The organism is Lacisediminihabitans changchengi (assembly GCF_016634425.1).
In the GTDB taxonomy this organism is placed as follows: Bacteria; Actinomycetota; Actinomycetes; order Actinomycetales; family Microbacteriaceae; genus Lacisediminihabitans; species Lacisediminihabitans changchengi.
Genome location: NZ_JAEPES010000001.1, coordinates 1 through 111,928 on the forward strand (window position 1 = coordinate 1; position 111,928 = coordinate 111,928).

General features: G+C 67.1%; 112 protein-coding genes, 4 tRNA genes and 1 riboswitch (1 of these 117 cut by a window edge). Of the genes, 51 read left to right on the plus strand and 65 right to left on the minus strand.

Features of this window, described 5'->3' with window-relative positions; genetic code table 11:
• The first annotated feature begins 62 nt into the window (after window positions 1-62).
• On the plus strand, window positions 63-818 hold the full coding sequence (locus IV501_RS00005; protein WP_234698074.1) for a YcnI family copper-binding membrane protein: 756 nt from the start codon (window positions 63-65) through the stop codon (window positions 816-818).
• Window positions 819-820: 2 nt separating this feature from the next.
• Window positions 821-1,444: a copper resistance CopC family protein gene (locus tag IV501_RS00010; RefSeq protein WP_200554380.1), complete on the plus strand. Its 624-nt coding sequence runs from the start codon at window positions 821-823 to the stop codon at window positions 1,442-1,444.
• Between the two features lie 55 nt (window positions 1,445-1,499).
• Here IV501_RS00010 and IV501_RS00015 read toward each other — a convergent pair whose 3' ends face one another.
• The 9 genes from IV501_RS00015 to IV501_RS00055 form a co-directional block, all read right to left on the minus strand.
• A complete protein-coding gene (locus IV501_RS00015; RefSeq protein ID WP_200554381.1) occupies window positions 1,500-2,174 on the minus strand; it encodes an ATP-dependent Clp protease proteolytic subunit in 675 nt (224 codons plus the stop codon).
• Between the two features lie 11 nt (window positions 2,175-2,185).
• Window positions 2,186-2,818 carry an ATP-dependent Clp protease proteolytic subunit gene (locus tag IV501_RS00020; protein WP_200554382.1) on the minus strand — a complete coding sequence of 211 codons (633 nt, stop codon included), beginning with the start codon at window positions 2,816-2,818 and terminating at the stop codon, window positions 2,186-2,188.
• Between the two features lie 182 nt (window positions 2,819-3,000).
• Window positions 3,001-4,317 (minus strand): cupin domain-containing protein, encoded by a 1,317-nt coding sequence (locus IV501_RS00025; protein WP_200554383.1) that lies wholly within the window; start codon window positions 4,315-4,317, stop codon window positions 3,001-3,003.
• A gap of 9 nt (window positions 4,318-4,326) precedes the next feature.
• Entirely contained in the window at window positions 4,327-4,569 is a 243-nt protein-coding gene (locus IV501_RS00030; protein ID WP_234698075.1) for a BatC protein, read from the minus strand.
• A 139-nt stretch (window positions 4,570-4,708) separates the two neighbouring features.
• Window positions 4,709-5,629: a hypothetical protein gene (locus IV501_RS00035; protein ID WP_200554384.1), complete on the minus strand. Its 921-nt coding sequence runs from the start codon at window positions 5,627-5,629 to the stop codon at window positions 4,709-4,711.
• Between the two features lie 85 nt (window positions 5,630-5,714).
• Window positions 5,715-7,148 (minus strand): trigger factor, encoded by a 1,434-nt coding sequence (tig, locus tag IV501_RS00040; protein WP_200554385.1) that lies wholly within the window; start codon window positions 7,146-7,148, stop codon window positions 5,715-5,717.
• A 105-nt stretch (window positions 7,149-7,253) separates the two neighbouring features.
• Window positions 7,254-7,327, minus strand: a tRNA-Pro gene (locus tag IV501_RS00045).
• 356 nt (window positions 7,328-7,683) lie between these two features.
• A complete protein-coding gene (locus tag IV501_RS00050) occupies window positions 7,684-9,030 on the minus strand; it encodes an HNH endonuclease signature motif containing protein (protein ID WP_200554386.1) in 1,347 nt (448 codons plus the stop codon).
• Between the two features lie 232 nt (window positions 9,031-9,262).
• Complete coding sequence (locus tag IV501_RS00055; RefSeq protein WP_200554387.1) at window positions 9,263-11,128, minus strand: CASTOR/POLLUX-related putative ion channel; 1,866 nt, start codon at window positions 11,126-11,128, stop codon at window positions 9,263-9,265.
• A 204-nt stretch (window positions 11,129-11,332) separates the two neighbouring features.
• On the opposite strand from IV501_RS00055, the gene IV501_RS00060 reads away from it, so the two are divergent.
• The 4 genes from IV501_RS00060 to IV501_RS00075 all read left to right on the plus strand — a co-directional run bounded on the left by IV501_RS00060 (window position 11,333) and on the right by IV501_RS00075 (window position 16,439).
• Window positions 11,333-11,403 (plus strand) — tRNA-Gly (locus tag IV501_RS00060).
• A gap of 289 nt (window positions 11,404-11,692) precedes the next feature.
• The gene (locus tag IV501_RS00065; protein WP_200554388.1) at window positions 11,693-15,523 is read left to right on the plus strand and encodes an SCO7613 C-terminal domain-containing membrane protein; all 3,831 of its coding nucleotides are present in this window, start codon (window positions 11,693-11,695) and stop codon (window positions 15,521-15,523) included.
• Between the two features lie 146 nt (window positions 15,524-15,669).
• The gene (locus IV501_RS00070; RefSeq protein ID WP_200554389.1) at window positions 15,670-15,834 is read left to right on the plus strand and encodes a DUF2510 domain-containing protein; all 165 of its coding nucleotides are present in this window, start codon (window positions 15,670-15,672) and stop codon (window positions 15,832-15,834) included.
• 116 nt (window positions 15,835-15,950) lie between these two features.
• Window positions 15,951-16,439: a Dps family protein gene (locus tag IV501_RS00075; protein ID WP_200554390.1), complete on the plus strand. Its 489-nt coding sequence runs from the start codon at window positions 15,951-15,953 to the stop codon at window positions 16,437-16,439.
• Window positions 16,440-16,529: 90 nt separating this feature from the next.
• On the opposite strand, the gene IV501_RS00080 is transcribed toward IV501_RS00075, so the two are convergent.
• The 7 genes from IV501_RS00080 to IV501_RS00110 all read right to left on the minus strand — a co-directional run bounded on the left by IV501_RS00080 (window position 16,530) and on the right by IV501_RS00110 (window position 22,964).
• On the minus strand, window positions 16,530-17,978 hold the full coding sequence (locus IV501_RS00080; protein ID WP_200554391.1) for an amidohydrolase: 1,449 nt from the start codon (window positions 17,976-17,978) through the stop codon (window positions 16,530-16,532).
• A complete protein-coding gene (locus IV501_RS00085) occupies window positions 17,975-18,628 on the minus strand; it encodes an FMN-binding negative transcriptional regulator (protein ID WP_200554392.1) in 654 nt (217 codons plus the stop codon). The genes IV501_RS00080 and IV501_RS00085 overlap by 4 nt, the downstream gene beginning before the upstream one ends.
• Window positions 18,629-18,674: 46 nt before the next feature.
• Complete coding sequence (locus IV501_RS00090) at window positions 18,675-19,664, minus strand: Fpg/Nei family DNA glycosylase (RefSeq protein ID WP_200554393.1); 990 nt, start codon at window positions 19,662-19,664, stop codon at window positions 18,675-18,677.
• 82 nt (window positions 19,665-19,746) lie between these two features.
• Window positions 19,747-20,232, minus strand: coding sequence for a ribose-5-phosphate isomerase (locus tag IV501_RS00095; protein WP_200554394.1), 486 nt, complete (start codon window positions 20,230-20,232; stop codon window positions 19,747-19,749).
• A 65-nt stretch (window positions 20,233-20,297) separates the two neighbouring features.
• Complete coding sequence (locus IV501_RS00100; protein ID WP_200554395.1) at window positions 20,298-20,882, minus strand: hypothetical protein; 585 nt, start codon at window positions 20,880-20,882, stop codon at window positions 20,298-20,300.
• A gap of 46 nt (window positions 20,883-20,928) precedes the next feature.
• Entirely contained in the window at window positions 20,929-22,350 is a 1,422-nt protein-coding gene (locus IV501_RS00105) for an NAD(P)/FAD-dependent oxidoreductase (RefSeq protein ID WP_200554396.1), read from the minus strand.
• Window positions 22,350-22,964 (minus strand): mycothiol-dependent nitroreductase Rv2466c family protein, encoded by a 615-nt coding sequence (locus IV501_RS00110; protein WP_200554397.1) that lies wholly within the window; start codon window positions 22,962-22,964, stop codon window positions 22,350-22,352. Before IV501_RS00110 ends, IV501_RS00105 begins: the two co-directional genes overlap by 1 nt.
• 122 nt (window positions 22,965-23,086) lie before the next feature.
• On the opposite strand from IV501_RS00110, the gene IV501_RS00115 reads away from it, so the two are divergent.
• The 6 genes from IV501_RS00115 (at window position 23,087) to IV501_RS00140 (ending at window position 29,499) form a co-directional block, all read left to right on the plus strand.
• Window positions 23,087-23,749 carry a hypothetical protein gene (locus IV501_RS00115; RefSeq protein WP_200554398.1) on the plus strand — a complete coding sequence of 221 codons (663 nt, stop codon included), beginning with the start codon at window positions 23,087-23,089 and terminating at the stop codon, window positions 23,747-23,749.
• A 325-nt stretch (window positions 23,750-24,074) separates the two neighbouring features.
• Window positions 24,075-24,719 (plus strand): class I SAM-dependent methyltransferase, encoded by a 645-nt coding sequence (locus IV501_RS00120; RefSeq protein WP_200554399.1) that lies wholly within the window; start codon window positions 24,075-24,077, stop codon window positions 24,717-24,719.
• A 75-nt stretch (window positions 24,720-24,794) separates the two neighbouring features.
• Entirely contained in the window at window positions 24,795-27,341 is a 2,547-nt protein-coding gene (pepN, locus tag IV501_RS00125) for an aminopeptidase N (protein ID WP_200554400.1), read from the plus strand.
• 21 nt (window positions 27,342-27,362) lie between these two features.
• A complete protein-coding gene (locus IV501_RS00130; protein WP_307812097.1) occupies window positions 27,363-28,421 on the plus strand; it encodes a mechanosensitive ion channel family protein in 1,059 nt (352 codons plus the stop codon).
• Between the two features lie 26 nt (window positions 28,422-28,447).
• Window positions 28,448-28,849, plus strand: a complete 402-nt coding sequence (locus IV501_RS00135) for a globin (protein ID WP_200555363.1) — start codon at window positions 28,448-28,450, stop codon at window positions 28,847-28,849.
• Window positions 28,850-28,851: 2 nt separating this feature from the next.
• On the plus strand, window positions 28,852-29,499 hold the full coding sequence (locus IV501_RS00140; RefSeq protein ID WP_307812099.1) for an HAD-IA family hydrolase: 648 nt from the start codon (window positions 28,852-28,854) through the stop codon (window positions 29,497-29,499).
• Window positions 29,500-29,844: 345 nt separating this feature from the next.
• Here IV501_RS00140 and hutI read toward each other — a convergent pair whose 3' ends face one another.
• Genes hutI through hutH form a run of 5 tightly spaced genes read right to left on the minus strand, consistent with a single transcriptional unit; the run spans window position 29,845 to window position 36,797 of the window.
• Window positions 29,845-30,990 carry an imidazolonepropionase gene (gene hutI, locus IV501_RS00145; RefSeq protein ID WP_200554401.1) on the minus strand — a complete coding sequence of 382 codons (1,146 nt, stop codon included), beginning with the start codon at window positions 30,988-30,990 and terminating at the stop codon, window positions 29,845-29,847.
• 12 nt (window positions 30,991-31,002) lie between these two features.
• Window positions 31,003-32,313, minus strand: a complete 1,311-nt coding sequence (locus tag IV501_RS00150) for a formimidoylglutamate deiminase (RefSeq protein ID WP_200554402.1) — start codon at window positions 32,311-32,313, stop codon at window positions 31,003-31,005.
• Window positions 32,314-32,329: 16 nt separating this feature from the next.
• A complete protein-coding gene (locus IV501_RS00155) occupies window positions 32,330-33,541 on the minus strand; it encodes an allantoate amidohydrolase (protein WP_307812100.1) in 1,212 nt (403 codons plus the stop codon).
• Entirely contained in the window at window positions 33,538-35,199 is a 1,662-nt protein-coding gene (hutU, locus tag IV501_RS00160) for a urocanate hydratase (protein WP_200554403.1), read from the minus strand. Before hutU ends, IV501_RS00155 begins: the two co-directional genes overlap by 4 nt.
• Window positions 35,196-36,797, minus strand: coding sequence for a histidine ammonia-lyase (gene hutH / locus IV501_RS00165; RefSeq protein ID WP_200554404.1), 1,602 nt, complete (start codon window positions 36,795-36,797; stop codon window positions 35,196-35,198). The genes hutU and hutH overlap by 4 nt, the downstream gene beginning before the upstream one ends.
• 107 nt (window positions 36,798-36,904) lie before the next feature.
• Here hutH and IV501_RS00170 point away from each other — a divergent pair, with 107 nt between their 5' ends.
• The 3 genes from IV501_RS00170 (at window position 36,905) to IV501_RS00180 (ending at window position 40,002) form a co-directional block, all read left to right on the plus strand.
• Window positions 36,905-37,672 (plus strand): IclR family transcriptional regulator, encoded by a 768-nt coding sequence (locus tag IV501_RS00170; RefSeq protein WP_200554405.1) that lies wholly within the window; start codon window positions 36,905-36,907, stop codon window positions 37,670-37,672.
• A 229-nt stretch (window positions 37,673-37,901) separates the two neighbouring features.
• Window positions 37,902-39,560: an FAD-binding dehydrogenase gene (locus IV501_RS00175; protein WP_200554406.1), complete on the plus strand. Its 1,659-nt coding sequence runs from the start codon at window positions 37,902-37,904 to the stop codon at window positions 39,558-39,560.
• 25 nt (window positions 39,561-39,585) lie between these two features.
• Window positions 39,586-40,002 carry a nitroreductase/quinone reductase family protein gene (locus IV501_RS00180; RefSeq protein ID WP_200554407.1) on the plus strand — a complete coding sequence of 139 codons (417 nt, stop codon included), beginning with the start codon at window positions 39,586-39,588 and terminating at the stop codon, window positions 40,000-40,002.
• A 7-nt stretch (window positions 40,003-40,009) separates the two neighbouring features.
• Here IV501_RS00180 and IV501_RS00185 read toward each other — a convergent pair whose 3' ends face one another.
• A complete protein-coding gene (locus tag IV501_RS00185; RefSeq protein WP_200554408.1) occupies window positions 40,010-40,651 on the minus strand; it encodes a pentapeptide repeat-containing protein in 642 nt (213 codons plus the stop codon).
• Window positions 40,648-41,340, minus strand: a complete 693-nt coding sequence (locus IV501_RS00190; RefSeq protein ID WP_200554409.1) for a DUF8185 domain-containing protein — start codon at window positions 41,338-41,340, stop codon at window positions 40,648-40,650. The genes IV501_RS00185 and IV501_RS00190 overlap by 4 nt, the downstream gene beginning before the upstream one ends.
• Window positions 41,341-41,389: 49 nt before the next feature.
• Between IV501_RS00190 and IV501_RS00195 the strand changes: the two genes are divergently transcribed.
• Entirely contained in the window at window positions 41,390-42,268 is an 879-nt protein-coding gene (locus IV501_RS00195) for an acyl-CoA thioesterase (RefSeq protein ID WP_200555367.1), read from the plus strand.
• A 15-nt stretch (window positions 42,269-42,283) separates the two neighbouring features.
• Here IV501_RS00195 and IV501_RS00200 read toward each other — a convergent pair whose 3' ends face one another.
• Both IV501_RS00200 and IV501_RS00205 read right to left on the minus strand, forming a co-directional pair.
• On the minus strand, window positions 42,284-43,009 hold the full coding sequence (locus IV501_RS00200; RefSeq protein WP_200554410.1) for an anti-sigma factor family protein: 726 nt from the start codon (window positions 43,007-43,009) through the stop codon (window positions 42,284-42,286).
• Window positions 43,006-43,512 carry a sigma-70 family RNA polymerase sigma factor gene (locus IV501_RS00205; protein WP_307812101.1) on the minus strand — a complete coding sequence of 169 codons (507 nt, stop codon included), beginning with the start codon at window positions 43,510-43,512 and terminating at the stop codon, window positions 43,006-43,008. The genes IV501_RS00200 and IV501_RS00205 overlap by 4 nt, the downstream gene beginning before the upstream one ends.
• Before the next feature lie 203 nt (window positions 43,513-43,715).
• Here IV501_RS00205 and IV501_RS00210 point away from each other — a divergent pair, with 203 nt between their 5' ends.
• Genes IV501_RS00210 through IV501_RS00220 form a run of 3 tightly spaced genes read left to right on the plus strand, consistent with a single transcriptional unit; the run spans window position 43,716 to window position 46,526 of the window.
• Complete coding sequence (locus tag IV501_RS00210) at window positions 43,716-44,171, plus strand: FMN-binding protein (RefSeq protein ID WP_200554412.1); 456 nt, start codon at window positions 43,716-43,718, stop codon at window positions 44,169-44,171.
• Window positions 44,164-45,021 carry an FAD:protein FMN transferase gene (locus tag IV501_RS00215; protein WP_307812102.1) on the plus strand — a complete coding sequence of 286 codons (858 nt, stop codon included), beginning with the start codon at window positions 44,164-44,166 and terminating at the stop codon, window positions 45,019-45,021. Before IV501_RS00210 ends, IV501_RS00215 begins: the two co-directional genes overlap by 8 nt.
• Window positions 45,018-46,526: a ferredoxin--NADP reductase gene (locus IV501_RS00220; protein WP_200554414.1), complete on the plus strand. Its 1,509-nt coding sequence runs from the start codon at window positions 45,018-45,020 to the stop codon at window positions 46,524-46,526. Before IV501_RS00215 ends, IV501_RS00220 begins: the two co-directional genes overlap by 4 nt.
• 173 nt (window positions 46,527-46,699) lie before the next feature.
• On the opposite strand, the gene IV501_RS00225 is transcribed toward IV501_RS00220, so the two are convergent.
• From IV501_RS00225 to IV501_RS00245, 5 genes are all read right to left on the minus strand, one after another.
• Window positions 46,700-47,245, minus strand: coding sequence for an acyl-CoA thioesterase (locus tag IV501_RS00225; RefSeq protein ID WP_200554415.1), 546 nt, complete (start codon window positions 47,243-47,245; stop codon window positions 46,700-46,702).
• A 3-nt stretch (window positions 47,246-47,248) separates the two neighbouring features.
• Window positions 47,249-48,931 (minus strand): energy-dependent translational throttle protein EttA, encoded by a 1,683-nt coding sequence (ettA, locus tag IV501_RS00230; RefSeq protein WP_200554416.1) that lies wholly within the window; start codon window positions 48,929-48,931, stop codon window positions 47,249-47,251.
• A 99-nt stretch (window positions 48,932-49,030) separates the two neighbouring features.
• Entirely contained in the window at window positions 49,031-49,351 is a 321-nt protein-coding gene (locus IV501_RS00235; protein WP_200554417.1) for a DUF6993 domain-containing protein, read from the minus strand.
• A 262-nt stretch (window positions 49,352-49,613) separates the two neighbouring features.
• Entirely contained in the window at window positions 49,614-50,189 is a 576-nt protein-coding gene (locus tag IV501_RS00240) for a single-stranded DNA-binding protein (protein WP_200554418.1), read from the minus strand.
• A 188-nt stretch (window positions 50,190-50,377) separates the two neighbouring features.
• On the minus strand, window positions 50,378-50,593 hold the full coding sequence (locus IV501_RS00245) for a methyltransferase (RefSeq protein ID WP_200554419.1): 216 nt from the start codon (window positions 50,591-50,593) through the stop codon (window positions 50,378-50,380).
• Window positions 50,594-50,724: 131 nt separating this feature from the next.
• On the opposite strand from IV501_RS00245, the gene IV501_RS00250 reads away from it, so the two are divergent.
• The 3 genes from IV501_RS00250 (at window position 50,725) to IV501_RS00260 (ending at window position 53,005) form a co-directional block, all read left to right on the plus strand.
• Window positions 50,725-51,729 (plus strand): aldo/keto reductase, encoded by a 1,005-nt coding sequence (locus tag IV501_RS00250; protein WP_200554420.1) that lies wholly within the window; start codon window positions 50,725-50,727, stop codon window positions 51,727-51,729.
• A gap of 141 nt (window positions 51,730-51,870) precedes the next feature.
• Complete coding sequence (locus IV501_RS00255; RefSeq protein WP_234698076.1) at window positions 51,871-52,167, plus strand: hypothetical protein; 297 nt, start codon at window positions 51,871-51,873, stop codon at window positions 52,165-52,167.
• A gap of 67 nt (window positions 52,168-52,234) precedes the next feature.
• Complete coding sequence (locus tag IV501_RS00260; protein ID WP_200554421.1) at window positions 52,235-53,005, plus strand: hypothetical protein; 771 nt, start codon at window positions 52,235-52,237, stop codon at window positions 53,003-53,005.
• Between the two features lie 209 nt (window positions 53,006-53,214).
• On the opposite strand, the gene IV501_RS00265 is transcribed toward IV501_RS00260, so the two are convergent.
• The 4 genes from IV501_RS00265 to IV501_RS00280 all read right to left on the minus strand — a co-directional run bounded on the left by IV501_RS00265 (window position 53,215) and on the right by IV501_RS00280 (window position 54,142).
• A tRNA-Arg gene (locus tag IV501_RS00265) sits at window positions 53,215-53,287 on the minus strand.
• 27 nt (window positions 53,288-53,314) lie between these two features.
• Complete coding sequence (locus IV501_RS00270; RefSeq protein ID WP_200554422.1) at window positions 53,315-53,575, minus strand: thioredoxin family protein; 261 nt, start codon at window positions 53,573-53,575, stop codon at window positions 53,315-53,317.
• 43 nt (window positions 53,576-53,618) lie between these two features.
• Entirely contained in the window at window positions 53,619-53,897 is a 279-nt protein-coding gene (locus IV501_RS00275; RefSeq protein ID WP_200554423.1) for a hypothetical protein, read from the minus strand.
• A 26-nt stretch (window positions 53,898-53,923) separates the two neighbouring features.
• Window positions 53,924-54,142, minus strand: coding sequence for an SCO4848 family membrane protein (locus IV501_RS00280; protein ID WP_200554424.1), 219 nt, complete (start codon window positions 54,140-54,142; stop codon window positions 53,924-53,926).
• Between the two features lie 66 nt (window positions 54,143-54,208).
• Here IV501_RS00280 and IV501_RS00285 point away from each other — a divergent pair, with 66 nt between their 5' ends.
• Both IV501_RS00285 and IV501_RS00290 read left to right on the plus strand, forming a co-directional pair.
• A complete protein-coding gene (locus IV501_RS00285) occupies window positions 54,209-54,661 on the plus strand; it encodes a MarR family winged helix-turn-helix transcriptional regulator (RefSeq protein WP_200554425.1) in 453 nt (150 codons plus the stop codon).
• Window positions 54,662-55,897 (plus strand): MFS transporter, encoded by a 1,236-nt coding sequence (locus IV501_RS00290; RefSeq protein ID WP_200554426.1) that lies wholly within the window; start codon window positions 54,662-54,664, stop codon window positions 55,895-55,897.
• Between the two features lie 68 nt (window positions 55,898-55,965).
• Here the strand turns inward: IV501_RS00290 and IV501_RS00295 are convergent, their stop codons facing one another.
• On the minus strand, window positions 55,966-56,433 hold the full coding sequence (locus IV501_RS00295) for a GNAT family N-acetyltransferase (RefSeq protein WP_200554427.1): 468 nt from the start codon (window positions 56,431-56,433) through the stop codon (window positions 55,966-55,968).
• A 151-nt stretch (window positions 56,434-56,584) separates the two neighbouring features.
• Here IV501_RS00295 and orn point away from each other — a divergent pair, with 151 nt between their 5' ends.
• The 5 genes from orn to IV501_RS00320 all read left to right on the plus strand — a co-directional run bounded on the left by orn (window position 56,585) and on the right by IV501_RS00320 (window position 58,581).
• Window positions 56,585-57,241 carry an oligoribonuclease gene (gene orn / locus IV501_RS00300; protein WP_200554428.1) on the plus strand — a complete coding sequence of 219 codons (657 nt, stop codon included), beginning with the start codon at window positions 56,585-56,587 and terminating at the stop codon, window positions 57,239-57,241.
• A gap of 57 nt (window positions 57,242-57,298) precedes the next feature.
• A tRNA-His gene (locus tag IV501_RS00305) sits at window positions 57,299-57,374 on the plus strand.
• Window positions 57,375-57,482: 108 nt separating this feature from the next.
• A complete protein-coding gene (gene clpS, locus IV501_RS00310) occupies window positions 57,483-57,752 on the plus strand; it encodes an ATP-dependent Clp protease adapter ClpS (RefSeq protein ID WP_200555369.1) in 270 nt (89 codons plus the stop codon).
• On the plus strand, window positions 57,749-58,228 hold the full coding sequence (locus IV501_RS00315; RefSeq protein WP_200554429.1) for a DUF2017 domain-containing protein: 480 nt from the start codon (window positions 57,749-57,751) through the stop codon (window positions 58,226-58,228). Before clpS ends, IV501_RS00315 begins: the two co-directional genes overlap by 4 nt.
• 71 nt (window positions 58,229-58,299) lie before the next feature.
• Window positions 58,300-58,581: a metallopeptidase family protein gene (locus tag IV501_RS00320; protein WP_200555370.1), complete on the plus strand. Its 282-nt coding sequence runs from the start codon at window positions 58,300-58,302 to the stop codon at window positions 58,579-58,581.
• Window positions 58,582-58,704: 123 nt separating this feature from the next.
• Here IV501_RS00320 and IV501_RS00325 read toward each other — a convergent pair whose 3' ends face one another.
• From IV501_RS00325 to IV501_RS00345, 6 genes are all read right to left on the minus strand, one after another.
• Window positions 58,705-59,577, minus strand: a complete 873-nt coding sequence (locus tag IV501_RS00325) for a sulfurtransferase (protein WP_200554430.1) — start codon at window positions 59,575-59,577, stop codon at window positions 58,705-58,707.
• A gap of 9 nt (window positions 59,578-59,586) precedes the next feature.
• Complete coding sequence (locus tag IV501_RS00330) at window positions 59,587-60,096, minus strand: nucleoside/nucleotide kinase family protein (RefSeq protein WP_307812104.1); 510 nt, start codon at window positions 60,094-60,096, stop codon at window positions 59,587-59,589.
• The gene (locus tag IV501_RS00335) at window positions 60,093-60,875 is read right to left on the minus strand and encodes an energy-coupling factor transporter transmembrane component T family protein (RefSeq protein ID WP_200554432.1); all 783 of its coding nucleotides are present in this window, start codon (window positions 60,873-60,875) and stop codon (window positions 60,093-60,095) included. Before IV501_RS00335 ends, IV501_RS00330 begins: the two co-directional genes overlap by 4 nt.
• Window positions 60,872-62,341, minus strand: a complete 1,470-nt coding sequence (locus IV501_RS00340; RefSeq protein WP_307812105.1) for an ABC transporter ATP-binding protein — start codon at window positions 62,339-62,341, stop codon at window positions 60,872-60,874. Before IV501_RS00340 ends, IV501_RS00335 begins: the two co-directional genes overlap by 4 nt.
• Window positions 62,338-62,958, minus strand: coding sequence for an ECF transporter S component (locus IV501_RS16030; protein ID WP_307812106.1), 621 nt, complete (start codon window positions 62,956-62,958; stop codon window positions 62,338-62,340). The genes IV501_RS00340 and IV501_RS16030 overlap by 4 nt, the downstream gene beginning before the upstream one ends.
• Before the next feature lie 54 nt (window positions 62,959-63,012).
• A riboswitch (TPP riboswitch) is annotated at window positions 63,013-63,123 on the minus strand.
• Window positions 63,124-63,166: 43 nt separating this feature from the next.
• Window positions 63,167-64,330: an ROK family protein gene (locus IV501_RS00345; RefSeq protein ID WP_234698077.1), complete on the minus strand. Its 1,164-nt coding sequence runs from the start codon at window positions 64,328-64,330 to the stop codon at window positions 63,167-63,169.
• Between the two features lie 210 nt (window positions 64,331-64,540).
• On the opposite strand from IV501_RS00345, the gene IV501_RS00350 reads away from it, so the two are divergent.
• The 10 genes from IV501_RS00350 to treZ all read left to right on the plus strand — a co-directional run bounded on the left by IV501_RS00350 (window position 64,541) and on the right by treZ (window position 78,952).
• On the plus strand, window positions 64,541-65,269 hold the full coding sequence (locus tag IV501_RS00350; protein ID WP_200555371.1) for an amino acid ABC transporter ATP-binding protein: 729 nt from the start codon (window positions 64,541-64,543) through the stop codon (window positions 65,267-65,269).
• 67 nt (window positions 65,270-65,336) lie between these two features.
• Window positions 65,337-66,293 carry a glutamate ABC transporter substrate-binding protein gene (locus IV501_RS00355; protein ID WP_200554435.1) on the plus strand — a complete coding sequence of 319 codons (957 nt, stop codon included), beginning with the start codon at window positions 65,337-65,339 and terminating at the stop codon, window positions 66,291-66,293.
• A 51-nt stretch (window positions 66,294-66,344) separates the two neighbouring features.
• A complete protein-coding gene (locus IV501_RS00360; protein ID WP_307812107.1) occupies window positions 66,345-66,977 on the plus strand; it encodes an amino acid ABC transporter permease in 633 nt (210 codons plus the stop codon).
• A complete protein-coding gene (locus IV501_RS00365) occupies window positions 66,974-67,855 on the plus strand; it encodes an amino acid ABC transporter permease (protein ID WP_200554437.1) in 882 nt (293 codons plus the stop codon). The genes IV501_RS00360 and IV501_RS00365 overlap by 4 nt, the downstream gene beginning before the upstream one ends.
• A gap of 46 nt (window positions 67,856-67,901) precedes the next feature.
• A complete protein-coding gene (locus IV501_RS16035) occupies window positions 67,902-69,665 on the plus strand; it encodes a copper homeostasis protein CutC (RefSeq protein WP_307812108.1) in 1,764 nt (587 codons plus the stop codon).
• Between the two features lie 7 nt (window positions 69,666-69,672).
• Window positions 69,673-71,178, plus strand: a complete 1,506-nt coding sequence (locus tag IV501_RS00380; protein ID WP_200554438.1) for a M81 family metallopeptidase — start codon at window positions 69,673-69,675, stop codon at window positions 71,176-71,178.
• Between the two features lie 28 nt (window positions 71,179-71,206).
• Window positions 71,207-72,127, plus strand: coding sequence for an LLM class F420-dependent oxidoreductase (locus IV501_RS00385; protein WP_200554439.1), 921 nt, complete (start codon window positions 71,207-71,209; stop codon window positions 72,125-72,127).
• A gap of 536 nt (window positions 72,128-72,663) precedes the next feature.
• Entirely contained in the window at window positions 72,664-74,862 is a 2,199-nt protein-coding gene (glgX, locus tag IV501_RS00390) for a glycogen debranching protein GlgX (protein WP_200554440.1), read from the plus strand.
• A complete protein-coding gene (gene treY / locus IV501_RS00395) occupies window positions 74,862-77,231 on the plus strand; it encodes a malto-oligosyltrehalose synthase (RefSeq protein ID WP_200554441.1) in 2,370 nt (789 codons plus the stop codon). The genes glgX and treY overlap by 1 nt, the downstream gene beginning before the upstream one ends.
• Window positions 77,228-78,952, plus strand: a complete 1,725-nt coding sequence (gene treZ, locus IV501_RS00400) for a malto-oligosyltrehalose trehalohydrolase (protein ID WP_307812109.1) — start codon at window positions 77,228-77,230, stop codon at window positions 78,950-78,952. Before treY ends, treZ begins: the two co-directional genes overlap by 4 nt.
• Window positions 78,953-79,473: 521 nt before the next feature.
• On the opposite strand, the gene IV501_RS00405 is transcribed toward treZ, so the two are convergent.
• The 5 genes from IV501_RS00405 to IV501_RS00425 all read right to left on the minus strand — a co-directional run bounded on the left by IV501_RS00405 (window position 79,474) and on the right by IV501_RS00425 (window position 84,205).
• Window positions 79,474-80,427 carry a Dyp-type peroxidase gene (locus IV501_RS00405; RefSeq protein WP_200554442.1) on the minus strand — a complete coding sequence of 318 codons (954 nt, stop codon included), beginning with the start codon at window positions 80,425-80,427 and terminating at the stop codon, window positions 79,474-79,476.
• A gap of 69 nt (window positions 80,428-80,496) precedes the next feature.
• Window positions 80,497-81,750: a DNA polymerase IV gene (gene dinB / locus IV501_RS00410; protein ID WP_200554443.1), complete on the minus strand. Its 1,254-nt coding sequence runs from the start codon at window positions 81,748-81,750 to the stop codon at window positions 80,497-80,499.
• A 20-nt stretch (window positions 81,751-81,770) separates the two neighbouring features.
• Entirely contained in the window at window positions 81,771-82,685 is a 915-nt protein-coding gene (locus tag IV501_RS00415; protein WP_200554444.1) for an oxygenase MpaB family protein, read from the minus strand.
• Window positions 82,686-82,733: 48 nt separating this feature from the next.
• Window positions 82,734-83,423 carry a M23 family metallopeptidase gene (locus IV501_RS00420; RefSeq protein WP_200554445.1) on the minus strand — a complete coding sequence of 230 codons (690 nt, stop codon included), beginning with the start codon at window positions 83,421-83,423 and terminating at the stop codon, window positions 82,734-82,736.
• Between the two features lie 230 nt (window positions 83,424-83,653).
• The gene (locus IV501_RS00425; RefSeq protein WP_200554446.1) at window positions 83,654-84,205 is read right to left on the minus strand and encodes a DUF1697 domain-containing protein; all 552 of its coding nucleotides are present in this window, start codon (window positions 84,203-84,205) and stop codon (window positions 83,654-83,656) included.
• Window positions 84,206-84,240: 35 nt separating this feature from the next.
• Between IV501_RS00425 and IV501_RS00430 the strand changes: the two genes are divergently transcribed.
• Together IV501_RS00430 and IV501_RS00435 are read left to right on the plus strand one after the other, a co-directional pair.
• Window positions 84,241-85,245, plus strand: coding sequence for an aldo/keto reductase family protein (locus tag IV501_RS00430; RefSeq protein ID WP_200554447.1), 1,005 nt, complete (start codon window positions 84,241-84,243; stop codon window positions 85,243-85,245).
• Between the two features lie 67 nt (window positions 85,246-85,312).
• The gene (locus tag IV501_RS00435) at window positions 85,313-85,873 is read left to right on the plus strand and encodes a YceI family protein (RefSeq protein WP_200554448.1); all 561 of its coding nucleotides are present in this window, start codon (window positions 85,313-85,315) and stop codon (window positions 85,871-85,873) included.
• 83 nt (window positions 85,874-85,956) lie between these two features.
• Here IV501_RS00435 and IV501_RS00440 read toward each other — a convergent pair whose 3' ends face one another.
• Window positions 85,957-86,967 (minus strand): cation diffusion facilitator family transporter, encoded by a 1,011-nt coding sequence (locus IV501_RS00440; RefSeq protein ID WP_200554449.1) that lies wholly within the window; start codon window positions 86,965-86,967, stop codon window positions 85,957-85,959.
• A 49-nt stretch (window positions 86,968-87,016) separates the two neighbouring features.
• Window positions 87,017-87,526 (minus strand): PaaI family thioesterase, encoded by a 510-nt coding sequence (locus tag IV501_RS00445; RefSeq protein WP_200554450.1) that lies wholly within the window; start codon window positions 87,524-87,526, stop codon window positions 87,017-87,019.
• A 56-nt stretch (window positions 87,527-87,582) separates the two neighbouring features.
• Here IV501_RS00445 and IV501_RS00450 point away from each other — a divergent pair, with 56 nt between their 5' ends.
• Together IV501_RS00450 and IV501_RS00455 are read left to right on the plus strand one after the other, a co-directional pair.
• The gene (locus IV501_RS00450; RefSeq protein ID WP_200554451.1) at window positions 87,583-88,632 is read left to right on the plus strand and encodes a hypothetical protein; all 1,050 of its coding nucleotides are present in this window, start codon (window positions 87,583-87,585) and stop codon (window positions 88,630-88,632) included.
• A gap of 59 nt (window positions 88,633-88,691) precedes the next feature.
• Window positions 88,692-89,261, plus strand: coding sequence for a TIGR03086 family metal-binding protein (locus tag IV501_RS00455; RefSeq protein ID WP_200554452.1), 570 nt, complete (start codon window positions 88,692-88,694; stop codon window positions 89,259-89,261).
• Between the two features lie 27 nt (window positions 89,262-89,288).
• Here the strand turns inward: IV501_RS00455 and IV501_RS00460 are convergent, their stop codons facing one another.
• A complete protein-coding gene (locus IV501_RS00460; protein ID WP_200554453.1) occupies window positions 89,289-90,266 on the minus strand; it encodes an aldo/keto reductase in 978 nt (325 codons plus the stop codon).
• Between the two features lie 263 nt (window positions 90,267-90,529).
• Here IV501_RS00460 and IV501_RS16315 point away from each other — a divergent pair, with 263 nt between their 5' ends.
• On the plus strand, window positions 90,530-90,658 hold the full coding sequence (locus IV501_RS16315; RefSeq protein WP_267910384.1) for a hypothetical protein: 129 nt from the start codon (window positions 90,530-90,532) through the stop codon (window positions 90,656-90,658).
• A gap of 83 nt (window positions 90,659-90,741) precedes the next feature.
• Here the strand turns inward: IV501_RS16315 and IV501_RS00465 are convergent, their stop codons facing one another.
• Window positions 90,742-91,236: a GNAT family N-acetyltransferase gene (locus tag IV501_RS00465; protein ID WP_200554454.1), complete on the minus strand. Its 495-nt coding sequence runs from the start codon at window positions 91,234-91,236 to the stop codon at window positions 90,742-90,744.
• A gap of 25 nt (window positions 91,237-91,261) precedes the next feature.
• Here IV501_RS00465 and IV501_RS00470 point away from each other — a divergent pair, with 25 nt between their 5' ends.
• Entirely contained in the window at window positions 91,262-91,909 is a 648-nt protein-coding gene (locus tag IV501_RS00470; protein WP_200554455.1) for a DUF1345 domain-containing protein, read from the plus strand.
• A gap of 28 nt (window positions 91,910-91,937) precedes the next feature.
• Here IV501_RS00470 and IV501_RS00475 read toward each other — a convergent pair whose 3' ends face one another.
• From IV501_RS00475 to IV501_RS00500, 6 genes are all read right to left on the minus strand, one after another.
• Window positions 91,938-92,783, minus strand: a complete 846-nt coding sequence (locus tag IV501_RS00475; RefSeq protein WP_200554456.1) for a DUF3097 domain-containing protein — start codon at window positions 92,781-92,783, stop codon at window positions 91,938-91,940.
• A 21-nt stretch (window positions 92,784-92,804) separates the two neighbouring features.
• On the minus strand, window positions 92,805-92,978 hold the full coding sequence (locus IV501_RS00480) for a hypothetical protein (RefSeq protein ID WP_200554457.1): 174 nt from the start codon (window positions 92,976-92,978) through the stop codon (window positions 92,805-92,807).
• 86 nt (window positions 92,979-93,064) lie between these two features.
• Complete coding sequence (locus tag IV501_RS00485) at window positions 93,065-93,889, minus strand: SDR family oxidoreductase (protein WP_200554458.1); 825 nt, start codon at window positions 93,887-93,889, stop codon at window positions 93,065-93,067.
• Between the two features lie 80 nt (window positions 93,890-93,969).
• On the minus strand, window positions 93,970-95,379 hold the full coding sequence (locus tag IV501_RS00490; protein ID WP_200554459.1) for an MFS transporter: 1,410 nt from the start codon (window positions 95,377-95,379) through the stop codon (window positions 93,970-93,972).
• Window positions 95,380-95,558: 179 nt separating this feature from the next.
• Window positions 95,559-95,936: a VOC family protein gene (locus IV501_RS00495; protein ID WP_200554460.1), complete on the minus strand. Its 378-nt coding sequence runs from the start codon at window positions 95,934-95,936 to the stop codon at window positions 95,559-95,561.
• A gap of 50 nt (window positions 95,937-95,986) precedes the next feature.
• Window positions 95,987-97,525, minus strand: a complete 1,539-nt coding sequence (locus IV501_RS00500; RefSeq protein ID WP_307812110.1) for a DUF7059 domain-containing protein — start codon at window positions 97,523-97,525, stop codon at window positions 95,987-95,989.
• A 79-nt stretch (window positions 97,526-97,604) separates the two neighbouring features.
• Between IV501_RS00500 and IV501_RS00505 the strand changes: the two genes are divergently transcribed.
• The gene (locus IV501_RS00505) at window positions 97,605-98,561 is read left to right on the plus strand and encodes a TIGR03557 family F420-dependent LLM class oxidoreductase (RefSeq protein WP_200554462.1); all 957 of its coding nucleotides are present in this window, start codon (window positions 97,605-97,607) and stop codon (window positions 98,559-98,561) included.
• Between the two features lie 8 nt (window positions 98,562-98,569).
• Here IV501_RS00505 and IV501_RS00510 read toward each other — a convergent pair whose 3' ends face one another.
• Window positions 98,570-99,238 carry an HAD family hydrolase gene (locus tag IV501_RS00510; protein ID WP_200554463.1) on the minus strand — a complete coding sequence of 223 codons (669 nt, stop codon included), beginning with the start codon at window positions 99,236-99,238 and terminating at the stop codon, window positions 98,570-98,572.
• 63 nt (window positions 99,239-99,301) lie between these two features.
• Between IV501_RS00510 and IV501_RS00515 the strand changes: the two genes are divergently transcribed.
• Entirely contained in the window at window positions 99,302-99,796 is a 495-nt protein-coding gene (locus IV501_RS00515; RefSeq protein ID WP_200554464.1) for an FBP domain-containing protein, read from the plus strand.
• Between the two features lie 8 nt (window positions 99,797-99,804).
• Here the strand turns inward: IV501_RS00515 and IV501_RS00520 are convergent, their stop codons facing one another.
• Window positions 99,805-100,656, minus strand: coding sequence for an NAD-dependent epimerase/dehydratase family protein (locus IV501_RS00520; protein WP_200554465.1), 852 nt, complete (start codon window positions 100,654-100,656; stop codon window positions 99,805-99,807).
• A gap of 150 nt (window positions 100,657-100,806) precedes the next feature.
• Here IV501_RS00520 and IV501_RS00525 point away from each other — a divergent pair, with 150 nt between their 5' ends.
• Complete coding sequence (locus tag IV501_RS00525) at window positions 100,807-101,304, plus strand: DUF427 domain-containing protein (RefSeq protein ID WP_200554466.1); 498 nt, start codon at window positions 100,807-100,809, stop codon at window positions 101,302-101,304.
• An 87-nt stretch (window positions 101,305-101,391) separates the two neighbouring features.
• Here the strand turns inward: IV501_RS00525 and IV501_RS00530 are convergent, their stop codons facing one another.
• Window positions 101,392-102,480, minus strand: coding sequence for a winged helix DNA-binding domain-containing protein (locus IV501_RS00530; protein ID WP_200554467.1), 1,089 nt, complete (start codon window positions 102,478-102,480; stop codon window positions 101,392-101,394).
• 22 nt (window positions 102,481-102,502) lie between these two features.
• A complete protein-coding gene (locus IV501_RS00535) occupies window positions 102,503-103,981 on the minus strand; it encodes a sugar porter family MFS transporter (RefSeq protein WP_200554468.1) in 1,479 nt (492 codons plus the stop codon).
• Window positions 103,982-104,110: 129 nt separating this feature from the next.
• Between IV501_RS00535 and IV501_RS00540 the strand changes: the two genes are divergently transcribed.
• Window positions 104,111-104,572 (plus strand): GNAT family N-acetyltransferase, encoded by a 462-nt coding sequence (locus IV501_RS00540; protein WP_200554469.1) that lies wholly within the window; start codon window positions 104,111-104,113, stop codon window positions 104,570-104,572.
• A 235-nt stretch (window positions 104,573-104,807) separates the two neighbouring features.
• Window positions 104,808-106,277: an MDR family MFS transporter gene (locus IV501_RS00545; protein ID WP_200554470.1), complete on the plus strand. Its 1,470-nt coding sequence runs from the start codon at window positions 104,808-104,810 to the stop codon at window positions 106,275-106,277.
• Between the two features lie 54 nt (window positions 106,278-106,331).
• On the opposite strand, the gene IV501_RS00550 is transcribed toward IV501_RS00545, so the two are convergent.
• Together IV501_RS00550 and IV501_RS00555 are read right to left on the minus strand one after the other, a co-directional pair.
• Window positions 106,332-106,805 (minus strand): SRPBCC family protein, encoded by a 474-nt coding sequence (locus tag IV501_RS00550; RefSeq protein WP_200554471.1) that lies wholly within the window; start codon window positions 106,803-106,805, stop codon window positions 106,332-106,334.
• Window positions 106,806-106,825: 20 nt separating this feature from the next.
• Window positions 106,826-107,674 (minus strand): patatin-like phospholipase family protein, encoded by an 849-nt coding sequence (locus tag IV501_RS00555; RefSeq protein ID WP_200554472.1) that lies wholly within the window; start codon window positions 107,672-107,674, stop codon window positions 106,826-106,828.
• Window positions 107,675-107,781: 107 nt separating this feature from the next.
• Between IV501_RS00555 and IV501_RS00560 the strand changes: the two genes are divergently transcribed.
• Window positions 107,782-108,438 (plus strand): NAD(P)H-hydrate epimerase, encoded by a 657-nt coding sequence (locus IV501_RS00560; RefSeq protein WP_200554473.1) that lies wholly within the window; start codon window positions 107,782-107,784, stop codon window positions 108,436-108,438.
• A gap of 9 nt (window positions 108,439-108,447) precedes the next feature.
• Here the strand turns inward: IV501_RS00560 and IV501_RS00565 are convergent, their stop codons facing one another.
• From IV501_RS00565 to IV501_RS16470, 3 genes are all read right to left on the minus strand, one after another.
• Window positions 108,448-109,110, minus strand: coding sequence for a hypothetical protein (locus tag IV501_RS00565; RefSeq protein WP_200554474.1), 663 nt, complete (start codon window positions 109,108-109,110; stop codon window positions 108,448-108,450).
• Between the two features lie 97 nt (window positions 109,111-109,207).
• A complete protein-coding gene (locus tag IV501_RS00570) occupies window positions 109,208-110,527 on the minus strand; it encodes an MATE family efflux transporter (protein WP_307812111.1) in 1,320 nt (439 codons plus the stop codon).
• Window positions 110,527-111,928: the 3' portion of an alcohol dehydrogenase catalytic domain-containing protein gene (locus IV501_RS16470; protein WP_307812112.1), read on the minus strand. The gene runs 269 nt beyond the window's last position; 1,402 of the gene's 1,671 nt are visible here — the last part of the coding sequence; the start codon falls outside the window, past its right edge; it ends in the stop codon at window positions 110,527-110,529. The genes IV501_RS00570 and IV501_RS16470 overlap by 1 nt, the downstream gene beginning before the upstream one ends.

The following is a 111,928-nucleotide window of genomic DNA, read 5'->3' on the forward strand; positions in this document are numbered from 1 at the left end:
CCTTTTATTTCGCGAACCCGTACCGGCGATGCCGGTGGTTCGTCCTGCCCTAAGGAACAGCTTTGTCATCAACTATCCCTGCGTTCACTGCCCGTGCCTTCAGCGCCAGCAAGAAGCGCTCGCTGACCGCCGTCATCGCCATCAGCGCTGGCGCTGCGTTCGCGATCGCCGCCCCCCTGTCGGCAAGCGCTCACGTCGTCGTCACGCCGAACACCGCGGAAGCAGGTTCGTACTCGCTCGTCACTTTCAAGGTCCCGACCGAGTCTGCTACCGCCTCCACTGTGAAACTCGAAGTCGACCTCCCCACCGCGACCCCCTTCTCCTCGGTGAGCTACGTGCCCGTTCCGGGGTGGACGACCGAGTTGACTACCGAAACCCTTCCCAAGCCCGTCGCCGTGGGAGAGAACAAGATCACCACGGCGGTGACCAAGGTGGTCTGGACGGCCGGGCCGGGAGCGGAGATCGCGCCCGGGCAGCTACAGCTCTTTCCGCTCTCGCTCGGGCCCGTTCCCGACGTGAAGAAAGTCCAGTTCACCGCCGTGCAGACCTACAGCGACGGCAAGGTAGTGAATTGGGCCGACACGTCCGCCGACGCCGATGAGCCGGCTCCCGCGCTGTACGTCAACGAAGCACCTCCGTCGGAAGACCACCACTCCACCACGGGGGTCACGGCGACCGCGGAGGCAGCGCCATCAACAGCACCATCGACACAGGGCGCGGGCAGCGACCCGCTGGCGCGCGGACTCGGCATCGTCGGCCTCGTGGTCGGCGCGGTCGGCGTCGTGCTCGCGATCGTGTGGCGCCGGCGGACGGTCTAATCGTGCTCCGCTCTCGCCGTAGGGGCTTGCTCGCCCGCACCACCGCGGTCGCCGTGCTGGCGATCGGCGCGGTGCTCGCGATTACGGGACCGGCTCAGGCGCACAACTACCTGATCGAGTCGACGCCAGAAGCCGGGGCAACTCTCACGACACTGCCTGCCCGGTTCTCCGTGATCACCAACGGCACGCTGCTCGACCTGAACAAGAACAACGCGGGCTTCGCCCTGCAGGTTCAGGATGCCGACAAGCGCTACTACGGTGACGGCTGCGTGAGCGTCGACGGGCCCGGCATCTCGACGAAGGCAGAGATCGGGGCGCCCGGTGTCTACACCGTGATCTGGCAGGTGATCTCGACCGACGGTCACCCCGTGTCGGACAGCTTCCAGTTCACCTGGGCGCCGGCAGATGGCTCGACCACCCGGGAGAGCGCGGGGAGCACGAAGATTCCGGACTGCAACGGCACGCTGCATCCGAATGCCGCCACCTCGGCCGCATCACCGGGCCGAACCGCGTCGGTGAGCGAAGGCACGCTGTCGACGATCCTCTGGATCGGCGGCGCGGTGCTCGCTGTCGGCGTCGCGGTCGTCGTGACCCTGCTGCTGACCGCTCGCCGCCGGAAGGCCTAGGAGATACACACAAGACCCCGTCACCGATGGTGGCGGGGTCTTGTGCGTGAAACGACTAGCGAGTGATCGCCGGGATGTTCTTGCGCGAGGCGAGAACCTGGTCGATCAGGCCGTACTCCAGCGCCTGCTCGCCGCTCAGGATGTTGTCGCGGTCGATGTCGCGGTTCACCTGCTCGGGTGTGCGGTTCGAGTGACGCGACAGCGTCTCCTCGAGCCAGGTGCGCATGCGCAGGATCTCGCGAGCCTGGATCTCGATGTCCGACGCCTGGCTCGAGCCCTCCGAGCCGGCGGCGGGCTGGTGGATCAGGATGCGGGCGTTCGGTAGCGCGAGACGCTTACCCGGCGTACCCGCAGCCAGAATCACGGCGGCGGCGGAGGCCGCCTGGCCGAGAACGACGGTCTGGATGTCGGGGCGCACGTACTGCATCGTGTCGTAGATCGCGGTCATCGCGGTGAACGAGCCACCGGGAGAGTTGATGTACATGACGATGTCGCGGTCGGGGTCCTGGCTCTCGAGCACGAGAAGCTGTGCCATGACGTCATCGGCCGAGGCATCGTCGATCTGCACGCCGAGGAAGATGATGCGGTCTTCGAAGAGCTTGGCGTACGGGTCCTGGCGCTTGTAGCCGTAGGCCGTGCGCTCCTCGAACGTCGGAAGGATGTAGCGCGCCTCCGCCGCCGGACGGGCGACGCCGGACGGGAGCGGGGCACCGAGGGTGAAGTTGTCCATGGTGATGTTCCTTACTTGTCGGTCTCGTTGGCGGCGTTGGTGGCATCCGTGTTGGAGATCGACTCGTCGGTTCCGCCACCGCCGACGACCTCTTCCGCGAACTCGCGGAGGTGGTCGACGAAGCCGTACTCGAGTGCCTGCTGGGCCGTGAACCAGTTATCACGGTCGTTGTCGATGAGCACCTGCTCGATCGACTTGCCGGTCTGCTCGGCGGTGAGCTCCGCCATGCGCTTCTTCATGTCGAGGATGACGCCGGCCTGGGTCTGGATGTCGGCGGCAGTTCCACCGAAACCACCGGACGGCTGGTGCAGCAGTACGCGGGCATTCGGGGTGATGTAGCGCTTGCCCTTCGTGCCTGAGGAGAGCAGGAACTGCCCCATGGAGGCGGCGAGGCCGATTCCGACGGTGACGATGTCGTTCGGGACGAACTTCATCGTGTCGTAGATGGCCATGCCCGCGGTGATGGAGCCACCGGGAGAGTTGATGTACAGGAAGATGTCCTTCTTCGGGTCTTCTGCCGCCAGCAGAAGCATCTTCGCGCAGATTTCATTGGCGTTGTCATCGCGCACCTCTGAGCCAAGCCAGATGATGCGGTCCTTGAGGAGTTGGTCGAAGATGCTCGAGACCAATGCCGGTTGGGCCATTATTGCGCTCCAAGTTTGTATAGGTACTGCTGTTTAGGTACTGCCGGGGCGGTACTGCCGTATCGCTTCTGCTGATTCGATCCTGCAGTTGTCGCTTGTTGACGAATCTAGTGGAGCGCCCGAGCCCAGATGTGCCTGTTCGCCGTGGGCAGAGTTAGGTCAGGCAGGGCGGGTCGCAGCCCTCAGATCTCGTCGGCGTGCACGACCAGAACTCCTTCGCGCACCAGACGACGGGCGACGACGACGGATGACTCGGCGTCGAGGCCGCGCAGGGCTCCGGCCATCACCGGCCGCCGCCGCTCCAACTCCTGCAACGCGGGGTATGCCTCCGCGGGCAGAACCACCGTGCGGGTGCCGAAAGCGATCGTGGCGTCATCGAGGTCGTGCTCGATGCGGGCGGTGAGGCCGTCTCGCCAGACGACCGGGGTGTCGGCATCGATGGTGGAGAGTGACTCGATGGTGGAGAGTGACTCGATGGTGGCGAGCGGGCGCACGGGGGCCGGACGCACGGTGTCTGCGAGCTTGGTGGCAAGCGCATCGCCGACCCGCGCGGTTGTGGTGCCCTGGAGGGTCGACGTGAGCGACACGATCGTGCTCTCGATCAGGGGTGCTAGAGCCGCGGCATCCGTGTAGTCGATGCCGAGCGGGAGCGAGCCGCGGAGCGCGCCATCGGAGCTGGCCGCAGCAACCAGGCGCTGCACGACGTCCCAGCGGGTGAGTGCCGAGACGCCGATCGTCAGGTGGATCGAGGTGCCGCCAAGGGCCTGGGCGGAGTGGATCCAGCCGCGCGGCAGGTAGAGCACATCGCCGGGACGGAAGGTCTCGTCGATCGCTGGGGTGCCGGCGGCCTTCGCGGCAACCGCATCGCGGTGATCGGTCCACGGCTGATCGCGTAGCGGGTCGCGATGGACGGGCTCGTGGATGGTCCAGTGCTTCTCGCCGAAGATCTGGATGACGAACACGTCGTGCACGTCGTAGTGCGGGTCGAATCCGCGGGACGATGCCGGCGTGACGTACGCGTTGACCTGCGCGGGGTGGGAGAGGTCGGCGACCAGCGCACGCGTGAAGTCGGCGATGGGCTGCCAGGTGCGATGAAGACCTTGCAACACGAGGGTGGCGCCGGCGGCGAACTCGCGCAGCACCTTGCCGGAGTCGAGCTGATCTCCGATCTCGGCACCAAAGCCCCCTGGCGACGTATAGCGCGAGGCATCGAGCACGGTGCCCTCGTTCGCCATGCGCACGAACGGCGTGCGGATGGACCGGTTGGCGACCAACTCGTCGACCGCGGCGAGGCTGAACAGGTCGCTGAACCCGGCGCTGGACCCTTCGCTGGACCTTTCGCTGGACCGTTCGCTCAGGTCGTTGGCGCGGGAAAGCAGCGGTGCACTCCCCCAGTACTCCGTGGCGAACTCATTGGAGGAAACCGAGATGAGACGGTCGAGCGCGGGCCGACGTACCGACCCGCGCTCCGTGAAGTCGTTATTCACTCGATCGGGCATGGCCTCGGATCAGGCCGAGCCGTCGGCGCCGCCGTCGTGACCGCCGGGGTTTGCGCCCCCATCGGCCGGGCCTTCGGCAGAACCATCTGCTCCACCGTCGTGGCCGTCCGAGTTTGCTCCGCCGTCGGCCGGCCCCTCTCCGGCACCGCCGTCCGCACCGCCGTCATGGCCGCCGGGGTTCGCTCCGCCGTCAGCGGGGCCTTCGACCGACGGATCGTCGGTGCTGCTGATGTCGTCGTCGTTGATGCTCACGAATAACCTCCGAACGTAACGCGGGAAAGCGGCGTGTGCCGCCTTCGGTCAGCGTACTCCGGAGGGTGAGGATGGCGACCCGTTATTCGACGGGGATTGACGTCGTTTGGGCGCCTGTCGATGCCGTCGCGACACGTCGTTATTCGACCGGTCGTGATGTCTTCGCGAGGCCCGATTCGTTCGCGACGTCGGCAGTCTTTGCCACCCAGTCGCTGAGGAACTTCGCGGTCGCCTCGTCGTGGATGTCATCACCGATCGTGATGATCGGATAGTCGCGGTGCAGGATGCCGTCGGCGGGACGCACATCGAGGTGGCCGGTGTCGAAGCCTTCGCGGTGGAGATAGTCGGCCATGAGGTAGTCGCTGCGCGAATCGCCGACAGAACGCCAGACGTGCGGAAGCGGACCGAGCTCGGCGAAGTACTCGAGGGCACGCTGTGCGCCGCGGTCCTTATCGAGCGCCACCGACTCGATGTCGGTGGAGATGATGGTGGTGTCGATGCGGAAGGGCACGAGCCCCGCGGCATCATGCACCTCGCGGTTTCCGAAGCGCACGCCGAGTCCGGCCGCGGTCAAGAGATCGAAGGCCTGCGCGTCGAAGCGAGCCTGGGCCTCCTTGTAGACGGCGGAAGGGACATCCGTGCGCTGCTCGACGGAGATCATGGCGCGTTTGGTCTCGTCGAAGAAGGTGGTGTCGGAGTACTCGGTCTCGATCAGTCGACGGATGTCCGTGACAATCGATTCCGGGAGCGCGACAGTCGGATCGATCGTCACCTCGCCCATGCCCGCCGAGGTGATGGGCGCCCAGGAGCCACCCTTCTCGAACACGCCGAACATCCGTGCGCCCGGGGTAGCCAGAGCGTCGGCGAGTCCGTCGTCGAGCAGAGGCCCGACGACGAACTCACGCACGAAGGCATCCGACCGCCCGGTGATGAACGCAATCGGAGCGCCGGCCGCGGCCAAGGTGACGAGGTCTCTGCGGATGCTCTCGATGCGGATGGTGCGACTGACCGGTGAGGCCAGAGGACCATCCACATCGAAGAGCAAACCGAGATCGATCACGCTGCGCTACCCGCTTCTGCCTGCTGTGTTGTAGCGGCTATGTGTCGTTGTCGCTACGTGTGGTTGTGGCTACTTGTGGTTGTGGCTACTTGTGGTCGTGGCCGTAGTGCTCGTGACCGGGCTTGCGACCGTGGCCGTCTTTCTGGTTGCCGTGGTCGTGGCCCGCGTGGTCGTTGGCCTGCGTGAGCAGGTTGGCGGCCTCTGACGTGTCGAACTCGTCGTTCGACTCGTCTTCGGGAGCGGTGGCAGAGGCGACGAACGCCGAGATGTCGACCGGCTTGCCGTCAGTGTCAACGACCTTCGCCTTCGACAGCACGCTCGCCAGAGCCTTGCCGCGCGCTACCTCGCCGATCATGCCGGGGATCTGGCCGTTCTCGTCGAGCACCTTGATGAACTCGCCCGGCTCCATGTTGTACTGGGCAGCGCCCTGCACGAGGTACTGGGTGAGCTCGTTCTGGCTGACGCGAACCTCGTCGGCCTCGGCGATGGAGTCGAGCAGGATCTGGCTGCGGAACGTCTTCTCGCTGGACTCGGTGACCTCGGCGCGGTGAACGTCGTCCTCGAGGCGCTGCTCGTTCTCGAGGTGACGGTGCACCTCGTCGAGCACGAGCTGCTCGGGAACGGCGATCTCGACGGATTCGAGCAGCTTGTCGACGATCTGGTCACGTGCCTGAGCACCCTGGCCGAAGACCTTCGAGCGCTCGATCTGGCCACGGATGTCTTCACGCAGCTCGGCGATGGTGTCGAACTGGCTGGCGATCTGCGCGAAGTCGTCGTCGGCGGTCGGAAGCTCGCGCTCCTTGACGGCCAGCAGGTTCACGGTGATCTCCGCCGACTCGCCCTCGTTGTCGCCGCCGAGCAGCTTGGACTCGAAGACCGTGGTCTCGCCAGCGCTCAGGCCGTCGAGGGCCTCGTCGATGCCGTCGATCAGGTCACCGGAGCCGACCTGGTACGAGATCGCGTTCGCGGTGTCGACCTCGTTGCCGGCGATCTTGGCGACCAGGTCGATCTGCACGAAGTCGCCGGTCGCGGCCGGGCGCTCCACGGTGATCAGGGTGCCGAAGCGCTCGAGCAGGTTGTTCAGCTCGGTCTCGACGTCGTCATCCGTGACCACGATCGGGTCGACGGTGAGCTCGATGCCATCGAGGTTCGGGATCTCGAAGTCGGGACGCACGTCGACCTCGACCTCGACCTCGAGGTCACCACTGAAGTCTTTGAGACTCGGCAGGCCCTTGATGTCTGCGGCGGGGCGGCCGAGCGGCTTGATCTTCTCGGCCTCGACGGCCTCGCGGTAGAACTTGTCCAGGCCGTCGTTGACCGCGTGGTTCATTACCTCTTCACGACCGACGCGCTGGTCGATGATGGGCGGCGGCACCTTGCCCTTACGGAACCCGGGGATGTTCACGGACTCAGCGATGTGCTTGTACGCGTGATCAATGCTGGGCTTGAGCTCGTCGGGGGTGACTGAGATGGTCAGCTTCACCCGGGTGGGGCTGAGCTTCTCGACCGTGGTCTTCACGATGGTTCTCCTGGTGATTCTGGTGGATTATGCCGTACGTAATTCGTGGTGCTGCATCTGTGTGGTGCTGCATCTGTGCGGTGCTGCGTTCTTCGTGGTGCTGTGTCGGGGCGACAGGATTCGAACCTGCGACCTCTCGGTCCCAAACCGAGCGCTCTACCAAGCTGAGCTACGCCCCGTCGTTCTGAGCAGTTCTTTCGTACTGAGTAGTTTTTTCACACAACCTGCGAACCGCTCTCGGACGAACGGATGGCGCGCCGAGAGCCAGAAATAGGCCTCCGCAAGTCTAGTGCACGCTTCACACCCGCTTGCTGGCAGGCTGCCGCGTGCGGCTTGCCTGGCGCCCGTCACCTGGTGCCCGTCATCTCAAGCCAGTCGTCTCGTGCCAGTCGTCTGTGCCAGTCGTCTCGAGCCAGTCGTCTCGAGCCAGTCATCTCGAGCCAGTCGTCTGGTGCCAGTCGTCTGGTGCCAGTCGTCTGTGCAGGCGGCGATTCCGCCCCCGCCGGCACATTGCTCGACTTTGTGTCCGCGGCGGCTACGCCAACAATTGCACTTTCCCTCCCCTCCGCGGTTCCCGATCGGGGTCGATCCACGGCGGGGGGATGAAGTACGGCACCTGGTCGCGGAGCTGAATCTCCCATCCGTCGTCGTGAACACGATGGTGGTGGAACGAGCACAGCGGGATCCCGTTGCCCAGATCGGTCGGTCCACCGTTCGACCACCAGCGGATATGGTGCGCTTCGGTGTAGCTGGGTGGGTGTCCGCAGGCCGGGAACGCGCATCCGCCGTACCGCTCCGCCAGGGCGTGTCGTTGTGCGGGGGTGAATAGTCGCTGATCGCGCCCGACATCGAGCACCTCCCCGCGACCGCCGAGGACCATGGGGATCAGGTTCGCGTCCGCGGCGAGAATGCGGGCTCGTGTGCCGGAGATTCCGGCATCGATACCGTCGATCTGGGCCGCTCCCAGACCAGTGACGAGTTGGTCGAGGGCCAGGCGGACGACCATCGTCACGAGGGGTGCTTTGGCGCCACCACACGAGCAGTCGATCGCTCGGCGGAACATGTCCTCTGCCGCGTCGGCGCGCCGTTGTGGAATGGTGCGGTCATCGAGGTCGCCCATGCCGTCGATGGCGAGCCCGACACGGTCGCGGTCTCTCTTCTGCCGCAACTGCTCAGCCACTAGATGGTCGATACCGGCACGCACGAGACCAGCAGTTTCGGGTGGCATGACCCAGACGAACCGCATCATCCCGTCATCCTGTTCGACCATCGTCAGCGAGCGACGCTGCCGCCGGATCAGATCCCGCGGCTGTGCGCCTTCCTGATCGAGATGGTCACGCACGTGCCGGGCGATCCCCGCCACCTGCTTGACCGTGAGCCCTGGGGCATGGTCGACGAGCACACGTTCCCCGGCGAGGCGAGCGTCTGCAGTGCAGAACGGCGTGGCGTGATCGAGTTCCCGCACGATCACCGACGCCGCCTCCACGCTGATGGCGAGCTGGGATAGACCTTCGCTCACCGCGGGGTATCGGGCCGGCAACGGTGATCCGTCTAGGGCACGCGGGGATCGGGTTGCCTCACCGACCACGCACAGGCGGCCTGCGTCCGCCGGGCCGATCTGCCACAGCTCGGCCAGGAACAGTGCCGGAGTCGAGTGCCCGGCACTGCGGGCCAGCCCTTCGGCGCCGAGATGGGTCGCCGACCGCTGCACCAGTTGCCCGGCAACCGCGGTCTGAGCGGTGGCGACAACTCGAGCCACTCGGCCGAGGTCGGCGGTCAGCGCGAGAAACCTCTCCGACGACAGTGCGTCGATGTCGACCTCTCCCCACGCCTCGGCGAACGCAGTGACGTGCGCGAGGAGAGTGCGGGCGGAGAGGTTCATACGGACAGTTTCTCAGCGACCACCGACATTTCCTGGGGCACGAATAATGCTGACCAGCCCCTGTTTACAACTCCCCAAGGTTGACCGCCTGTGGAGGAGTGGAGCGCCCTTCGACAAGCTCAGGGACCGAAGATCGGCTCAGGGGCCGAACACACGCTCAGGAACCGAACGCAGGCTCAGAGATCCGAAGACGGGCGCCGAGATCGACGGCACGCGACGATGGCGAACGACCTCAGTCCTCCGCTAGAACGATCACCTTGTCGCCTGGAGCAAAAATCACGGCGTCGGTCTTGGTCGGGTTGACCCGCACCCCGTACTGCTGAGCGCTGTCGCGTGCCTGGGCTGCGATGCGGTAGCCGATCGCGGTCTCCCCGCGGCGACGGGCCGCCTCGAGCACGGTGTAGAAGTCTGCTGCCGCGCCCGGCATCAGGTAGAGCTCTGCGGGGCGGAGGTAGATTTCACTTCCCTCGCTCGAGAACAGGGTGTCGAAGACATCCGTCAACTGTTTGTTCTCGGAGACCTGCGAGAGCAGCAGGCTGACCAGTTTGTCGCTGACGATGAAGTCGTCTGCCTTGGTCACTTCGGCGAGTTCCCGGTTGCCATCGTCGAGCATTTCGCTGACGACGTTGAGGTCGATGCCCGCCTTGTCGGCGATGTCGCGCAGGTGGAGCAGCGTCACGAGGGTCTTGGCGTCTGCCCGCTGCGCATCGAGGTGCTCGTAGGCGAGCACGATCACGTGCTGGTAGCCGGCCACATCGAGGCTCTCGAGCAGGGCCCTGCTGTTGGTGTCTCCCCGCAGGTAGTTGAGGCGCATGTTGGAGAAGTCCGCGAACTCGGGCGCGTCAACTTCGGCCACGACGGTGACGGATGATCCCGGCGCAACGTACTCGTTGAGCTCGCGCAGCATCACCGCGAGGTCGGGGTTGTAGCCGAGCACGAGAGTGCTCTCGGGCGTGAGGGCGGGCGCCACGGCATCGCTGATCACCGTCGGATCCGGGATGCCTGGCTCGGCCAGTTCGATGACGCTGTCGTCTTCGGCGATCACGATCAACTGATCGCCGCTCGCATAGACCGTGTCGGCCGACGGGTTGATCTGCACGACGCCGTCGCGCACGATCCCCATGACCGAGGACGTGGCGAACGCCAGCTGCGTCTCGAAGTAGGTCGACCCATAGAGGCTCGGCTGGGTGGTGAAGTAGATCTCGTCGCCGTCGAAATCGAGCAGCTCCGTGTAGACGACGCTCAGGCCGCTCTGGCGGCAGCTCTGTACGGTGATGCGGCTGATCAGATCGCTGGCGAGCACCCAGTGTGCCTCGTCGCGCCCGACCAGGGTGGCCGCTTCGAGGTTGTGCGGATCGGCGATCTCGCCGACGATGTGGTACTTCTCGGCCTTTCGGCGCGGGTTGTTGGTGAGCGCGAGCCCGGTCTTGATGACGGCAGAGTCCGGGTCGTCACTGCCCTCCGGCGCGAGGATGATGATGCTCCGAGCGCCCTGCGGGTTCGCCAGCTCGAGGTCGGTGAGGCTCATCGGATCGCCGCTGCGCACGATGATGCGGGTCTTGCCTGTATCGGGCACGTTCGCGCGGATCGCCTCCTCCATCTCCACCTTGTCCTCGGGAGCGAGCACCACGATGACCGGACGACGACGGGACTCGTTGGCGATCGCGATCTCGCTGATGATCGGGAAGACCTTGCTGCTCCAGCCGAGGATGAGCGTCTGATCGGATTCGAGCACCCGCGAGCGCCCCTTGCGCAGCTTCTCCACCTGCGAGTCGAAGCCACTCGAGACGATGCCGATCAGGCTCGCCACCACGAAGATGCCGAAGATCGTGACGACCAGCATCGTGACCCGGAACGGCCAGCCCGTGTCGCCCGCCATGGTGCCGCTGTCCATGGCGCGCAACAGGTTCTGCCAGATCGCCTCACCGAAGTTGCCCTCGGTCTTGGGTGCGATTCCGAAGATCAGGATGACCGCCGCCACAAGCGCGATAAAGACCAGCACCACCGCACCCAGGAGGGCGATCAGTGCACCGGTGCCCCGCGCCATGACGCCGTCGAAGCGGTAGCGCAGACGTTCCGAAAATCGAACGGTGGTCATGAATCCTCCAGCTGTGGCGCGGCAATATGGGGTGACGCCAGCGCGGCAGCTCGAAAGTCCCCCGGCGACGTGAGTCAGCCACACCCGCCCGAACCCCCCGGTTCGCCCCCACACCGTGTCTCGACGTCAAGAGGTCTCAACGTCGGGTACAGTATTCATCGGCAGTCGCGTTCCCGGTGGAAACTCCGGTATATCGGCCGCTGCGGGGATGTAGCTCAATGGTAGAGCCTCAGTCTTCCAAACTGATCACGCGAGTTCGATTCTCGTCATCCCCTCCGTATAAAAATGCTGGTCACAGACACCCTGGCCCCCTAACTGGGTGCAGTCGTGGTGCGATGCCCCGCCGTTCGACCGCCCGCGGCTGACGGTTTAAGCGCCAGCCCGGCGTCACGCAATCCAGACAGACCAGGTGCCACCGGCACACCCGACCGGCTGCCAACTCTGGCCTGATTCCGCGACTAATCGGCGAGGCTTGCCGCTCTCCACAGCACGCGCACGCCTCCGTCGCACGGACCTAACCTGGCACTACCCTGAACGCACGACGACCGTTCTGGGGAGCAAGGCATGGCCGAGGAACCGACCGACTTCCGGCGCTACGCCGGACGCGTGTTGTTTCCTCGCGGCCCGGATGATCTCACCGCCACTAATCGCTGCCCGGCTTGTCAGACCGAACTGACGCAGCCTGTCTGCCGCTCATGTGGTCTCGATCTGCGACACCCTGCCGCGGCCGAGTTGCTCGCCGCGTCGCTGGACTCCGCAGCAGCGCTCGAACGCCGGCTCGAGGTGATCGGGCGCATCCGGTACGACACCGAGCAGGCCGCGGCCGCACGGACAGCCGAGCGGGCGAGGGCGTTCGTCGACGATGCGATCGCCGAGCCCGTCGCGGAGCCGGCCCGCCTACAAGCAGAGGCCCTTCGACAAGCAGCGGCTCTTCGACAAGCTCAGGGACCGATACCGCCGGCTGCGGAGGAGCACCGGCGCTCGGGCATCCAGGTGCTTCTCGTCGTGGTCGGCATCTCTCTGCTGTCGATCGCCGCGATCTTCTTTCTGGTCTATGCCTTCATCACGTGGGGCCTCCTTGCCCGATCGATCATCATCGGCGCGATCACCGTCGCCGCGATCGTGGGAGCCGGCACCTTGCGACGGCGCCGACTGCCCGCAACGGCCGAAGGGGTCGCGATCTTCGCGATCGTGCTGCTCTACCTCGACGCCTTCGCCATCCGCGGCAACGATCTGCTCGGAGCCGCTGCGACGGATGCCCGGGCCTACTGGGGCTGGACACTCATCATCACCGCCATCGGCTTCGTCGCGTGGAGCAGATTCTCCCGACTACGCGCGCCCGGGATCGTCGGCTTCGCCACCTTCGCTCCGGGCGTCGGACTCTTGGCCGCATCCCTGACCTCCGGACCACTGGCAACTGGCCTTCGAGCGACAGCCCCGACCACGGTCTTCGTCTTCGCCGCCGCCACTTCTGCCGCAGCGGGGGTCCACCGGCTGGCGGCGCGCACCATCGGGCGCCCTGCCGCGGCCGAGCGCACCGTCGCCGTGATCGTCGCCGCGGTGGCAATCGTTGTCGCCGGCATCGCTGCGTTCGGCATTGGTCTCGTCGACACTGGTCTCGTCGACGCGAAGTGGGGAACCACCATCGCGCTGACCGTGGTCGCCGCGATCGCCGCCAAGCAGCTCGCGCTCCTCGATCTGCGCGGCACCGCGACCCGCATCGACCGGGGTCTCGGAATGGTGTTCGCCGTGGTCGGGGCGGGCTCGCTCACCGCCGCTCTTCCGATCGGGGTGTGGTCTATCGGAAATGCCACGACGTTCATCGTGTTCCCCCTGCTGCTCGGCGCCGTCGTCACCCTCGTGATCGAGGCGCTGTGGCGACTTGCTCGCGGCACCGGCGCGGCGACCCACCTGTTCGGCGCCACCATCGCCTCGACCGTTACGACGGCGTTGCTGGGATTACCCGCCGTCGGCACACTCCTCGTTTCCGCGCTGTCGCTACCGATTCTCGCCCTCGCCCGACCATGGACCCTCAGCCCCACCGACCCGCTGGGATTCGCCCTGCCGGTGTCGAACGGCGCGGCGCTCGCGACGGTCGCCGGGGCCGGGCTACTCGCGGCCGGCGCGTGGTGGTTCGGCGGGGTCATCCGTCGTCGACTTCCTGTGCTGGTCTGGGCGGGGTGCGCGATTCTCGTGCTCGCCGTCTCGACCCTCCCCGCGCTCTGGGCGATATTGACCGGCTGGGAGGCGCTCGCCTTCGCTGCCGTCGTCGCCGTGACAGTGACGGATGTGCGCGGCCGACTCGCTGCGGGCGTGCGAGCAGCGCTGCTCAGCACGGCCTTCGCCGCCTCTGCCCTCGCGTACGGCACCAGTTGGGCGAGCATGGACACCTGGCAGCTCGTGACCCTCGCCGTGGTCCTGGTGCTGCTGGCCTCCCGGTTGTTCTTCTCCGCTGCCGTGAAATCCATGCTGCTCGGCATCGCCGTCGCGCTCCTGGTCGTCATGGGCGCGGCCGGTGCGCGCGATCTGGCACTACCGCTGCACCCGACCGGGAATGCGGATCTGGTCAACGTCTTCCGGGCGACCGGCTTCGTCGGCATCCTGCTCCTCGGTCTGATGGCGCTGCTGCGAGTGCCCGCACTGCGAGCCCTCGATCGCCGGGTCGTCTTCTGGATCTCTGCGGTAGTCATCGCGGGCAGCACGGTGACGAGCCAGACCGCGCTCCTCCTCTCGGCTCCGCTCGACCTGGCCGGACGCCTGCTGCCGGAGCACGCGACGAGCACCGCAGTGAGCGTCTTCCTCATCGCGGCCCTTCTCTGCTGGGCGATGGCTCGGGCGCCGAGACGGTTTGCTCTCGAACGCTTACTCAGCGTTGGTGCGCTTCCCATCGCGCTGTTGTGGTTCGTGGATTCCCTGGTACGAGCGCTCGCGGCCGACGTCTCGTTGGTCGCCCTGGCGCCGGCGACGGCAGCAGTGATCGGAGCGGCCGCGAGTCTGGCTCTCGTCGGCACGCGGCTTGCTCGGGTGCTGGCGCGAACGGCGCTCGACGTGGGCGTGATCGCGGTGGGCGTGATAGCCCTCCTCGTCCCTCTTGTACTCGATGCCGAGTCGGAGTGGGTCGCGCTGCTGATCTCCGCGGTGACGGTGCTGCTGCTGTCGATCAGCGACGACGCGGTGTTCGCTGCGGTCTCCCGACGCCGACACCTCGGCTGGCTCGCGCTGGCGTTCGCGACCGCCGGCCTCTGGCTGGGCCTGGCGCAGAACGACGTGCGCACCATCGAGCCGTACGTGCTGCCGGTGGCGGGCGCCCTGATCCTCATCGCCGCACTCTCGACGCTGTTCTCCCCCGCTTTCGATTCGCTGCGGGACCCCGCAATTCTGTTCGGCGGATTGCTACTGGCCGTCGTTCCGGAGGCGATCGCCGGGGCCTCAGGCACGATCACGCGGCCGATCGTCGTGGGGGTGCTCTCCGCGATCCTGCTCGTCGGGGCGTCGTTCGTGCGACTGCCGCCACACGGCCAGCGCTATCTCGATGGCGCAGCGATCGCGGGCGCGCTCGGCGTCGTGCTGGCATCCACCCCGCACGCCGTGTCCGTGCTCATGGAGACCACTCACGCGGATGCCCGGCTCGAGGCCTGGCTCGCCCCGGGCGTCGCCGCGATCGTCATCGCCACCGTTGGCCAGGCCCGGGCTCGTGCGCACAGCTCCCCGGCTCGGGGAATCGTCGCCGAGGCAGTCCTCGCGGTCTCGCTGCTCGGAGCCGTGCTGTTCGAGCTGCCCGCCGTGTACCCCGACGGTGGCGGATTCGCGCGCGCGGCCGTCCTCACGATCCTGCTCTGCGCTGCCTTCATCATCGCCATGGCGGTGCCGCGTCCGCCGCTCAGCGTTTCGGTCGGCTGGCTCGCGCTGGTGCTCGCGGCGGTCGTCGGCCTGACCGCGCTAGCGAGGGGCGCGTTCGGCGAATGGGAACTCGCCACGGTGCCGCTCGCGGGTGCCATGATCGCCGCGGGCGGCATCCGTCTGCACCGCTCGAGCAGCGCCCGCACCTGGTCGACACTCGCTCCCGGCGTAGCCCTGCTGCTGGTGCCGTCGCTGGTCGTCACGGCCGTGGATGCCCCACTGTGGCGGCTTGTGGGGCTCGGAGCGGTGTCGATCGCCGTGCTCGTGGTGTCGCTCACGCTCCGCTTGCAGGCGCCGTTGCTGCTCTCCGCCGCCGTGCTGCTGATCCACGCGATCGCCACGTTTGCCCCGGAGATCGTCGCCGTCTACCGCGCCGTCGAATGGTGGCTGTGGCTGGCGATAGGAGGGGTGATCGTGCTCGCGATCAGCATCCGGTTCGAGAGCAGTAGGCGCGGCGTGAAGGCGATCATCGGACGCATTGCCGCGCTGCGCTGACCTCGTGAATCGTGGTTCAGGCGGCCAGGATCGGCTGTCCCCACATTAGGGGACTGGCTTGTCCGCACTTATGCCGACTAACCTCGGTACAACCGCTTCCCGAAGATCTCTCAGTGGCGGAATCCTTTTTACCCAGGAGTTACCCGATGCATTCCATTTCACCCTCTGCTGCGCCCGCCGGCTGGTACCGCGACCCGATCGGACTCCCCCAGGTTCGCTGGTGGAACGGCATGAGCTGGACCAACCGCATCGAAGAAATCCGTCCCGAGATTCAGCTCGCCTCGAGCAACCTACAGCTCGTCGCATCCTGACTCGACAGTCGGTGGTTAGGACGCCCTTCGTGGCCGTTTAGCCGAGCCTCAGCTTGCTTGCGCCGCCGCAGTGCCTGCGAGAACCTGAGGTAACGCAGACGCGAAAGGCGCACACCATGACTGAGATCCAGACCGTTCCCACCTCCTCGATCGACCCCGACGTCACCTCCGGAGTCGCCCAGTTCCTCTGCCCGGTGGTCGTCGACCTCGTTGCTCTGGCGGTCGACGGCAAGCAGGCGCACTGGCACGTGCGCGGCGCGAACTTCCAGGCGATCCATCTACTCCTCGACGAGGTGGTCGAGCACGCTCAGCACTACGCGGACACCGCCGCCGAGCGCGTCGTCGCCCTGGGCCTGCCGATCGATGCCCGCATTGGCACCGTCGCGACGCAGACCACCACCCCGACCTTCTCGGCAGGCTTCCTCGACTCCGACATCGTCATCGCCGAGATGATCGCCCACATCGACGCGACCATGACCACCGTGCGCACCGCCGTCGCCGAGCTCGCCGACCTCGACCCGGTGAGCCAGGATGTCGCCATCGAGATCGCGCGCGGCCTCGAGAAGGACCGCTGGTTCCTCTACGCGCACATCAGCGCGAAGTAGCTCTCCCCGCGGGTTGAGTAGCGCACGCGCTCTGGCGCGTTCGCGTATCGAAACCTCTCGTTCCTCGCGCGCTACTCAACTAGCGAAAGGTCAGAGGGTGGTGTGGGTCCAGCGGCCGGCGACCATCGTGGCGGTGACCGGGAACGAGCGCAGCTCGTCATCCGTTGCAGTGAGCGGGTTGCGCTCGGTGACGACCAGGTCGGCGATCGAGCCGACCTCGACCCGAGCCCGACCATCCGTCGATGCCGCGAATGCGACCTCGGCCGCAATGATCTGCTCGGGATGCCACGGCTCCCGCCCGTCGCGACTGCGGCTGATCGCCGCCGCCATCGTCACCCACGGGTCGAGCGGAGCCACCGGCGCATCCGACCCGAGTCGGAGCGTGGCACCGGCCCGCGCAAGACCCTGCAGCGCGAACGCCCGATCGGTGCGGCCAGCCCAGTAGACATCCGCGATATCGCGATCATCCATCGCGTGCTCGGGCTGAACGCTCGCAACGACGCCGAGCTCGGCGAAGCGGGCGAAGTCCGACGTCGAGACGAGTTGCGCGTGCTCGATGCTGCCGCGCACCGCCGCCGTCTGGAACGCATCGAGGGCCAACTCGTTGGCGAAATCGCCGATGGCGTGCACGGCCGGGACCAGGCCGGCGTCGCGGGCACGCTCGAGCAATGCCACGAGAGCGAGCGGCGCATAGACCAGCTCGCCGTGGTTGTGCGTTCCCGGATAGGGCGCGTGGCAGTACGCGGTGCGCGTGTTCAGCGACCCGTCGGTGATGATCTTGAACGGCCCCATCGTCGCAAGCCCCTCAGCACCCTCGAGCGGCCGGCCAGTCTGGAGGCCGCGCGCGATCGCCGTCTCCAGGTCGTGGGAGTAGACCCCGCACCGCACTCGTAGCTGGTCGATCCCGGCGGCGATCCGCCGCGGCCAATCGTCGATGGTGAGCTGCATCTCGAGGTCCACGATGCCGACGATTCCCCGCGCGGCGGCGGCCGTGGCCGCATCCGCCACCCACCCGTCGAGCACGTCGTCGGCCACCGTGCTGATCGCCGTGTTGACCTCGAACGCCTCCTGCTCGCGCAGAATCCCGGTGGGGTGGCCCGCGCGCCCGAACCGCTCGAGCGCCGCACTGTTCAGCCAGACGCAGTGCAGGTCCCCGCTGACCAGTGCCACGGGAATCGCCCCGGTCAGCCCATCCAGCAGCCCTTTGGCCGGGACGTCCGGCCACAGCCCGTCGCGGAACCCGTAGCCGACCAGGGTGGTCCCGTCCGTGATGCCGCTCGCCAGCCGGTCGGCGACCAGCCGCACGGTCTCTGCGGCAGACCCGGCCGCCGAGACATCGAGCCGCTGGCGTACCAGCGACCATTGGCTGAAGTGCACGTGGTTGTCCCAGAGGCCAGGACCGAGGTAACGGCCATCGAGGTCGAGAGATTCGTCGGGCGAACCTGCACCGATACTGGCGACCGCTCCGTCGCTGATCACGACGTCGACCGGCTCGCCTTCGGTCCCGACCAGCCGGGCGTTGCGCAGCGTCAGGCTCATTCGGCGACTCTCATTTCGGCGGCTCCCATTTCGGCGGCCCTCACGACGGCGGCCCTCATCTCGGCAGCAAGGCCGGGGTGCGAGTACGGGCCGTCGGAGTCGAGCGCCGCGACGATGCGCTCCACCACCTCCGGCGCCTTGTTCTGGCTGAGCTTGGCCCGCGCGTCGAAGCGCGTGATCGAGATGCGGATACCGACCGTGCCGGTGGCGACGTGGCGGGCTACCTGCTCATCGATCTGCAGTGACATGGGTTCGGGCATCCGCTCTTCGAAGTGATCGACGAGCTCACCGAGCACCCGGAAGTTCTCGTCGTCGCTGAGGATCTCGGGGGTGCCGTAGAGGTGCGCGGTGACGTGGTTCCAGGTGGGGACGAAATCGTCGGTCTCGTACCACCCCGGCGAGATGTAGCCGTGCGGCCCCTGGATGATCACGAGCACCTCGTGTTGCCCGAGTTCGTGCGCGCGCTCATCCGGACGCCCGACGTGGCTGACGATGCTGATGCCGTCCGCATCGTCGTCGAGCACGACCGGATAGTGCGACGCGACGATTCCGGATGCCGTGGCCGACACGATCGTCGCCCACGGGTTCTCGCGGATGAGGCGCTTGACCTCGTCAGAATCGGTCAGCAGATAGTCGGGTGTGTACCGCATCGCCCTAGCTTGGCATCCGGAATCGCTTTTCTGGGCCGGTCGGTTTCTAGGCTTGGTCGCGCGGGCACCAGTAGAGCTTGCGACCGCCAAGCTCTTCCATCGCGATGTTCGTGCCGCAGATGCGGCACGGCAGGCCTTCGCGGTGGTACACCCAGTGCCGGTCGTCGCGATGGGCGAGCGCCTTGCGGTAAGACTCCGGATCGAGGTCGTCCATTGTCAGCATCTGGCCGGTCTCGACACCGAGCGTGAGCAGGTGGGTCCAGTCGCGCCAGAGCGCGCGCACGGTCTCCTCCGGCACCAGCTTGCCCGGGGTGTGCGGCTCGAGTCTGGCGCGGAACAGCAGCTCGGCACGGTAGACATTGCCGATTCCACTGACCACCGACTGATCCATGAGCAGCAGGGCGATCGGCGTGGGCTTCTTGCGCACGACCGAGACGAACCGCTCCTCGGCGATCTTCGGGTCGTCGACCAGCGGGTCGGGCCCGAGTTTTCCGAGCGCGACCTCGACCTGCTCGGGCGTGAGAACCTCGCACGCGGTCGGCCCGCGCAGATCGGCGACAGCATCGTCGGCCAACAATCGCACTCGCACCGCGCCGATGGGCGGCGGGGGGAATTCGTTCGCTTGCGGTCCCTGATCCTGTCGAAGGGTCTCCTGCTCAGACATCCTGAGCCGCGTACGACGCGGTGCCCCGATGCTCGCATTCGAGTCCTCGGCGGCGTCCTGGTCGAGGATCGTGCCGCGCTGGTTGGTCTGTCCCATCCGACCGCCGGCGGAGCTGACAGTCGCGTCCGCGGTGATGTCACCCGCAAAGTCCCAGGCTCCGTAGAGCCCCAGGTGCACCCGCAACCAGAGCCCGTTGTCGAAGGCGAGGAACATCTGCTTTCCGACGGCGCGAGCCTCGGTCATCCGGTGTCCATCGAGGCGTGCGGCGCCCTCGGCGAAGCGGCCCTGCGGGGAGCTCAGCGCAAGCGGCTTATCCAGAAAGTGCAGGCTGAATTGTCGGGCGATGCGATGGACAGAATGGCCTTCGGGCACGATTCTCCTCGGTGGGGTTGACCTCAGTGACGCTGGGCCTCAGTGACGCTAGACCTCAGTGACGCTAAAGCCGGGTCGGGCGCTAGTCGATCTCGCGCCCGGCGATGAGCCCGGTCGCCTCATATTCGGCCAGCTGGGCGATGCGGCGCACGTGGCGCTCCTCCCCCGAGAAGGGCTCGGCGATGAAGGCGTCGATCAGCTCGATGGCGACTTCGAGGCTGTGCTGACGCGCGCCGATCGAGATGACATTGGCATCATTGTGCTGGCGGGCGAGCTTGGCGGTGTCGACGTTCCAGACCAGGGCCGCCCGGGCGCCGCGCACCTTGTTTGCGGCGATCTGCTCACCGTTGCCGGACCCACCGAACACGATGCCGAGGGTCTGGATGCCAGCCGCCTGGTCGCGAACGGTCGCACTCGCCGCATTGATGCAGAAGCTCGGGTAATCGTCGACCGGGTCGTAACTCTGCGGACCGTGATCGACGACTTCGTGACCCGCCTCGCGCAGGTGTGTCTGGATCTGCTCGCTGAAGTCGAGCCCGGCGTGGTCGGTGGCGATGTGGATGCGCATGCTCACTAATTTACCGGCGCTGGAACCTCACTGGCGCTGCAACCGCGTCAACTCGTCTGCGACGATTACGGCTGCCAAAAGCCGACTTTGGCGAGAAGGGTCGTTTCGCGGTCGGCTCCGTCTGGCGCGTCGACCTCGGGCGGGAAGACCCCCATCGAGCGCCACTCGTCGACGTGCGGCACCACGTCGTCGTACATGCCGTCGACGACACCCTCGGGGAGGTTGAACTCCAGGTCGACCAACTTGGCGATGGACCAGGCCTGGAAGGCGCGATAGACCGAGAGGTGAACGAACCCCTCGGCGAGAGGGAAATCGCCGTAACTGAAGTGCACGGTCGCCGCCGGATCGAGGTCGTCGCGCATCGCGGCCTCCGTCGCCGCGTCGTTCAGCTCGTCGTAGCTGCCGATCGGGTCGTCGCCGAGCAGGTCACCGTCCCACCGGGTGCCCACCTCCTCCGCAGATTTGAGGGCGAGAACATCCGGAACCCAGGCCTCGTCGTAGGCGTGCCTACCGAGCAGTTCTCGGAGGGTGTAGCCCTCGCCGAAGCCCCAGTCTGCCGGTATCGGAGTGGAGAGCTGATCGAGGTCGAGCATGTTGATCACGTCGCGGAGTGCCGCATCAGACATGAGGAAGAAGTCGCGTTGTCTCATGTGCCGAAGGCTACGCCGCGGCACCGACACGCGACCAGAGGTTGCGTCAGGAGTCGAAGCCCAGACCGAGCAGGTCGAGGGTCTGCAAGAACGGTGAGCGGCGACCATCCTCGTGATCGGCCTTGTTCAGGGCGCGGCGGGTGGCCTGGATGCCGAGGTAGGCGGCCGGCTCCGGCGGGAACGGGGCCGGCAGCGACTGCACCAGCTCGAGCGTGAGCCGCTCGCTCTTTTCACCGAAGAGCAGGTCGAGCATGACATTGGCCGCGAATCGGGTGGCCGCGACGCCGAGTCCGGTGAACCCCGCCGCATAGGCCACGCGCCCCTGCCGCGCGAGCGAGTAGAAGGCGCAGAACCGGGTGCTGGTGTCGATGACCCCGGCCCAGCGGTGGCTGAACTTCAGCCCCTCCAACTGCGGGAAGGTGGTGAAGAAGTGGCTCGCCAGCCTCTGATAGCTCTCGGTGCGGTCTTCGTACGACGAGCGGATGCGGCCGCCGTAGTGGTAGATCGCGTCATAGCCACCCCAGAGGATGCGGTTGTCGGCGGTGAGACGGTAGTAGTGGAACTGGTTCGCGGAGTCGGCGACCCCCTGCCGCTCGTTCCAGCCGATCGAGGTGAGCTGGGCATCCGTCAGCGGCTCGGTCATGAGCACGTAGTCGTACACCGGCACGGTGTGCAGCCGGAAGCGGGCGAGCAGCGACGGGTAGGCGTTGGTAGCCAGCGCCACCTTGTCGGCCCGCACGAAACCGCCATCGAGGGCGAGGGTGACCGGGCTGTCGAGCAGTTCGGAGTCGAGGTGTTTCACCGGCGACCTCTCGAAGATCTCGACCCCGGCATCCGCACAGGCCTTGGCGAGCCCGGCGGCGAGCTTGCCCGGGTTGACGATTGCCGTCGAGCGGGTGCTCCAGAGGCCGGCAAGGTAGGTGGGCGAGGCGACCTGCTCGCGGATGCCGTCGGTGTCGAAGAAGATCTCGGTGCTGCCGTTGTGCGCGCGTCGCAGTTCGTCGACCTGGTAGTCCTCGGTGGCCACGGACAGCGACCCGGTGCGTTCGAAATCGCAGTCGATGCCGAGGCGGGAGATCGTGGCCTCGAGTTCGTCGAGGTTCTCGAGGCCCAGCTGATCGAGCCGCTCGTACTCCTGGGGGAATCGCGACTGCCCGTTCGCCTCGCCGTGCGTGAGCGTCGCCTCGACGAAACCACCGTTGCGACCGGATGCCGCGTGGCCGATCGTCTTGCCCTCGAGCACCACGACGCGCAGCGAAGGGTCGCGCTCTTTCGCCTGCAGCGCCGTCCAGAGACCGGTGTATCCGCCGCCGACCACGGCGAGATCCCAGAGGTCGGTGCCCGAATAGACCGGGAAGGATGTCGCGGACAACCCCTCCAGCCAGAACGGGCTCAGCCGCGAGCCCTCGAGCGACTCCGCCACGACGCGCGGATCGGGACGGAGACGCTCGAAGACTGTGCTGCCCATCAGTCGAATATAGGTCCCACGGTTCGGGAACGCTTGAGTTCGAAGAATCCGTCGTAGGCAGAGAGCGCGAGAACGCCGTCCCAGAGCTTCACCGCCTGCTCACCGCGCGGGGTGGGCGAGATGACCGGGCCGAAGAAGGCATGGCCGTCGACCGCGATCACCGGAGTGCCGACATCCTGACCGACGCGGCCCATGCCGTCGAAGTGCGAGGAACGCATCTGCTCGTCGTACTCGTCGCTGGCGGCGTATCGCGCAAGCTCCGCGGGGAGTCCGACCTCGGCGAGCGATTCGGCGATGATCGCGTCGATGTCTTTGCGACCACCCGGGTGGATGCGGGAACCGAGGGCGTCGTAGAGCGGCTTCACGTACTGTGCACCCTCGCGCTGCTGCACCGCCGCGACGAGACGGGTGTAGCGCAGTGCCCGGGGGAAGAAGGCGCGATGGGCATCGTCGACATCCTTGTCTTCGTTGAGCACGGCGAGGCTCATGATGTGCCAGGTGACGTCGAGGTCGCGCTGGACGGCGACCTCGTCGACCCAGCGACTGGTCATCCAGGCCCAGGGGCAGGAGGGATCGAACCAGAAATCGACGGGGGTGGGCTGAGTTGCTGTCATGTGTGGTCCAACCTCCACCATCCGGCACTATTCCCCGGCACTAATTACGGCACTATTCCCTCTGGCTCTTTCGGCGGCCGAGGCGGAAAATGATGTGACGACTCGAAACCAGGAGGCACAGGATGCCGCAGCGAACGAACGTCTCACCCGACCTGATCCCCGTGTTGGGCCGTGGCCGCCATCGCACCCCGAAGAGCGGCGCGTGTTTCATGGAGTTCGCTTCGTACCTGGCCGGGGAACGGTGGAGCGATCATCCGGCCTGCACCCATCCGGCCCTCGCCGCGCTCGCCCGACTGGTCAACGACTGCAGCTCTGACAGCTCTCGCGGGCGCCTTGTCACGCTGGTGCCGTCGGTGGTCGGGTTGCTCGGCGACGGACGCCGCACCACCGTGCGCCTCTCCGTTCTGGCGGTGACCGCGGCGTTGCCGATCGCGAGTTTTGCGCGGCAGCGGGCGCTGGCCGCCGGCGGATTGCGTCTGCAGACACTCCTCGCCGAGGATGATGCTCTCTCGATCGGTCTCGACGGCGCGTTCGCCGATGTTCCCGACGCGCATGACTGGGCGCTCCGCTTCACTGCCAACCTGAGCGCGCTCGACGAGCGCGTGACCGACCGCATGTGCGACTCGATCCTGCGCACCGCCGTGGTGGGCATCGCCGAGGCCTGCATTCCCGATGCGGACGACCGGATGCTCGCCCTGCTCGAAGCCGCGATCGCCGAGGTCACCCCGGCCGTCGTGCCAGCGGTACCTTCCATGCCCGCACGGAGGCTGCACTTCGCGCGATAGCCAGTCGGGTCCCTGAGCTTGTCGAAAGGCTGGGCTAGGGCCGTTCCGCTGATTGAGCCGATACTGCTTATTGAGTAGGGCGCGACGAACGAGTGCCCGTATCGAAATCGGCCCAGCTCCCGTCCGCAAACAGGATCAGCTCGCGAAATCGTCCACCAACAGGACCATCTCGGCAGTTTCGGACCCGCCAACCTGTTGACTGACGCGGGACGGCGAGTTGTCACTCCGGGGTGCTCTGGCTCCTGAGCGTATCGACGGACGACCCGCGGAATTCGACGGCGAGTTGTCACAGATCGACCTTCCGCCTCAGGTTTAGGGTCGATCAGTGACAACTCGAGAGCCGGCGGATGTCGCGGCTACCCGCACCGCTTACGACATCGTTGCCAGTGACTACGCCGAGCTGCTTCGCGACGAACTCGATCGCAAAGTCCTCGACCGCGCGATGCTCGCCGCCTTCGCCGACCTTGTTCCCGCTGGGCACGTCGCCGACGTGGGTTGCGGACCGGGACGGGTGACCGCGCACCTGGCGGGGCTCGGGCTGAGTGTGGAAGGTGTCGATCTGTCTCCGGGCATGATCTCTGTAGCCCGGCAGGAGCATCCGTCGCTCTCCTTCTCGGTTGGATCCATGGAGGCACTGGACTTCGCCGCCGGGAGCCTCGCCGGCATCGTGGCCTGGTACTCGATCATCCACACCCCCGGCGAGCGCCTGCCCGCGCTGTTTGCCGAGTTCGCGCGCGTTCTGGCGCCGGGCGGGCTCCTGCTGCTCGCGTTCCAGGTCGGCGATGAGCCGCGCCACATTTCGCGCGGATACGGACACGACGTCTCGATGGACGCCTACCGCCTTCCTGTCGCGCGCATCGAGACGCTGCTCACCGACGCGGGGTTCGGGCCGCGGGCCCGCCTGGTGCGCGAGCCCGTCGCAGAGGAACGCACACCGCAGGCCTTCCTGATCGCCGAGCGGCCCGCCTGACGTTAACCCAGCGCACAGGCGCCCCCTCGGTAGACTCGACCGTTGGAATCACGTCAGCGCCGAAGGAGTAGCACTATGCCCGGATTGAACCTCACCAGAGTCGAAGCGCAGGAGCGCGCCGAACTGCTTTCGGTCGCCAGCTACGACGTGGCCCTCGACTTCAGCAAGGGCGATGAGGTCTTCCTGAGCACTACTACGGTGCGCTTCTCGGCGACGGCCGGCGCATCCACCTTCATCGACGCCTTCACCCGCACGGTGCACTCGGTGACGCTCAACGGCCGCGAGCTCGACCCTGCCGCTGTCAGCGACAACATCCGTATCCAGTTGGACGGCCTGGAGCAGGACAACGAGCTCGTCGTCGCCGCCGACTTCGAGTACACCAACACCGGCGAAGGCCTGCACCGCTTCGTCGACCCGGTTGACCAGGAGGTCTACCTCTACTCGCAGTTCGAGGTGCCGGACTCGCGCCGAGTGTTCGCCGTGTTCGAGCAGCCCGACCTCAAGGCCACCTTCCAGTTCACGATCACCGCCCCCAGCGCGTGGGAGGTCGTGAGTAACTCCCCCACCCCCGAGCCCGAGAAGATCGATGGCTGGTTCTCCACCTGGCGCTTCGCCCCCACCCCGGTGCTCTCCAGCTACGTCACCGCGATCGTCGCGGGACCCTACGCGGTCGTGCGCGACGAGCTGACCAGCCGCGACGGCCGCGTCATCCCGCTCGGCATCTTCGCTCGCCAGTCGCTGAGCGAGTACCTCGACGCCGACTACATCTTCGAGAAGACCCGCCAGGGCTTCGCGTATTACGAGGAGAAGTTCGACTACGCGTACCCGTTCGAGAAGTACGACCAGCTCTTCGTTCCGGAGTTCAATGCCGGCGCGATGGAGAACGCCGGCGCGGTGACCTTCACCGAGACCTACGTCTTCCGTTCCAAGGTGACCGACGCCATCAAGGAGCGCCGCGTCGTCACGATCCTGCACGAGCTGGCCCACATGTGGTTCGGCGACCTGGTGACCATGAAGTGGTGGAACGACCTCTGGCTTAACGAGTCGTTCGCCGAGTGGGCCTCCACCATCGCCACTGCTGAGGCCACCGAGTGGACCGAGGCCTGGACCACCTTCGCCGCGATGGAGAAGAGCTGGGCCTACCGCCAGGACCAGCTGCCCTCCACCCACCCGGTCGTCGCCACGATCAACGACCTCGACGACGTGCAGGTCAACTTCGACGGCATCACCTACGCCAAGGGCGGCTCGGTGCTCAAGCAGCTCGTCGCGTGGGTCGGCATCGACGCCTTCTTCGCGGGTGTCGCGGCCTACTTCACGAAGCACGAGTACGACAACACCACCCTGCAAGACCTGCTCTCCGAGCTCGAGACCACCAGCGGCCGTTCGCTCGACGAGTGGTCGAAGAAGTGGCTGGAGACCGCGGGCGTGAACACCCTGCGCCCCCTGATCGAGACGGATGCCGACGGGTCGATCACCAGCTTCGCCATCGAGCAGACCGCAGCCGCGGACTACCCCACGATCCGTCCGCATCGCCTCGCTGTCGGGTTCTACGACCTAATCGACGGCAAGCTCGAGCGCACCCACCGCGAAGAGTTGGACGTCGACGGTGAGCTGACGGATGTCGCGGCTCTCGTCGGTCTGACGAAGCCCTCGCTCGTGCTGCTCAACGACGACGACCTCGCCTATGCGAAGATCCGGCTGGACGAGGAGTCGCTCGCGGTCGCCATCGAGCACCTCGCCAACATCGAGAACCCGCTCGCCCGCTCCCTCGTCTGGGGCGCGGTCTGGGACGCCACCCGCGACGGCGAGGCGAAGGCCAGCGACTACGTTCGCCTCGTGCTCGGCAACATCGCCAGCGAGACCGAGAGCACCACCATCCGCACCACGCTCAGCCAGCTGACCTCGGTCGCGCGTGTCTATGTCGCGCCGGAGAAGCGCGATGAGACGATCCGCACGGTCGGCGACGGCCTGTGGGCGCTCGCCCAGGGCGCCGAGGCCGGTTCGGACGCGCAGTTCCAGTTCGTGAAGTTCTTCGCGAACATCGCCTCGACCGACCACCACGCCGAGGTGCTCGCGAAGCTCCGCAGCGGCGAGGAGACCCTGCCGGGCCTCGCCATCGACACCGACCTCTCCTGGGAGCTGCTGGAGGGCCTCGTGCTCACCGGCGCTGCCACCGGTGCGGATGTCGACGCAGCCCTCGAGGCGGACAACACGGCCAACGGCCAGCAGGCCGCCGCTCGTGTGCGCGCCACGATCCCGACCGTCGAGGGCAAGCGGGCGGCCTTCGCCTCGCTCGCCGACTCTGACGACCTGCCGAATGCGGTCGTGCGCCAGACCACGATGGGCTACCTGCACGTCAACGACGCCTCCGTGCTCGAGCCGATGATCGAGCCGTATTTCGCTGCGATCAACGAGATCTGGAAGTCGCGCTCGTTCAAGATCGCCGAGTACTTCGTCGAGCTGATGTACCCGTCCCCCGCCGCCTCTCCCGCGCTGGTCAACGCCACGCAGGCCTGGCTCGCCAGCAACGAAGACGCCACCCCGGCGCTGCGTCGCCTGGTGATCGAGAATCTGGCCGGCGTGGAGCGTGCGCTGAAGGTGCAGGCGAAGGACGCGGAGTAGCCTGTGCGGTTTGTTAGCACTGTGCGGTTTGACGCCACTCCCACCCCCGCCCCTGCACCCCTGGCGGCCGTCAACTACCTGACCTCCACCGAGTTCTGGACCACCTGGGGCATCCCCATCCGGATCGCCATCATCATCGTGGTGGCGATCCTGGTGCGGATCGTGTTGCACTTCGTGATCGACCGCGTGGTCGAGCGGATCGTGTCAGGGGTCAAGCGTCGCCAGAGCGTCGACGACACGCAGGCTCTGCTCTCGTCTCCGCTCGCCGCGGTTCGCACTGTGCAGCGCACCCGCACACTCGGCACGGTGCTGAACAACATCGTGTCGACGGTCGTCGTCATCGTCACCTTGCTTCTCATCGTGAGCTCATTCGGCTCTGACGTCACCGGATCATTCGCCCTCATCACGGCGGCCCTCGGTGCCGGACTCGGTTTCGGCGCGCAGAACATCGTGAAGGACGTGCTGAACGGGCTGTCCATGGTGGCGGAGGACCAGCTGGGGGTCGGCGACGTCGTGGACCTCGGGCCGGCCACCGGTGTCGTCGAGGCGGTCGGCATCCGTACCACGCAGATTCGCGACGTGAACGGCACCGTGTGGTTCGTGCGCAACGGTGAGATTCTGCGCGTCGGCAACATGTCTCTCGGCTGGTCGCGGGCGATCATCGACCTCGCGGTGCCGTATGACGCCGACGTCGATGCCGTTCAGCAACGGATGCTCGCGACAGCGATCGAGCTGGCCGATGATCCGAAGTGGCGGGCGCTCATGATCGAACGCCCGGAGATCTGGGGCATCGAGTCGATCTCGGCGGAGGCCGTGGTCATCCGCCTGGTGCTGAAGACCCGGGCAGGATCGAAGGACGACGTCGCGCGCGAATTGCGGGCACGCCTCAAGACGTCGCTCGACGAGATGGGAATCAAGCTGCCGGCGCTCAACAGCATCGTGCTGAGCGGATTCGAGGGTGCCGAGAGCATCAAGGGCGCACGGCAGCCGCGCACCGCGCCGAACCCGATCGCCTCGACCGCATCGCCGCGCGCCCCGCGGGCGCCCCGCACGCCGAAGCCGCCGAAAGATGGCGCCTGATGGCAGACAACCCGGTGACGCTCCGCATGGGCTCGGGCGGCGAGCCTGTCGACGGTAACTTCTGGCAGCGCGTTGGCGGCCGCCCGACCTTCGAGAAGCTGGTGCGGTCGTTCTACGTCGGCGTCGCCGCGGACGAGGTGCTGCGCCCGATGTATCCGGAAGAGGATCTGGAGGGCGCCATCCAGCGCCTCACCGGCTTCCTGGAGCAGTACTGGGGCGGCCCGGGCACGTATTCCGAGCAGCGCGGGCACCCGCGGCTGCGCATGCGGCACAACCCGTTCAAGGTCAATCCGGATGCCCGAGACCGCTGGCTGCGTCACATGCGTGCCGCGGTGGATAGCCTCGAGCTGTCCGCACTGGACGACGCGATGCTGTGGGCCTATCTCGACCGGGCGGCGCACGCCATGGTCAACACTTTCGAGGAGTAGTCGTGGTCTCCCTTCACGTGCAGGCGATCGTGTTCGACATGGACGGCACGCTGGTCGACTCGACTGGCGTGGTCGAGCAGGTCTGGGGTGAGTTCGCCGCGCGCTACGGGGTCGACGTCGAGCAGCTGTTCGCTTTCTCTCACGGTCGCCAGGCGATCGACACGGTGCGTCGCTTCCTCCCCGACCTCGACGACTCCGCACACTGGGGGATCTCCGACGGCCTGCAAGCGGATGAGCTGCTGCGGCTGGACGGGATCGTCGAGATCGGTGGCGCCGAGGTCTTCTTCCGCGGGATCCCGGCATCTCGGGTCGCGCTGGTCACGTCCGCCCCGCGCGAGCTTGCGTCGCGACGGATGGCGGCCGCGGGAATGGAGTTTCCGCGGGTGACGATCACCAGTGAGGATGTCGCGTTGGGCAAGCCGCACCCGGAGGGATACCTGTCTGCGGCGTCGCGGCTCGGCGTCGACCCGAGCGATGTCGTGGTCTTCGAGGATGCGCCGGCCGGTATCGCCGCGGCCCGGGCCTCCGGTGCCACGGTGGTCGTGGTCGGGCCCGGCACGGGCGGCGACTTTCGCGTCGACGACTACCGTGCGCTGACGGTCACAGCCGACGATTCGGGCCTCACGATCTCGGGCCTCACGCCCGCCTGAGCTCAGCGCTTCGCCGTCTCGGTACGCAGGGCTGCGCCGTTTCGGTCGGCAGGGCTTCGCCGCGAGGGTTGTCAGAGCTTCGCCGACCACTCGTCGCAGACGCGTGAACTGGACTCGCCTGTCGCGACCGGGGAGCACCGCGGAAAACGGATCATGTCGCCGACCCGCGACGCCCGACACGAACACGAAGCACGAAGCACGACGCCTCATCATCTTCAGTCTGGGAATCGTGCTCGGGGTCGCCTCCGCCGTGTTCTTCGTACGGACGTTGAGGCGACGCAGCAGCGGCTAGAAGACCCCGCCAGAAAAAGACCGGGCCAGAAAAAGACCGGGCCAGAAACCAGGCTAGAAGACCCGCGACACCAGCGGCACCCCGGGCCGGTACGCCAGGTGAACGTAGCTCGGCGCGTCGAGCAGCACCAGATCGGCCCGCGCACCCTCGCGGATCACGCCAACATCGTCACGCCACAGCGCCTCCGCCCCACCGGCCGTCGCCGCCCACAGCGCCTCCGCCGGACTCATCTTCATGTCGCGCACGGCCACGGCGATGCAGAACGGCATCGACGAGGTGAAACTCGAGCCCGGGTTGCAGTCGCAGGCCAGCGCAACGGTGACGCCCGCGTCGATGAGGCGCCGGGCATCCGGGTACGGCTGGCGGGTCGAAAACTCCACGCCAGGCAGCAACGTCGCCACCGTCGAACCGCCGGCCAGAGCGTCGATGTCCTCATCGGACAGGAACGTGCAGTGGTCGACGCTCGCCGCGCCCAGCTCGACCGCGAGCTGTACGCCACCGGAAAAACCCAACTGCCCGGCGTGCATGCGCGCCCCCAGACCTGCCGCCTGCCCCGCCTGCAGAACGGCGCGAGCCTGATCAACATCAAAAGCACCGGTGTCGCAGAACACGTCCACCCACCGAGCATGCGGCGCACACTCGGCGAGCATCTCCCCCGTGACCAGGTCGACATAGCCGGCCGGGTCGTCCGCGAACTCGCTCGGCACGACATGCGCGCCGAGATACGTCGTCTCCGTCGTCAGCTTCTGTGCCAGACGAAGCGCGCGGGACTCGTCGAGCACATCCAGACCGTAACCGCTCTTGATCTCCACCGTCGTGGTGCCCTGCGACCGCATCTCGGCGACCAAGCGCTGCGAATTGCCGAGAAGTGCGTCATCCGAGGCCGCGCGGGTCGCAGCCACCGTGCGACGGATGCCGCCGGCGGTATACGTCTGCCCGGTCATCCGCGCCTCGAACTCATCGGCCCGATCGCCGGCGAACATCAGATGGCTGTGACTGTCGACAAAACCCGGAATGACGCATCGACCCGCGGCGTCGACGCGCTCGTCGGCGGCCGGCGCCCGCGATGCCGAACCGACCCAGCGGATCACGCCGTCTTCGATGACGACCGCGGCATCCGTCACCTCGGCCGTCAGTGACCCGACCGCCGGATCGTTGGTGACCAACAGACCAATGTCGTCGATGAGGGTGGTGGTCACGAGGGGAGCCCTTCAGTCCTGGGTGAAGTCGGTCGTCAGAGCGGCGATGGACGAGGCGAGCATGGCGCCGATATCGCCGAACGGATGCCGCCCGCCGTCGACCACCACGGTGCCGTTTACGACAACGGTCGTCACATCCGCTGCCGTCGCCGCAAGCCAGAGCTGGTCTGCGGCAGCGCCAGCCGTGCGCACGCTCGTGGTCGACACGGCAGTGAGATCGCAGAGAGAGCCGACCGCGATCGACCCGCCATCCCAGCCGAGCGACCGGTAGCCGTCCGCGGTCGCGGCGGTGAGCAGCTGCGACGGCGAGAAACGGCCGCGCTCGCCCGAGACGAGCCGCTCATCCATCTCCAGGCCGCGAACCTCTTCGAACGGGTCGATCACCGCGTTCTGATCGCTGCCGAGGCTGAGCGAGGCGCCCGCCGCCAGCAGCGCGGAGCCGGGACCGACACCGTCGGCGAGGTCGCGCTCCGTGGTCGGGCAGATGCAGACCGTGCTGGCCGACGAACCGAGCAGCCGGATGTCGTCGTCGCTCAGGTGCGTGCCGTGCACAGCCGTGAAGTCGGCGCCGAGCAACGGCTCGAGCACCTGTACGGGAGTGCGCCCCCACGCCGCGAGCGTCTGGAGATTCTCGGCCGGTTGCTCCGAGACGTGGGCGTGCACCGGCGATCCGACGGTGAGGGTGGCGAAGTCGGCGAGCAGCGAGGGGTCGACGGCCCGCACCGAGTGGACGGCCGCGCCGAGACGGGCGGTATCCCCGACAGACAGCGAGGCGTGCCGGGTGGCCCAGCCGGCGAGCGACCCGTCGCTGAACCGCTGCTGCTCCGGGGCGAGGGGCAGCGCGCTACCGCCCTCGGACAGCCCACCCTGCAGGTAGAGGGTGTCGAGCAGCGTCATCCGAATGCCTGCGGTGTCGGCAGCGGCGAGCACCGCTTCGTCCATCGCGGTGCCATACACAGAGGCATCGTGCAGGTAGTGGAACTCCCCCACCACGGTGTACCCGGCGAGAAGCATTTCGGCGAACGCCGCCGAAGCGAGCTCGTAGTAGCTGTCGGGAGTCAGGCGGGAGGCCAGCGCGTACATCTGCTCGCGCCAGGTCCAGAAGGTGCCGCCGCCGTCGTGCGTGCGGCCGCGCAGAGCGCGATGGAAGGCGTGCGAGTGACCGTTCGCGAGGCCCGGCACCGTCAGCCCAGGCAGTACCCGATCCGACTCGCGCGGTGGCTCGGTCGAGACCGAAGTGACGATCCCGGCATCGGCCGTGATGCGTACCGACGGCGTCACTACGCCGTCGACCACGGCGGCCTCCGCCCAAAACGAGGTCATACGAAACTACGCGAGGTCACGCGAGCACGCGGGCGCGCGAACGGAGACGAATGACCTCCGCCAAGGCCTCGACCCCGAGCACGCTCGCATCCTCATCCGCATACTCTTCGGGGGCATGCGAGACCCCGCTCGGGTTGCGCACCAGGATCATCGCGGTCGGGATGCCGGCCAGCGCAAGAACCCCGGCGTCGTGCCCGGCCCCCGAGGGCAGCAGCGGCAGGTCGGGTCCCACGGCGTCGTTCAGCGCGGCGGTCAGATCCTCGTCGAAGCGGGTCTCCGGGGTCCAGGACTCTTCGGTGGCCACAAAACCGGTCGTGCGAGCAACGTCGGCGAGCACCCGGCGCACCGTGTTCTCCTCGCCGGCGCGGGCGTCGATCCACGCCGTCGCCGCACCCGGAATCGCGTTCACCGCTCCAGGATGCACCTGCACCCGCCCGACCGTGGCCAGGGCACGCTCGCGCCCGGCCGCCTCGCGCACCGCGATGATTACCCGGGCGAGCCCGATCATCGGATCTTCCCGGTCGGCCAGGCGCGTGGTGCCCGCGTGGTTCTGCTGGCCACGGATATCGACCCGCCACCGCCCGTGCGGCCAGATCGAGGTGGCGAGTCCTAGCGGCGCGGCGCCCAGTCCGTCGTCGCCCGTGCTCGACGGCAGGTGCCCCTGCTCGACGTGCAGCTCGACGAACTCGCCGATGCGGCGCATGCGGGCGTCGTCCGCGCCGAGGTGCACGGCGTCGCGACCGGTCGCGGCGAACGCCTCGGCCAGCGTGATGCCGTCCACGTCGCGCAGGGCCCGCGCCCGGTCGGGGTCGAGCGCGCCGGTCATCAGCCGGGAACCCGCACAGGCGACACCGAAGCGGGCGCCCTCCTCGTCGGCGAAGGCGACGACGGCCACAGGTCTGCCGGGCAGCACCGCCGCATCCTGCAGCCGGGCGATCGCGGCGAATGCCGACGCGATGCCGAGTGGTCCGTCGTACGCGCCACCGCTCGGCACGCTGTCGAGGTGCGAGCCGACGACGAGCGCGGTGCCGGGAAGCTCCGCGTGCCACCAGGCCCAGAGGTTGCCGTTGCGGTCGGTCTCGACCTCGAGGCCGCGGGCGTGCGCGGTCTGGGTGAACCAGGCGCGGAGCTCTACGTCGGCGGCCGTCCAGGCCAGGCGGTCGTAGCCGCCGGTGCTGGGGTTGCGCCCGACCTGCGCGAGTTCGTCGATCAGAGCGAGGACGTTCACTCGTCCCCCTCGGTCATCGGAACCCTGACTCCGAGCCGCTCGGCGACCTCGATCGCCTCGTCGTAGCCAGCGTCGACGTGACGGATCACGCCCATGCCGGGGTCGTTGCTCAGCACCCGGGCGAGCTTCTCCGCGGCGAGCGGCGTGCCGTCGGCGACGGTCACCTGCCCGGCGTGGATCGACCGGCCGATGCCCACGCCGCCTCCATGATGGATCGAGACCCAGGTGGCGCCGGAGGCAGTGTTGACCATGGCGTTGAGCAGTGGCCAGTCGGCGATGGCATCCGACCCGTCCTTCATCGCCTCGGTCTCGCGATAGGGCGAGGCCACGGAGCCGGAGTCGAGGTGATCGCGGCCGATCACGACCGGCGCCGAGAGCTCGCCCGAGGCGACCATCTCGTTGAACTTCAGCCCGGCGCGGTCACGTTCGCCGTAGCCGAGCCAGCAGATGCGCGCGGGCAGACCCTGGAAGTGCACGCGCTCCTGCGCCATGCGGATCCACTTCGCCAACGACTCGTTCTCGGGGAACATCTCGAGGATGGCACGGTCGGTCGTGTAGATGTCCTCCGGGTCGCCGCTGAGCGCGGCCCAGCGGAACGGACCCTTGCCTTCGGAGAACAGCGGACGGATGTACGCGGGCACGAAGCCCGGGAAGGCGAACGCATCCGCAAAGCCGGCCGACTTCGCCTCGGTGCGGATGTTGTTGCCGTAGTCGAAGACCTCGGCGCCGGCTAGCTGGAAGCCGACCATCGCCTCCACCTGCGCCGCCATCGAGTCGCGCGAGCGAAGGATGAAGCCGGCCGGGTCGGCGGTGCGGGCCGAGTGCCAGTCGTCGAAGCTGATCCCGAGCGGGAGGTAGGCCAGCGGATCGTGCGCGCTGGTCTGGTCGGTGACGATGTCGATCTCGGCGCCGGCCGCGAGCATGCGGGGGAAGACATCTGCGGCGTTGCCGAGCAGGCCGATGCTGAGCGGCTTCCTGGCCTCGCGGGCCGCGTAGGCCAGCTCCAGCGCGTGCTCGATGGAGCGGGCCTCCACGTCGAGGTAGCGGTGCTCGATGCGACGGGCGATGCGGGAGGGGTCGACATCCACCACGATCGCGACGCCGTCGTTCATGGTCACGGCGAGCGGCTGCGCGCCACCCATGCCGCCGAGGCCGCCGGTGAGGGTGATGGTGCCGGCGAGGGTTCCGCCGAACCTTTTAGCGGCGACGGCGGAGAACGTCTCGTATGTACCCTGCAGGATGCCCTGGGTGCCGATGTAGATCCAGGAACCGGCCGTCATCTGGCCGTACATGGTCAGCCCGAGCTGCTCGAGGCGACGGAACTCGTCCCAGTTGGCCCAGTCGCCCACGAGGTTCGAGTTCGCGAGCAGCACGCGCGGCGCCCACTCGTGGGTGCGCATCACCCCCACGGGCTTGCCGGACTGTACCAGCATCGTCTCGTCGTTCTTCAGCGTGGTGAGCGTGCGCACCAGGGCGTCGTAGCTGTTCCAGTCACGGGCGGCCTTGCCGGTTCCGCCGTAGACGACGAGCTTGTCGGGATGCTCGGCGACCTCGGGATCGAGGTTGTTCTGCAGCATCCGCAGCGCCGCCTCCTGCGGCCAGCCCTGGGTGTGCAGCTCGCTGCCGCGGAACGCGCTGACGGGACGGGGACCACTCATACGAACTCTCCTCCGGACAGGGAAACAACGGATGCCGCCGCCGCGAGCAACGACCCGTCCACGACCATGCGGTGCGCGTGTTCGATCTCGGGCGCCAGGTACCGATCGGTGCCGGGCCCCTCGATCTCGGTGCGCAGCTGGGCGACGACGGCCCGCGACACCGGCGACGGCTCGATCGGCGCGCGCATGTCCATCGCCCGGGCCGAGGTCAACACTTCGATCGCGAGCACGCGGGAGACTCCGTCGACCGACTTCCGCAGCTTGCGCGCGGCAGCCCAGCCCATCGACACGTGGTCTTCCTGCATCGCCGAGGACGGGATCGAGTCGACGGATGCCGGAACGGCGAGCCGCTTCAGCTCGCTCACGATCCCGGCCTGCGTGTACTGCGCGATCATGTGCCCGGAGTCGACGCCGGGGTCGTCGGCGAGGAAGGCGTTCAGCCCGTGGTTGCGCGACGGGTCGAGGAAGCGGTCGGTGCGGCGCTCGCTCATGCTGGCGAGGTCGGCGGCGACGATCGCGAGGAAGTCGAGCACGTACCCGACCGGCGCGCCGTGGAAGTTGCCGTTCGACTCGACCCGGCCGTCGAGCGTGACGACGGGATTGTCGATGGCGGAGGCGAGCTCGCGACCGGCGACCGTCGCCGCGTGGTCGATCGTGTCGCGCACGGCCCCGTGAACCTGGGGCGCGCAGCGCAACGAGTACGCGTCCTGCACGCGGGTGAAGCCGTGCGGCGTGGCGGTCATGTCCGAGCCGGCCAGCACCGCGCGCATGTTCGCTGCGGAGTCCCTCTGACCGGGATGCGGACGCAGCGCCTGAAGATCGGCCGCGAAGACGGCACCGGTGCCCGTCAGCCCCTCGATGCTCATCGCCGCCGAGATGTCGGCGAGGGTCACCAGGGCCTGCAGGTCGGTGAGGGCGAGCACGAGCATCCCGAGCATGCCGTCGGTGCCGTTGATGAGGGCGAGGCCCTCCTTTTCGCGCAGTTCGAGCGGCGCGATGCCGGCCGCGGCGAGCGCCTGGGCAGCGGGCATCCGCGTGCCGGTGGCGTCGCGCACGTCGCCCTCGCCGAGCAGGGCGAGCGCGCAGTGCGCGAGCGGGGCGAGGTCGCCGGAGCAGCCGAGGCTTCCGTATTCGAACACGACGGGCGTGATGCCGGCGTTGAGCGCCGCGGCGTAGGTCTCAGCGACGACCGGGCGCACACCGGTGCGGCCGGTAGCGAGCGTCGACAGGCGCAGCAGCATGAGGGAACGGATGACCTCCCGCTCGACCTCGGGCCCGGACCCCGCCGCATGGCTGCGCACGAGCGACCGCTGCAGCTGCGCACGCTGCTCGACCGGGATCTGCTTGGCTGCGAGCGCCCCGAAGCCGGTGGAGACTCCGTAGTGCGGGCGCGTGTCTGAGGCGAGGGCGTCGATGACGGCGCGGCTCTCAGCCATGGCGTTCACGGCCAGTTCGCTGAGCTCGACGCGCGCATCGTGGCGGGCGACCCCCACGACGTCGGCGAAGGAGAGGGCGCCGATCCCGATACTGACCGAACCGAGCGTGCTGACCGAACCGGGCGTGCCGACCGATCTGTGTGTGCTGACTGTGGTGCTCATGCCTCCAACTACAGCGCGCTCCGGCCCGTCGCATCCTGGTCGCGAGCGATAACCTGTCTGAGATACCAGACAGACACCGATTTGTTCGCGTTGATTTCGAGGGAATGATGGCCGACATCCCCGCCGCCCGCAACACCCTGCGCGTGCTCAGCTACCTGGCGCGCCGCAGCGGACCCGTGCGCGCCACGACCCTCGCCCGCGACCTGGGGCTGCCGCGGTCATCCGTCTACCAGCTGATCCGGGTGATGCTCGACGAGGGCTACCTGGTGCACTACCCCGAAGACCGGGCGTACGGACTCAGCGGAATGCTCAGCGAGATCGGGTCGTCGTCGCTGCGCACTGCCCGCCTCGGGAGGCTCGCCACGCCGTTGCTCGAGCGCCTGGTGGCGGATGTCGGCGTTCCGGTCGTCGCGCACCTGGGCGTGCTCAGCGCGGCCGACGTGATGTACGTCTCCCGCGTTCAGGGCTTCCGCGCTCCCACCACGGTGACGAGCATCGGCGTGCGGCTGCCCGCCCACCTGACCGCCACCGGGCGGGCGATGCTGTCGCGGTTGCCGGCCGCGCAGGTGCGGGCAATCTACCCGCACCGTGACGCACTCGTGCTGCGCACCGGCAGCGAGCCTCGAACCCTCGCCGAGCTCGACCGCATGCTGGCGTCGACCCGCGAGCGCGGCTGGGCGACGGAGCGTGGCGACATCACCACGGACTACTCCTCGGTCGCGGCGAGCGCCGTCGATCACAACGACTACCCCGTGGCGGCGGTCGGGCTGACCTTCCGCGGCGTCGCGCTCGAGGAGGCGGACTGGCCGCGGCTCGGCCAGGCAGCGGTCGCGACGGCGGACGCCCTCACCGCCCGCCTCCTCGGCCGCTCCTGACGCCGCCGGTCGAGTAGCGGCCGCGCGCCCGCATTCGCCGGTCGAGTAGCGCCCGAGCGCCCGCGCGAAGACGCGTATCGAGACCCACCCCGAGCGGGATTTCCATACGGCTGCTCGCGCCGGCGCTCGCGGCCTACTCAATCAACGGCACCCCGCCGATACGCAACCACCGAGCATCTCGAACTCTGCGCTACCGTGACAGCACACCCCGAGTCGAAGGAGCCGACGGATGTCCGCATACGAGTTCACCCCGGACGCGATCGTGATCGGGGCAGGCCTCGCCGGGCTGGTGGCGGCATCCGAGTTGCTGCGATCGGGCAAACGCGTGACAATCCTCGAGCAGGAGCCGGAAGCGAGCCTCGGCGGCCAGGCCTGGTGGTCGTTCGGCGGACTCTTTCTGGTCGACTCCCCCGAACAACGGCGCATGGGGATCCACGATTCGCTCGAGCTCGCGCGGCAGGACTGGTTCGGCTCGGCCGACTTCGACCGCGACGAAGATTTCTGGCCGAGACGCTGGGCCGAGGCCTACCTGCAGTTCGCGGCCGGGGAGAAACGCGCCTGGCTGAAGGAGCAGGGCATCAGCCTGTTTCCGGTGGTCGGCTGGGCGGAACGCGGCGGCTATACCGCCACCGTGCACGGCAACTCGGTGCCGCGATTTCACATCACCTGGGGCACCGGAACGGGTGTCGTCGCGCCCTTCATCGACCGCGTGCGCCAGGGCGTTTCCCTGGGTGTCGCCCGACTCGAGTTCCGCCACCGCGTGGACGAGCTGATCGTCGAGAACGGCGCGGTGGTCGGCGCCCGCGGTGCGATCCTGGCTCCGGATGCGGCAGAACGCGGCGCACCCAGCAACCGCAACGAGGTGGGAGAGTTCGAAACCCGTGCGCCCGCCGTCATCGTGACCAGCGGAGGCATCGGCGGCAATCACGACCTCGTGCGCGAGCAATGGCCCCGCCGTCTCGGAACGCCGCCAGAACACATGCTCTCGGGGGTCCCCGCCCACGTGGACGGACGGATGCTCGGCATCAGCGAGCGCGCCGGCGCCCGTCTCATCAACGGCGACCGCATGTGGCACTACACAGAGGGCATCGTGAATCACAGCCCGGTGTGGGCGAAGCATGGGATCCGCATTCTGCCGGGCCCGTCATCCCTCTGGTTGGATGCGACGGGATCCCGACTGCCGGTGCCGCTGTTCCCGGGATTCGACACGCTCGGCACCCTCGAACACATCATGTCCACCGGGTACGAGCACACCTGGTTCGTGCTGACCCAGAAGATCATCGAGAAGGAGTTCGCGCTCTCGGGCAGCGAGCAGAATCCCGACCTGACCAATCGCGACTACCGGCTGCTGGCCACCCGGGTGTTGCCCGGGGCTCCGGGACCGATAGAGAAGTTCAAGACCCACGGCGAAGACTTCGTCGTGGCGAACACCCTCGACGAGCTGCTCGATGGGATGGATCGCCTCTCCCCCGAGGTCACCATCGACCGCGAGCGGGTGAGGTCGGAGGTCGAGGCTCGCGACCGTGAACTCGACAACGATTTCTCGAAGGATGCCCAGATCAACGCGGTTCGCCAGGCGCGGCACTATCGCGGCGACAAGCTGATCAGGGTGGCGTCTCCCCACAAACTCCAGGATCCGAAGGCCGGACCGCTCATCGCGGTTAAGCTGCACATCATCACGCGCAAGTCGCTCGGAGGCATCGAAACCGACCTGCAGGCGCGCGCGCTGGGGGCCGACGGCAGTCCGATCCCCGGTCTGTATGCGGCTGGCGAGGCCAGCGGCTTCGGTGGCGGCGGGATGCACGGCTATCGTTCCCTCGAGGGCACCTTCCTCGGCGGCTGCCTGTTCTCGGGTCGCGTTGCCGGCCGCGCGGTCGCGGGACTCTAGACCTGGAGCAATGTAAGGGACAACGATGAGCAACTGGAATGACTCGGTCATCACGGAGTTCCGCGCCAACAACGGCGTGGTGGGCGGACCGTTCGCGGGGGCACACCTGTTGCTGCTCACCACCACCGGCGCTAAGACCGGCGAACCGCGCGTCTCGCCGGTCATGCCGAGCGTGCGCGACGGCAGGCTCTACATCGTGGCCTCGAAGGCCGGGGCGGACACCAGCCCGGCCTGGTTTCACAACCTGGTCGCGCATCCCGAGGTCTTCGTCGAGCTGGCGACGGATGACGGGGTCGAGACCTACGACGCGAGGGCGGTGGTGCTCGACCGCTCCGAGCGCGACCGTATCTATGCGTCGATAGCGGCGACCAATCCCGCATTTGCGGGCTATCAGGAGAAGACCGATCGGGTGATCCCGGTGGTGGAGCTCGTCCGCAGATAGCGTGCGGCTACTCGACGACGATGCCGAGCTGCCCGGCCAGCAGCGGGGCGAGCAGCGACAGCTGACCCTCGTCGATGACGACACCGCGGGCCCCGTCGAGCCCGTTCAGCGCGGCGAAGTCGCTGCCGCGCAGGTCGAGGTCGACGTTGGTCGCGCGGGTGAGATCGATCGTGTCGATGCGGCAGTTCTTGAGTGCCACGCGCGTTGTCGTGGCCCCGCCCAGGTCGAGGTCGGTGATGACGCAGTCCTCGATCAGCACGTCGCTCAGCGTCGAGCCGCGCAGGTTGAGGTAGTCGATCTTGCCGCCGCGGATATGCAGCATCCGCAGCTCGGAGTCGAATAGCTCGGCCGAGCCCCAGCGCGGCGACTCGACGAGGCTGTCGCGCCAAGTGCTGCGAGGGGCACGGAGCACCGGGGCGAAGGATGCCGTGATCAGCGACTCGATGAAGCGGGTGCCGCGCATCCCCGCCTCGCTCAGAGTGACCGAGGCGAGCTCACACTCGCGAAACGTCGTTCCGGTGAGGTCGAACTCGCCGAAATCGGCAACGCTGAACCGCATCCCCTCGTAGTCGTCGCCGGCGAAAAGCTCGTCGGCGACGGCATCCTCGACGCGCGGTGCGGTGAACGAGAGTCGAGGAGCATTGGTCATCGTTGCAGTGACCAGGAGCGTCGCTTGACCAGCACGTGCCCGCGCTCGGTCGACACCCGGGTCCACGGGCCGGTCTCGTAGATGCGTGCCGTCTGCTCATCGCCGAGAAAACCGAGGCTCACCGCGGCGAAGGCGACGCCAGCCGGAACGTATTCCAGCCCGGGAATGCCACGCCCCCACACCTCGGAGCGCACCCGGTGCACGATCTGCTCGCCGGTGCCGGTAGGTATTGCCTCCGCGACCTCGGCGATGCCCTCGGCGGCCACCTGCTCCAGCGGCGCCACCGGCGTCTCTTCGAGTCGAGCCCAGCCACCGCGGGGCGGCGAGATCGCGGCCCAGGTGACCGTGTTGACCTGCATGGGCATGCTGACGGTGACGGATGCCGTGGGGTCGACCACCGCGGACTGCAGCCTGGTCAGCCGCTCGAGCAGCGATCGCACCGGCACCACGGCGTCAAAGGTCTCGACGGTGCCGTCAGAACTCGGCGTCAGCGCGAAGGTGCGCAGGCCCAGGATGGTGGGGCTCTCGTCGAGCAGTCCGACGGGGAAGAACACCGCGACATACACGGCGAGCACACCGGAGTCGGCGATGAGGCGCACAGAACCGTCCTCAACGCGGCCCGCGCGACTAAGGAAGACCTGCAGGTCGGCGAGGGAGAGGGAGTCAACGAGGGAGAATGTCTGGCTCATGCGATCTCTTAAGCTAGCAGGGCAATCAGTGAGTACCGACGGAGGTTCCATGCACGATCCGCTCGCCGACCTGCTCTCCGCACTCGACCTCACCGACACCCACGCCCGCACCAGCGAAGACATCTTCACCGGCAGAAGCCAATGGATGCCGCAGGGCCGTCTCTTCGGCGGCCAGGTGCTGGGGCAGTCCCTCGTCGCCGCGCAACGGACCATCGGCGACGATCGCCCCGTCCATTCGATGCACGGCTATTTCCTCCGTCCGGGCCAGCTCGATAAGCCGATCACCTTCTCCGTCGACCGCATCCATGACGGTCGCTCCTTCTCCACCCGGCGCACCCAGGCGTACCAGGACGGCCTGCCGATCCTCTCGATGATCGCCTCCTTCCAGACGGTGGATGTCGGCCTCGAGCACCAGATCGACATGCCCACCGACATCCCCCAGCCCGAAGACCTCCCGACCGCCGCCGACGTGCTCGACGGAGTCGATCACCCCGTGGCAAAGGTCTGGGCTCACGAGCGTCCGTTCGACATGCGGCACGTGCCGTCATCCGTCTATCTCTCGGTCGACGGCCCGCACGTTGCCCATCAGGCGGTCTGGGTGAAGACCATCGGACCGATGCCAGACGACCCGACCCTGCACCGCGCGGCGATGGCCTACGTGAGCGATTACACGATCCTCGAACCGATCTTCCGCCGCCACGGAGTCCCGTGGGCCACTCCGGGGCTGAAGGCGGCCAGCCTCGACCACGCGATGTGGTTCCACCGCTTCGGACGCATCGACGAGTGGGTGCTGTACCTGCAGGAATCCCCGACCGCGACGGGCGGCCGCGGCCTGTCCCTCGGCCGGCTGTACAGCCGCGACGGTCGCCTACTCGCCAGCGTCGCCCAAGAGGGAACAGTGCGCGTCGGGCCGCCGCCCGCTCGATGAGACACCGCCCGCTCGCTAGAGCGAGGTGCGCAGCAGCACGGTTCCATCGCGGGTCGAGCGCACCTCGACCAACCTGATCTGATCTGCAGCAAGGCTCGTGGTGCCGGAGGGCTCGGCGGACGTGCCGGGCCCAGCAGACCAGGTGGCAACCTCGATGGAGCGGCCGCGGGCATCCGTCACGTACATCGCGTAGTCGAAGTCCTGCTGCTGACCGCCACCGTAACCGGGCGTCGCTCCGTCTTTCAGACCGTAACTGCAGTCCATATCAATGCGTGTGCCCCACCCCTCGGAGACGACACGGATGCTCGCGCGCAAGGCACTCGGAACCACCGGTTTCAGCGCCACAGTGCGCGCCACGGGTTCCGCGACGGTCGAACTGGGTGCGGGGGCAGGGAGCGGGGCGGTGAGCGTCGGCAGCGCGAACACCAGCGCGGCCACCGCCGCGGCGACCAGAACGGCACCGCCACCGATGGCAGCACGGGTGCGCAGCCTGCGCCGGCGGGCCGACCGCAGCATCCGCGGCCAGAGCGTGTCCGGCACCGGGATGGGTCGCGGCGTCTCGCGTATCGCCTCCTCGGCGGGCACCGTGGCGAGCAGCCCCGGGATGCCGGCCAGTTCGGCGAGCGCTGCCGCACAGCTCGGGCACTCGGCGAGATGACGCTCGTATTCGCCTCGCTCCTCGGCAGACAGCGCGCCCAGCACGTAGGCGGCATCCCAATCTGAATAGACGTCGTCGCTCATTGCGTTACCCCCCGCTCCTGCAGCGCCAGGCGCAGTGCCCGCAGTGCATAGTGCAGCCGGGACTTGACTGTTCCGGCCGGAATCTCCAGTTCCGCAGCGATCTGCGCGATCGACTGCCGCTGGTAGTACGCGTGAACAACCACGAGGCGGTGATCGTGGGAGAGGGTGCCGAGGGCGTCGGAGACCAGCCAAGAGTCGAGAAGCGCGTCGATGCCGTCATCCGTCGCCCGCTCGGGCAGCAGGTCGGTCGAGAATTCGTGGCGCGAGGCCGCTGACCGCTTGGAGTCGATCACCAGGTTGCGGGCCACGGTGAACAGCCAGGCACGCGCGGACTTGTCGGACTGGTCGAGCACCAACGGCTTGGTCCAGGCCTTCACCAGGGTCTCTTGCACCACGTCTTCGGCGAAATGACGGTCTCCGGTGAGCCACACGACGTAGCGCCAGAGCGCGGTGCCGTACTCGTCGTGTAGGGCACGCAGCAACTCGTCGTGAGTCTCCGCCATCATCCACCTCCGCCCATGACACGAGACCGAAACGGATTCGGTTCAGATCTGAACCACATCGGCGTGCGGCTCGTTAGACACATGAACGGTAGTCCACGCGGTGACGACACCGCGCACAGAAATTTCACAGTTCGTACCAAGGGGATGGCGGCAGCCTGACCGTAGGTTCGGCGACACCGACCCACCTCGACTGGAAAGAGATCATGCGAACCCCCAACAAATACGCCCTGTCCGCGTTTGCCGGAGTATCGCTCGTCGGCACGCTCGCCGGATGCAGTGCCACGGCCTCGGCCGGAACCTCGAACACCAGCAGCGACACCTCGGCGAGCGCATCTCCGTCGACAGGCGACTCGACCGGCACCTACAAAGACGGCAGCTACACCGAGGACGGCGAATACAATTCCCCCGGCGGTGAGGAGAAGGTCGAGGTCAAGGTCACCCTCGCCGACGGCGTCATCACCGCGGTCACCGTCGCCAGCGACGCCTCCAACGATCCGACCGGCAAGCAGTATCAGGCCCAGTTCATCAAGGGCATCAGCGCCCAGGTGGTCGGCAAGAAGATCGACAGCCTCAGCGTCTCCAAGGTCTCCGGATCCTCCCTCACCAGCATGGGCTTCAATGCCGCGATCACGAAGATCAAGGCCGACGCGAGTGCCTAGTCTGCGCTTCTCGGCGATCGGCACCGACTGGCAGGTGGACACCCTTCTGCCCGTCGATGCCGACCTCGAGGCGCGCCTGCACTCCCGCATCGACGAGTTCGATCGCACCTACTCGCGCTTCCGTGGAGACTCCCTGGTCAGTACCGTCGCCGAGGCTCCCGGCCGCTACCGGTTTCCGGATGACGCGTCCCGCCTGTTCGACCTCTACGACGGTCTTTTCGACAGCACCGACGGAGCCGTGACACCTCTCGTGGGCCGCGCTCTCGAACAGCTCGGCTATGACGCGCGCTATTCGCTCACCCGTCGCGGACCCGGGATGCCCGCCCCGCGCTGGGCAGACGAGGTCGCCCGCGAGGGCTCCACGCTCGTCACCCGCTCCCCCGTGCTCATCGACGTCGGAGCCGCGGGCAAGGGCTACCTCGTCGATCTGGTCGGCGAACTGCTGCACGAGGGCGGTGTCGATGCGTTCCTCATCGATGCGAGCGGCGATCTGCTCGTCTCTGGACCGGAGCCGACCGGGGTAGGCCTCGAGCATCCGTTCGATCCGTCGATGGCCATCGGCGAGGTCACGCTGACGAACCGTTCGATCTGCGCCTCGGGGTCCAACCGTCGGGTCTGGGGCGAGGGGCTGCACCACATCCTCGATGGGCGCACCGGAGAGCCGACCCGCGACGTGATCGCCACCTGGGCCATCGCCGACAGCGCCCTGCTCGCCGACGGGCTCGCGACCGCGCTGTTCTTCGCCGACCCGACCGAACTCGCCCGGACCTTCGATTTCGAGTGGGTGCGGATGTTCTCGACCGGAGTCGCCGAGCGCTCCGTCGACCTTCCGGGGAGACTGTTTTCATGAGAACCGTCCTCGACCGCCTGACCGGCCGCGTGACCATGTATCGGCTGATGCTGTTCGTGCTCTGCGGGATCTTCGTCATCGCTCTGGCGCTGTCGTTCATCCCGGGCGGCGTGGCGTACAGCCCGCTGCAACTCATCGCAAGCCTCACGGTGCTGGTGGTGGCGACCTATGTCTCGAACCGGCTGTTCGGGCTGATCTTCCGGGTGACACCGCACGGGGAATCGTCGAACATCACCGCGCTGCTTCTGCTGTTCCTGTTCTTTCCGACGATCGAACCGCAAGGGCTCGGCATCCTCGCCCTGGTCGCGGTGATCGCGAGCGCCTCGAAGTACCTGCTCGCCTTCCGCGGTCGGCACGTCTTCAATCCGGTCGCCATCGCCGCCGTGATCATCGCGCTCACCCAGCTGAGCGGCGCGACCTGGTGGGTGGCGACGCCCTACCTGCTCGCGCCGGTCGTCATCGGCGGGTTCCTGGTCGTCTACCGCACGCGGCGGTTCGCCCTGGTCGGGCTGTTTTTGGTCGTCGCGTTCGTGCTCAGCACCGTGCGCTTCAGCCTCGGAGGGATGGATGTCGCCACCGCCGCGTGGACGGTCGTCGGCTCCGCCCCCCTGGTCTTCTTCGCCGTGTTCATGCTCGACGAACCGCTGACCCTGCCGCCACTGCGCTGGCAGCAGCTCGTCTTCGCAGCCGTCGTCGCCGTGCTGTTCTCGGTGCCATACGCCGTCGGCCCGATTCGTACCTCGCCCGAGATCGCTCTCGTGGTGGGCAACATCCTCGCCTTCGCGTTCGGCCAGCGGCGCTCCGTGCGACTGCGGTATGTCGGCAGTCGGCAGCTCACCCCGGGGGCTCGCGAGCTCGAGTTCGCGGCATCCGCCCCCCTGCGTTTTCAGCCGGGGCAATACCTCGAACTCGCGCTGCCGCACGCCAAAGCCGACGGCCGCGGGGTGCGGCGCACCTTCAGCATCGCCTCGGCGCCCGGCTCGTCGCAGGTCGCGGTGGGGCTGCGGTTGCCCGAGCAATCGAGCACCTTCAAGCGGCGGCTGCGCGCGCTCGAGCCGGGCAGCATGCTGCACGCGACCGCGGTCGGCGGCGACTTCACCCTGCCGAAGGATGCCGGGGTGCCGCTACTTCTGGTGGCCGGCGGCATCGGGATCACCCCGTTCGTGAGCCAGCTGAGGCATCTCGCCGAGACGGGTGAGCGCCGCGACATCGTGCTCGTCTATGCGGTGTCGACCAGCGAGGAGCTCGCATACGCGGAGGAACTCGCGGCCAGCGGACTGCCGGTACTGGTCACCGCGCCGACCGCCCCCGCCGGGATGCCCTCGTCGTGGGACTACCTCGGGCCGGGGCGCCTCGATGCGTCACTGCTGGCATCGCGAGTGCCGGATCTGACCTCGCGCACCGCCTACGTCTCCGGCCCGCCGGCGCTGGTGACCTCGCTCGCCCGCCAGTTGCGGGAGCTGGGGGTGCGCCGCATCCGGACCGACTACTTCAGCGGGTACTGAGCCCGCCGGGGTGACCGCCGGTCGTGGCCGCCGGTCGTGGCCGCCGGTCGAGTAGCGACCGAGCGCCCGCGCGAGGACGCGTATCAAGACCCAGGTGCGGGTTTCGATATGGCTGCTCCTTCGTCGCGGCCTACTCAAGCAGCGGCACTTCGCGTATCGAGACCCGCAGGGACCTAGCGGCGCTTGCTGAACCGGATCGGCTCGTCGAGGTACGGCTCCCAGGCCGCACGCTCGTAGTCGCGGATGCGCCGGGGGCGCATCGTCTCCCGATCGACCAGCACGAGCGTGGTAGCCGCCTTGGTGTACAGCAGCGCGGGTTCCTGGCCCAGCGGCGAGCGCACTTCGTAGCAGATCTCGAAGCTCGCGCCGCCGATCTGTGCGATCCACAACTGGATGTCGAGCGGCTGGCGCATGTACGGGATCGGCAGCAGGTACTCGACCTCCTGACGCGCAATCAGGCTCAGGGTGTCTGCGCCGGGGCTCGCGTCGAGCACCGCGGTCGAGGCGCCCGCCAGTCGGATGTCGCCCAGCCTGACAGCGTCCGGCCGCGTGTCACCACCCGTGACACTCGCCTCGGCGTCACCGAGAGCCGCGCCATCCGTCCAAAACGCTTCGATGCGCGCCTCTTCGAGCAGGCGCAGCATGTCGGCGTTGTTGACGTGCCCGTAGCCGTCGAGGTCTGCCCAGCGCAGCCGAGTCGGTACGTGCAGACGTGCCATCGGTTAGTCCCGGGTGAGCTTGCGATATGCGGAGCGGTTCGGCTTCGCCGCGTCCGGTCCGAGGCGCTTGATCTTGTCTTCCTCGTACGCCTCGAAGTTGCCCTCGTACCAATGCCAGTACCCGGGCTTCTCGGCGGTGCCTTCGTACGCCAGGATGTGCGTGGCGATGCGGTCGAGGAACCACCGATCGTGAGTGATGACCACCGCACAGCCGGGGAACTCGAGAAGTGCGTTCTCGAGACTGCCGAGCGTCTCGACGTCCAGGTCGTTAGTGGGCTCGTCGAGCAGCAGCAGGTTTCCGCCCTGCTTGAGCGTGAGCGCGAGGTTGAGACGGTTGCGCTCACCACCGGAGAGCACGCCGGCCTTCTTCTGCTGGTCGGGACCCTTGAAACCGAACTGCGAGACATAGCCGCGCGACGGGATCTCGGTCTTGCCGACCTGGATGTAATCCTGCCCGTCAGAGACGACCTCCCAGAGGGTCTTCTGGGGGTCGATACCGCCGCGGTCTTGGTCGACGTAAGAGATGTCGACCGTCTCGCCGATCTTCAGATCGCCGCCGTCGAGCTTCTCGAAGCCGGTGATCGTCTTGAACAGGGTGGACTTGCCCACACCGTTCGGGCCGATGACGCCGACGATTCCGTTGCGCGGCAGGGTGAAGCTCAGTCCGTCGATGAGTACGCGACCGTCGAAGCCCTTTTCGAGCTTCTTGGCGTCGATCACCTGGGAGCCAAGACGCGGGCCGACGGGGATGACCAGCTCTTCGAAATCGAGCTTCCTGGTCTTCTCCGCCTCGTTGACCATCTCCTCGTATCGGGCGAGACGCGCCTTCGACTTGACCTGACGGCCCTTGGCGTTGCTCCGCACCCATTCCAGCTCCGACGAGAGCCGCTTGGCGAGCTTGGCGTCTTTCTTGCCCTGGACTTCGAGGCGGGCACCCTTCTTCTCGAGGTAGGTCGAGTAGTTGCCCTCATAGGGGTAAAGGTGACCGCGGTCGACCTCGGCGATCCATTCGGCGACGTGGTCGAGGAAGTACCGATCGTGGGTGACGGCGAGAACTGCGCCGTGGTACTGGGCGAGGTGCTGCTCGAGCCAGAGGACACTCTCGGCGTCGAGGTGGTTGGTGGGCTCGTCGAGCAGCAGCAGGTCGGGCTTCTGCAGCAGCAGCTTCGTCAGGGCGACGCGGCGCTTCTCACCACCGGAGAGGTTGGAGACCTGGGCGTCGCCGGGCGGGGTGCGCAGGGCATCCATTGCCTGCTCCAGCTGCGAGTCGAGGTCCCACGCGTCGGCAGCGTCGATCTCTTCCTGCAGCGTGCCCATTTCGGCGAGCAGGGTGTCGAAGTCGGCGTCGGGCTCGCCCATCGCCAGCGAGATCTCGTTGAAGCGGTCGACCTTTGCCTTGATCGGGCCGACACCCTCCTGCACGTTCTCGAGCACGGTCTTGGTCTCGTCGAGCTCTGGCTCCTGCATCAGGATGCCCACGCTGAAGCCCGGGCTCAGGCGGGCTTCGCCGTTGCTCGGGGTGTCGAGGCCGGCCATGATCTTGAGGATCGTGGACTTTCCCGCACCGTTCGGCCCGACCACGCCGATCTTGGCGCCGGGCAGGAACGACATCGTGACGTCGTCGAGGATGAGCTTGTCGCCGACCGCTTTGCGGGCGCGGACCATCGTATAAATGAATTCGGCCATGAGACGAGTTTAGGTGTCCGTCACGCGGTCGCTCGCCGCCGGTCGGTCGTCGCCCGCGATGGAACCGGCGACTTCCCGTCGATGCCGACCAGTCGATGCCTACCAGTCGATGGGGCGGGTCTTGCCGATCAGGCAAGTTCCGTTTGCCAGCGCCTTCTGCACCGAACTCTCATAACCCGCTCCACCGTGTTGGCCGAGGAGGCAACTGTCGCCGATTTTCACCGAGAACAGAATGGAGTCGGCGTTGCCACCGATCGACGTCTTGTCGGGCGTCACCTGCATGTCGGCCTTGACGAATCCGGATGCGACCAGGTTGTCGATGATGTCCCGGCCATTCGCCGATCCATTGGATGCGAACAACTTCCCGTTCACCTGATCGAAGAACGGCTTTTCTTGCTCGGCCGTCCCGTTCGCCACCATCGCGGGCTGTGGAGTGGGGGTCGGGCTCGCGCTTGCGCTTGCGCTTGCGCTTGCGCTTGCCGACGCGCTCGGCCTGACCACTGGGCTAGAAGGGCTGCACCCGGCAAGGGCTGCGGTCGCAAGAACAGCCGAGCCGATGAGAACCGCGAGGCGGAACCGTGCCATCCTGCGTTTCTCCCCCGTGCCGTTTCTCGCCGGGCGCTGAAGCGCTCGACCGCAACGATTCTAGAGCGCAGCTCAGCCCTCGACCTGGATGTCCGCACTAGAAGGGCGCGGGCAGGCTGGCCGTCGCCCAGCTCTCCGTCGCGGGAGCGTCGAGCTGATCGGGGTCCTCGCCCTGTCCAGAGCTGCCGCCCTGCCCTGAGCTACCGGTTCGCTCTGAGACTCCGGCCTGATCTGTGGCGTCGGGGTGCGCCTCGGCCGCCTGGTCGGTGAGTGAGCCTGCCGGGTCATCCGTGGCCGGAGTGCTTGACGCTGAGTTCACGATGTTGCGGGTGAAGGAGGCGGTGCCCCACGCGAGGTCATGACCGATCGAATCCGCATCCACCTCGATGTTGGTGCCGGTTTTCTCGGCGCTGGTCCAATCGCGAATGCGCAATCGCCCGGTCACCACCACGCGATCGCCCTTGCTGATCGAGGCAGAGATGTTCATTGCAAGCTGTCGAAACGCGGTGACGGTGTACCAGTTGGTTTCGCCGTCTACCCACTTGGCCTCGCGGCGGTCGTAGCGGCGTTGAGTGGAAGCGAGCCGGAAGCTCGCGATAGGCAGGCCCTCGCTGGTGATGAGGTGCCGGGGCGGGGTGGCGACGAGGCCGGTGAGAGTGATGATGTCAGTCATGGGACGAGTGTGCGGTGACGGCGCTGGACGCGAAACCGGCCGCCGCCCTGTTGGGGAGGCGGCCGGACATCCGTCGAGTGTGAGGGAGTGGACCGTGGCCACTGATGATCCCTGTGGCTCGAACACCATGCAGCCCTCCGTCAAACGACAAGGTCGGAGAGGGTGAGCACGAACCGGACGGGGCGGTGTCAGTGCTCGCGGAACTCGGGCCAGTCAGCGCCCGGCAGCAGCGCCGCGTGCAGCGCACTCTGCGCCACGTCGAGGCTGGGATAGTCAGCCCGGGAGACCTCGTCGGTCAGCAGTCGGAAGGTGTAGCCGACATCCGTCTTATGCACGGTGCCGACCACTCCAGCCGGCCCGTACGCCACCCAGGTCTTTTCGATCGTCATCTGGTTACTCGTCATTGAGCGTTCCTTTCGTCGGCGTCAAGCCTAGAACTCCGGCGGCTGAAAGCAAGGGCTGGCCGGCGATCACTCCACTGGCAGTGCTCTGCCCGCCCGATTTCGCGGAAGCGATCCGCCTCTAGGCTTGAACCATGCCTTACTCCGCTGCTGATGACCGATACGAATCCGCCGACTATGTGAGAACTGGTCGCAGCGGGCTGAAACTTCCCCGGGTGTCCCTCGGACTCTGGAACAACTTCGGGTACGACCGCCCGCTCGAGACCCAGCGCGCGATTCTGCGCCGTGCTTTCGACCTCGGGGTCACCCACTTCGATCTGGCCAACAACTACGGCCCGCCGGCCGGAAGCGCGGAGTCGAACTTCGGCACCATCCTGGCGCAGGACTTCCGCCCGTACCGCGACGAGCTCGTCATCTCGAGCAAGGCCGGCTACGACATGTGGCAGGGCCCGTACGGAGACTTCGGCTCGCGCAAGTACCTCCTGTCGTCGCTCGACCAGAGCCTCGGGCGTCTCGGCCTCGACTACGTCGACATCTTCTACTCGCACCGCCCCGACCCGGAGACCCCGATCGAGGAGACGATGGGCGCGCTCGCCACCGCCGTCACCTCGGGCAAGGCGCTCTACGTCGGTATCTCCAACTACAACGCGGAGCAGACGCTCGCCGCGCACGCCGCCCTGGCCGAGCACAAGATCCCGCTGCTCATCCACCAGCCGCGCTACAACATGTTCGACCGCCACATCGAGGCCGATGGGCTGTTCCCCGTGCTCGACCAGCTCGGCATGGGCAGCATCGTGTTCTCACCCCTCGCCCAAGGACTGCTGACGAACCGCTACCTCAAGGGAATCCCCTCCGATTCGCGCGTGGCAGAGGGTCGCTGGATGTCCGAGTCGAACATCAGCGAGACCTACCTCGAGCGCGCCAAGGCCCTCCAGGCGATCGCGGACTCTCGCGGCCAGAGCCTCGCCCAGCTCGCGCTGAGCTGGGTGCTCCGCGTTCCGCAGGTGACCTCGGCGCTGATCGGCGCGAGCAGTGTCGCCCAGCTGGAGGACAACCTCGCAGCCCTCGATGCCGCGCCGCTCACCGACGACGAGATCGCGTCGATCGAGCCGTACGCCGTGGACGGCACCGGCCGCTAGTACGCGCAGAAACCCGACGGGCGGCGAGGACTTCGGTCCTCGCCGCCTTCGTCGTTTTCACGGCGAAGCGGATGTCGGTGGTGGCCCGTACTGTCCATCTCGACACCAGATCGCCGGGCCGGCAGCACGAGAGGAACGACCATGACCACACTCGCCTTCATCGACACCGCGCGCCACAGTGACACTCTCGGCAGTGATACACACAGCCACACCCGCTCCGACGAGTACGCAATCAGTCGCGCCGGCCTGGCCCTCGTTCGCGTGCACGACGACCTCTGGCGTGTCACCCGTACCGACGGGGAGGTGCTCGGTTACGTCGAGCGCTTCGAGGTGGTCGGCGGCCTGCGCTACCGCGCCAAGCGCTACATCGCGCGACAGGGTCGTTTCGTCGCCATGGGTGACTTCTGGGGCTTCGAGTCGGCGGTCGATTGCTTCTGAGCCAGGCGTTCCCGACTCGCCACGGCTTCACTCCGGGTGGCCGGTCATCAGGGGTTATGGTGCTCCCATGCAGCTCTGGACCAACTTCGTAGACTGGCTCTCCTCAGACGACGGCGGGCGGATCGTCTCGACGATCATCGTTCCGTTCGTCGCCATCATCATCGCCGGCGTCATCGCGGCGGCGGTCGGGCGCGGCTCCACCAAGCGCATGATCGCCCTCAGCGACCGTGAGACCAAGGCATCCGCCGTCACCGCGCTGATCGGCGCCGCTCGCAAGGCGGCCGTCTGGAACACCATCTCTGCCCCCGAGCAGGCTCACGTGGAGCATCTGATCGGGGAGGCGGACATCCGTCTGCGCCTGCTACCGATGGCCGGCACGGCGCTGGCCGCCGACTGGGCCCGCCACGAGATCCTCGACATGCAGAAGAATGCGGTGTCGTTCAGCTTTCAGGCCGAGCAGTCACTCCTCACCTTCCGCGACCGGTTGATCGAGTGGCAGTCGCACCCGAGTCGGGCCAAGCGGCTGTTCAAGAACGACCTGGACTCGTGGGCCTACGACTCGACCCTCAGCGACCAAGAACTGATCGCGCAGCAGCAGGCCTGGGCTGCGCAGCAGCAGACCGAGGCGGGCTCGCTCGACGCCTACGCGGCGCCCGACCCGGCGACCAAGTCCGAGCCGCAGAAGACCGAGGCTCTCGTGCACGCACCGGCTGAGCATGCACCGGCCGAGCGTGCGACGACGGATGCCGACACCTCCGCCTTCTCGCCCGTCACCGCTGGTGCCACCGCCAAGCGAGCATCTCCGCTCGACCAACCGGTCACTCCGCGCGCCAACTGAGTTCGGAGCTGCGGCCGCGTCACACGGCACCGTGACGGCGGGATTCCTTCGGGGGTCCCGCCGTTTCGCGTTGTGCGTCACCCGCGCCCGAAACGACGGAATTTTCTCGCGGGAGGGCCGCCGAGCGCCGCGAAATGCGGCGGACATCCGTTTTCTCCGTCGTTTCGGACGGGCGAACGGATGCCGCGGGTCTCAACGACGTCGCGAGGTGCCCCCGGCAGGATTCGAACCTGCGACCAAGAGATTAGAAGGCTCCTGCTCTATCCCCTGAGCTACGGAGGCGGCGGCATCCACGATACCGCAGCGAGGTCACACCGCTTTGGCGAGGGCGACCAGCACCTGATTGAGAGTCGGCACGCCCTCGGCGCGGAAGACCTCGGCGTCGTCCTGATCCAACACGATCACCGTGGGGGTGGAACGGATGCCCGCCCGCTCAGCCTCCGCCTCGTGCGACACCGCATCGAGCTCGGCGATGGTCAGAGCGGGCACCAGCGTGGACGCCTGGTCGAGGACGGCGCGAGTCTGAATGCACGGCTCGCAGAACGAGGAGGCGAAAAAAAGGAGCTTCACACTGCGTCTAACAGCGTGAAGCTCCCCATGATTCCGAGAGCGCCTACTGGCGGTCTCCGCGGTCTTCGTGCGAGGTGACCTGGTCGCTGTCTTTGGCGTCGTACACGTAGGTGACGTGGTACTCGTCGCCGACCTTGGTGACGCTCGATTTGGTGTAGTCGATCATGGCCTCGTTTCCGTCGACCGCGGTGATGACCGTGATCTCGGCGTCGAAGTCGCCCTCGGTTACGAAACGGGTATCGGTCTGCCCATCGTTGGGGCCGCCCTGATAGATGGCGATGAACTTGTCACCGTTGGACAGGGGGAAAGCTGCGTCAGTCATCCGACATTCCTACCACGATGCGCCGGTCAGGCGGTGGCGAAGGCGACGATCGCTCCCACCAATGACGCGGCGGCCAGCAGCATTGCGATGACCAGCAGAACGAGGTGAACGGTGAAAAACGCGGTCGGCTTGCTCTCGGCATCCCTCGCTCGCGGATCTTTCGCGACCCGGCGGAAGAAGGTCGGCCAGGTCACCAGATGAAAGATGGTGTTGAGAAGGAGCAGGATGCCGAGGGTCACGTTCATGTTTCCAGCCTAGGCAGTGGTGTAAATACTTCGCCAAGCTATATAGCTTGGCTATATACTTTCAGAATGCCCAGTTCATCCCGCCCCTTTCCGGAGCGCCTCATCGTCGCCGCCAATCGCCTCACCCGCATCGCGGCCCTCGCCACCGGCAGCACCACGCCCGCCTCGGTCTGGCGCTCCCTCTCGATCCTCGAGACCGATGGATCCCTGCGCATCGGCGAACTCGCGCGTCGCAGCCGCGTGACCCAACCCACGATGACCAAGCTCATCCAGAGCCTGGCCGAGGGCGAACTCATCCACCGCATCGCCGACGTCGCCGACTCTCGCGCCTGGCTGATCGCGATCACTCCGAAAGGTATCGCCGCGCTGGATTCCTGGCGGGAGGAGGTCGGCGAAGCGTTGGCCCCGACCTTCGAAGGGCTGTCCGCGGAGGAGACCGAGATTCTGGAGCGCGCCGTGGCCATCCTCGAGGAGCGCACCGAAACCGTGCGCGCGGCAACGACAGCGGGGGTGGCGTAAGTGGCTCACAAGGCGAGCGGCAGCATCCTGAGCCAACCCAAAGAGGTGTGGGCGGTCGCCTTTGCGTGCGTGGTCGCGTTCATGGGTATCGGCCTGGTCGACCCGATCCTGCCGGCGATCGCCTCCCAACTGCACGCCACGGCGGGGCAGACCGAGCTGCTGTTCACCAGCTACCTCGTGATCACCGGCGTGATGATGTTCTTCACCAGCTGGATCTCGAGCCGCGTCGGCGCCAAGCGCACGCTGATGATCGGGCTCGCCCTCATCGTGGCCTTCGCCCTGTTCGCGGCTCTCAGCGGCAACGTGGAGAGCGTGATCGGCTTCCGCGGTGGGTGGGGTCTCGGCAACGCGCTCTTCATCTCCACCGCTCTTGCCACGATCGTCGGCGCGGCCAGCGGCGGCACCGGCAACGCGATCGTGCTCTACGAGGCTGCTCTCGGCCTCGGCATCGCGATCGGACCTCTGGTCGGCGGCCTGCTCGGCACACTCAGCTGGCGCGGTCCATTCTTTGGAACCGCGGCACTCATGGCCATCGCCTTCGTCGCGATCGCCGTGCTGCTCGGCACAGAGGACAAGACGAAACGGATGCCGACCCGCCTCTCCGCGCCGTTCCGGGCTCTCGCGAACCCGGCCCTCGCCATCCTGGCCGCGGCCGCGCTGTTCTACAACATCGGCTTCTTCACGCTGCTCGCCTGGACCCCGTTCGCCCTGCCGAAGGGAACGAGCGCGATCCAGCTCGGGCTGATCTTCTTTGGCTGGGGGCTCGCCGTCGCGATCACCTCGGTCTGGGTTGCACCGCTGTTGACCGCGCGCGTCTCGCGCACCACCGCCCTCAGCATCGTTCTTCCGCTTCTCACGATCGACCTGGTCGTCGCCGGGCTGTTCACGGGCAACACGGTGGGGCTGATCGTCTGCGTGATCGTCGGTGGACTGCTGCTCGGCATCCTGAACACGGTGCTGACTGAATCGGTCATGGAGGCGACGGATCTGCCGCGCTCGGTCGCATCATCGGCATATTCCGGCGTGCGGTTTCTCGGCGGGGCCGTCGCTCCCCCGCTGGCGGCCGAACTCGCTCTGCTGTTTAGCCCGGCGACCCCCTACTTCGTCGCCGGCGGCTCCGTGCTCATCGCCGCGATCCTGGTGGTGGCTGGCGCGAAGACGCTATCCCGCGTCAACGCTCGGGCCGAGACTCCGGAAGCGGAGGCCGAATCGGTGACGATCGGCGAATCGCTCTAGACCCTGCACCACATCGCGCGCGTCTGTGGATGGTTTGGCCGATTCGTTCAGTAAGCATCTGCGTCAGCTCAAAGGTGTTTGCGGAAGACGATTTTGTCGTCTCCGTCTGCCCAGTAGTCGCGGATTCTGGCTTCCTCGGCGTACCCCTGTGTGGAATAGAACTCTCGCGTGAGGTCGAATTGGGCGGTGCTGGAGGTATCGACAATGAGGAGGCGCCCACCTTGCTCTCTCAGCGAATCCTCTACCGATGTGATGAGTTTGGCGCCGAGCCCACGGCCCTGCAGGTCAGGCTGGACTGCGATCATGGTGAGATCCCAGACGCGGTCGGCGGCCACCATCGGCTGGAAGTACGCCATCGCCCGCACAACGTCGTCATGGTCGTCCACCAGCAGCGAGTGGCCCTCACTCGATTTCGAGTCGAAGTAGTCAGTGAATAACTCGTTCAGAAATGAGCTGTCGGCCTCTTCGAACAGTCGAGAGGCCACCACAAGGGCAACGACCGCGGCGGTGTCGTCGCGCTGTGCCGGCCTGATCATGCCTACTCTTTTCGATACATCGAAATCTGCGTATTGATCGGTGCAGTAGATGCGTGCAGATTGTATCCGTAAGCTCCGAAAAGTCCGCAGCCGAGCACTCCGGGGTTTCTGCGCAGCGGGCGACGTCACACCCCCTCGATACACTGGTCGAATGCCTTCTGTAGCTGACCGCCTCGTCTGGATCGACTGCGAAATGACGGGACTCGACGTCGACGTCGACGAACTCGTCGAGGTCGCCGTCGTCATCACCGATTTCGATTTGAATCCCGTCGATGCGGGCCTCTCCGTGGTGATCAAGCCCGATCAGTCGGCGCTCGACAACATGAACGATTTCGTGCGGAACATGCACACCACATCCGGGCTGCTCGAGGCGATCCCCGATGGTGTCGCTCTCGCCGACGCCGAGTTCGCCGTGCACGAGTACATCCTGCGCTTCGTCCCGGCTGATCAGCACGCACCGCTCGCCGGCAACACGATCGGCACCGACCGCACCTTCCTGGCCAAGTACATGCCGCGGGTCGACAAGCAGCTGCACTACCGCAGCGTCGACGTCTCCTCGATCAAGGAGCTCTCGCGACGCTGGTTCCCGCGGGTGTACTTCAATGCCCCCGCGAAAGACGGCGGGCACCGGGCCCTCGCCGACATCCTCGAGTCGATCCGCGAGCTGCAGTACTACCGCCAGGCCGCCTTCGTGGCCGACCCCGGACCCACCACCGAAGAGGTGCAGGCGATTTCGGCATCCGTGGTCGAGAACTTCCTCCCCACGCTCCAGCCCCAGACCGTGTCATCCGAGGGCGAGAATCTGTAATAAGATTGTGGAGTTGTGTCGTCGCGGCGGATTTATTCGCTGAGGATGGCAGGCATGGTGGTCGTAGCTCAGTTGGTAGAGCGCTGGCTTGTGGAGCCGGATGTCGCGGGTTCGAGCCCCGTCGATCACCCCAGAGCGTCAGGCCCCGCAATCGCGGGGCCTTTCGCGTTTGTACCGGTATCTGTGGGGGTGACGCATGCCTGATCTGCTGGAAGACGTAGAGCTGGATGTCGACCTCGGCATGCAGTTGGACCACGCCGAGCAGACCGTGCTCGGCTCCCCCTGGGTCACCATCGTCTGGAACGACCCGGTCAACCTGATGAGCTACGTCTCGTATGTCTTTCGCAGCTACTTCGGCTTCAGCCAGAAGGAGGCGAACCGCCGCATGATGCAGGTTCACTCCGAGGGTCGAGCGGTCGTCGCCACCGGTCCCCGCGAGGAGATGGAGCGGCACGTCGAGGCGATGCACGATTTCGGACTCTGGGCCACGCTGCAGAAAGCCGACGAATGAGGGGCTTCCGCCGCAAAGGCGCGAACTACGAGGCGAGCTTTGCGCCCGAGGAGGCGCGCCTCATCGTGCAACTCACCGGCCAGATCGGCGCCATGCTCGCCGAGCCTGCCGCAAACGATGCCGCGCTGAAACGACTACTCCCCGACGCCTATCGGGATGACCCCGAGGCTGCCGAGGAGTTCCGCCGCTTCACCGCGGAAAGCCTCGCCGAGCGCAAGGGGCGCAACGGGCAGACCGTCGCAGCCTCGTTGGCCGACGCCGCCGCGGCGACCTCGGCGACGAAGGTGGTTCTCGATGAACAGCAGGCGCAGGCCTGGATTCGAGCCGTTTCGGACATCCGTCTCACCATCGCGTCTCGCATCGGCATCGAGCGCGACGATGACCGGCCGAACCCCGACGAGCCCCTGGGCGACATCTACGACTGGCTGGCGTTCGTGCAGGAATCTCTGGTCGTAGCCATGCAGGGGCGACTGTGAGAGCCGATGAGGTGAGCGCGGAGGCCTTCGAGCTGCTCGTCACCGACGAGCTCGACGCGCTGCCCGACGAGATGGTGGAGGGCCTGGTGAACCTGGCCTTCGTGACCCTCGACCGACCGGATGACGGCTCGCTCGACCTTCTCGGAGAGTACGACGGAGTCGCGCTCACCGAACGTTCCGACTACGGTTTCGGCGAACTGCCCGACCGCATCGTGCTCTACCGGGAACCGCTGCTGTCCATCAGCGAAGACCTGGACGAGCTGAAAGACCAGATTCACGTCACGCTCGTGCACGAGATCGCGCATTTCTACGGCATCGACGACGCCGAGCTGCACCGCCTCGGCTGGGGCTAGCCGCGTCGTCGGTCGAGCGCCGCATCTTCGCTGGTCGAGTAGCGCCCGAGCGCCAGCGCGAGGACGCGTATCGAGACCCACCACGCGGGGTTTCGATACGGCTGCTCCTCCGTCGCGGCCTACTCAACCAGCGGTAGCGGTCACCAGCGGCAGCGAATCATCCGCCGCCCACTCCTCGAGGGAGCCGTCGTAGATGCGCACCGCGGTCACGCCCAGCTCGGCCAAGGTGATCGCGTTCGCCGCCGCCGAGATACCGCCGCCGCAGTAGAGCAGCACCTCCTCGTCGCCCGTGACGCCTTCCGCGACGTAAGCCTCACGCAGCTCGTTCTCGCCGCGCACGGTGCCGTCGGCGGCGAACAGATCGCGAGACGACACGTTCACACTGCCCGGAATGTGCCCGCGGCGGGCGTAGCGCGAAGGATGACTGCCGTCGAAGCTGCCGGCCGGGAGCCCGCAGACGAGCGGGCGGGCATCCGTCTCCGAGCGTTCGAGCAATTCGTTCTTCGTCACCCAAGCCTCGCGCACGGCTGTCGCGGGCCAGAACGGAACGGATGCCGGGGCCGCCCCCTCGCCGGTTTCGATCGGCAGACCCGCGGCCTCCCAGGCGCCGAACCCCCCGTCGAGCACGCGTGCATCCACGCCGATCCAGGTGAGCAGGTACCAGAGCCGGGCCGCGAACAGGCCGCCGGTGGAATCGTAGACGACCACGGCATCCGTCGGTCCTACCCCGAGCTCGGCGAGCCGATCTGCGATGGCCTGCGGCGTCTGGTGTGTGTAATGCAGAGCTGCGCTGGTGTCCGAGAAGTCGACCGCGACATCCACGTACTGTGAGCCGGGGATGTGCGCGGCGAGCCAAGCATCGCGCTTGCCGTCGAGGCGGTAGTCACCGTCGAAGCTCGCGGGGTGGAGCAGCAGGCTGGCGTGGAAGACGGCGGGCGGGGTAGCCGAGGCGAGGTCGAGGGCGAGCTGACGCGGGGTGACGAAGGGGGAAGTCATCCACCAACGCTAGTCGTCGAACACCACGTAGTCTGCGAGCTCACGCGGGTGCTCGCGGGCGGCGAATGCCGCCTCCTGGGCTGCCCACCGGTCCCAGTGCAGGGCGTAGGCGTCGCCATCGCGGGCGAGGGCGCGGTGCTTGCGGGTCGCGGCATCCAGCTCCACCCAGATGCCGAACGTCGCGATCGCCCGGTTCGCCCGGCTGAGGCTGCCGGAACCCTCGATCACCAGCGGACGCGACTGGTCGAGAACGTGCCACTCCGCTGGCCGATCGGCCACCCAGTCCCAGCGCTGCCAGCGCGGCTCGCTCGAGAGGACGAAGTCGTGCACGTGCCTGCTTCCCCCCTCCAGTCCGTCCCACCCGGGGTAGAAGTCATCGAGGTGAACGAGCTGTGCGCCGAGTCGCTCGGCAATCAGCGGGGCGAGGGTGGTCTTTCCCGACCCGGAGCCGCCGTCGATGAGGACGACGGGACGAGCTGCCGAACGGATCTCGGCAAGCAGCGACTCGGCGAGCCTCACGACAGCACGAACTTCCAGGTCCCGGCGATCACCGCGACCGTGATCGCCGCGGCGGGAATGCCGATCGTTAGCGCCAGGAATCCCCATTCCTTCGCTCCGAAGACGGATGCCCGGGCCCAGGTGCGCGGACGATCCGACCCGAAACCCTTCGCCTCCATCGCCGTCGCAAGTTTGCTCCCCCGCCGCACCGACAGCACCAGAAGAGAGAAGCCCTGCCGCGCAATGCGGGCGATCGGGTTGCTGTCGCCGACACCACGAGCGCGCCGGGCGAGCGCGAGAAACCGCCAATCCTCGATGAACAGACCGACCAGACGGAGACCGGCGAGCCCGCCGAGCACGAATCGCGCCGGCAGGCGCAGCACCTGTCCCAGACCATCGGCGAGATCCGTCGGATCCGTGGTGGCGAACAGCACGATGCCCGGCAGGCCGATCGCGAGGATTCTGAGCCCGATCGCCACCCCGAGACCGAGCGAGCCGTCGGTGATCGTGATCGGCCCAAGGTGCGCGAGCACGGAACCGGAGTCCTTGCCGTAGAGCACCGTGGTGAGCGCGGCCAGCGGAGCCGCGACCCACAGGGTGGCCGTGCGCAGCCAGAATTGTCGGCCCGAAAGACCCGCGAAGGGAAGCACCAGTGCTTCCAGGGCGAGAGCTACAGCGGCCGAGACCCAGTCGATCGACAACAGCAGTGCGATCGCCAGCAGGATCGCCGCAAGCATCTTGGCGACCGGGTTGATGCGCGCCACCGCGCTCGGTCGGATGTCCGGCACGATGAGGCTCACGCCGTCACCCGACTTTCCAGCACGAGAGACCGGTCGGCGATCGCCTCGATATAGTCCCGGTCGTGCGTCACCGATATCAGCGCAGTCCCGTCGTCGATGAGCTCCGCCAGGAGTGCGACCAGCTGCTCCCAGGTCAGGGCGTCCTGTCCGAAGGTCGGCTCGTCGAGCAGCAGCAGCTGCGGGCGTGTGGCGAGGGCGGTGGCAACCGACAACCGGCGCTTCTCCCCACCGGAGAGGGTGAACGGATTGGCGTTCGCGAGGTGACCCAGATGGAGGCGCTCGAGGAGCAGCTCGACACGCTCCACGCCCTCGCCCAGTGCCCGCGGACCTACTTCCAGCTCGGCCCGCACGGTTGCGGCCAGGAACTGATGCTCCGGATCCTGGAAGACCATCCCCAGTCGGGTCAGTAGTTGTTTCGACCGCCAGCGGTGTGGCTGCGCGCCGAGGCCGCGAGCAAGCGCGGCACGCGCCTCGACTGCGCCGCCCGCCGGCGGTAACAGACCGGCAAGGGTGAGTGCCAGGGTGGACTTTCCCGCGCCGTTATCGCCCACGATCACCACGGACTCCCCGGCGGCGATCTCGAGGTCGATTCCGGAGTTCACGATCGTCGGGGTGCGGCGCGCGAACTCCGTGCGTCCAACCGCCAGATCGGATGCCGCGAGCAGCGGCTGCCCGACGCTTCGAGCCTGACGTTCCGGTCGAGACGGAGGGAAGCCGGGCACCCAGACTCCCGCGGCGGCGAGCTCGGATCCCGCGCGCTGCAGTACGTCGTGCGGCGTGCCATCTGCGAGCAGCCCACCGTCGGGGTCGAGCACGATGACGCGGTCGACGACATCGAGCCAGATCGACACCCGATGCTCGATGACAATGAGAGTCGCCCCGGAGCTCTGCTGGGTTCTGGCCACGGCATCCCGCACCTCGATAACACCATCGGGGTCGAGATTCGCGGTCGGTTCGTCGAGGAGGAGCAGCCTCGGGCGCATGGCGACGATTCCGGCCAACGCGAGCCGCTGCTTCTGTCCGCCAGAAAGGTGAGCGGTCGTATGGCCGAGCGGTAGGTCGAGACCGACCTCGGCGAGCGCCGCAGGCACGCGCCGCCAGATCTCGTCCCGCGGAATTCCGAGGTTCTCGCAGGCGAAGGCGACGTCGTCGCCGACCCGGGCCAGCACGACCTGCGAATCCGGATCTTGAAGCACCAGCCCCGCCTCGCCGCGAGCGCTCTGCGGCGGGTGGCCGTCGATAAGGAGTTCACCGAAGGCGTCACCCTCCTCGTTTCCGCCGAGCACGCCGGCGAGCGCCTGGATGAGAGTCGACTTGCCCGCGCCGGAGCGTCCGAGCAGCAGCACCCGCTCCCCGGGCTCGATCGAGAGATCGAGCGCCTGGACCGCCGGCGCGCGCCGGGAGGCGTGGCGCCAGCCCCAGCCGCGCGCGGTGATCCGTGCTCCCACGGTGGCCGGCGGCGTCACGCCCGTGGGGTCGCAGTCCTGCCGGACGCGAAGCGGCTGAGAGCGCCCGAGCGCGCGAGCCCTCGCGCGGCGAGCCAGGAAAGCAGACCGGCGATCACCACACCCGAGATCACGGCCGAGACGAAGTAGACGGCCTTGAAGCCGAAGTCCAGGGCCGCGTAGTCGGTGAAGGTGGTGTCGAGGATGCCGACGGCGACTCCCGCTCCGGCGCCCGCGAGCAGCGCGACCCATAGCCGCCAGTTGGCGTAGAAGAACGCAGCGAGCACGAGCTCGGCACCGAGCCCCTCGATGATGCCCCAGATGAGCGTGGAGAAGCCCCACTGCGTGCCGACCAGCATCGAGACGACGGCCGCGATGATTTCCGTGTAAAGGGCTGCGCCAGGCTTGCGGATGACGATGCCGCCGAGCACTCCGGCGAACAGCCAACCGCCGGCGAGGAGGCCGCTGAGGCCCGGGGCGAAGGCCAGAATGCCGCTGAGCGGGGTCCAGGCGAGGCCCCAGGCCCAGAAGATGACGCCGCTCGCGACACCGATCACGCTGGCGACCACGATGTCGACCACCCGCCAGCGGTAGTTACGACGGCCGGTGACTGCTGGTGCTGCGATGGTGGAATGCACTGTCGTGCCCTTTCTCTCAAAGAGGGCACGGGTGTGGTCCGCGGCGGATGCCGAGAACCGGAGAGATTGCCTCCCTGCGCTGGCATGATCCAGATCAGGTTCGACGGTCGAAGCTTGGAGCAGCTTCCTCTCAGCCCGGCTCACCGGACTCCCGTGTTCACGGCCAATCATAGGCCGACCGGGTCCGCTCACGCTCGCCCCGCGAGGGTCACAGACCGGGGCCGAAGATCCGATCGAGCACGACCGCCCCACCACCGAGCAGACCGCTGGTCTGCGGATGACGCGGCAGCGCGATGGTCAGTCTTTCGGTCGCCATCGGCAGACACTCGGCGTACAGCGTCGCCCGCACGGCGTTGACGAAGACCTCTGACTGGCTGAGCACACCGCCGAGCACCAGTCGATCCGGGTTGAAGAAATTGATGATCGTCGACAGCACACCGCCGGTCATGGTGCCGGCTCCCCGCAGCAGACGCGTCGCCGCGGCGTCGGCATCTCGCGCGCGACGGATCATCGACTCCACGTCGGGCACGTCCTCCCCCGCCTCCTGCAGTTCCTTGACCAGCGCGTTGCCGCTCGCGAGTGCGTCGAGGCAGCCCCGTCGACCGCAGGAGCAGGCCACCGGAGGCGCGTCCGGCACGGAGACGTGACTGATATCCCCGGCCACGCCGTCCGCGCCAACGAAGAGCTCACCGCGGCAGATGATGCCGCTGCCGATACCGGATCCGGCCTTGACGAAGACCAGATTGCCCTCCGCTCGGTCACCGGCTGCGTACTCGCCCACCGCCATCAGATTGGCGTCGTTGTTGACCACGACCGGAAGACCGGCGACGCCGCCGAGCATCGCCGCGGCATCGATCCCATTCCAGCCCGGCATCCTCGAGGGAGAGACGATGCGATTGCCGTCGGCGGCCACCGGTCCCGGAACCCCGAGCGAGAGGGCGCGGACGGGCGGGATCGCCCGCTCGGAATGGCCGGCCGCCAGGTCACCGAGGGCCGCCCACAACGTGTCGAATACGGGAGCCGGTCCGGCCGCAACATCCAGCGGTATCTCCGCGTGCGCCAGCAACGCGCCGGAGAAGTCGACCAGCCCCACGCTCGATCGGTCGATCCCGAGATCGAAGCATCCGACAGCGCCGGCCTCCGCCCGAATGGCGAGGCGGCGCGGACGACGACCGCCGCGAGATTCACCGTCCCCGGTTTCGACGATGTGACCGAGCGTGAGCAGATCCTGCACTCGCGACGTGACGGTGGACGGAGACAGGCCGGTGGCCACGGCCAGGCTCGCCTTCGAGTCGGCCCGGCCGAAGCGCAGAGCGCGAACGATCTCGAGGTTCTGTGGGCTCAGGCGGCTGAGCGGCTGGCTGTTCGTCATGGTCATCGCACCCCGATCTGTCGCTCACCTTAGTCCAAAATTTGAATAACTATCTCGAAATCTGCGTGCAACAATCGATTGTTAGGGTGAAAACGGATTCGCGGTCCCGCGGGTTCTGACGCCACGACGATGATGGCGACGCGGCCGATGTGCCGCGACGATTGTGGAGGCACCCGCTTGGCTCACTCAGCACAGGGCACGACGCCGACGATGGTCAGCATGTCGGGCGTGCAGAAGCACTTCGGCACCCATCACGTGCTCAAAGACATCGACCTCCAGATAGCTCCGCGCGAAGTCGTCGTGGTGGTCGGACCGTCCGGATCCGGTAAGTCGACACTGTGCCGCTGCATCAACCGACTCGAGACGATCAGCGACGGAACGATCTCCGTCGACGGGGTCGAGCTCCCCGCCGAGGGCAAGGCCCTCGCTCAGCTCCGGGCGGAAGTCGGGATGGTCTTCCAGTCGTTCAACCTCTTCGCCCACCGGACCATCCTCGACAACGTGGCCCTCGCCCCGATCACGGTGCTGCGCCAGCCGAAGGCCGAGGCGAGGCGGCACGCGATGGAATTGCTCGAGCGCGTCGGGATCGCCGACAAGGCGCACCAGTTTCCCGCACAGCTCTCTGGCGGCCAGCAGCAGCGGGCCGCGATCGCCCGCGCGCTCGCGATGAAGCCCAAGGTGATGCTCTTCGACGAGCCGACCAGCGCCCTCGACCCCGAGATGGTCAGCGAGGTGCTGGATGTCATGACCGACCTGGCCGCCGAGGGGATGACCATGGTCGTCGTCACCCACGAGATGGGTTTTGCCCGCAAGGCAGCCGATCGGGTGATCTTCATGGACGACGGCCGGATCGTCGAACAGAACAGCCCCGCCGAATTCTTCGACAACGCTTCTAGCCCGCGGGCCCAGGCGTTCCTCTCCAAAATCCTGTCGCACTGACTCTCGTCGCACTGACTCCTCGAGTCGACAACTCCTGCACCTTCCACCCCAGAAGAAAGGCACCACCTTGTCACGCAGCCGTCTCACCCTTCGACGGGGACTTCCGTTCCTCGCTCTCGCCGTCACCGCAACGATCGGCCTCAGTGCCTGCTCAGGCGGCGGATCCGCAGTACCGGCGAGCGATCCCGGTGCCTCCAGTTCGGCGACCGACCTGAGCTCGGTCTACAAGAACGCGGTCGTGGCGAAGGCCGCCGACATCCTGCCCTCCTCGACCATGGCCGCCATCAAGAAGCGCGGAAAGCTGATCGTGGCCGAGGCACTCGACGCCCCGCTGCTCTCGCAGCAGAACCCCTCGAAGCCGGATGACGTCGAGGGCTTCGATGCGGACCTCGCGAAGTTGCTCGCCATCTACATCCTGGGCAAGCCGAACGTCGAGATCGTGCCTCCGGCATCCGAGACCCGCGAGGCGCTGCTGCAGAACGGCACCGTCGATGTGGTCTTCAACACCTACACGATCACCACCGAGCGGGCCGAGCAGGTCGACTTCGCCGGCCCTTACTTCGCCTCCGGACTCGCCGTCGCGGTGAAGGCGGACAACACCAAGATCAAGGGCATTTCCGACCTCGGTGGCACGACGGTCATCGTCGGTGCTAACACGCCCGCGGTGACCGCGGTCCCCGAGAAGCAGCCCACCGCCAAGGTCGTCAGCTTCGCCACCGACCCCGAAGCCGTGCAGGCGCTGGCCCAGGGGCGCGGCGATGCCTACGTGCAGGACTTCACTCTGCTCGCCAGCGACGCGGCATCGAACCCGGCGATCACGGTCGTCGGCCAGCCCTTCACCACCGAGTCCTACGGAATCGGTCTGAAGCATGGCGATGCCACGTTCAAGTCGTTCATCAACGACTGGCTGGTGAAGATTCAGAAGAACGGCGACTGGGCGAAGGTCTGGAAGGCGACCCTCGGCTCCGCCGTGAAGTCGTCGACCCCGACCCCGCCGGCCATCGGATCCGTCCCCGGATCCTGATCCGCCACACCAGGTGATCTCCACCAGCAGAGGGAACAGATGAATATCTTCGTGACCAGCGCGGGCCCACTCCTCGCCGCGCTCGGAACGACCGTGATGATGGCGGTGATCGCTGGAGTCGCCGCGATCGTGCTCGGAGTCATCATCACGGCGGCACGTGTCAGCCCCGTGCCGGTGCTGCGCGGACTCGCGTTCGGGTACGTGCAGTTCTTCGTCAACGTCCCTCTGCTGGTGCTCCTGATCCTCGCGGTATTCGCGCTCCCCGACGCGGGGATCCTGCTGCCGCTGACGCCCACGGCGATCATCGTGCTGGCGCTGTACGAGGCCGCGTACGTGGCCGAGGCGGTGCGCAGCGGGGTGAACACGGTGGGTACTGGGCAGATCGAAGCCAGCCGGGCACTGGGCTTCACCCTGGTGCAGTCCCTGCGACTGATCGTCGTTCCGCAGGCCCTGCGCGCCGCCGTGCAGCCGATAGGCAATGTGATGATCGCTCTCACGATGAACACCGCCCTCGCTGCGGCGGTCGGCGTGGTCGAGCTGACCGCCGAAGCGAACAAACTCAACCTCGTTCAGGCCCAGCCGATCCTGATCTTCACCGTGGCCGGACTGATCTACATGGTGCTCGCACTGGGCATCGGCCTCGGTGCCGGGCGCATCGAGAAGAGAGTGGCGATCAAACGATGAACAGACGCTCCCCCAGCACCCCCGGCGTGTCGCTGTACGACACGCCAGGCCCCCGAACCAGGCGCGCCATCCGCATCTGGACCGTCGTGGTAATCGTCGTCGTCGTGGCGGCCATCGCTGCCGGGCTCGTGCAGTTCGCCGCTCACGGTCAGCTCGCAGCCGATCGCTGGACTCCCTTCCTCACCGCCGGCGTGTGGCAGTACCTCCTGGTCGGCCTCGGCGGCACGATCGAGGCCGCCGCCATCGTGGCCGTGCTCGGCGGGCTCTTCGGCGTGCTGCTGGCGGTGGGACGGGTCAGCTCTAACCGCGTCGCGCACTGGCTCAGCACGGCGTACATCGAGATCTTCCGGACCATCCCGGTTCTCCTGTTGATCTACCTGATGCTGTTCGGTCTCCCCCAGCTCGGGCTCAACTTTCCCGTGCTGTGGAAGCTCGCCATCCCGCTGACCCTCGCCAACGCCGCCGCGTTCGCCGAGATCATCCGCGCGGGAATCCTCGGCCTGCCATCGGGTCAGTCCGAGGCCGCACTCAGCCTGGGACTCTCACCGGCGCAGACCATGCGCATGATCGTGCTCCCGCAGGCCATGCGGTTCGTGGCGCCGTCCCTGGTGACGCAGTTGGTCAGCCTGGTCAAAGACACCTCGCTCGGCTACATCGTGGCATTCACCGAATTGCTCTATCGGGGACAGGTGTTGTCGGCCTACAACCACTTCGTGATCCCGACCTTCGTGGTCGTGACCCTCATCTACCTGGTCTTCAACGGATCGCTCTCGACCCTGGCCTCACGTCTGCGCCTGCGTCCGAGTAAGCGCACGATCGCGCCGCCGCGGACCAGCGCTCCGACCGTGGGTGTGCCTGTTACCGACGACCGTGCCTGAACACGCGCTACCAGCACCGCACTCGAGCAGTACAAGGAGTTCATCCGTGGTTTCCCCTCTTCCCGCCCGCTTTCCCGGCCGCCCAACGGAGGCCGTCGCCGTCGAGATCTGCATCGACGACCTTGACGGCGCCCTGACGGCGGAGGAAAACGGGGCAGATCGCGTGGAGGTCTGTGCCGACCTGGTCGAGGGTGGCACGACTCCGAGTCTCGGGCTGGTTCTCGCCATCCTCGGGAGCACGGCCAGGGTCGGAGTGCAGGTGATGGTTCGCGCCCGCGGCGGGGACTTCGTCTACACACCGGCCGAGCTCGAGGTGATGCGCCACGACGTCTGCGTGTTCCGGGAGATCGCCGCGGATCACCCCGGTCGACTTGGTCTAGTCTTCGGCGCGCTGACCGCCGACTCCCAGATCGATGAACCCTCGCTGGCCACCATCGCCGCCGCCGCCGGGGGCCTGCCGATCACCTTCCACAAGGCCTTCGACGAGACGCCGGATCTGATCGAGGCGTACGACACGCTGAGCCGGCACGAGGTCACCCGGGTTCTCACGTCCGGCGGCGCTGCCACGGCAGAGCAGGGGGCGCGGATGCTTCGGACTCTCGTCGGACGCCCCGGCCCCGCCGTGCTGGCCGGAGGCCGCATCCGTCCCGAAAATGTCGCGGCACTCGTGCAGGCGACTGGCGTGTCCGAGGTGCACCTGCGCGCGCAGGTCGACTCCCCGAGAAACGACGGGGGGCTGGTGACCGATGCCGGCATCGTCTCCGCGCTGATCGCTGCCGTGGACGCGCCCGATTCCACCCCGGCGCATATTTCCGCAGTGTCCGAGGTGGTTCTCGCCCTGGATATCGGCGGGACCAACCTCAAGGGCGCTGTGGTCGACACATCCGGTCGAGTGATCCTCGCCGAGACCATCGGCGCCGACGACGCTACCGCCGAGCCGCTCGAGTTGGTGCGCGCACTGCTGGCGAGGTTGGCGGGGCGCGCCGAACAGTCCGGCCACCGGCTGGTAGGAGCGGGGATCGTCACGCCGGGAATCATCGATCCAGAGACGGCCACGGTGCTCTATGCGTCGACGCTGCGCTGGACGGATGTCCCGCTGGGCTCCATCCTGAGCGACGACCTGGGCGTACCGGTCGCGATCGGCCACGACGTGCGCGCCGCCGGACTGGCGGAGGCGCTCTTCGGAGCCTCCAGTGGGGCCGCTCAATCTGTGTTGGTGGCCATCGGCACCGGCGTCGCCGCCTCGATTCTCACCTCGGGTACTCAGGTAATCGGCGAGCTGTCCTCCGCCGGTGAACTCGGTCACATCCCGGCCTTCCCGCACGGCGAGGACTGCACCTGCGGCCAGCGTGGTTGTCTCGAGGTCTATATGTCGGGCGCGGGCCTGGCCCGGCGCTACGCGGCTCTCGGCGGCGAGTCGTTGTCGGCCGCGCAGATCGTCGACCGGCTTCCCCACGATCCTCTGGCCGCGCGGGTGTGGGCAGACGGAATCGAAGCACTCGCGGTCGGCCTGAAGACGGTCACGATGCTGCTCGACCCCGCCGTCGTCGTGCTCACCGGCGGAGTCTCGCGCGCCGGCGACGCGCTGCTCGTACCGCTGCGACGCCAGCTCAGTGAGTCTCTCGCCTGGCGCGCTGCTCCAAGGGTCGAAACCTCGGTGTTGGGCACCTCCGGGGGGCGCATCGGGGCGTCGGTTCTCGCGTTCCGCGCAGCGAACCGGGCCGAAGTGCCCGAGCAGTGGACCGCCGCGACGTTGCTGTCCCCGCGCGACCTGACCGCTGCCGGGGCGCCGTCGCTCCAGACGAACTGAGGCCAGGATGACCAGCGCACAGCACCCGGCAATCGCCATTGCGGGTCTCGCCATCGAATCGAGCACCTTCTCCCCTGCCCGCACCACGACCGCGGCCTTCCACCCGAAGCGGGGAGCCGAGGTGATGGAGAAATACGCCTTCCTCGCCCCCGGCATGCCTCTCCGGGAATCGGCGACCTGGTTGCCCGCCCTGACCGGCAAGGCGATCCCGGGCGGCATCGTCACCCGCGAGGCGTTCGAGCAGCTGAGCCAGGAGATCGTCACGTCTGTTCGTGACATGCTGCCGCTGGACGGACTGTACTTCGACATCCATGGAGCGATGAGCGTCGAGGGCATCGACGATGCTGAGGCGGTGCTGCTGCGACTGATTCGCGACGCGATAGGCCCTGACGTGGTGGTGTCTGCGTCGCTCGACCTGCACGGAAACGTCAGCCGCGAGCTGGTCGAACTCGTGGACCTCATCACCTGCTATCGCACGGCACCGCACGAAGACGAGGACGAGACCCGCGAGCGCGCCGTGCGCAACCTCGTCGAGCAGCTCAGCGCGGACGGCGCTAAGCCGATCAAGGCGTGGATTCCTCTGCCGATCCTGCTGCCGGGAGAGAAGACCTCCACGCGTCTCGAGCCGGCGGCGGGCCTCTACGAGCTGGTTGCCGAGGTGGAAAGCCGCTCCGGCATCATCGATGCGGCTGTCTGGGTCGGCTACGCCTGGGCGGATGAACCCCGCAGCGGCGCCGCGGTGGTGGTTACCGGAGACGACCGTGCCGCGGTGACGGTCGGAGCGCAAGAACTCGCTACCGCCTTCTGGGAGGCCCGCGACCGCTTCCCCTTTGTGGCCCCGACCGACAGTTTCGCTAACGCGCTCGACACCGCATTCGCCAGTCGTGAGCTGCCGTTCTTCGTCAGCGACTCGGGCGACAACCCGACCGCGGGTGGCGCTGGCGACGTCACGTGGGGCCTCACCGAGCTCCTCCGCCGACCTGAACTCGCCGCACCCGACGCACCACAGGTCATCTACGCGTCCGTGCCCGCTCCCACGATCGTCGCAGAGGCGGTGCGCGCCGGCGTCGGTGCGATGATCACCGCGACCGGCGGGGCGGATGTCGATGCCCGCCATGCTGGCCCGCTCACCGTCTCGGGGCTGGTGCACAGCATCCGTCACGGGGATCGGGATGCGCTCACTGAGGTGGTGCTGCAGATCGGCTCGGTCTTCGCGGTTTTCACCGAGCTACGCAAGCCGTACCACTATGAGCATGACTTCACCCGTCTGGGCCTGTCCCCGCGAAAGATGCATGTCGTCATCGTCAAGATCGGCTATCTCGAACCGGAACTGTTCGACATGGCAGACGGCTGGGTTCTCGCCCTCACCCCCGGAGGAGTGGATCAGGACATCGAGCGCCTCGGACATCGTCGTATCACCCGGCCGATGTTCCCGCTCGATCCGACGATGGCGACGCCCGATTTGACCGCTCGGATCGTGCCTTCTCTCGACGGAGGGGAACGCCGCAAATAGGGTGCGGCCGTTTCTATAGGCTTTTGCCATGGATTTCCGCATCTTCGTCGAGCCCCAGCAGGGCGCCAGTTATCTCGATCAGCTCGCCGTCGCTCAGGCAGCAGAGAAGTTGGGATTCTCCGGCTTTTTCCGGAGCGACCACTACCTGACGATGGGCTCGGGAGACGGTCTTCCGGGGCCGACGGATGCCTGGACAACCCTGGCGGGGCTCGCTCGCGAGACCTCCACGATCCGGCTCGGCACCCTCGTCTCGTCGGTCACGTATCGGCTGCCGGGCATTCTCGCGATCCAGGTCGCCCAGGTCGACCAGATGTCGGACGGGCGTGCGGAGCTCGGGCTCGGCACAGGCTGGTTCGAGCAGGAACACCGGGCCTACGGCATCCCGTTTCCGGCCAAACGCTTCGACCTGCTCGAGGAGCAGCTGGCGATCGTGACCGGCCTGTGGTCGACGCCGGTGGGTGAGACGTTCAGCTTCAGTGGCGACACCTATCGCCTCGATGACTCCCCCGCGCTGCCCAAACCCCATCAGGCGCGCGTGCCGGTGATCGTGGGCGGCGCCGGACCCCGCCGGACGCCGGCGCTGGCGGCCCGGTATGCCACCGAGTTCAACATCGGATTCCAGCCGTTCGGGCTGGTCGAGGGCTTCTTCAGCACGGTTCGCGAGGCCGCCGAGGAGATCGGTCGCGACCCTCGCGAGCTCACGTATTCGGTCGCATACCCGACCTTCGCCGGGGCGACGGAGGCGGAGGCCGCGCGTCGCGCCGCCGCTACCGGCCGGGCGGAGGTCGACGCAGGAGCGAACCTGTACGGAACTCCCGACCAGATCGTCGATCGCCTGGGCTGGCTGGCGGAGTCGGGAACTGACCGGGTCTATCTGCAGATCCTGGACATGCACGACCTCGACCACCTGGACTTCCTTGCGCGAGAGGTGCTTCCGCAGCTCACTTGACGCGGTCGCCGTCGCGGTCGCGGAGATCCCCCTCGCATACTCCCGTCATGCACGCCTGCTTGCCTGAACAACGGTTGTCCGTTATGCAGGCGAGCGGTTGTGCACGCGCGCGCGAGTTCAGGCTGACCTGCATTTAGGCGGGCCTGAAGAACGGTGGTCGGGTGTGCAGGTTGTCGTGTACAACGGCTATTCGTCGCTCAGGTTTGCCTGCGGAACGGGGGTTTGTTGTACAGGCCGTCCTGCACAACGGAAGTGTTCCACGGGGCGCCCCGATTGCGCGGGAGCGCCCGTGAGGCCTCCCGGCCACGCCATCTACCCGGAGGAACGGCCACGCAGAGAAGCGGCCCCACGGAGAAGCGGCTGGGCTGAGGAAAGGCCAGGCGGCGGAGAAGCCAGGCTGAGTACGCCCAGGAGGAGGCGCGGTCGGGCCGCGAAACAGCTCGGACGACCACGCGACATGTCAAGGGGCGGCCCAGGAGTCGACCAGAGTTGCACGGCGGGCTACGGTGACCAGAGGCGATCACGCAAGGAGAACCATGGAAACCTGGCCAGGATCGGCATATCCGCTCGGAGCCACCTTCGACGGCAGCGGAACGAACTTCGCACTATTCAGCGAAGTGGCAGAGCGGGTGGAGCTCTGTCTCTTCACCGAAGACGGCACTGAGACGCGCATCGACCTCGTAGAGGTCGACGCGCACGTCTGGCACGGGTACCTGCCACAGGTGCAGCCCGGCCAGCGCTACGGCTACCGGGTGACCGGAGCCTACGACCCAAAGAACGGGCAGCGGGCCAACCCGAACAAGCTGTTGCTCGACCCGTACGCCAAGGCGACCAGCGGTGACATCGACTGGGATCAGTCCCTGTTCGCCTACAACTTCGGCGACCCCGACTCCGAGAACAACGACGACTCGGCGCCGCACATGATGTTCGGCGTCGTGATCAATCCGTTCTTCGACTGGGCCGGGGACCGGCATCCGCGTATCCCGTACAACGACACGGTCATCTACGAGGCCCATGTCAAGGGGCTCACCCAACTGCACCCGGAGATTCCCGAGGAGCAGCGCGGCACCTACGCCGGTCTCGCCCACCCGGCGATCATCGAGCACCTGCAGAAGCTTGGCGTCACCACCATCGAGCTGATGCCGGTGCACCAGTTCGTTCAGGATTCAACCCTGCTCGACAAGGGCCTGCGCAACTACTGGGGCTACAACACCATCGGCTTCTTCGCACCCCAGAACAGCTATTCCTCCGCCGGGGATCACGGCCAGCAGGTGCAGGAATTCAAGGGGATGGTGCGGTCGCTCCACGACGTCGGCATGGAAGTCATCCTCGACGTCGTCTACAACCACACCGCCGAGGGCAACCACCTCGGGCCGACCATCTCGTTCCGCGGCATCGACAACCAGGCGTACTACCACCTGGTCGACGACGACAAGCAGTTCTACATGGACTACACCGGCACCGGGAATTCGCTCAACGTGGGTAACCCGCACACGCTGCAGCTGATCATGGACAGTCTGCGCTACTGGGTCACCGAGATGCACGTCGACGGCTTCCGCTTCGACCTCGCCTCCACCCTGGCGCGCGAGTTCTACGACGTCGACAAGCTGTCAACCTTCTTCGAGCTCGTTCAGCAGGATCCGGTGGTCTCGCAGGTGAAGCTCATCGCCGAGCCGTGGGACGTCGGCCCCGGCGGCTACCAGGTGGGCAACTTCCCGCCGCAGTGGACCGAATGGAACGGCAAGTACCGCGACACCGTTCGCGACTTCTGGCGGGGAGAGCCCTCCACGCTCGGCGAATTCGCGTCGCGCATCACCGGTTCGGCAGACCTGTACGAGGGAGACGGCCGCCGCCCGGTCGCATCGATCAACTTCGTCACCGCGCACGACGGGTTCACGCTGCTCGACCTGGTCTCGTACAACGACAAGCACAACCAGGCGAACGGTGAGAACGACAACGACGGTGAGTCGACCAACCGGTCCTGGAACTCCGGGGTCGAGGGGCCGACCGATGATCCGGATGTCCTCGCCCTCCGTGCCCGCCAGGAGCGCAACTTCCTCACGACTCTGTTGCTGTCCCAGGGCGTGCCGATGATCGCGCACGGGGATGAACTCGGGCGCACCCAGCTTGGCAACAACAACGGCTACGCCCAGGACTCCGAGCTCACCTGGGTGCACTGGGACACTGCCGATCAGGGCTTGGTCGACTTCGTGGCCGCCCTTGTACGACTGCGGAAGGAACATCCCACCTTCCGGCGCCGGAGCTTCTTCGACGGCCGCCCGGTCAAGCGCGGCTCGGAGGAGCCACTGCCGGACATCGTCTGGCTCACCCCGGCAGGCACCGAGATGGCCGAAGAGAACTGGGATGCCGGTGTCGACCGAGCGCTCGGCGTCTACCTCAACGGAAACGGCATTCACGGGCGCGATGCCCGCGGCCAGCGCGTCACCGATCGCAACTTCGCCATGCTGTTCAACGCCGGAGACGACACCGTCGACTTCACCCTGCCGCCGGCCGAATTCTCCGAGCGGTGGGAGGTGGTGATCGACACCGCCGGCAACTCCGCCGACGACATCCCGCGCACCGCGGGAGACGTCATCCCGGTCGAGTCGAAGTCGATGGTGGTGCTCTGCGAGCACGTGGATTCGCCCATCGCCCCCGATGACCACTCGATCTCGGCGTCGCTGTCGGCGACAGTGGTCAATGCCCCGCAGTCGTCGAAACCAGAGGTCGGCTGATGCGCATCCCCGTCTCGACCTACCGACTGCAGATCCGGGAGAGCTTCGACCTGTTCGCGGCGGCGAACATCGCCGACTACGTGCATGAGCTGGGGGCCGACTGGCTCTACCTCTCCCCACTGCTGAAGGCCGAACCCGGCTCGGATCACGGTTACGACGTGGTCGACCACACGCAGATCGATCCGACTCGAGGCGGTGCGGACGGACTGGATGCCGCGGCCGCCGCCGCGCGGAGGCTCGGCCTCGGTGTGCTCATCGACATCGTGCCCAACCACGTCGGAGTTGCCTCCCCCGCCCAGAATGCCTGGTGGTGGGACCTGATCACCCACGGCCGTGACTCGCGCTACGCCGAGGCCTTCGACGTCGACTGGGAGTTCGGCGGCGGCAAGGTGCGCATTCCGGTGCTCGGCGACGGCCCTTCGACAAGCTCAGGGACCGATGCGCTCGACGACCTCGAGATCGTCGGCGGCGAGCTGCACTATTTCGACAACCGCTATCCCCTCGCGCCGGGGACGGCCGACGACGGCGCCTCGGCCCGGGAGGTGCACGCTCGCCAGAACTACGAGCTGATCAACTGGCGCCGAGCGGATGCCGAACTCAACTACCGCAGATTCTTCGCCGTGAACACTCTGGCCGGCATCCGCGTCGAGGTGCCGTGGGTCTTCGCCGAGTCGCACGCCGAAATCCTGCGCTGGATCACCGAGGGTCTGGCCGATGGCCTGAGGGTCGATCATCCGGACGGCCTGGCCGACCCCGGTGGCTACCTCGACGCCCTCGCCGCCGAGACCGGAGGCAGCTACGTGCTGGTCGAGAAGATTCTCGAGGGCGACGAACAGCTGCCGACCAACTGGGCCACAGAGGGCACCACGGGGTACGACGCCCTCGCCGACGTCGACCGGGTACTGGTCGACCCCGCCGGTCGCACCGCGCTCGACGAACTCGACCGCCGCCTGCGCGACACGGACGTGCGCGTGTCATGGACCGATCTGATCCACAAGACCAAGCGCTCGATCGCCGATGGCATCCTGCGCTCCGAGGTACTGCGCCTCGAGCGCGACCTGGGTGAGTCCGTCGAGCACACCGTCGCCGACGAGGGGTGGAAGCTCTCCCCCACCGCCGACGCGCTGGCCGAGCTGCTGGCGTGCTTCCCCGTCTACCGCTCCTACCTGCCGCTGGGCGCCGAGCACCTGCGCGAGGCTGCGCACCTGGCGAAGAGACACCGGCCGGAGCTGAGCGACACCGTGGACGAGATCGTCGCGGTGCTGGCAGACCCGGGCCACCCGGCATCCGTGCGGTTCCAGCAGACCTCCGGCATGGTGATGGCGAAGGGCGTCGAAGACACCGCGTTCTATCGCTACACCCGCCTGGGCTCGCTCACCGAGGTGGGCGCAGACCCGAGCGAGTTCTCGATCGGCGTCGCCGAGTTCCACCGCCGCCAGCAGCTTCGCCAGGCCAGCTTCCCGGCGTCGCTCACCACCCTCTCCACGCACGACACCAAGCGGGGAGAGGATGTCCGCGCCCGCATCTCCGTGCTTGCCGAGATGCCCGAGCGCTGGGAGTCTGCCCTCGGCGAGCTCCGCGGTGAGTCCCCGCTCGGCGACGGCCCGCTCGAGGTACTGCTCTGGGAGGCCATCGTCGGCGCCTGGCCCGCTAGCCGCGAACGCTTGCATGCCTACGCCGAGAAGGCGGCGCGCGAGGCGGGCAACTCCACCCGCTGGACGGCGCCCAAGGAAGACTTCGAGCGGCGGATGCACGAGCTGGTCGATTCGGTGTTCGACGACGAACGGGTGGCCGGAATCATCCGCGGGCTGCTGGATGTCGTCGAGCAGCCCGGCTGGTCGAACTCGCTGAGCGCGAAGCTCATCCAGCTGACCGCGCCGGGTGTTCCCGACGTGTACCAGGGCAGCGAGTTGTGGGAGACCTCGCTCGTGGACCCCGACAATCGACGCCCGGTCGACTTCGACATCCGTCGCCTCTATCTGGCCGCGATCGACGCCGGTAGCCATCCCGGCATCGACGAGACCGGCGCGGCGAAGCTGCTGGTGACCAGTCGCGCGCTGCGACTGCGCCGGGATCGCCCCGACCTGTTCACCCGATACGCGCCGATCACGGCGTTCGGGGCCGGCCGCCGTCACGTGATCGGCTTCGACCGCGGCGGCGCCGTCACGCTCGCGACCCGGCTGCCGCTCGGCCTGTCACTCGATGGAGGCTGGCGCGACACGTCGGTACAGTTGCCCGGGCGTCCGGTGCTCGACCTGATCACCGGGAAACGGTACGAGGGAGGCACACTGCAGATGGCAGATGCCCTGGGCAAATACCCGGTGGCGCTGCTGATTCCGGATGATGGCATCGAGGAGGATCGGTCGTGAGTTTCGAGGTCTGGGCGCCGGCGGCGTCGACGATGACGCTGCTGCTCGACGGTGAGCGGCACGCGATGGTGCGGCTCGACGCCGGCTGGTGGGGCGCGGATGCCGGGTTGAGCGGCGAAAGCTACGGCTTCCTGATCGACGGGGACGAACATCCGCTTCCCGATCCGCGCTCACGGCGGCAACCGGAGTCGGTACACGGACTTTCCCGCACATTCGATGCGTCGGAGTTCGCCTGGTCCGACCAGAAGTGGACCGGACGTCAGCTCGCCGGCGGAATGATCTACGAGCTGCACATCGGCACATTCACCAAGAAGGGCACCCTCGACTCGGCGATCAAGCGGCTCGATCACCTGGTCTCGATCGGCGTGGACTTCGTCGAGGTGCTGCCGGTCAACGGCTTCAACGGCGACCACAACTGGGGCTATGACGGCGTGCTCTGGTACACGGTCGACGAGAGCTACGGCGGCCCGGAGGCCTACCAGCGCTTCGTCGATGCGTGCCATGAGCGCGGCCTCGGCGTGATTCAGGATGTCGTCTACAACCACCTGGGACCGAGCGGCAATTACCTCCCGCGCTTCGGCCCGTACCTGCGCCAGGGCAGCGCGAACACCTGGGGCGACTCGATCAATCTCGATGCCCCGGAGGTTCGCGCCTACATCGTCGAGAACGCCCTGATGTGGCTGAGCGACTACCACGTGGACGGGCTGCGGCTGGACGCGGTGCACGCCCTTATCGACGAGTCGCCGGTGCACATCCTTCAAGAACTGTCCGTGCGGGTGGACGCGCTGAGCGCGTTCCAGCAGCGGCCGCTCACGCTCATCGCCGAATCCGACCTCAACGACACGACGCTCGTCACCCCTCGGGAGGGCGGAGGCTACGGCCTGCAGGCGCAGTGGAGCGATGACTTCCATCACGCCCTGCACGTGGCGCTCACCGGGGAAACCTCCGGGTACTACGCGGACTTCGAGCACCTCGAGTCTCTGGCCAAGGTGATCACGCGTGGTTTCTACCACGACGGTACGTACTCGTCGTTCCGGGAGAAGGACCACGGGCATCCGGTCGACACCTCGAGCATGCCGGCCTGGCGGCTGGTGGTCGCCAACCAGAATCACGACCAGATCGGCAACCGCGCGATAGGCGACCGCCTGAGTGCGCAGCTCGACAGCGGAAAGCTCGCGATCGCCGCGGTGCTGACGCTCGCCGGTCCGTTCACGCCGATGCTATTCATGGGCGAGGAGTGGGGAGCGTCGACGCCGTGGCAGTTCTTCACCGCACATCCGGAGCCCGAGCTGGGCGAGGCGACCGCACAGGGACGCATCGCGGAATTCGCGAAGATGGGCTGGGATGCGGATGTCGTGCCAGACCCGCAAGACCCGGCAACGTTCGAGAACTCGAAGCTGAAGTGGTCGGAGAGCGCGGAGGGTTCGCACGCCGAGCTTCTGTCGCTCTACCAGCGACTCGGCGAGCTGCGGCGAACGGTGCCAGACCTCACCGATCCGAGCTTCGGGCACAGCACGGTCGAGTTCGACGACGACGAGGGCTGGTTCGTACTGCGCCGCGGGGCGACCACCATCGTGGTGAACTTCGCGGACTACCCGCTGTCGCTGCCGATCGGCGGCACCCTGCTGCTCGGCACCGCAGACTCCGTCGGAGCGTCCTCGTCGGCAGTCGTGCTGCCGCGGCACTCCGCGGCGATCCTGTCCACCCCGCCGCTCACGTAGCGCCCGAGCGCGGGTTTCGATACGCGAACGCGCTAGAGCGCGTGCGCTACTCAACCAGCGGCACTTCGCCGGTCGAGTAGCGCCCGAGCGCCCGCGCGAGGACGCGTATCGAGACTCACCACGGCGTGCTCTCATGTTCGAAATGCCCGTGTCCCAGATGCCCGTGTCCGAAATGACGGAGATTCTGCAAAAACGGCTCCACATCGCACAGCTTTGCCGCAGAATCACCAAATCTCCGTCATTTCGGGCGGCGGCCAGCGAACTCCGGGTGCTTCGCCGCGGCGCTGCCGTCAACAGGCCAGAGGCTGCAATCCTCCCGATTTCGTCCTGTCGACGGACGATTAAGCGAGCTGATCCTGTTTATGGACGGGGCGGCGGCGGGTTTCGATACGCGAACGCGCTAGAGCGCGTGCGCTACTCAACCAGCGGCACTTCGCCGGTCGAGTAGCGCCCGAGCGCCCGCGCGAGGACGCGTATCGAGACCCATCACGCTTCGCAGCGGCCTACTCAACCGGCGCAGGCTACGGGGCGAGAGACTCGAGCACGTCGTTCGAGGGGATGAAGAACGTCGCACCGGTGACGGCGGTCGAGACATCCAGAATGCGGTCGTATTGCCCGACCGGGTCTCCGATGAACATGCGGCGCAGCATCTGCTCGATCACCCACAGTTCGCGTGAACACCCGATGAAATAGGTGCCGAACTCCCCCGCCCCCGGACGCCCGAAGGGCATGTTGTCGCGCAAAATGTCGTGCTCCACCCCGTTCGCGTCCACGATCGTGTTGAGCGTCTTGTGCGACTTGCGCTCGTTCGGCAGCTGCTCGAGTTCGACGTTGTCGAGTTTCGTCCGACCGATCACGCTCTGCTGGTGCTCCACCGTGAACGCGGTCCACGTGGCCAGATCGTGCAGGTACTTCTGCACGACCACATAGCTGCCGCCCGCGAAGTCGGCATCCTCGTCCCCGACCAGCGAGACTGCCGCCATCCGCTGCCCGGTCGGATTCTCGGTTCCGTCGACGAACCCGAGCAGGTCGCGCGAGTCGAAGAACCGAAAGCCATGCACCTCATCGACAACGGCAACCGCGTCTCCCAGCTTCTCCAGGATGAGCCGTTCCAGCTCGAAGGTCATATCTTCACGCTCGGCTCGGATGTGGAACAGCAGATCACCCGGCGTCGACACCGCAACGTGCGGGGCGCCGTGCACCTCCTGAAAGGGACGCAGCTGCGCCGGCCGCGCCGGCTGATCGAATCGATCCCAGGCGGATGACCCGATCCCCACGTTGCACGACAGGTGCCCGTTCAAGTCGCGAAAGCCGACCGCCCGCACCAGCCCCCCGATGTCGGAGATCACATCCCGAACCGTGGCTACGGCTTCGGGCGTCTGGCCGATGGTCACTACCAGGAAGACCGCTGCGCGCGAGAGCGGGGCATCAACGCTCTGCGGTTCGATCGGGGTACGGCTGTTGCTCTCGTCCATGACCCGATCATAGAGAGCGACGGAGCGACGCCGCATGCGTCGAATTACCGCAGCTCAACGTCCCGCGCCTCAGTATTCGATACGGTGCGCGTTGCTCGCGTCGCCACGAGGCTTCGCGGCCTTCAAGAGCGCCGCTGGCGTCAACAGCCCGCGCCCGAACCGCGCGCTCACGGCATCCATCGTGTCTTCGGCTTCACGCCAGCTCTCGTCGTCGTCCCAGAGGCCCATTGCCTGCCCTCCGCCGGGAGCGAGCTGCTCGACCCGCACTCCGATCAGGCGCACCGCACCGTGCGTGCCGAGACCCTCGTAGATCTCCCTGACCTCTTCGTAGATCCGCCGCCCGAGGTCGGTCGGCTCAGCGATGGTGCGCGAGCGGGTGATCGTACTGAAGTCGGAGTAGCGCAGCTTCAGCACCACCGTGCGGCCAACCCAACCACCGCTGCGCAGTCGCACTCCGACCGCGTTCGCCTGCCGCAACAGTTCGCGTCGCAGGGTCTCGGGATCGGTGGTGTCGACCTCGAAGGTCACCTCGTGCCCGACGCTTTTCTCCACCGAGCGCGTGGTCACGGGCCGCGGATCGATTCCGTTCGACAGCTCGTGCAGTTTGCGGCCGGAGGCGTCGCCGACCGCGCGCTGCACCGTCGCCATCGGCGCGCGCGCGATGTCGCCGACGGTGCGGAACCCGCGCTTGGCGAGAGATTCTTCGGTGGCGGCTCCGACGCCCCAGAGCGCGCCGATCGGCAACGGATGCAAAAAGTCCAGCGTCGCCGCAGCCGGCACGACCAGCAGACCGTCGGGTTTCGCTCGCCCCGAGGCGAGTTTCGCGACGAATTTGGTCGAGGCGGCTCCGACCGAGCAGTGCAGCCCGGTCTCGGCGAACACCCGGCTGCGGATGAGTTCTGCGACCACCGCCGGCGGACCGTAGACGCCGCGTGCGCCGGCCACGTCGAGAAAGGCTTCGTCGATGCCCAGTCGCTCGACGAGCGGGGTCATGTCGTCGAAGATCGCCATCACCTGCTGCGAGTAGTGCCGATACTTCTCGAAGTGCGGTTCGAGCACGATCGCGTGCGGGCACAGCCGCATCGCCTGCGACAGCGGGATGGCGGAGCGCACGCCGAATTTGCGTGCCGGGTAATTGGCCGCGGTGACGACCGAGCGCAGTGACTTGCCGGCGACGACGACCGGGACTTTCGCGAGTTCCGGCCGGTCGAGCAGCTCGACCGAGGCGAAGAACGCGTCGAGATCGACGTGGAGGATGGGGGCGGTGCTGCTGTCGACGGATGCCGCGCTCACCTGCCGCGTGCTGCCGTCCTGCCTACCCATGCGTCTCCTCGAAGAGGAATCTACCTCGCACCGGCGACATCCTGGCTGTCGAGCAGACCGAGTCGGGCGAGTCGCACGCGGGCGGCGTCCTCGCTGCTCGAACCCCGACCGAGAATGTTGCCCGCCAACGCGAGCACGAGACGCGTGGCCGTGACGGCCGGCCACCAGGCGCGGCGGAGGCCGAGCATCCGTCGGTACTCGACCGGGATCGAGGCGACAGCACCGGCGAACAACACGCGGTAGAACGGCGTCATCGCGCGCGGGAGCCCGGGGCTGCGAATGAAGTGCACCGCCTCGGCGACGCGTTCGTCGCTCTTCATCGCCGGCCGGAAGTCGGCGAGCGCCCCCATGAGCTCGGCCTCAGACCGGGGCGGGTCGACGACCCCCACCAGCTCGCCGGCCTTGGCCCACTGGGCAACGTAGGCATCGGCTCCGCCCGGGATCGGCCTGCCCCAGACTTCGTGCGAACGAAGGAAGGCGTCGGTGAACACGACGTGCACCCACGACAGCAGTTCGGGATCGCCGGCAGAATATGGCCGCTCGACGCCGGCGGCATCGACGTACCGACCGACTACGCGGTCGTGGAAACGTCCGACGCGGATCGACTCCGCCTCGGCCGCAGCGCGGTCGGAGAAGGTGACCGAGATCAGCCATTGGATCGTGCCGGACAGCCGGCCGAGTGGATCCTCGCGGTAACGCGACCAGTCGTGCACTCCCGCCATCGCGCCAGGATGCAGCGTCTGCAACAGCAGTGCACGGATACCGGCGACCAGCGTCGGCATGCCCCCGTGCACAACCCAGGCCGCGGAGTCGGCACCGAACCAGCCCGCGTCGTCGCCGTCTTCGATGCGCTGCACCCAGTCGGGGCGACCCGATGTGGTGCCGGTGAACGCGGAGAGCATCCGCGAGCGCCACACCATCGCAATACTGCTCATGCGACGACGCTAGTCCGCCAGGCTGGGAGGCGTGACGGTGGGCTGAGATCAGCCGAGGTGTGCGTGCATCCACGGCAGCGGGTCGATGGCGTCTCCGCCGCCCGGGTGGATCTCGAAGTGCAGGTGTGCACCCGTACTCGCCCCGGTGTCGCCGACCAGACCGATCTGCTGATCTGCCGCGACGATGTCGCCCACCTGCACGGGAACCGAGCCGACCTGCATGTGTCCGTACACGCTCACGACGACCTGGCCGTCGACCACGTGCTGGATCGAGACGTGAACACCGAGCGCGCCGTCGCTCACATCCGTGGCCTGGATCACCACGCCCGCCGCGATGGAGTGCACGGGAGTGCCGAAACCGGGGTCGAAGTCGACGCCCTCGTGAAAGCTCGAGCAGCCGGCGCAGGGCGAGACGCGCGGGCCGAATCCGCTCGCGATCGGGCTCGTCGCGGGAACCGGCCACACGATCGGCGGCGGGGTGGTCACCCCGTACGAATCTCGACTGACGGATGCCGCACTCACGACCGCGGGGACGGTGAAACTCTGCAGCGCTGGCGCGGCCTGCTCGACGACGGACTGCGGCGCGCCGAGCGACTGCGCAGCAGCGGGAACGGCGTAGCTGAGGGCGAGGGCGGCAAGCACCGCGGCGGTGAGGATGGCGGCGCCACGGCGCAGCCAGTGGACCTGATGAACGGAATTGAGGGCGCGTTCCGTGCGCGCGGGAATTGCGGGATGCACGATAAATGGGTTCTTCCGGGTTTCTGCGCGCACGCTAGGGGGATGCGCTGCGGCGCGATTCTGCGCCTACGGACGGGATACGGTCCCCCGAGATGGCGGGAGATTCGGCGACGATCTGGTCCCTCAGCTGGTGGAATGTTCGCACCGGCGGACGCAATAACGATCGTCTTACGTTCATCAACGGTGACAGCCGAAAATCAGCGTTGCCTGGGAGGGAGTGGAGCTTGCGCTCAGTCAGACCGGGTCGCGAGCTCGGCCACGATCCTGCCAACGGTGTTCTCGTTGCGAGCGGTGAGGTGGCCGGGAAACTGTTTCCAGAAGCTTTTCGGCACACGGGTCTGCAGGCTTCCGTCAGGCATCCATTGGTAAATGGCCCGGGAGCGGCCGAGCTCGAGGCGTTCCGGTGCGAGGGTAGCGGCATCCGGCAGCTCGACCGATCCGAAGGGCTCCGAGGTGATCGTGACGAAGCTCTTCGACCCGTCCGCGCTGTTCAATTCACCCGTGCTGATCGCTGACAGCGGATTCTCGTCGGCGATCGCGCGGAACTCGCGCGCGGTCAGCACCACGACGCTCGACTGCACGCCGGTAGCGGCCAGCACCGCCTCCTCGATCGAGGGTGCGGTGAGTGCAGCCCCGGAGAACACGACGTTGCCGCTGCGCAGAAGGGTGACGACATCCGTCGCCCCGAGGCCCGCGAAGACCCGCCTCAGGTCGGCCATGGCCACCGCCTTGGCCGTGCCGACGTTGATGCCGCGAAGGAGGGCCACTCGAGAGTCGGTCACGCGCCCAGGCTAGCCGCGAGGTCTAACGTTGAAGCATGGAATTCAGATACCTCGGCAACAGCGGACTCAAGATCTCGGAACTCACCTACGGCAACTGGCTCACCCACGGCTCGCAGGTCGAGAACGAGGCCGCTCTCGCCTCCGTCAACGCCGCACTCGACGCCGGCATCACCACTTTCGACACCGCAGACGCCTACGCGAACACCAAAGCCGAGAAGGTGCTCGGCAAGGCGCTGAAGGGTCAGCGCCGCGAATCGCTCGAGATCTTCACCAAGGTCTACTGGCCCACCGGCCCCAAGGGTCACAACGACTCCGGCCTCTCTCGCAAGCACATCATGGAGTCGATCGAGGGCTCGCTCACGCGACTCAAGACCGACTACGTCGACCTCTATCAGGCCCACCGTTTCGACGTGGAGACCCCGCTCGAAGAGACCATGCAGGCCTTTGCGGATGTCGTGCGCCAGGGCAAGGCGCTCTACATCGGCACCTCGGAGTGGACCGCCGACCAGTTGCGCCAGGGGCAGGCCATCGCCAAAGACCTCGGTTTCTCGCTCATCTCCAACCAGCCGCAGTACTCGATGCTCTGGCGAGTGATCGAGGCGGAGGTCGTTCCGGCCTCCGAAGAGCTGGGCATCTCCCAGATCGTCTGGTCGCCGCTGGCGCAGGGCGTGCTCTCGGGCAAGTACCTGCCCGGCGCTCCCCTGCCCAAGGGCTCGCGTGCGACCGACAAGAACGGCGGCGCGAACATGATCAGCGCCTGGCTTCGGGATGACGTCCTCCACGCGGTTCAAGACCTGAAGCCCATCGCGGCTGAGGTCGGCCTCGACCTCCCGCAGCTCGCGGTGGCCTGGGTTCTGCAGAACCCGAATATCGCCGCCGCGATCATCGGCGCATCACGCCCGGAGCAGGTGACCAACAACGTGAAGGCCGTCGGGGTGAAGCTCCCCGAGGAGGTCATGCAGAAGATCGAGGCGGTGATGGCACCGGTCGCCGAAACTGACCCCGCGAAGACCACGGTTCCGGCAGGGCGACCCTCGTGAGTGAATTTTTTGTGACATGTCACCGAAATGGGGAATACTTCCAGCTTCGATGCGCTTGCATGGTGTCATGACTACCACCACTGATAACTTCCCCGGCTACGTCGCGGGCACCTGGAACCTCGACCCGACCCACTCTGAGGTCACCTTCTCTGTGAAGCACCTTGCGATCAGCAAGGTTCGCGGCTCGTTCAAGGAGTTCACCGCAACCCTGGTGACCGCTGAGGACCCGACCGCGTCGACCGCGACCGCGAGCATCCAGGTCGCATCCGTCGACACGAACCAGAAGGACCGCGACAACCACCTGCGCACGAGCGACTTCTTCCTGGTCGAGGAGTACCCGACCATGGACTTCGTCTCCACCGGCATCAAGGCTGACGGCTCGGACTTCACGCTCTACGGCAACCTCACCCTGCGTGGCGTCACCAAGGAGATCACCCTCAAGGGCGAGTTCGGCGGCATCACCACCGACGGCTACGGCCAGACCAAGCTCGGCGTCGCCGCGACCACGAAGATCAACCGCAAGGACTTCGGCGTCAACTGGAACGCTGCTCTCGAGGGTGGTGGATTCACCCTCGGCGACGACGTGACCATCAACGTCGAGCTGCAGTTCGTTCTGCAGGCCGCGTAAGCACCGAAACCGCTGTACAGGGGTCTCCGCCTTCGGGCGGGGGCCCCTTCGACGGTTAAGCGACCCATACCAGTGCTGCTTGGCTAGCGGTGCTGCTCGACCTCGTGGTCAGCGTGTTCGGCCGGCTCGAGCTGGAACGTGGAATGCTCGACATCGAAGTGTCGCGACAGGCATTCGGTGAGCGAGTCGAGCAACTGGTCTGTTCGCCCCTCGGTGAAGACGCGCGGTTCACAGACGACATGAGCGGAGAAGACGTTCGAGCCGGGCGTGATCGACCAGACGTGCACGTCATGAATGGAGACCACGCCGGGCTTATCGAGAACGTGAATCCGGATGAGGGCGACATCCGTTCCCCGCGGCGTTCCCTGACTCAGCACCCGCACCACATCACGCAGCAGCGACAGCGCCCGCGGGAAGATCAGGGAGGCGATGGCGAGCGACGCGATCGCATCCGCCCGCTCGAAACCGGTGAACAGGATGACGATGCCGGCCACGATGACGGCTCCCGACCCGATCAGGTCGCCCAGCACCTCCAAGTACGCACCGCGCATGTTGATGGAGGTCTTCGAGCCGCCGCGCAGCACCAGGAGGGCGGCGGTGTTCGCTATCGCACCGATCGCCCCGACGATCAGCATCAGCGACGCCTGGACATCCTGCGTTCCGGGGTCGATCAGACGCTGGACCGCCTCGACAGCGACGAAGGCCACCACCACCAGCAGGATGGCGGCGTTGATGAAGGCGGCGAAGACCTCGCTGCGGCGGTGACCGAAGGTCTGACTGTCGGTGGCCGGTCGCGCGGCGATGATGGTGGCGACCAACGCGACGATCAGGCCGGTGAGGTCGGAAAGCATGTGGCCGGCATCGGCAAACAGCGACAGCGAACCAGACAGCAGGCCGCCGATGACCTCGATGACGAGCACCACCGCCACGATCGCGATGGCGATGCTAAGGCGCGAGCGATTGGCGCTGCCGTGGCTGTGTCCCGCGTGGCTGTGTCCCGAGCCGCCGTGTCCCGAGCCGCCGTGAGTCGCGTCGCCATGAGTCACGCCGCCATGGCTGTGCCCTGCATGTGAAGCCTCACCCGAATCGTTCATCGGGTCAACTCTAGGAAGCCCGCCTGAGTAGCACCAGCCGGGCCCCTCGTCAGACGGGGAAAACGAGCAGTGTGCTCGTCGCCGTCGCCACCAGCTTGCCGGCAGCGTCGTGCACGGTGCCCTCGGCGAAGGCCGCCCGACTGCCCGGCTTGACGATGCGGCCCACCGCGGTCAGCGGTCCACTCGACCTCAGCACCGGGCGCAGGTAGCTCACCGTGATGTCTAGCGACGTGTAGCCCTGACCGGCCGGCAACGTGGTCTGGGTCACGCAGCCGAGCACGGTGTCGAGCAGGGTGCAGACCAATCCCCCGTGAACGGTGCCGATCGGGTTGTACATCGACTCGTCGGGGTCGCACTCGAAGGTGACCGTGCCGACCTCGGCCGAGATCGCCCGCATCCGCATCAGGTTCGCGATTGGTGGCGGCGCGATGGTGCCGTCGATCAGGGCCTGCAGAAAGTCGATCCCCGACATCGTCTTGGCTTTCTCGGCCACGGCGATCGGATCGTCCCAGCGCACCAGCCTGCTGCGCTCGCTCGCCGCGTCGTGTAGGTCAGTCATCGTCGATACCTCCGCTCGCCAGCCTAGGTCTACCGTGGTGCCGAGGAGGACAACGGATGTCTCAGCCTGAGGTATCACCAGCGCGCAGCGATGCCGACCGTCTCCTCGCCGCACGCCTCTTCACCGCCGCGACGGATGATCGCTCCGTTCGCACCAGACTCCGCCACCGCTACGCCGGGCGTCACGACGTGCTCGACGCCCTCTGGTGGCGGGCACACCCGCTCTCCACCGCCCCGTCTGGTAGGCCCGACCCGGCGTTGGCCCTCGCCGCCCTGCGCCGAGCGACCTACGCGCGCCCCACTGCAGAACCGGTGCCGTACACGGATGACGCGGGGGCAACCACCATGATCAGCCCGGCGGAACTCGCCCTCCGTGAGGCGATGGCGTCGCTGACGGCCGACACCGCCGCGCTCGACCGGGTTTTGGCGCTCGATCACGACGGACTGGGGCCGGATCCACTGGTGCCGGCTCTGTCGTCAGCGGCTCTGTCGCCACTAGCTCTGTCGCCACCTCCGATGTCGTCACCGGCTCTGTCGCCACCGATGTCGCCACCACCCGACGCCAGCGCGCGGCCGCCGGCTCGCCGCCGCGCGGTGCTCACCATCGTCGGCGTCGTGCTTGTTGCCGCGGCCGCGTTCGCCTTCGGACGCCTCGCCGAGCGTCCCGTGCCTGCCGCGTCGCCGAATCCGTCATCATCCCGATACGACGGCGGAGCGCAGCGGGGGTCGGCCACGCTTGCACTGTTGGAGTCTGCGCAGCAGCCCCAGGACATCCCTCCGTTCGCTCTCGGCACCGACACCATCTCGTCGTCGGTGCACCTGATCTTCGACGGCTACGGGCCAGGTGTGGTGGTGTTCGGCGCGCTCGGTCACCGCGACACGGTCTGCATGGTCGTCATCGTCGCCGAGGAGCAGAGCTCGCAGACCTGCTCCGCCGCCGATCGCTTCATCGACGATGGTCTTCGCCTGCGGGTGACCACCGGCGGTCGGGTGATCAACGATTCCGGCTATCTCGTGCCGAGCTACTACGAATTCCGCTGGACCGGCGACGGCTCCGTCAGCGCGACCTCTAACGCGCTCCCCTATCCCGCGCTACCCAGCAAGTAATCCAGGAATTCCGCGCACCCGTTTCGGCGTTGTGCCGGAGTACACCGAAGGAGCACACCATGAACGACCGCGACTGGCTCGCCCTGCTGAAGACCGCCAACCACGAATTCGCCAGCCGGCTCTCGGCCGTGAGTGACTGGGATGCGCCCACCCCCGACACCGAATGGACCGTGCGCGACCTGGCGTCACATGTCATCGAGGAACAGCAGTGGGTGCCGTTCCTCTTGGGCGGCAGCACGATCGATCAGGCTCGACGGGAGTTGGCACCGCTCGGTGATGACCTGTTCGCCGAATGGCGGCTGTACTCCTTTGGAGCGGCGGCAGCGTGGCATAACGTCGCTCCCGGCACGATCGTCAACCTGTCCCGCGACCGCGTGCCGGCCGAGGACTACCTTCGAGAGCTGGTCAGCGACGTCACCATCCACACCTGGGACCTGGCACGCGCGATCGGCGCTCCGGAAGAGCTCGATCCGGAGCTGATCGACGCGGTCTGGACGGTCTTCGAGCCCCAGCAGGAGACCCTCGCGGCCAGCGGACTGTACGCGGCGCCGGTGGCGCTGCCCTCCGATGCCCCGCTGCAGTCCCGCCTGCTCGCCGTCACCGGGCGCGACGATCGCGTCGCCGCGTAGCGCGTCAGAATCCGGCGACCTAGTGCTTCAGAATCCGGCGACCGCGTGCGGGATGTACTCCGCCTGCAGCTGAGCGAGCTCCGCATCCGTGAGGGTCAGCTCGGTCGCCGCCACCGCGTCGTCGAGGTGTGACATTTTCGTCGCACCGACGATCGGCGCGGTGACGGCCGGCTGCTGCATGACCCAGGCCAGAGCGACCCGGGCGCGGGGTACGCCGCGGGCCTCCGCGACCGCTGCCACCGCTGCGGCCACCGCGCGGTCGGATTCTTCGGCCTGCACGTAGAGGGTCTGGCCGAAGACATCCGTCTCTGAGCGGGAAGTCTGGGCGTCCCAGTCGCGAGTGAGCTTGCCGCGGGCGAGGGGGCTCCACGGGATGACGCCGACGCCCTGATCGAGGCAGTACGGATGCATCTCACGCTCCTCCTCGCGATTGATCAGGTTGTAGTGGTCCTGCATGGAGACGAAGCGGGTCCAGCCGTTCAGGTCGGCGGCGTGCTGGTACTCCGCGAACTGCCAGGCGTACATCGAGGAAGCGCCGAGATAGCGAACCTTGCCGGCCTTGACCAGGTCGTGCAGGGCCTCCATGGTCTCCTCGGCCGAGACGTCGGGGTCGCGGCGGTGAATCTGGTACAGGTCGATGTAGTCGGTGCCGAGCCGTCGCAGGCTGGCATCGATCTGCTCCATGATGTGCGCGCGAGAGAGGCCGTGTCCGTTCGGGCCGCTGCGCATGACGCCGTGGACCTTGGTAGCGATGACCACCTCTTCGCGGCGGGCGAAGTCGGCGAGCGCCCGGCCCACGATCTCCTCGCTCGAGCCGTCGGAGTAGACGTTCGCGGTGTCGAAGGTGGTGATGCCGAGCTCCAGCGCCTTCTGCACGAAGGGCCGGCTCTCGTCTTCCCGAAGCGACCACTGATGGTTGCCGCGGGCCGGATCCCCGTAACTCATGCATCCGAGGATGACCTTCGAGACCTGCAGACCGCTCTGACCGAGACGCACGTATTCCATGGTCCCAGTCTGCTCCTACTGCGCGCTCAGCACCCGAGTCGTCGATGCTGGAGCACCGACGAGTTCGCAGGTCGGGCGCATTTCCAGCATCCCCGACCGTACCTCACCCACGTTTGCCCGAATATGCAGGTCCTGAGCCCACCAAACCTGCATATTCGGGCAAACGTGACCGGGAACGCACCGAGTCGGCGAAGGGGGTGGGCAACTCGACGACGGGAAAGCAACCCCTGGCCCGAAGTCATCCGGCGCGTACCGTCCGCAGCATGAAGGCAAACAAGCAACTCTCCGACAACCTGCAGGCCGTGCTCGTCGATCTGCTCGAGCAGTACGCCTGGATGGTCAGCGCCGAGAACATGAAGCCCCGCAAGCGAGGCGCCACCAGCGGCACCTGACCCACGCGTTCGACCACGTTTGCCCGAATATGCAGGTTTTCGGTGTCCGAAACCTGCATATTCGGGCAAACGTGCGAGACGAGCTAGTCGCGGACCGGAGCGGCGAGGAGGGCGACCTCGACGCTGCCGCCCTTGGTCTCCTGCTCTCCCACCCGCTCGAATCCCATCCGCGCGTGGAAGGCGAGCGACTCCGGATTCGGCGGCTCGATGTTGACCTCGCAGTCGACCTCGGTTCGGCCTTGCTCGCGGGCCAGCTCGAACACCGCCGTGTAGAGCGTGCGACCGATACCCGCACCGCGAACCGTCGGGTCGATGACGATCCGGTCGATGTAGAGATAATCGACGCCCCGCCCATCGAAGAATCGGTAGTTCTCGCTGGAATAGGTCGAGCCCGGCGTCATCCCGATCAAAAAGCCCTGCAGGTCATCGCCCGCAACGGCCGCGAAGGTGAACCCAGCGAGCTCCAGCAGGTCTGCCATCTCCCGCTCGGAGGTGATCGGCACGGCCGGATGGGCGGCGTCGTTCAGTTCGACGATGCGCGGGATGTCGACGGCCGTGAGAGGGCGGAGGCTCAGCATCCGTCCATTGTGGTCTAATCGCAAGATGCCCAGCGATCTCAAAGATAGACAGCACAACACGATTCTCCGCCTCGCCGTCATGCTCGTCGTCGGCGCGATCGCGGCGGTCGTCACCGGGTTGTTCGGCGAATGGCCCTACGCCGCGACCGTCGGCTGGTGTTTCTCCTCCGCGATCTACTCGGTCTGGGTGTGGATGTTCATCCGACGCGCAAATGGCGAGCAGACGAAGGCTCACGCGAGCCGGGAGGAGCTCTATCGCGGCTATGCGGACCTGCTGGTCATTCTGCTCACCGTCGCGAGCCTATTCGCCGTCGTGTTCGTGCTGGTCAACGCGGCGAACTCCCACGGCGTCGCGAAGGCGCTGCTGGCCGCGCTCACCCTGCTCAGCGTGGCGCTGTCGTGGATTCTGCTGCACACCCTCTACACGCTGCGCTACGCCCGCCAGTACTACTCGCAGTCCGGCGGCGTCGACTTCAACCAGAAGGAGCTGCCGCGCTACTACGACTTCGCCTATCTCGCGTTCACCCTCGGCATGACCTATCAGGTCTCCGATACGAGCATCACGACGTCGGCGATGCGCGCGACCGCGCTCAAGCACGCACTGCTGTCGTTCGTCTTCGGGGCGGTCATCGTGGCCTCGACCATCAACCTGCTCGTGCAGATAACGGCCTAGCCAGATAACCGCCTAGACGACGAACGGCCTAGCGCGCGGCCGGCTCCGTGACGAAGTCGATCAGCTGCTCGACTCGAGCCAGCAGCACCGGCTCGAGGTCGGCGTAGTTCCGCACCTGGCCGAGGATGCGCTGCCAGGCCCGAGCGATGTCGGCCTGCTCGGCGTGCGGCCAGCCGAGAGCGGCACAGATGCCGTGCTTCCATTCGACGGTGCGCGGAATCACCGGCCATTGCTTCCAGCCGAGTCTGTCGGGCTTGACCCCCTGCCAGACGTCGACGAACGGATGCCCGACCACCAGAACATCGCGACCGTACGGCCCGCGGGCTACCGCCTCCGCAATCCGACTCTCCTTCGACCCCGGAACGAGGTGATCCACCAACACGCCCACCCGCCGGCCGGGGCCAGGAGCGAAGCGCTTCACGATCGCGTCGAGGTCGTCAACACCCTCAAGGTATTCGACCACGACGCCCTCCACCCGCAGGTCGGCGCCCCACACCTTCTCGACGAGTTCGGCGTCGTGTCGCCCCTCGACGAAGATGCGGCTGGGCAGGGCGACCCGGGCACGCTGATCGGCCACCGCGAACGACCCGGAGGCGGTGCGTGCAGAGCCGCTCTTCGCCGCCTTCGGAACGGTCAGCGTGACCGGCTTGCCCTCCACGAGAAACCCCGCACCGAGCGGGAAGACACGGGTCATCCCGTCGAAGTCTTCGAGGTGCACGAGCTTGCCCTCGATGCGCTTCACAACCCCGTAGAAGCCGCTCGCGCCCTCCTCGACTTCGACGCCGGTCTTCGCCTCGAATTCGGGCGCCACCGTCAGGCCGTGCTGGCGACGGGTGTTCTCTACCCGTCCATCACCGAAGCGATCGAACTCCATGCCCGAGTCTCTAGCGAGCGGCTAGCGGTCGCCGAGCTTGTGCAGGTGGAACGGGAGGTAGAGCGACAGCGACACCGCGACGATGCCGAGGAAGAACAGAATGGCCTCGATGCCCGGCACCGAGAAGGCGTACCCGAAGAGGAGGATGCCACCGACGAACAGCACCATGGAGATGACATAGGCGAAGTACTTCATGGTGGACCTTTCCAGGGACGAACGGTGTGCACCCAGTCTACGGAGTGCACACCCTCCGCTACGAACACCTCGCTAGCCCCGAGGTTCTAGCCCTGCGCCTCGATCGATACGTCGTTCCACTTCTCCCAGGTCTCGATACGGCGTGCGTAGTCCGCCTTTGCGATGCCGATCGGAGCGGTACCGAAGAAGACACGCAGGGGCGGCTCCGCGGCATCCACGATTTTCAGAATGGCTGCCGCAGACGCTTTCGGGTCGCCCTGATTACCGACGCGGGACTTGCGCTGCTCCGCTGCCTTCTCGTGAAACGCCTCGTACGCCGGGAGTGGCTCGGAGACCTGGGCGGATGCGCCACCCCAGTCGGTCGAGAACCCGCCAGGCTCCACAAGAGTGACCTTCACTCCAAAGCCCTCGACTTCTTGCGCGAGCGCCTGCGAGAAGCCCTCGAGAGCCCACTTCGACGCGTTGTAGATGCCGATGTTCGGGAAGGCCGAGATGCCGCCGATCGACGACACCTGGATGATGTGACCGCTCCCCTGCTCGCGCAGGAACGGCAGGGCGGCCTGTGTCACCCAGAGGGCACCGAAGACATTCGTCTCGAACTGAGCGCGGGCCTCCTGTTCGGTGATCTCCTCGATCAGGCCGAACTGACCGTATCCGGCATTGTTGACGACGACGTCGATGCGCCCGAACTGGCCATAGGCCTGCGCCACCGCGGCGAAATCGGCGTCGCGATCGGTGACGTCAAGCGCGATGGGGAGGAACTGATCGCCGTACGTGTCGACGAAGTCATCCAAAGTCCGCACGTCGCGTGCCGTCGCGGCGACCTTGTCGCCTCGCGATAGGGCCGCTGCGGTCCATTCGCGGCCGAAGCCGCGCGATGTACCGGTAATGAACCACACTTTCTCGGTCATGAAAGCTCTCTTTCACAGGGTTCGAGCGTGCTGAAGCGCGCGGGCCACTCAGCCTATTCCCGTGCCTCGTACTGCTCGGCCTACTTCTTCTGCTGGGCAGAGGAGGCACCGACCACCGAGAGCGGTTCGGTGATGTCCTCGAGCGACTTGCGTTCGGCATCCACCCCGATCAGGAAGGCGGTGATGCCACCGCCGATCATCAGGAACGCACCGATGAAGTACCCGATCGTGAGCGGGAAGCGATCGCTACCGTCACCGATCAACGATCCGTAGAGCACCGGAGCAAGCGCACCCGCGATTTGGCCGATCGCGAAGAAGTACGAGATCGCCTGACTACGGAGCTCGACCGGGAACGACTCGCTGGCGACCAGATAGGCGGATGACGCCCCCGCCGACGCGAAGAAGAACGCCACGCACCAGAAGACCGTCTGGGTCACCGCGTTCAGGGCACCGATGTTGAACAGGATCGCCGAAACGGCGAGCACGGCTCCGGCCACCCCGTAGGTGAGGAAGATCATCTTGCGCCGACCCCAGGTGTCGAACAGGTGGCCGAGCACCAGCGGTCCGATCAAGTTGCCGATCGCGAACGGGATGAAATAAATGGCGGTGTTCTTGACGTCGTAGAAGTTCTCCAGCACGAGCGCGTAACTGAAGAAGATCGCGTTGTAGAGGAATGACTGTGTGACGAACATCACGATGGTCGTCGCTGCTCGCTTCGGGTACTTCTTGAAAAACACCCCGAGGATCTGCCGCGCGCCGACGTTCTCAATCGAGCGGACCTCTATCGCTTTGCTTTCATCCACCGGCGGCAGATCGGTGACGCCCTCGTCGTGGATGCGCTGCTCGATCTCGTCGACCGTCTTGTTGGCGGCATCCGCCTGACCATGGGTGAGTTGCCACCGTGGACTCTCGGGGATGTGTCGCCGCAGATAGATGATGACCAACCCCAGCACCGGTCCGATGAAGAAGCCGATACGCCAGCCCCAGTTCTCGCTGAAGTCGGCATGCGAGGGGTTGAGCAGGAAGAAGTTGGCTACCGCACCGATCGCCGCGCCTCCCCAGTAGGTCCCGTTGATCGCGATGTCGACCCGGCCACGGAAGTGCGAGGGGATGAGCTCGTCGATGGCCGAGTTGATCGCCGTGTACTCGCCGCCGATACCGAGCCCGGCGATAAAGCGGAAAATCCAGAGGAACTGCATGTTCGGCGAGAACCCAGCGATACCGCTGCCGATGAGGTACACGAGCAGGGTGATGATGAAGAATTTTCGCCGCCCGAGCTTGTCAGCGAGACGGCCGAAGACGAGGGCGCCGACGACCTGGCCGATCAGGTAGATCGTGCCGGTGAACCCGACCTCGGTCGAATTCATGTCGAGCATCTTGGCGTAGCCGTTGGCCGAGACCATCTGGATCTCGAGGCCATCGAGAATCCACGCCGTGCCGAGCCCGAAGACGATCGACCAGTGGAAGCGAGTCCACGGCAATCTGTCCATCCTGGCAGGGACCAGGCTTCTGACCGAATCTCCCTGTGACCGATCCACGGTCTCTGTGCGCGACATCGCGTTCACGTCCTTCCGGGCGCCCCGCGACGCCACCGTGTTGACAGTAGAACTGCTGACCAAACGGTGGGAGGGAGTTGAACTCAGAAAAAAACGGGGTAGTGCGAGAGCGCTCAGTCGCCCTTCAAGACGGAGAGGACGTTGCCGGCCGGGTCCCTGAACCAGGCGATGTCTGGACCCCAGCCCCGGGAGATCCCTTTGTCGTCAGTGTTCGAGCCCTCGTCATAGATCTTGGTGACCACGCCCCGGGCGTTGAGATCGTCGACCGCTGACTCCACGTCGGCGACGGGAAAGTTCAGGATCGTGAACGACGCCGGTTCGTGATCCGGCTTCGCGTAGGCCAACACCGTCGCACCGCTGCCCAGATGCAGCTCGAGAAATCCCATCTCGTTCTCACTCACCTCGAGCCCGAGGGTCTCGCCATAGAAGGTCTTGGCCGCCGCGAGGTCGTCGATCGAGAACCCGCTGAAGGCATCTGCTGCAGTGAACATGGGTGCTCCTTTGCCCGTTTGTCTGAGCTTGTTCCGTCGAGGCTCCGCGGTCAAGACTTCGACGTCAGCATTCCGGCGAAAACCAGATCACGGATGCGCGGCAGCAGTTCGGCGCGCAGCGCGAGTTCGTCGACCTCCAGCAGTTGGGCGATCGCGCCGATGATCGCCCGCACGCTGAGCTCGCCGTCACACGCACCGACCAGCGCGGCGAGTCCGGTGTCGAGGGCGACCGTGCGACCGAAGCCACCGCCCTGGCGCAGGCTCATCACCGTCGGGTCTTCCGCGCCGGGCCAGTAGTGCCGCTCCTCGGTCACGTCGGGAGCCACCTCGAGGTGCTCGCGACCGAGCTGCTCGTCGTCGAGGCCCGCCAGCCAATCGTGGGCGGCGAGCGCCCCGGCGAGGTGTGGCCCGAGTCCGGCGCCGACGGGACCGTCGAGTCGTTCGAGCCGCCGCAGCGGACGGGGGTCCGAGCGCATCGTGAGGTACCCGAAGCCGACCGCGGTCACCCCGCGAGCCTCGAAGTCGTCGAGCCAGGCGCCGTAGAGGCGGTCGAAGTCCGGGCCCGGGCGGGTGCCGCCGTCGCGGATCCAGGTCTCGGCGTACGCTTTCGCATCCTGTACCTCGCGCTCGATCACCCAGCCGCCGAGACCGCTGTCGTCGATCCAGCGGCCGACTCGCTGCAGCCCGTCGCCGCTGTCTTCCCCTGAGGCCGCCCGTCCTGAGGCCGACCACCCAGCGGCCGCCCGGTACTCCCAGTTGCCGAGCAGCTGGGCGACACCGCCGGGCTGAAGGTGATCAGCCAGACCGGCGATCACGGAGGCGACCAGGGCATCCCCCACCATGCCGCCATCGCGGTACTCGTACTCTGGCACCCCGTCGGTGCGCGGCGTGATCACGAACGGCGGATTGGAGACGATGTGATCGAACCGCTCCCCCTCCACCGGATCGAACAGGCTGCCCAGGCGGAACTCGATGGATCGCACCTCATTGAGTTCGGCATTGAAGGCGGCGAAGTCGAGCGCGCGCTGCGAGATGTCGGTGGCGACGACCCGCTCGGCATGCCGGGCAGCGTGCAATGCCTGGATGCCGCATCCAGTCCCCAAATCCAGTGCCGTCGCGACGGGGCGACCCAGCATCAGCCCGCTCAGGGTGGTCGAGGCACCGCCCACGCCGAGCACGTGGTCTACCCGCAGGGGTGCTCCGGTGGAGAGCTCGCCCAGGTCGCTGGCGATCCACCAGCCGCCGACGCCGTGAGCGTCGACAAAACTGTACGGGCGCAGGTCGACCAGCGGCGTGCCGGCCGCGTCGACGAGACCCGCCTCGATCGCACCGTCGACGCCGAGCGTGGCAAACGCGTGGGCGAGCTGGTCGCGATCGGCGGGAAGGCCGAGCACCAGCACCCGGGCGAGGGTGGCGAGAGGGTCCTGTCGACCGGCGAGGCCACGGAGGGCGGGAACCCGCTGCCCGCGATGCAGGGCGGCCGCGGCATCCTCTCCCCACATTCTGGTCATGGCGTCGACGGAGAAATTGGCGGCAGTGAGATCGCTGCGGAGGGCGGCAATGAGCTGCGGCTGAGTCGTGAGAGGCACCGTGCAATTCAACACCGCTCGCGCGCTCCCTACCTCAGCCCGCTTCACGGATGCCGCTTCCGGGCGTACGCATGACGGCATGACTCGATACGGCTACACCCTCATGACGGAACAAAGCGGACCGAAGCAGCTCGTCGACTACGCGGTCGCGGCGGAAAACGCGGGCTTCGATTTCGAGGTCTCGAGCGACCACTACTCACCCTGGCTCACCAGCCAGGGGCACGCCCCGTACGCGTGGTCGGTGCTCGGCGCGGTTGCCCACGCAACCAACCGTGTGGAGCTCGCCACCTACGTGACCTGCCCGACGGTGCGCTACCACCCCGCGGTGATCGCCCAGAAGGCGGCGACCATGCAGCTGCTGAGCGACGGGCGGTTCATCCTGGGCCTCGGCGCGGGAGAGAACCTCAACGAGCATGTCGTCGGCGAGGGCTGGGCGCCGGTCGCCCAGCGCCAGGACATGTTGGAGGAGGCGATCCACATCATCCGGGAACTGCACACGGGCGAGCTGGTCACCTGGGACGGCGAATACTTCCGGGTCGACTCCGCCCGCATCTGGGACCTCCCCGACGACGGGGTGGAGATCGGCGTCGCGGTCTCCAGCGCCGCGGGAGCCTCGCGCTTCGGCGAGCTCGGCGACCACCTGATCACGACAGAACCCGACAGCTCGATCCTCGACGGTTGGTCGGGGTCGGCGGATGCCCGCACGATCGGCCAGATCCCGATCTGCTGGGGGCCCGACAAGCAGGAGGCGATCGAGCTCGCCCACGACCAGTTCCGCTGGTTCGCAGGCGGCTGGGCGGTCAACGCGGACTTACCAACCCCGCACGGATTCGCCGGCGCCAGCCAATTCGTACGTCCCGAAGATGTCGCTGCGACGATTCCCTGCGGCCCGGATCTCGACGAGCTGGCGGCCGGAATCGCTGAATACGCGGGAGCGGGGTTCACGGATGTCGCTCTGGTGCAGGTCGGCGACGTCAACCAGGAACGCTTCCTCGCCGAGGTGGCCGAACCCCTGCTCGAGAAGCTGCGCGGCTAGCGGTACCGCTAGCGCGCGAGCGCCGCGATCGCACTGTCGGCCAGGTGGGCGAGCAGGTCGCCGGCATCGTCGTAGACCGCGATCGCGCCCGCTTCGAGCAATTCCAGGCGACCCGTGCCACCGCTCAGCAGTCCGATGCAGGCCACCCCCGCAGAGGCTGCGCCGCGGACATCCCAGATCGAATCGCCGACCATGATCGCCCGGGCGGGCTCGACCCCGGCGCGTGCGATCGCTACCTGCACGATGTCCGGCGCGGGTTTGGCCTGCTCGACGTCCCCGGCGGAGGTCACGAGCGCCAAATCCTCTTCGATGCCGAGCACCGAGCGCAGCAGCTGAAGCTCGTCGTTCGGCGCCGACGTCGCCAACACCACCTGCAGTCCGAGGTCGGCGACCGCAGACACGAGTTCGCGGGCGTGGGCGAACGCTCGCAGGGAGCCCGCGGCAGCCAGGTAGTGCTCGGAGTTCAGCGCGGATGCCCTGTCACCCAGGTCTTCCGCCCGGCCGCCGAGCAACTCATCGAGCAGCAGATCGGAGTCCATGCCGATCCCCCGGTGGATGCGCCAGGAGTCGACCGGATGACCGACCTCCTCGAGCGCGCGGCTCCAGGCCGCGACGTGGGCGTAGTTGGAGTCGACGAGGGTTCCATCGATATCGAAGAGCACTGCGGGATTCACCATGCTGCGCACCGTACGCGCACCCTGACTTAGGCTTGAATGCACGCCGGACGGATGAGGGGGAACGTGAAAGCGCTCAGCGAAACGGATATCCGCGCCAGCTTCGTCAACGCCACCAAGGGCGAGATCGCACGAATCCCGCTCCCCGGGCTGCACGAGGTGCTCTGGAGCGACCGCGAGTACTTGGGATGGCGCGATCACGGCGCCCCGCTCCGCGGTTACCTGGTGCACTGGGTGGACGACCGGCCCGTCGGGGTCGTCTTGCGCGCATCCAGTGTCAGCATGCGCCCCGGAATTTCAGCGATGTGCTCGCTCTGCCGCACCCCGCAGCCCTCCGACCAGGTAACCCTGTTCTCGGCCGCGCGCGCCGGGGAGTCCGGCCGCAACGGCAACTCGGTCGGGACCTACATCTGCGCGGATCTCGCCTGCTCGCTGATCATCCGCATCACCCCGCCCAAGTTGCCGATGCAGCCCGACCCGGCCGAGATCGTCGCCCGGCGGGCCCAGGGGCTACTCGACCGCGTGAACAACTTCACCGCGGACGTCATGAAGACCGCGTAGCCCCTCGGTCAGCCCGCCAGTTCGGAGAGGATCGATGGCCTGGTGGGGTTCCAGCCCAGGGCGCGGGCCTTCGCTCCCGACGCCTGCTGATCGAGAAGCAGCGCCTCGGTGAAGCCCTTGCCCAACGCCCCCTCCGTTGTGGCCAGGTCGCCAGGAGCCACCTCACCGTCTGGCCCGACCACCGCTTCAGCAAGCTGACGCACGGTGACGCTTTCGCCGTTCACGCCGAGGTACCGCTCGCCGCGGGTCGCGTACTGCAGAACGAGCACGTACAGGTCGGCCAGATCATCGACGTGCACCGTGGCCCAGTGCTGATCGCCGGTTCCCAGCAGCGTGAGTGCGCCCGTCGCGGTGCGGGGCGCACCGGAGATGACATTCGGGATGCCCTTTCCGTAGCCGTAGACGACGCCAGGTTCGATGACGCTGGCGTTGATGCCGGAGGCGAAGAGCTTCTGCACGCGCTCCTCGCGCCAGGCGGTGATCTCGGGAGCGGAGATGGGAGTCTCCTCAGTGATGTCGGCGCCGTTACCGTGCACCCAGACACCCCCGGTGTAGATGAACGGCTTGTCGGTGCCGGCGAATGCGGCGATGACCGAGTCGATCACCGCGTCGTCGAATTCGGCGCCGCTGCCGTCGTCGGGCGTCGCGGTGTGGATGAATCCGTCGCTCTGCTCGAGTTCGAGGGTGAGCCAGTCGGTGTCGGGAAGGATGTGCTCGACCGCCCGCGCGCCCGCCGCGGCCACCTTCTCCCCCGCTTCGTCGCTGCGGACCACCGCGTCGACGGAATATCCGGCCGCGATCAACGCCGTCAGAACGGAGGATCCGACGAAACCACTGCCGCCGGTGAGGAGGATGCTCATGCTGTGCCTTTCGAACTCATGCTCTGTCTTTCCCCTAGGGTGCCACCCACAGCATTCGCTCGGCGGCACGCGCGCGCAAGGCCTGGCGTCTCACAGCGTCTCAGACCACGATGGAGCAATGACAGCGATCGTATGCAAGCAGAGCCTCTCATGGCCCGCGTGACCCGCGTGATCCCCGGCCCCGGCCAGGAATCGGTCTGGGATTATCCTCGGCCGCCGCGGGTGGAGGCGACGACCGACCGCATCCGTATTCGACTCGGCGGCGAACTCATCGTCGACACCACGGATGCCGTGCGCGTTCTCGAGACCAGTCATCCGCCGGTCTATTACCTTCCGCGCTCCGCCTTCCCGGATGACTCCCTGCAGCCGGCAGACGGCGCGAGTTTCTGCGAGTTCAAGGGCGGCGCGCGGTACCTGACCGTTCGTGGCGGTGACACGGATGCCGCGCGCTCGGCCTGGTTCTACCCCTCACCGAGCGCCGGCTACGAGCAGCTCGTGGACCGGGTGGCGGTGTACCCGAGCGCGATGGACTCGTGTGAGGTCGCGGGCGAGACGGTGACGCCGCAGGCCGGCGACTTCTACGGCGGATGGATCACCTCCCGCGTGGTCGGGCCGTTCAAGGGCGAGCCCGGCACCCTCGGCTGGTAGAACTCCGCTGGTCGAGTAGCGCCCGAACGACTCCGTCGGTCGAGTAGCGCCCGAGCGTCCGCGCGAGGACGCGTATCGAGACCCGGTCTACGAGGTACGAAAGCGCGCGAACGCGTCCCTCGACAGCGCGAACGCCGCGGTTTCGCGCGTGGTCAGGTCGCCGAACGCGTCGGGGGTGACCGTCACCCCGCCGGATTTCTCCGCGCGACGCCAGGTGCCGACGATGCGCCCTCCCGCAACGATCATCGGCAAGAAGATTCCGTTGCTGCCTGGCACGATCCGGGCAAAATGCTCGTCGTCGAGCGGGAGCGATCGATCGGTGTAGCCCAGCAGGTATTCGTCGAATCCGGGCAGCGCGTGCACCGCCGTCGACCGCCTCCTGCCCGAGGCCAGATCGATCTCCCGGGCGGACGCCCAGTAGCTCTCGCCGCCGTGCTCGAGTTCGACGAGATCGTCCGCCGCAAGCGCGAGCCCGGTGCGCGCGGAGGCGAGGGTGAGTTTCGCCCACCAGGCGAAGTCGCGCAAAGTCGCCGGCCCGTGACCGGTGAAGTACCGCAGCGCGAGTTCGCGCAGTGCTTCGTCACCAGATAGGTCGCGCGAGGTCGACACCCATTCGTCGAGCAGAACCAGAGCCTGCTGCGTGCCACTGGCGGGCCCCCAACAGATCAGTCCGGTCTGAGCCAGGTGCCAGATCACGTGATAGCCGCGCTGCGCCGACGGGTCGATGTCGATCGATCGCAGCAGGGCGAAATACTCGTCGCGGGCGAGCGCTTTTCCGCCCTGCAGGGCCGCGATCGTCGCCGCGCGCGCTCGATCGAGAATCGCCTCGTCGAGTCCGAGCTGCCGCTGTCGGGTCGCCGATCCCGCGATCGTGCGCGGGGCTGTGACGCCGAGCACCCAGCGCAGCTCCTCGGCGGGGAGAAAGAACAGCGTGCCCCTGAATGGCGCAGAGCGCACAATCGTCCCGGCGTCGAGCGCCGCGATCAGATCACTGAGCCGCGACCCCGGGGCGCGCACCCCCAGCGCCCAGCCGCCCTGGATGAAGTCCTGCCCCTGCAGCGCGAACAGCTGTCGCGTGACGTCGACCACGGACAGCTCAACGCCCGACGGATTCTCTATGCGGTGCGCGCTCAGCCGCAGGCGCAGTATCTCGGCCGCGCCGACCGCTGCCGCCATCCGCTACCCGACGCGACGCGGGTCAGGCGCCGGACTTGGCTGCGGCCGGCGTCTTTTTCGCGCTGCTCGTCCTTTTCGCACTGTTCTTGGGGGGCAGCAGGGTATTCGCCTCCTCGAGCGACATGCCGTTCGTCTCGGGGATGAACCGCATCACGAACAGGAACGACAGCAGCGCGAACAGCGCATACAGCCCGTAGGTGAGCACCAGCGAGACGGATGCCAGCGGCGGGAAGCTGATCGTGACGACGAAGTTGGCGATCCACTGAGCCGCCGCAGCGATGCCCAACGCCCGAGCGCGGATGCGGGTCGGGAAGATCTCGCCGAGCAACACCCAGACCACCGGGCCCCAGGATGCGCCGAAGCTGATCACGAAGATGTTGGCCGCGACGAGGGCGACCGGCCCCCACCCGCCGGGCAGGGATGGCGCGCCATTGACCACATTGGCCTGACTGAAGGCGACGGCCATGGCGGCGAGCGACACCGTCATGCCCGCCGACCCGAACAGCAGGATCGGCCGTCGGCCGACCCGGTCGACCAGGGCGATGGCGACGAAGGTGACCGCGATGTTCGTCACCGAGGTGATCACCGAGATGGTGAAGGAGTCTTTCTCCTGAAAACCGACCGACCGCCACAGCGTCGTGGAGTAATAGAAGATCACGTTGATGCCGACGAACTGTTGGAAGATCGACAGGACGATCCCGACCCAGACGATCGGCTTAAGACCGAAGGCCTTACCGCGCAACGCGCCCTTCTGATTCCCCTGCTGATCGGCCTCGATGGCCGAGCGCATGTCCCGGATGGCGCGTTCGGCGTCGTCGTTCGGCCAGATGCGCGCGAAGATCTTGCGCACCTCGTCGTCGCGATTCTTGAGCACCAGAAAACGCGGAGACTCCGGGAGAGCGATCGCGAGCAATCCGTAGACGACCGCGGGAACCACACCCGCGAGGAACATCCAGCGCCATGCCTCCAGTCCGAACCAGAACTTCGCGCCAGCCGTGCCCGCGGCGTTCGCGAAGAGGGTGTCGGAGAGAAGGGCGGCGAAGATACCGACGGTGATGGCCAGCTGCTGGAGCGATGCCAAGCGGCCGCGCATCTGCTTCGGGGAGATCTCCGCAATGTAGGCCGGTGCGATCACCGAGGCGATTCCGATACCGAGTCCGCCGACGACCCGCCAGACGACCAGATCCCACACGCCGATCGAGAGACCGGCACCGATCGCGCTGGCGAGAAACAGCACCGATCCGACGATCATGGCGGGGATACGACCCCAGCGGTCGGCAAGGCGCCCGGCGAAGTAGGCGCCGAACGCGCATCCGATCAGAGCGCTCGCGACGGCAAGCCCGATGAGTGCGGGCAGCAGGTTGAAGTCTTTCTCGACCGCGTCGACGGCGCCGTTGACGACCGAGGAATCGAAGCCGAACAGGAATCCGCCGACGGCTCCCGCGACCGCCAGACCGATGACTTTGATATTGGTTGAGGGGTTGCTGGCGGTGTCTGACATCTCGATCCTCTGTTCGTTACCACCAACCACCGTACGCCCACCTTCAGTCGTCGGTCATCCCCGTGGCGGGGCCTGGCTGACTTCCGCGGAAACTGCCACGAGAACTGCCATGGGCGTTAGTGTCTGCCCATGAGCGAGTTGACGATCCGAGACCTCCGCGACACCGACGTCGACGCCTGGTCGGAGCTATATCGCGGGTATCGCGCGTTTTACCTGCTCGCCGACGACGACGCGATCGTCCAGCGCACCTGGGGGTGGTTGCAGGCCCGCGAGTACGGTCTGCGCGGAATAGTCGCGGAGGACGAGCACGGAGAGCTGGTCGCTCTCGCCCACCTCCGCCTGTTCGCGCGGCCGTCATCCGGAGCCTTGGGGCTGTACCTCGACGATCTCTTCACCTCGGCGGATGCCCGTGGCCGGGGCGTGGGCGGACGGATGCTCGAGCGCTGCGCCGAGCTCGCCACCGAGAGCGGAGCGACCATCGTGCGCTGGATCACCGCGGTCGACAACACGACCGCGCGATCGCTCTACGACGCCAAGGGACGCGCCACCTCGTGGGTCACCTACGAAATGGACGCAGCCTTCGTGGGGTAACGGTGGGTGACAGCGGGTGACGGTGCGGTCATCCGGTCGTTGCAGGGGTATGGATCATTTCGAATGTCGGTGGAATAAACCAGACTGACTTCATGCTCTTCTCATAGTCGGTCGCCGAGCCTGTTCATCTGCTCGCGGCCGTTGGCAACGGTGCCCTCGCCCCACCTGTCAGTCGGGTCCTCGTGATCGCGACCGACCGCCTCCCACTTCCACCGCCATTTCGACGGGAACAGCAATGACCGAAACCATCAGTACCTCGACGACCGGGTCGCCGACCGACCTGATCGAGCGCGACACGTCCCTCGACCGCCGCAACCGCCTGGTGATCGGCGTTCTCCTGATCTCGGTGTTCGTGATGATTCTCAACGAGACGATCATGGGCGTGGCGCTGCCGCAGCTCATGAAAGACCTCGACATCTCGGCGAGCACCGGGCAGTGGCTGACCGCCGCGTTCCTGCTGACGATGGCCGTCGTCATCCCGATCACCGGTTTCTTGCTGCAACGGTTCAGCACCCGCAGTCTGTTCATCGCCGCGATGGGACTGTTCAGCCTCGGCACGCTCGTCGCGGCACTGTCGCCCGGCTTCACGTTGCTGCTCGCGGCGAGAGTCATCCAGGCCAGCGGAACGGCCATCATGTTCCCACTGCTGATGACCACGGTGATGACCCTGGTGCCGCCGGCAAACCGTGGGCGCATGATGGGCAACATCTCGATCGTGATCTCGGTCGCCCCGGCGATCGGCCCGACCATCTCCGGCCTGATCCTCACCGCGTTCAGCTGGCGCTTCATGTTCATCTTCGTGCTACCGATCGCGCTGGTCGCCCTGTTCGTGGGCGGCGCGCTGATCAAGAACGTGACCGAGACGCATAAGGCGACCTTCGACATCCTGTCGGTCGTTCTCTCCGCCTTCGGCTTCGGCGGTCTGGTCTACGGCCTGAGCAATGCGGGCACCGCAGGCTCACCGCTCGAGGTGTGGACGCCGCTCGCCATCGGTGTGCTCGCCCTGGCGATCTTCGTGCTGCGTCAACTGGTGCTGCAGCGCACCAACCGCGCTCTGCTCGATCTGCGCACCTTCCGCGTGCCGACCTTCACGTTCTCGATCGCGATGTTCGCGATCAGCATGATGGCGATGTTCGGCACCATCGTGCTACTGCCGCTGTACATGGTGCACGTACTTCACCTGCAAGAACTCCAGGTCGGCCTGCTGCTGCTGCCCGGTGGCCTGGTCATGGGCCTGCTCGCACCGTTCGTCGGTCGAATCTACGACCGGGTCGGCCCGCGCGGGCTTCTCATTGCGGGGGCCTCGATCGTGAGCGGCGACCTGTGGGCGATGACGCTGTTGAACGCCCAGAGCAGCTTCTGGATGGTGCTCGCTGCACACGTCACGCTGAGCATCGGCCTGGCGCTCATCTTCACCCCGCTGTTCACCGCCAGCCTCGGCTCGCTTCGCCCGGAGCTGTACTCCTACGGCAGCGCGATGGTCGGCACGATTCAGCAGCTGGCCGGCGCGGCGGGTACCGCGCTATTCGTCACCGTCATGTCGTCGGTGCAGATCGCGCAGGCCTCCACCGGCGACGCGAACTCGTACGCGGCCGGCGTCCACTCGGCCTTTTTGTACGGCGCGGTGATCTCGCTGTTCGCCATTCCGTGCGCGTTCTTCATCCGCAAGATCGCGACCACCGGCGACGCTCCGCTGGGGCACTGACCCACCGGAGGTCGCGAGGCCCCATCGGCCTGAGCGACGGCAGCCGGTCCGCGCTCAGACGCGGCGCTCAACCTCGGCGATGATGCCCGGCAGCACTCGGCGCATATAGGGCGCCCAGAACAGTCGAACGATCAGCCCGACCAGCAGTCGGGCGCGCGGATACGGCTCGAAGGTGTAGGTCCAGCGGATGCTTGTACCGCCCGCCACCTCCGTATACAGCCACTCAGCTCGCGCCCCTGAGACGAGTTTTCCGAACAGCTTCTGAAAGTCACTCAGCCGGTATTCGAACCGTCGCGGCGCATCCACTAACTGCAGATGCTCGATGACGCTTCCGCGGTCAGACAGCATCAACTGACGGGTCTGACCCGGCGCGTCCCACGCGCCGGTCTGATCACGAACCTCGATGACCGCCGGCAGCGGGCCGAACTTTGGGTAGAACCCGACCGGGGTGAGCGGCGTGGAGATCTGCCAGGCTCGGTCGAGTGGAGCGATCGTGGTGCCTTCGGCTGACGCTGACGTGGTGACCATGGGAGTTGTTCGGAGCCCACTCAGCCCCAGATGGCCAGGAGCTCGGCAGCGAGCCGCTTCCCCTGCGCTCGCCCGGCCTGTGCCGCGGCGGGCCGCACGGCGGGATCGAGCGGATTGCTGCCGAAGGCGATGAGCGATGCCTCGTCGGCGAAGACCAGGGTGCGCGCTCCGATGCCGATCGCGGCGACCTGCTCTGGCGCGATTGTCGGGCCGAGCGGACCGAACTCCGGCGCTGGCGTGAGCACCAGAACGGGGTCGCTGCCCGCGATCAGGTCGACGTTGCTGGTCGACCGCACCCCGCCATCCGTGTAGTGCCGTCCATCGATCTCGACGGTCGGCCAGACGCCGGGAACGGCACAGCTGGCCGAGACGGCATCGACCAGGCTGACGCCAGACTCGCGATCGAAAATGCGGAGCTCGCCGCTGTCGGTGTCGACGGCGGTGATCAACAGGCGGCGGTCGGGCCACTCCTTCACCGTCAGTCGTGCCTCGATCACCGCGCGGCGCGCTGACGACGAGCCAGTGTCGGCGGCCCGGGCGAAAGCGCCGATGCGACGCCGCGCTTCCTCGGGCGAGGTCACGCCCTCCATGAGTTTCGCCATCTGTTCGCTGAAGGCGACCGCGTCGATCTCCGCGCCGAGCTCGGCGGTCTCCTCGGCGACCTGCTGGGCATACAGCTCCTCGATCGGGGTGCCTCCGGCGAGCTGCGACGCGACCGCAGAGCCGGCCGAGGTGCCGAGGTAGGTGGTCTCGGGGCGGGTCAGCTTCGCGAAGACATCCGCTGATTCGTTGGCGATGCCGGCGAGCACGCCGACCTCCCAAGCGATTCCAGCAAGTCCGCCACCGGACAGAACGAGGGCACCAGGCACGTGAACTCCTTAGAGACGATTGGGTTCGAGCGTAGCCTGCAGTAGCGAAGAGGAGGCTTCATGACCCCGACCTTTCGGATGTCTAGTCAGCTACGGTCGTGCGCCGGATGACCGCTGGATACTCGGCCGATCAGGTGCGGGCAGCCGAGGCACCGCTGCTGACTTCCGGAGTGCCCCTCATGGCGCGGGCAGCGGCCGGGCTCGCGGCGGCAATTCGCGAGGTGAGGCCAGAGCGAGTGCTGCTGCTCGTCGGATCGGGCGACAACGGAGGGGATGCACTCTTCGCCGGTGTTGAGCTTGCGAACGATGGCATCCCCGTGCAGATTCTGCGCACCGGCGACCGTGTGCACGAGGCCGGGCTGGCCAGGGCACTGGAGTCGGGCGCCGTCGAGATCGAGACACTCCCGGATCGGCTCGATGGCGTGGATGGCACGGTGGCGGATGACACGGTCGTGGTCGACGGTATGCTGGGCATCGGCGCTGGAGCCGGCACTCCCCTGCGCGGGCGGTCGCGGGCAGTGGTGCGGGCCATCCTGGCGCTGCCGCAGCGTCCGCGGGTCGTCGCCGTGGACATCCCGAGCGGGGTGAACCCTGACGACGGGAGCGTGGCGGATGCCGTGCAGCTGCCAGCCGACCTGACCGTCACCTTCGGTGCGGTGAAGGCCGGTCTGCTGCGGGGCCGCGGAGCGGAGCTCGCCGGTCACATCCGCCTGATCGAGATAGGACTGGACCTCACGGGCGTCACTCCGCTGATCGAGACCTAGGCTCTGGGCTTAGAAGAAATCTCCGCCGCCGAAATCGCCGCCCCCGAAATCGCCGCCGATGTCGCCGCCCTGGTCCCAGCCGCCGCCGTAGCCCGCAGCCTCGGTGGTGCCGCCGGCGTCGGTACCGGAATCCGTTCCCGGGTCGCCTGCACTGTCGTTGTTGTTGTCGCCGCCGGAATCCCCGGACGCGTCGGACGCGTCAGACGAGCCACCGAAGTCGTTCGGCATGAAGGCGCTGACCAGCGCGGAGCCGATGACGTAGCCGGCGACGGTGCCGAGGATCGAGCTGCCGAGCATGCTGCCGAAGCTCGGCCCGCCCATGCCGCCGCCGCCGCCGAAAGCGCGCGCCATGCTGCCCGGCTGCTGGAACTCGGCTCGGGTAGCGGCCTGCGCCAGCGTCGCGGGCTCGGCGTTGGCCGGCCGCTCGCTCGCGGTAGTGGCGTTCTTGGTGAGCTGCTCGAACAGGATGTCGCGCTGCTTCGGCGTCAGCTTGGTAAATGCTTCGGTGTGCACCTGCTCGATGGTCTCGGGCGGCGCGGTCCGCAGAAGGTACTGGTAGCGCTCGACGGCGATCTCATCGTCACTGCGAGACGCGGTGCGCTGCGGGGCTGCCTGGCGCTGCTGCACCGGCGGGTCCTCTTCGCGGCCGAGAAGACGATCGAGGAAACCCATGATTTGCTCCTTGGGGCTGTGGACCGGCATCGGTCGGGTGAGACCAGTATCGGGGTCAGCTCATCCGCCTGGCTGGGTATTCGCGCAGAGCATGGCGTCAGCGGGTGGCAGCGAGCTCGATCCAGCGCGTGCCGCGGGCGCGCAGCCCGAGCGTGACCGCCCGGATGCCGATGTACCCGAGCGCGAACGCCGCCCAGAGCGCGAACACGGTTCCGACCGAGACCGCCCACCAGAGCAGCGGCAGGTACACGGCCAGGTTCACCACCCCGCTCAGAGCGAGGTAGCGGGAGTCACCGGCGCCGATCAGCACGCCGTCGAGCACGAAGACGAAGCCGGAGAGCGGCACCCCCACCGCCATCACGAGCAGAACCGGCGGCAGCGCGGCGAGAACGGGCGTCTCCGAACTGAAGACGCGACCGAGCACCGGCGACAGCGCGGCGATCACCACGCCGATACCGACCCCGGCCAGCAGACCGAAGCGGATCAGCCGTCGAGTGATGTGCGACACCCGCTCCCTGTCGGCCGCGCCGAAACCGTGGCCGATCATCGCCTGCCCGGCGATGGCGAGCGAGTCGAGCACGAACGCGACCAGGGAGAACAGGGCGAGCGCAACCTGCAGCACCGCCAGACCGCGGGCGCCGAGCATGCTGCCCGCGAAGACAGTGGCGAGCATGGCCGCCCGCAGCGAGGCCGTGCGCAGCAACAACCAGCCGCCGGATGCCGCAACCCCCGTCACGCCGGCCAGCCCAGGTCGCAGCGCCGCACCGCTCCGTCGCGCCCGACGCGCCACGATCACGACGAAGGCCACGGCCATGGCCCACTGCGCGATCACAGTTCCGGCGGCGGAACCCGCGATCCCCCAGCCGAGCCCGTAAATGAAGATCGCGTTGAGCGCCGCGTTCGCCGCAAAGCCCGCGGTGACGATCACGAGCGGGGTGTGGGTGTTCTGCAGGCCGCGGAGCAACCCGGTGGCAGCGAGCACGATGAGCATCGCCGGCAAACCCCAGAGCGAGATGCCGAGGTACACGGATGCGGCGGCAGCGACATCCGTTTGCGCACCGAACAGCGCGACGGCTCCGTCGCCGAGCCACAGCCCGAGCGCCAGCATGACCACCCCGACCGCGAGCGCGAGCCAGACGCCGTCGACGCCGGCCCGCAGGGCGCCGCGACGATCTCCCGCCCCGACCAAGCGCGCAACCGCGGGGGTCGTCGCGTAGGCGAGGAAGACGAGCAGCCCGACCGCGGTCTGCAGGATGCTGCTGGCGATGCCGAGCCCGGCCAGCGGCTCGTCGCCGAGATGCCCGACCAGTGCGGTGTCGACCAGCAGAAACAGAGGTTCGGCGACGAGCGCCGCGAGCGTCGGCCCGGCCAGGCGCAGAATCTCCCGGTCGAGCGCGCGCGACGGTGCTCCCGCCACTACGGGATCAGAGCGAGTTTGCCGCCAGGATGCTCCGAGCGCAGCAGCTCGATTGCCTCGAGCGCATCGGCCAGCGGGAACGTGCGTGCCACCGGGACGACGAGCGAGCCCTCTCCGGCGAGCGCGATCAGGCTCGACCGCACCGAGTCCCGGTAGGCAGCACTCGCCGGCATGACCCCGGCGATCACGTGGAAGCCATGCTCCTGCGCTTCCGCGAACGCGGTGATCGTCACGATGCGCGCTCGGTCCGCCACCAGGGCGAGCGATACCCGCACCGCTTCGTCCGTGCCGACGGTGTCCAACGCGGCCGAGAATCCTTCGGGAGCCATCGCGCGCAGGCGATCCTCGAGACCGTCCCCGTAGGCGACCGGTTCGGCGCCGAATCCCTCGACGACCGCGAAGTTCTTCTCACTGGCGGTGCCGATCACGCGGGCACCGAGCAGCTTCGCCTGCTGGATGACGCTGACGCCGACAGCGCCGGACGCGCCGTGTACGACGATCGTCTCCCCCGCGGCGACCTTGGTCACGTGCAGCATCTCGCTCGCGGTGGTGCCGGCAAGCAGCAGATTGGCGGCCTCGGGAAAGCCGAGCGTTGGCGGCTTGGCGAAGACATCGGATGCCGGAACGGTCACCGAGGTCGCCCATGCTCCGCGCAGACGGAAGCCCAGCACCTCGTCGCCGACCGAGAAGTCAGAATCTGGTCCGACCGCGGAGATGACCCCCGCCGCCTCGTAGCCGATGGCGATCGGCAGCAGGCTGCGATCCTCACCACGGGCCACATGCTTGTAATCCGCCGGGTTCATTCCCGCTGCGCGTACCTCGATCGTGACCTCGCCCTGGCCGGGTGCGCGAACCTCGGTCTCGTCGAATCGGAGCACCTCCGAGCCGCCGAAATCCGTCGCTATCCAGTGTCGTGCCATCAGCTTTTCTCCCTCGTTCGTTTCTGCCAGCTCAACGCTACGCGCGAGATCGGTCAGCGCCGCGTCGGTACCAGGATCGGTGATGTCCAATGCGGCCACGCACAGACGGATGACGGGCACCCCGAGCCGCACGAACCGCCGCAGCACCTCGGGCCGAAATACCTCGGGCTCCAGCCGCGCAGCGAAGGCGCCATCGTCGGCGACGGTCAGCTGGGCCCGCAGCAGGTCGATCCAGGTGCCGTGCACGGCGTTCGATCCGCTGCGGTAGGCGAGGTAGGCGCCGTCGCCGACCGCCCGCATCCGTACTTCAGCCGATGGCCAGCCGATCTTTCGACGCCCGGGAACATCCTCCGGCGTCATGTCCGCCGTGCGCAGGGCGCGATCGAGTTCGGCCAGGAGCCTGCGCCCTGGCTCACGCTCGTGCCCGGGCGCCGTCTCTCCCGCCGAGCGCAGCAGGTCGAGCTCCGCCACCAGGCTGTCC

Excerpts from the sequence above, each read along its gene's own strand:
- IV501_RS00200 (WP_200554410.1), bottom strand. The coding sequence starts at position 43,009 with ATGAGCGACGACGTCTATTCAGATTGGGATGCCGCCTACGTGCTGGGC.
- IV501_RS00480 (WP_200554457.1), bottom strand. The coding sequence starts at position 92,978 with ATGAAGTACTTCGCCTATGTCATCTCCATGGTGCTGTTCGTCGGTGGC.
- treY (WP_200554441.1), top strand. The coding sequence starts at position 74,862 with ATGCGCATCCCCGTCTCGACCTACCGACTGCAGATCCGGGAGAGCTTC.
- hutU (WP_200554403.1), bottom strand. The coding sequence starts at position 35,199 with ATGAGTGGTCCCCGTCCCGTCAGCGCGTTCCGCGGCAGCGAGCTGCAC.
- IV501_RS00465 (WP_200554454.1), bottom strand. The coding sequence starts at position 91,236 with ATGCTGAGCCTCCGCCCTCTCACGGCCGTCGACATCCCGCGCATCGTC.
- IV501_RS00055 (WP_200554387.1), bottom strand. The coding sequence starts at position 11,128 with ATGACCACCGTTCGATTTTCGGAACGTCTGCGCTACCGCTTCGACGGC.
- IV501_RS00050 (WP_200554386.1), bottom strand. The coding sequence starts at position 9,030 with ATGAACCTCTCCGCCCGCACTCTCCTCGCGCACGTCACTGCGTTCGCC.
- IV501_RS00135 (WP_200555363.1), top strand. The coding sequence starts at position 28,448 with ATGGGCTCGGGCGGCGAGCCTGTCGACGGTAACTTCTGGCAGCGCGTT.
- IV501_RS00095 (WP_200554394.1), bottom strand. The coding sequence starts at position 20,232 with ATGCGCATCCACATCGCCACCGACCACGCCGGGCTCGACTTCAGCGAG.
- IV501_RS00240 (WP_200554418.1), bottom strand. The coding sequence starts at position 50,189 with ATGACTGACATCATCACTCTCACCGGCCTCGTCGCCACCCCGCCCCGG.
- IV501_RS00520 (WP_200554465.1), bottom strand. The coding sequence starts at position 100,656 with ATGAGCATCCTCCTCACCGGCGGCAGTGGTTTCGTCGGATCCTCCGTT.
- IV501_RS00445 (WP_200554450.1), bottom strand. The coding sequence starts at position 87,526 with ATGACTGACCTACACGACGCGGCGAGCGAGCGCAGCAGGCTGGTGCGC.
- IV501_RS00080 (WP_200554391.1), bottom strand. The coding sequence starts at position 17,978 with ATGAGCCTGACGCTGCGCAACGCCCGGCTGGTCGGGACCGAAGGCGAG.
- IV501_RS00510 (WP_200554463.1), bottom strand. The coding sequence starts at position 99,238 with ATGGTGAATCCCGCAGTGCTCTTCGATATCGATGGAACCCTCGTCGAC.
- pepN (WP_200554400.1), top strand. The coding sequence starts at position 24,795 with ATGCCCGGATTGAACCTCACCAGAGTCGAAGCGCAGGAGCGCGCCGAA.
- IV501_RS00245 (WP_200554419.1), bottom strand. The coding sequence starts at position 50,593 with ATGACGAGTAACCAGATGACGATCGAAAAGACCTGGGTGGCGTACGGG.
- IV501_RS00485 (WP_200554458.1), bottom strand. The coding sequence starts at position 93,889 with ATGACCGAGAAAGTGTGGTTCATTACCGGTACATCGCGCGGCTTCGGC.
- IV501_RS00540 (WP_200554469.1), top strand. The coding sequence starts at position 104,111 with ATGAGCGAGTTGACGATCCGAGACCTCCGCGACACCGACGTCGACGCC.
- IV501_RS00470 (WP_200554455.1), top strand. The coding sequence starts at position 91,262 with ATGCCCAGCGATCTCAAAGATAGACAGCACAACACGATTCTCCGCCTC.
- IV501_RS00170 (WP_200554405.1), top strand. The coding sequence starts at position 36,905 with ATGGCCGACATCCCCGCCGCCCGCAACACCCTGCGCGTGCTCAGCTAC.
- IV501_RS00385 (WP_200554439.1), top strand. The coding sequence starts at position 71,207 with ATGGATTTCCGCATCTTCGTCGAGCCCCAGCAGGGCGCCAGTTATCTC.
- IV501_RS00450 (WP_200554451.1), top strand. The coding sequence starts at position 87,583 with ATGTCTCAGCCTGAGGTATCACCAGCGCGCAGCGATGCCGACCGTCTC.
- IV501_RS00250 (WP_200554420.1), top strand. The coding sequence starts at position 50,725 with ATGCCTTACTCCGCTGCTGATGACCGATACGAATCCGCCGACTATGTG.
- IV501_RS00025 (WP_200554383.1), bottom strand. The coding sequence starts at position 4,317 with ATGCCCGATCGAGTGAATAACGACTTCACGGAGCGCGGGTCGGTACGT.
- IV501_RS00405 (WP_200554442.1), bottom strand. The coding sequence starts at position 80,427 with ATGGACGAGAGCAACAGCCGTACCCCGATCGAACCGCAGAGCGTTGAT.
- IV501_RS00275 (WP_200554423.1), bottom strand. The coding sequence starts at position 53,897 with ATGACTGACGCAGCTTTCCCCCTGTCCAACGGTGACAAGTTCATCGCC.
- IV501_RS16315 (WP_267910384.1), top strand. The coding sequence starts at position 90,530 with ATGAAGGCAAACAAGCAACTCTCCGACAACCTGCAGGCCGTGCTCGTC.
- IV501_RS00455 (WP_200554452.1), top strand. The coding sequence starts at position 88,692 with ATGAACGACCGCGACTGGCTCGCCCTGCTGAAGACCGCCAACCACGAA.
- IV501_RS00530 (WP_200554467.1), bottom strand. The coding sequence starts at position 102,480 with ATGGCGGCAGCGGTCGGCGCGGCCGAGATACTGCGCCTGCGGCTGAGC.
- IV501_RS00190 (WP_200554409.1), bottom strand. The coding sequence starts at position 41,340 with ATGAGCCAGACATTCTCCCTCGTTGACTCCCTCTCCCTCGCCGACCTG.
- IV501_RS00560 (WP_200554473.1), top strand. The coding sequence starts at position 107,782 with ATGACCGCTGGATACTCGGCCGATCAGGTGCGGGCAGCCGAGGCACCG.
- IV501_RS00505 (WP_200554462.1), top strand. The coding sequence starts at position 97,605 with ATGACTCGATACGGCTACACCCTCATGACGGAACAAAGCGGACCGAAG.
- IV501_RS00495 (WP_200554460.1), bottom strand. The coding sequence starts at position 95,936 with ATGTTCACTGCAGCAGATGCCTTCAGCGGGTTCTCGATCGACGACCTC.
- IV501_RS00525 (WP_200554466.1), top strand. The coding sequence starts at position 100,807 with ATGGCCCGCGTGACCCGCGTGATCCCCGGCCCCGGCCAGGAATCGGTC.
- IV501_RS00350 (WP_200555371.1), top strand. The coding sequence starts at position 64,541 with ATGGTCAGCATGTCGGGCGTGCAGAAGCACTTCGGCACCCATCACGTG.
- glgX (WP_200554440.1), top strand. The coding sequence starts at position 72,664 with ATGGAAACCTGGCCAGGATCGGCATATCCGCTCGGAGCCACCTTCGAC.
- IV501_RS00015 (WP_200554381.1), bottom strand. The coding sequence starts at position 2,174 with ATGGACAACTTCACCCTCGGTGCCCCGCTCCCGTCCGGCGTCGCCCGT.
- IV501_RS00225 (WP_200554415.1), bottom strand. The coding sequence starts at position 47,245 with ATGGCACGTCTGCACGTACCGACTCGGCTGCGCTGGGCAGACCTCGAC.
- IV501_RS00315 (WP_200554429.1), top strand. The coding sequence starts at position 57,749 with ATGAGGGGCTTCCGCCGCAAAGGCGCGAACTACGAGGCGAGCTTTGCG.
- IV501_RS00535 (WP_200554468.1), bottom strand. The coding sequence starts at position 103,981 with ATGTCAGACACCGCCAGCAACCCCTCAACCAATATCAAAGTCATCGGT.
- IV501_RS00280 (WP_200554424.1), bottom strand. The coding sequence starts at position 54,142 with ATGAACGTGACCCTCGGCATCCTGCTCCTTCTCAACACCATCTTTCAT.
- IV501_RS00105 (WP_200554396.1), bottom strand. The coding sequence starts at position 22,350 with ATGGGCAGCACAGTCTTCGAGCGTCTCCGTCCCGATCCGCGCGTCGTG.
- IV501_RS00195 (WP_200555367.1), top strand. The coding sequence starts at position 41,390 with ATGCACGATCCGCTCGCCGACCTGCTCTCCGCACTCGACCTCACCGAC.
- hutH (WP_200554404.1), bottom strand. The coding sequence starts at position 36,797 with ATGAGCACCACAGTCAGCACACACAGATCGGTCGGCACGCCCGGTTCG.
- IV501_RS00415 (WP_200554444.1), bottom strand. The coding sequence starts at position 82,685 with ATGAGCAGTATTGCGATGGTGTGGCGCTCGCGGATGCTCTCCGCGTTC.
- IV501_RS00210 (WP_200554412.1), top strand. The coding sequence starts at position 43,716 with ATGCGAACCCCCAACAAATACGCCCTGTCCGCGTTTGCCGGAGTATCG.
- IV501_RS00070 (WP_200554389.1), top strand. The coding sequence starts at position 15,670 with ATGCATTCCATTTCACCCTCTGCTGCGCCCGCCGGCTGGTACCGCGAC.
- IV501_RS00435 (WP_200554448.1), top strand. The coding sequence starts at position 85,313 with ATGACTACCACCACTGATAACTTCCCCGGCTACGTCGCGGGCACCTGG.
- IV501_RS00205 (WP_307812101.1), bottom strand. The coding sequence starts at position 43,512 with ATGGCGGAGACTCACGACGAGTTGCTGCGTGCCCTACACGACGAGTAC.
- IV501_RS00175 (WP_200554406.1), top strand. The coding sequence starts at position 37,902 with ATGTCCGCATACGAGTTCACCCCGGACGCGATCGTGATCGGGGCAGGC.
- ettA (WP_200554416.1), bottom strand. The coding sequence starts at position 48,931 with ATGGCCGAATTCATTTATACGATGGTCCGCGCCCGCAAAGCGGTCGGC.
- IV501_RS00115 (WP_200554398.1), top strand. The coding sequence starts at position 23,087 with ATGCCGCAGCGAACGAACGTCTCACCCGACCTGATCCCCGTGTTGGGC.
- IV501_RS00110 (WP_200554397.1), bottom strand. The coding sequence starts at position 22,964 with ATGACAGCAACTCAGCCCACCCCCGTCGATTTCTGGTTCGATCCCTCC.
- clpS (WP_200555369.1), top strand. The coding sequence starts at position 57,483 with ATGCAGTTGGACCACGCCGAGCAGACCGTGCTCGGCTCCCCCTGGGTC.
- IV501_RS00550 (WP_200554471.1), bottom strand. The coding sequence starts at position 106,805 with ATGGTCACCACGTCAGCGTCAGCCGAAGGCACCACGATCGCTCCACTC.
- IV501_RS00475 (WP_200554456.1), bottom strand. The coding sequence starts at position 92,783 with ATGGAGTTCGATCGCTTCGGTGATGGACGGGTAGAGAACACCCGTCGC.
- IV501_RS00380 (WP_200554438.1), top strand. The coding sequence starts at position 69,673 with ATGACCAGCGCACAGCACCCGGCAATCGCCATTGCGGGTCTCGCCATC.
- IV501_RS00440 (WP_200554449.1), bottom strand. The coding sequence starts at position 86,967 with ATGAACGATTCGGGTGAGGCTTCACATGCAGGGCACAGCCATGGCGGC.
- IV501_RS00100 (WP_200554395.1), bottom strand. The coding sequence starts at position 20,882 with ATGAGACAACGCGACTTCTTCCTCATGTCTGATGCGGCACTCCGCGAC.
- IV501_RS00255 (WP_234698076.1), top strand. The coding sequence starts at position 51,871 with ATGACCACACTCGCCTTCATCGACACCGCGCGCCACAGTGACACTCTC.
- IV501_RS00220 (WP_200554414.1), top strand. The coding sequence starts at position 45,018 with ATGAGAACCGTCCTCGACCGCCTGACCGGCCGCGTGACCATGTATCGG.
- IV501_RS00460 (WP_200554453.1), bottom strand. The coding sequence starts at position 90,266 with ATGGAATACGTGCGTCTCGGTCAGAGCGGTCTGCAGGTCTCGAAGGTC.
- IV501_RS00430 (WP_200554447.1), top strand. The coding sequence starts at position 84,241 with ATGGAATTCAGATACCTCGGCAACAGCGGACTCAAGATCTCGGAACTC.
- IV501_RS00150 (WP_200554402.1), bottom strand. The coding sequence starts at position 32,313 with ATGACCTCGTTTTGGGCGGAGGCCGCCGTGGTCGACGGCGTAGTGACG.
- IV501_RS00345 (WP_234698077.1), bottom strand. The coding sequence starts at position 64,330 with ATGACGAACAGCCAGCCGCTCAGCCGCCTGAGCCCACAGAACCTCGAG.
- IV501_RS00565 (WP_200554474.1), bottom strand. The coding sequence starts at position 109,110 with ATGGGTTTCCTCGATCGTCTTCTCGGCCGCGAAGAGGACCCGCCGGTG.
- IV501_RS00020 (WP_200554382.1), bottom strand. The coding sequence starts at position 2,818 with ATGGCCCAACCGGCATTGGTCTCGAGCATCTTCGACCAACTCCTCAAG.
- IV501_RS00185 (WP_200554408.1), bottom strand. The coding sequence starts at position 40,651 with ATGACCAATGCTCCTCGACTCTCGTTCACCGCACCGCGCGTCGAGGAT.
- IV501_RS00075 (WP_200554390.1), top strand. The coding sequence starts at position 15,951 with ATGACTGAGATCCAGACCGTTCCCACCTCCTCGATCGACCCCGACGTC.
- dinB (WP_200554443.1), bottom strand. The coding sequence starts at position 81,750 with ATGGGTAGGCAGGACGGCAGCACGCGGCAGGTGAGCGCGGCATCCGTC.
- IV501_RS00295 (WP_200554427.1), bottom strand. The coding sequence starts at position 56,433 with ATGATCAGGCCGGCACAGCGCGACGACACCGCCGCGGTCGTTGCCCTT.
- IV501_RS00545 (WP_200554470.1), top strand. The coding sequence starts at position 104,808 with ATGACCGAAACCATCAGTACCTCGACGACCGGGTCGCCGACCGACCTG.
- IV501_RS00180 (WP_200554407.1), top strand. The coding sequence starts at position 39,586 with ATGAGCAACTGGAATGACTCGGTCATCACGGAGTTCCGCGCCAACAAC.
- IV501_RS00260 (WP_200554421.1), top strand. The coding sequence starts at position 52,235 with ATGCAGCTCTGGACCAACTTCGTAGACTGGCTCTCCTCAGACGACGGC.
- IV501_RS00320 (WP_200555370.1), top strand. The coding sequence starts at position 58,300 with ATGGTGGAGGGCCTGGTGAACCTGGCCTTCGTGACCCTCGACCGACCG.
- IV501_RS00490 (WP_200554459.1), bottom strand. The coding sequence starts at position 95,379 with ATGGACAGATTGCCGTGGACTCGCTTCCACTGGTCGATCGTCTTCGGG.
- IV501_RS00325 (WP_200554430.1), bottom strand. The coding sequence starts at position 59,577 with ATGACTTCCCCCTTCGTCACCCCGCGTCAGCTCGCCCTCGACCTCGCC.
- orn (WP_200554428.1), top strand. The coding sequence starts at position 56,585 with ATGCCTTCTGTAGCTGACCGCCTCGTCTGGATCGACTGCGAAATGACG.
- IV501_RS00065 (WP_200554388.1), top strand. The coding sequence starts at position 11,693 with ATGGCCGAGGAACCGACCGACTTCCGGCGCTACGCCGGACGCGTGTTG.
- IV501_RS00235 (WP_200554417.1), bottom strand. The coding sequence starts at position 49,351 with ATGGTGGCGAACGGGACGGCCGAGCAAGAAAAGCCGTTCTTCGATCAG.
- IV501_RS00365 (WP_200554437.1), top strand. The coding sequence starts at position 66,974 with ATGAACAGACGCTCCCCCAGCACCCCCGGCGTGTCGCTGTACGACACG.
- IV501_RS00085 (WP_200554392.1), bottom strand. The coding sequence starts at position 18,628 with ATGCGGTACACACCCGACTATCTGCTGACCGATTCTGACGAGGTCAAG.
- IV501_RS00285 (WP_200554425.1), top strand. The coding sequence starts at position 54,209 with ATGCCCAGTTCATCCCGCCCCTTTCCGGAGCGCCTCATCGTCGCCGCC.